Annotated in this window: 87 protein-coding genes, 1 tRNA gene, 2 pseudogenes and 1 riboswitch; of the genes and pseudogenes, 49 read left to right on the top strand and 41 right to left on the bottom strand. The window is 59.4% G+C overall.

Features of this window, described 5'->3' with window-relative positions; genetic code table 11:
- Positions 1–116 precede the first annotated feature (116 nt).
- From C4N23_RS10480 to C4N23_RS14405, 10 genes and pseudogenes are all read right to left on the bottom strand, one after another.
- Positions 117–416, bottom strand: a pseudogene (locus C4N23_RS10480) (conjugal transfer protein TraG); the annotation flags it as partial.
- Positions 413–877, bottom strand: coding sequence for a PcfB family protein (locus tag C4N23_RS10475; protein ID WP_112145900.1), 465 nt, complete (start codon positions 875–877; stop codon positions 413–415). The gene C4N23_RS10475 and the pseudogene C4N23_RS10480, both read right to left, overlap by 4 nt.
- A 24-nt stretch (positions 878–901) precedes the next feature.
- On the bottom strand, positions 902–1,333 hold the full coding sequence (locus tag C4N23_RS10470; protein WP_242983773.1) for a DUF3846 domain-containing protein: 432 nt from the start codon (positions 1,331–1,333) through the stop codon (positions 902–904).
- On the bottom strand, positions 1,266–1,457 hold the full coding sequence (locus tag C4N23_RS10465; protein ID WP_112145898.1) for a hypothetical protein: 192 nt from the start codon (positions 1,455–1,457) through the stop codon (positions 1,266–1,268). The genes C4N23_RS10470 and C4N23_RS10465 overlap by 68 nt, the downstream gene beginning before the upstream one ends.
- A gap of 8 nt (positions 1,458–1,465) precedes the next feature.
- A complete protein-coding gene (locus C4N23_RS10460) occupies positions 1,466–1,891 on the bottom strand; it encodes a hypothetical protein (protein ID WP_112145896.1) in 426 nt (141 codons plus the stop codon).
- A 63-nt stretch (positions 1,892–1,954) separates the two neighbouring features.
- Entirely contained in the window at positions 1,955–2,881 is a 927-nt protein-coding gene (locus C4N23_RS10455) for a ParB/RepB/Spo0J family partition protein (protein WP_112145894.1), read from the bottom strand.
- Positions 2,838–3,746 carry a ParA family protein gene (locus C4N23_RS10450; protein WP_112145892.1) on the bottom strand — a complete coding sequence of 303 codons (909 nt, stop codon included), beginning with the start codon at positions 3,744–3,746 and terminating at the stop codon, positions 2,838–2,840. Before C4N23_RS10450 ends, C4N23_RS10455 begins: the two co-directional genes overlap by 44 nt.
- Positions 3,746–4,615: a DUF6017 domain-containing protein gene (locus tag C4N23_RS10445; protein WP_112145890.1), complete on the bottom strand. Its 870-nt coding sequence runs from the start codon at positions 4,613–4,615 to the stop codon at positions 3,746–3,748. Before C4N23_RS10445 ends, C4N23_RS10450 begins: the two co-directional genes overlap by 1 nt.
- Before the next feature lie 125 nt (positions 4,616–4,740).
- Complete coding sequence (locus tag C4N23_RS10440) at positions 4,741–5,103, bottom strand: helix-turn-helix domain-containing protein (RefSeq protein ID WP_120021025.1); 363 nt, start codon at positions 5,101–5,103, stop codon at positions 4,741–4,743.
- A 366-nt stretch (positions 5,104–5,469) separates the two neighbouring features.
- Entirely contained in the window at positions 5,470–5,613 is a 144-nt protein-coding gene (locus C4N23_RS14405; RefSeq protein ID WP_342587757.1) for a recombinase, read from the bottom strand.
- A gap of 31 nt (positions 5,614–5,644) precedes the next feature.
- Between C4N23_RS14405 and C4N23_RS14400 the strand changes: the two genes are divergently transcribed.
- Positions 5,645–5,797 (top strand): hypothetical protein, encoded by a 153-nt coding sequence (locus tag C4N23_RS14400; RefSeq protein WP_342587756.1) that lies wholly within the window; start codon positions 5,645–5,647, stop codon positions 5,795–5,797.
- 98 nt (positions 5,798–5,895) lie between these two features.
- Here the strand turns inward: C4N23_RS14400 and C4N23_RS10430 are convergent, their stop codons facing one another.
- Positions 5,896–7,065 (bottom strand): sensor histidine kinase, encoded by a 1,170-nt coding sequence (locus C4N23_RS10430; RefSeq protein ID WP_112145886.1) that lies wholly within the window; start codon positions 7,063–7,065, stop codon positions 5,896–5,898.
- A complete protein-coding gene (locus C4N23_RS10425) occupies positions 7,062–7,739 on the bottom strand; it encodes a response regulator transcription factor (RefSeq protein WP_097839019.1) in 678 nt (225 codons plus the stop codon). Before C4N23_RS10425 ends, C4N23_RS10430 begins: the two co-directional genes overlap by 4 nt.
- Positions 7,740–7,886: 147 nt before the next feature.
- Between C4N23_RS10425 and C4N23_RS14075 the strand changes: the two genes are divergently transcribed.
- The 4 genes from C4N23_RS14075 (at position 7,887) to C4N23_RS10410 (ending at position 10,301) form a co-directional block, all read left to right on the top strand.
- Positions 7,887–8,033 (top strand): CD1871A family CXXC motif-containing protein, encoded by a 147-nt coding sequence (locus C4N23_RS14075; RefSeq protein ID WP_005933048.1) that lies wholly within the window; start codon positions 7,887–7,889, stop codon positions 8,031–8,033.
- Between the two features lie 25 nt (positions 8,034–8,058).
- Positions 8,059–8,940, top strand: a complete 882-nt coding sequence (locus C4N23_RS10420) for a 4Fe-4S binding protein (protein WP_181567116.1) — start codon at positions 8,059–8,061, stop codon at positions 8,938–8,940.
- Positions 8,941–8,952: 12 nt separating this feature from the next.
- A complete protein-coding gene (locus C4N23_RS10415) occupies positions 8,953–9,912 on the top strand; it encodes a TlpA disulfide reductase family protein (RefSeq protein ID WP_112145882.1) in 960 nt (319 codons plus the stop codon).
- Positions 9,913–10,010: 98 nt separating this feature from the next.
- Positions 10,011–10,301: a peptide-methionine (S)-S-oxide reductase gene (locus tag C4N23_RS10410; protein WP_242983772.1), complete on the top strand. Its 291-nt coding sequence runs from the start codon at positions 10,011–10,013 to the stop codon at positions 10,299–10,301.
- Between the two features lie 504 nt (positions 10,302–10,805).
- Here the strand turns inward: C4N23_RS10410 and C4N23_RS10400 are convergent.
- Positions 10,806–10,922 (bottom strand): annotated as a pseudogene (locus tag C4N23_RS10400) (ATP-binding protein); the annotation flags it as partial.
- 97 nt (positions 10,923–11,019) lie between these two features.
- On the opposite strand from C4N23_RS10400, the gene C4N23_RS10395 reads away from it, so the two are divergent.
- From C4N23_RS10395 to C4N23_RS10360, 8 genes are all read left to right on the top strand, one after another.
- Positions 11,020–11,685 (top strand): Crp/Fnr family transcriptional regulator, encoded by a 666-nt coding sequence (locus tag C4N23_RS10395; RefSeq protein ID WP_112145880.1) that lies wholly within the window; start codon positions 11,020–11,022, stop codon positions 11,683–11,685.
- 130 nt (positions 11,686–11,815) lie between these two features.
- Positions 11,816–13,303 carry a sensor histidine kinase gene (locus tag C4N23_RS10390; protein ID WP_112145878.1) on the top strand — a complete coding sequence of 496 codons (1,488 nt, stop codon included), beginning with the start codon at positions 11,816–11,818 and terminating at the stop codon, positions 13,301–13,303.
- Positions 13,300–14,091 (top strand): response regulator transcription factor, encoded by a 792-nt coding sequence (locus C4N23_RS10385; RefSeq protein ID WP_112145876.1) that lies wholly within the window; start codon positions 13,300–13,302, stop codon positions 14,089–14,091. The genes C4N23_RS10390 and C4N23_RS10385 overlap by 4 nt, the downstream gene beginning before the upstream one ends.
- Before the next feature lie 216 nt (positions 14,092–14,307).
- Complete coding sequence (locus C4N23_RS10380) at positions 14,308–15,342, top strand: TRAP transporter substrate-binding protein (RefSeq protein WP_112145874.1); 1,035 nt, start codon at positions 14,308–14,310, stop codon at positions 15,340–15,342.
- Between the two features lie 11 nt (positions 15,343–15,353).
- On the top strand, positions 15,354–15,908 hold the full coding sequence (locus C4N23_RS10375) for a TRAP transporter small permease (protein WP_005939311.1): 555 nt from the start codon (positions 15,354–15,356) through the stop codon (positions 15,906–15,908).
- Positions 15,909–15,911: 3 nt separating this feature from the next.
- Complete coding sequence (locus tag C4N23_RS10370) at positions 15,912–17,213, top strand: TRAP transporter large permease (protein WP_055190264.1); 1,302 nt, start codon at positions 15,912–15,914, stop codon at positions 17,211–17,213.
- A 124-nt stretch (positions 17,214–17,337) separates the two neighbouring features.
- Complete coding sequence (locus C4N23_RS10365; RefSeq protein WP_112145872.1) at positions 17,338–18,324, top strand: TRAP transporter substrate-binding protein; 987 nt, start codon at positions 17,338–17,340, stop codon at positions 18,322–18,324.
- A 559-nt stretch (positions 18,325–18,883) separates the two neighbouring features.
- A complete protein-coding gene (locus C4N23_RS10360) occupies positions 18,884–19,960 on the top strand; it encodes a 6-phosphofructokinase (RefSeq protein ID WP_112145870.1) in 1,077 nt (358 codons plus the stop codon).
- Positions 19,961–20,029: 69 nt separating this feature from the next.
- Here C4N23_RS10360 and C4N23_RS10355 read toward each other — a convergent pair whose 3' ends face one another.
- Positions 20,030–20,377: a helix-turn-helix domain-containing protein gene (locus tag C4N23_RS10355; protein WP_112145907.1), complete on the bottom strand. Its 348-nt coding sequence runs from the start codon at positions 20,375–20,377 to the stop codon at positions 20,030–20,032.
- A gap of 141 nt (positions 20,378–20,518) precedes the next feature.
- On the opposite strand from C4N23_RS10355, the gene C4N23_RS10350 reads away from it, so the two are divergent.
- Positions 20,519–21,355: an FxLYD domain-containing protein gene (locus C4N23_RS10350; protein WP_112145869.1), complete on the top strand. Its 837-nt coding sequence runs from the start codon at positions 20,519–20,521 to the stop codon at positions 21,353–21,355.
- 221 nt (positions 21,356–21,576) lie between these two features.
- On the opposite strand, the gene rfbB is transcribed toward C4N23_RS10350, so the two are convergent.
- The 11 genes from rfbB to C4N23_RS10295 all read right to left on the bottom strand — a co-directional run bounded on the left by rfbB (position 21,577) and on the right by C4N23_RS10295 (position 36,307).
- Positions 21,577–22,641, bottom strand: a complete 1,065-nt coding sequence (rfbB, locus tag C4N23_RS10345; RefSeq protein WP_055190270.1) for a dTDP-glucose 4,6-dehydratase — start codon at positions 22,639–22,641, stop codon at positions 21,577–21,579.
- A 368-nt stretch (positions 22,642–23,009) separates the two neighbouring features.
- Complete coding sequence (gene rfbD, locus C4N23_RS10340) at positions 23,010–23,924, bottom strand: dTDP-4-dehydrorhamnose reductase (RefSeq protein ID WP_055190272.1); 915 nt, start codon at positions 23,922–23,924, stop codon at positions 23,010–23,012.
- Positions 23,925–23,936: 12 nt separating this feature from the next.
- Positions 23,937–24,824: a glucose-1-phosphate thymidylyltransferase RfbA gene (gene rfbA, locus C4N23_RS10335; protein ID WP_055190274.1), complete on the bottom strand. Its 888-nt coding sequence runs from the start codon at positions 24,822–24,824 to the stop codon at positions 23,937–23,939.
- Between the two features lie 719 nt (positions 24,825–25,543).
- Complete coding sequence (locus C4N23_RS10330; protein WP_112145867.1) at positions 25,544–26,335, bottom strand: glycosyltransferase; 792 nt, start codon at positions 26,333–26,335, stop codon at positions 25,544–25,546.
- Positions 26,336–26,675: 340 nt separating this feature from the next.
- Positions 26,676–29,117: a glycosyltransferase family 2 protein gene (locus C4N23_RS10325; RefSeq protein ID WP_112145865.1), complete on the bottom strand. Its 2,442-nt coding sequence runs from the start codon at positions 29,115–29,117 to the stop codon at positions 26,676–26,678.
- A gap of 126 nt (positions 29,118–29,243) precedes the next feature.
- Positions 29,244–30,305 carry a SpoIID/LytB domain-containing protein gene (locus tag C4N23_RS10320; RefSeq protein ID WP_112145863.1) on the bottom strand — a complete coding sequence of 354 codons (1,062 nt, stop codon included), beginning with the start codon at positions 30,303–30,305 and terminating at the stop codon, positions 29,244–29,246.
- 234 nt (positions 30,306–30,539) lie between these two features.
- Positions 30,540–31,751: a carboxynorspermidine decarboxylase gene (locus tag C4N23_RS10315; RefSeq protein ID WP_112145861.1), complete on the bottom strand. Its 1,212-nt coding sequence runs from the start codon at positions 31,749–31,751 to the stop codon at positions 30,540–30,542.
- A complete protein-coding gene (locus tag C4N23_RS10310) occupies positions 31,751–33,010 on the bottom strand; it encodes a saccharopine dehydrogenase family protein (RefSeq protein WP_055190283.1) in 1,260 nt (419 codons plus the stop codon). The genes C4N23_RS10315 and C4N23_RS10310 overlap by 1 nt, the downstream gene beginning before the upstream one ends.
- 84 nt (positions 33,011–33,094) lie before the next feature.
- A complete protein-coding gene (gene speB / locus C4N23_RS10305; protein WP_181567115.1) occupies positions 33,095–33,970 on the bottom strand; it encodes an agmatinase in 876 nt (291 codons plus the stop codon).
- Entirely contained in the window at positions 33,970–34,827 is an 858-nt protein-coding gene (gene speE / locus C4N23_RS10300) for a polyamine aminopropyltransferase (RefSeq protein WP_055190285.1), read from the bottom strand. The genes speB and speE overlap by 1 nt, the downstream gene beginning before the upstream one ends.
- Positions 34,828–34,840: 13 nt before the next feature.
- A complete protein-coding gene (locus tag C4N23_RS10295) occupies positions 34,841–36,307 on the bottom strand; it encodes an aminotransferase class I/II-fold pyridoxal phosphate-dependent enzyme (protein ID WP_055190287.1) in 1,467 nt (488 codons plus the stop codon).
- Between the two features lie 679 nt (positions 36,308–36,986).
- Between C4N23_RS10295 and C4N23_RS10290 the strand changes: the two genes are divergently transcribed.
- The 5 genes from C4N23_RS10290 to C4N23_RS13830 all read left to right on the top strand — a co-directional run bounded on the left by C4N23_RS10290 (position 36,987) and on the right by C4N23_RS13830 (position 42,332).
- Positions 36,987–37,697, top strand: coding sequence for a LytR/AlgR family response regulator transcription factor (locus C4N23_RS10290; protein WP_242983771.1), 711 nt, complete (start codon positions 36,987–36,989; stop codon positions 37,695–37,697).
- Positions 37,698–37,719: 22 nt separating this feature from the next.
- A complete protein-coding gene (locus C4N23_RS10285) occupies positions 37,720–39,036 on the top strand; it encodes a GHKL domain-containing protein (RefSeq protein ID WP_112145857.1) in 1,317 nt (438 codons plus the stop codon).
- A gap of 31 nt (positions 39,037–39,067) precedes the next feature.
- A complete protein-coding gene (locus tag C4N23_RS10280; protein ID WP_112145855.1) occupies positions 39,068–41,116 on the top strand; it encodes a hypothetical protein in 2,049 nt (682 codons plus the stop codon).
- 72 nt (positions 41,117–41,188) lie between these two features.
- The gene (locus C4N23_RS10275; RefSeq protein ID WP_242983770.1) at positions 41,189–41,380 is read left to right on the top strand and encodes a hypothetical protein; all 192 of its coding nucleotides are present in this window, start codon (positions 41,189–41,191) and stop codon (positions 41,378–41,380) included.
- A 109-nt stretch (positions 41,381–41,489) separates the two neighbouring features.
- On the top strand, positions 41,490–42,332 hold the full coding sequence (locus C4N23_RS13830) for a hypothetical protein (protein WP_146746484.1): 843 nt from the start codon (positions 41,490–41,492) through the stop codon (positions 42,330–42,332).
- 90 nt (positions 42,333–42,422) lie between these two features.
- Here C4N23_RS13830 and C4N23_RS10265 read toward each other — a convergent pair whose 3' ends face one another.
- The 3 genes from C4N23_RS10265 to C4N23_RS10255 all read right to left on the bottom strand — a co-directional run bounded on the left by C4N23_RS10265 (position 42,423) and on the right by C4N23_RS10255 (position 44,106).
- Complete coding sequence (locus C4N23_RS10265) at positions 42,423–43,259, bottom strand: hypothetical protein (protein ID WP_112145849.1); 837 nt, start codon at positions 43,257–43,259, stop codon at positions 42,423–42,425.
- A gap of 15 nt (positions 43,260–43,274) precedes the next feature.
- Positions 43,275–43,958, bottom strand: coding sequence for a gamma-glutamyl-gamma-aminobutyrate hydrolase family protein (locus C4N23_RS10260; RefSeq protein WP_112145847.1), 684 nt, complete (start codon positions 43,956–43,958; stop codon positions 43,275–43,277).
- 56 nt (positions 43,959–44,014) lie between these two features.
- Positions 44,015–44,106 (bottom strand) — tRNA-Ser (locus C4N23_RS10255).
- A gap of 265 nt (positions 44,107–44,371) precedes the next feature.
- Between C4N23_RS10255 and C4N23_RS10250 the strand changes: the two genes are divergently transcribed.
- Positions 44,372–45,391: an alpha-hydroxy-acid oxidizing protein gene (locus C4N23_RS10250; protein WP_055190299.1), complete on the top strand. Its 1,020-nt coding sequence runs from the start codon at positions 44,372–44,374 to the stop codon at positions 45,389–45,391.
- 182 nt (positions 45,392–45,573) lie between these two features.
- Here C4N23_RS10250 and C4N23_RS10245 read toward each other — a convergent pair whose 3' ends face one another.
- Entirely contained in the window at positions 45,574–46,524 is a 951-nt protein-coding gene (locus tag C4N23_RS10245) for an RluA family pseudouridine synthase (RefSeq protein WP_097838998.1), read from the bottom strand.
- A 112-nt stretch (positions 46,525–46,636) separates the two neighbouring features.
- Here C4N23_RS10245 and C4N23_RS10240 point away from each other — a divergent pair, with 112 nt between their 5' ends.
- From C4N23_RS10240 to C4N23_RS10215, 5 genes are all read left to right on the top strand, one after another.
- Positions 46,637–47,356: a hypothetical protein gene (locus tag C4N23_RS10240; protein ID WP_242983769.1), complete on the top strand. Its 720-nt coding sequence runs from the start codon at positions 46,637–46,639 to the stop codon at positions 47,354–47,356.
- A gap of 416 nt (positions 47,357–47,772) precedes the next feature.
- A complete protein-coding gene (alaS, locus tag C4N23_RS10230; RefSeq protein ID WP_112145845.1) occupies positions 47,773–50,433 on the top strand; it encodes an alanine--tRNA ligase in 2,661 nt (886 codons plus the stop codon).
- A gap of 183 nt (positions 50,434–50,616) precedes the next feature.
- Positions 50,617–50,949, top strand: coding sequence for a histidine triad nucleotide-binding protein (locus C4N23_RS10225; protein WP_055190306.1), 333 nt, complete (start codon positions 50,617–50,619; stop codon positions 50,947–50,949).
- Positions 50,950–50,991: 42 nt separating this feature from the next.
- On the top strand, positions 50,992–51,531 hold the full coding sequence (locus C4N23_RS10220) for a phosphoribosyltransferase family protein (protein ID WP_055190308.1): 540 nt from the start codon (positions 50,992–50,994) through the stop codon (positions 51,529–51,531).
- Positions 51,532–51,648: 117 nt separating this feature from the next.
- Positions 51,649–53,667, top strand: coding sequence for a ComEC/Rec2 family competence protein (locus tag C4N23_RS10215; protein WP_181567114.1), 2,019 nt, complete (start codon positions 51,649–51,651; stop codon positions 53,665–53,667).
- Here C4N23_RS10215 and C4N23_RS10210 read toward each other — a convergent pair.
- Genes C4N23_RS10210 through C4N23_RS10195 form a run of 4 tightly spaced genes read right to left on the bottom strand, consistent with a single transcriptional unit; the run spans position 53,664 to position 57,058 of the window.
- A complete protein-coding gene (locus tag C4N23_RS10210) occupies positions 53,664–54,500 on the bottom strand; it encodes an MBL fold metallo-hydrolase (protein ID WP_112145840.1) in 837 nt (278 codons plus the stop codon). The genes C4N23_RS10215 and C4N23_RS10210 overlap by 4 nt on opposite strands.
- 28 nt (positions 54,501–54,528) lie before the next feature.
- A complete protein-coding gene (gene thiD, locus C4N23_RS10205) occupies positions 54,529–55,323 on the bottom strand; it encodes a bifunctional hydroxymethylpyrimidine kinase/phosphomethylpyrimidine kinase (protein WP_055190314.1) in 795 nt (264 codons plus the stop codon).
- Positions 55,324–55,348: 25 nt separating this feature from the next.
- Complete coding sequence (locus C4N23_RS10200; protein WP_112145838.1) at positions 55,349–56,245, bottom strand: D-isomer specific 2-hydroxyacid dehydrogenase family protein; 897 nt, start codon at positions 56,243–56,245, stop codon at positions 55,349–55,351.
- 12 nt (positions 56,246–56,257) lie between these two features.
- A complete protein-coding gene (locus tag C4N23_RS10195) occupies positions 56,258–57,058 on the bottom strand; it encodes an aspartate dehydrogenase domain-containing protein (RefSeq protein WP_112145836.1) in 801 nt (266 codons plus the stop codon).
- A 152-nt stretch (positions 57,059–57,210) separates the two neighbouring features.
- Between C4N23_RS10195 and C4N23_RS10190 the strand changes: the two genes are divergently transcribed.
- The 3 genes from C4N23_RS10190 to C4N23_RS10180 all read left to right on the top strand — a co-directional run bounded on the left by C4N23_RS10190 (position 57,211) and on the right by C4N23_RS10180 (position 59,198).
- Positions 57,211–57,774: a chromate transporter gene (locus C4N23_RS10190; protein WP_112145834.1), complete on the top strand. Its 564-nt coding sequence runs from the start codon at positions 57,211–57,213 to the stop codon at positions 57,772–57,774.
- Positions 57,771–58,343, top strand: coding sequence for a chromate transporter (locus C4N23_RS10185; RefSeq protein ID WP_112145832.1), 573 nt, complete (start codon positions 57,771–57,773; stop codon positions 58,341–58,343). Before C4N23_RS10190 ends, C4N23_RS10185 begins: the two co-directional genes overlap by 4 nt.
- Positions 58,344–58,445: 102 nt before the next feature.
- Positions 58,446–59,198 (top strand): ZIP family metal transporter, encoded by a 753-nt coding sequence (locus tag C4N23_RS10180; RefSeq protein WP_112145830.1) that lies wholly within the window; start codon positions 58,446–58,448, stop codon positions 59,196–59,198.
- A gap of 57 nt (positions 59,199–59,255) precedes the next feature.
- Here the strand turns inward: C4N23_RS10180 and C4N23_RS10175 are convergent, their stop codons facing one another.
- The gene (locus tag C4N23_RS10175; RefSeq protein WP_112145828.1) at positions 59,256–60,344 is read right to left on the bottom strand and encodes a mechanosensitive ion channel family protein; all 1,089 of its coding nucleotides are present in this window, start codon (positions 60,342–60,344) and stop codon (positions 59,256–59,258) included.
- A gap of 116 nt (positions 60,345–60,460) precedes the next feature.
- Positions 60,461–60,581: riboswitch (FMN riboswitch) on the top strand.
- Positions 60,582–60,728: 147 nt separating this feature from the next.
- Between C4N23_RS10175 and C4N23_RS10170 the strand changes: the two genes are divergently transcribed.
- A complete protein-coding gene (locus tag C4N23_RS10170) occupies positions 60,729–61,328 on the top strand; it encodes an ECF transporter S component (protein WP_112145826.1) in 600 nt (199 codons plus the stop codon).
- Positions 61,329–61,375: 47 nt separating this feature from the next.
- Here C4N23_RS10170 and C4N23_RS10165 read toward each other — a convergent pair whose 3' ends face one another.
- The gene (locus C4N23_RS10165; RefSeq protein WP_097838986.1) at positions 61,376–62,794 is read right to left on the bottom strand and encodes an MATE family efflux transporter; all 1,419 of its coding nucleotides are present in this window, start codon (positions 62,792–62,794) and stop codon (positions 61,376–61,378) included.
- Positions 62,795–62,992: 198 nt separating this feature from the next.
- Between C4N23_RS10165 and C4N23_RS10160 the strand changes: the two genes are divergently transcribed.
- Positions 62,993–63,937, top strand: a complete 945-nt coding sequence (locus tag C4N23_RS10160) for an MraY family glycosyltransferase (RefSeq protein WP_055190333.1) — start codon at positions 62,993–62,995, stop codon at positions 63,935–63,937.
- An 87-nt stretch (positions 63,938–64,024) separates the two neighbouring features.
- Here C4N23_RS10160 and C4N23_RS10155 read toward each other — a convergent pair whose 3' ends face one another.
- The 3 genes from C4N23_RS10155 to C4N23_RS10145 are packed head-to-tail and all read right to left on the bottom strand — an operon-like array spanning position 64,025 to position 66,072.
- Positions 64,025–64,876: a bifunctional 5,10-methylenetetrahydrofolate dehydrogenase/5,10-methenyltetrahydrofolate cyclohydrolase gene (locus tag C4N23_RS10155; RefSeq protein ID WP_055190335.1), complete on the bottom strand. Its 852-nt coding sequence runs from the start codon at positions 64,874–64,876 to the stop codon at positions 64,025–64,027.
- Positions 64,877–64,880: 4 nt separating this feature from the next.
- Positions 64,881–65,510, bottom strand: coding sequence for a cyclodeaminase/cyclohydrolase family protein (locus C4N23_RS10150; RefSeq protein ID WP_242983768.1), 630 nt, complete (start codon positions 65,508–65,510; stop codon positions 64,881–64,883).
- Positions 65,485–66,072, bottom strand: a complete 588-nt coding sequence (locus tag C4N23_RS10145; protein ID WP_112145822.1) for a 5-formyltetrahydrofolate cyclo-ligase — start codon at positions 66,070–66,072, stop codon at positions 65,485–65,487. Before C4N23_RS10145 ends, C4N23_RS10150 begins: the two co-directional genes overlap by 26 nt.
- Before the next feature lie 217 nt (positions 66,073–66,289).
- On the opposite strand from C4N23_RS10145, the gene glyA reads away from it, so the two are divergent.
- The 3 genes from glyA to C4N23_RS10130 all read left to right on the top strand — a co-directional run bounded on the left by glyA (position 66,290) and on the right by C4N23_RS10130 (position 68,809).
- On the top strand, positions 66,290–67,543 hold the full coding sequence (gene glyA, locus C4N23_RS10140) for a serine hydroxymethyltransferase (RefSeq protein WP_112145820.1): 1,254 nt from the start codon (positions 66,290–66,292) through the stop codon (positions 67,541–67,543).
- Positions 67,544–67,700: 157 nt separating this feature from the next.
- Positions 67,701–68,297 carry a histidine phosphatase family protein gene (locus tag C4N23_RS10135; RefSeq protein WP_112145818.1) on the top strand — a complete coding sequence of 199 codons (597 nt, stop codon included), beginning with the start codon at positions 67,701–67,703 and terminating at the stop codon, positions 68,295–68,297.
- Positions 68,297–68,809 carry a cob(I)yrinic acid a,c-diamide adenosyltransferase gene (locus C4N23_RS10130; RefSeq protein ID WP_112145816.1) on the top strand — a complete coding sequence of 171 codons (513 nt, stop codon included), beginning with the start codon at positions 68,297–68,299 and terminating at the stop codon, positions 68,807–68,809. Before C4N23_RS10135 ends, C4N23_RS10130 begins: the two co-directional genes overlap by 1 nt.
- A 92-nt stretch (positions 68,810–68,901) precedes the next feature.
- Here the strand turns inward: C4N23_RS10130 and C4N23_RS10125 are convergent, their stop codons facing one another.
- The 3 genes from C4N23_RS10125 to C4N23_RS10115 form a co-directional block, all read right to left on the bottom strand.
- On the bottom strand, positions 68,902–69,630 hold the full coding sequence (locus tag C4N23_RS10125) for a hypothetical protein (protein WP_112145814.1): 729 nt from the start codon (positions 69,628–69,630) through the stop codon (positions 68,902–68,904).
- A gap of 194 nt (positions 69,631–69,824) precedes the next feature.
- Positions 69,825–71,582 carry a vWA domain-containing protein gene (locus tag C4N23_RS10120; RefSeq protein ID WP_112145812.1) on the bottom strand — a complete coding sequence of 586 codons (1,758 nt, stop codon included), beginning with the start codon at positions 71,580–71,582 and terminating at the stop codon, positions 69,825–69,827.
- Positions 71,582–72,502 (bottom strand): AAA family ATPase, encoded by a 921-nt coding sequence (locus C4N23_RS10115; protein WP_112145811.1) that lies wholly within the window; start codon positions 72,500–72,502, stop codon positions 71,582–71,584. Before C4N23_RS10115 ends, C4N23_RS10120 begins: the two co-directional genes overlap by 1 nt.
- Before the next feature lie 175 nt (positions 72,503–72,677).
- Here C4N23_RS10115 and C4N23_RS10110 point away from each other — a divergent pair, with 175 nt between their 5' ends.
- The 16 genes from C4N23_RS10110 (at position 72,678) to C4N23_RS10040 (ending at position 91,600) form a co-directional block, all read left to right on the top strand.
- Positions 72,678–73,754, top strand: coding sequence for a hypothetical protein (locus C4N23_RS10110; protein ID WP_112145809.1), 1,077 nt, complete (start codon positions 72,678–72,680; stop codon positions 73,752–73,754).
- Entirely contained in the window at positions 73,744–73,893 is a 150-nt protein-coding gene (locus C4N23_RS14070) for a hypothetical protein (protein WP_181567113.1), read from the top strand. Before C4N23_RS10110 ends, C4N23_RS14070 begins: the two co-directional genes overlap by 11 nt.
- On the top strand, positions 73,890–75,281 hold the full coding sequence (locus C4N23_RS10105; protein ID WP_112145807.1) for an alanine/glycine:cation symporter family protein: 1,392 nt from the start codon (positions 73,890–73,892) through the stop codon (positions 75,279–75,281). The genes C4N23_RS14070 and C4N23_RS10105 overlap by 4 nt, the downstream gene beginning before the upstream one ends.
- A gap of 153 nt (positions 75,282–75,434) precedes the next feature.
- Positions 75,435–75,896 (top strand): InlB B-repeat-containing protein, encoded by a 462-nt coding sequence (locus C4N23_RS14325; protein WP_112145805.1) that lies wholly within the window; start codon positions 75,435–75,437, stop codon positions 75,894–75,896.
- A 57-nt stretch (positions 75,897–75,953) separates the two neighbouring features.
- Positions 75,954–76,196 carry a hypothetical protein gene (locus C4N23_RS10095; protein ID WP_112145803.1) on the top strand — a complete coding sequence of 81 codons (243 nt, stop codon included), beginning with the start codon at positions 75,954–75,956 and terminating at the stop codon, positions 76,194–76,196.
- Positions 76,197–76,402: 206 nt separating this feature from the next.
- The gene (locus C4N23_RS10090; protein WP_070099989.1) at positions 76,403–76,705 is read left to right on the top strand and encodes a hypothetical protein; all 303 of its coding nucleotides are present in this window, start codon (positions 76,403–76,405) and stop codon (positions 76,703–76,705) included.
- Entirely contained in the window at positions 76,702–77,292 is a 591-nt protein-coding gene (gene lepB / locus C4N23_RS10085) for a signal peptidase I (protein ID WP_112145801.1), read from the top strand. Before C4N23_RS10090 ends, lepB begins: the two co-directional genes overlap by 4 nt.
- Before the next feature lie 9 nt (positions 77,293–77,301).
- The gene (locus tag C4N23_RS10080; RefSeq protein WP_112145799.1) at positions 77,302–83,199 is read left to right on the top strand and encodes a Cna B-type domain-containing protein; all 5,898 of its coding nucleotides are present in this window, start codon (positions 77,302–77,304) and stop codon (positions 83,197–83,199) included.
- A gap of 117 nt (positions 83,200–83,316) precedes the next feature.
- On the top strand, positions 83,317–84,804 hold the full coding sequence (locus C4N23_RS10075; protein ID WP_181567112.1) for a SpaH/EbpB family LPXTG-anchored major pilin: 1,488 nt from the start codon (positions 83,317–83,319) through the stop codon (positions 84,802–84,804).
- An 81-nt stretch (positions 84,805–84,885) separates the two neighbouring features.
- Complete coding sequence (locus C4N23_RS10070; protein WP_112145795.1) at positions 84,886–85,743, top strand: class C sortase; 858 nt, start codon at positions 84,886–84,888, stop codon at positions 85,741–85,743.
- Positions 85,727–86,590 carry a SpaA isopeptide-forming pilin-related protein gene (locus C4N23_RS10065; protein WP_112145793.1) on the top strand — a complete coding sequence of 288 codons (864 nt, stop codon included), beginning with the start codon at positions 85,727–85,729 and terminating at the stop codon, positions 86,588–86,590. The genes C4N23_RS10070 and C4N23_RS10065 overlap by 17 nt, the downstream gene beginning before the upstream one ends.
- The gene (locus C4N23_RS10060; protein ID WP_112145791.1) at positions 86,580–87,218 is read left to right on the top strand and encodes a sortase; all 639 of its coding nucleotides are present in this window, start codon (positions 86,580–86,582) and stop codon (positions 87,216–87,218) included. Before C4N23_RS10065 ends, C4N23_RS10060 begins: the two co-directional genes overlap by 11 nt.
- A gap of 78 nt (positions 87,219–87,296) precedes the next feature.
- Complete coding sequence (locus C4N23_RS10055; RefSeq protein WP_112145789.1) at positions 87,297–88,295, top strand: Na/Pi cotransporter family protein; 999 nt, start codon at positions 87,297–87,299, stop codon at positions 88,293–88,295.
- A gap of 124 nt (positions 88,296–88,419) precedes the next feature.
- Positions 88,420–88,974, top strand: a complete 555-nt coding sequence (locus C4N23_RS10050; RefSeq protein WP_112145787.1) for an ECF-type riboflavin transporter substrate-binding protein — start codon at positions 88,420–88,422, stop codon at positions 88,972–88,974.
- 81 nt (positions 88,975–89,055) lie between these two features.
- Positions 89,056–90,780, top strand: a complete 1,725-nt coding sequence (locus C4N23_RS10045; RefSeq protein WP_055190377.1) for an ABC transporter ATP-binding protein — start codon at positions 89,056–89,058, stop codon at positions 90,778–90,780.
- Positions 90,770–91,600, top strand: coding sequence for an energy-coupling factor transporter transmembrane component T family protein (locus C4N23_RS10040; protein WP_055190379.1), 831 nt, complete (start codon positions 90,770–90,772; stop codon positions 91,598–91,600). The genes C4N23_RS10045 and C4N23_RS10040 overlap by 11 nt, the downstream gene beginning before the upstream one ends.
- Positions 91,601–91,805 lie beyond the last annotated feature (205 nt).

Here is a 91,805-nt window from a genome sequence, read left to right as displayed (position 1 = left end):
CTGTCCTCGTCGCCCACAGAAAGGCGGGAGTAAAGGGCTGTAATTTTGCTATAATCAGTCATGTGCATAACCTCCTGCGTCCATGTAGGTGTTGTTTACACTTAAAATTATGCACTCCACCGGGCAGAGCCGTACTCCATGCCGTGACGGTACTTTTTTGCGTTTTTGCCACGCAAATAGACCGCCAACCGTAGCCCTGCGCCGCAGCACAGGCCCACCAGCAGATCCAGAGGATGCAGGCTGGGCAGAGGGTTTGCGAATGCCACCGGGATGGTGCTCATCATGGACATGATCTTATCGCCCAGTTCCTTGCCCTCCGCAAGCCGCCATGCTTCGCCAAGATTGGTTGCTACCAGCCCCAGCAGGAGATAGGGCAGATACAGCGCCAGCAGTTTTGTCAGCTTTTTCGTGGTCACAGTCCGCGCTCCTGTTCCTTGTGCCGGACTTTGTCGGGGAGTTCTGCCGCCGCCTGCACCAGTTCATGCAGTTTTGCCAGCACCGAGGGGCGGTTGTCTTTGTTCAGCAGAGATGCCGAATACTCTTTGAACGCCGAGTTGAAGGCTTCTGCGTCCGGGGCTTTGAAAAAGACCAGATACCGGGGCGGCACCTCAGAGCTGTCCTTGCGGATGGCGTAGTCGATGCCGTACTTTTTGGCATAGCGTTCCAGACTACGGATGCCGGTCTTGCTGATCTCCACGCTGGACACGCCCCGGTTTTGCCGCAGAAGGGTGCGGACACTTTGCTTACCTTGGGATGTTTTGGACTGGTACAGCCGAAATGCCGCCTTTACCGCCCGGAGGACGGTCCGGGCAGACAGTTTTGTGGTGGAGATCATAATGTTGAATGACTTCTGTTCGATTTCTTCCTGCACTGCCATCACCTCCCGTGCAGCAGGGTGATTTTAGCGGTCATGCTCTGCCGGGGGCTTGGTGCGGGGCTTTTCTGCAGTGGGTTCATCGGGCACCGGCAGTACCAACAGACGGTTGCCCAGTTTCAGAAAGGCTTCCGGCTGATGAAAAAGCTGCTCATACTTCTGCGCCATCTCCGGGGTCAGGGATGCAAAATCCTCCTCGCCCAGTCCCACTACCAGAAAAGTCCCAGCAACGGCATCGTACATTTGCCCGTTTTCATCCCGCAGGGCACGGTTCAGGGGCAGTCCCATGAGCTTGCCCTCGTCATTGCAGATGATAGCCACCGGGTCTGCAAAGGGGTAAACAGCATCAATCGAGCCGCCCACAGCCTGCTGCAAGGCTTTCAGGTCGTTGTCAATCTCGACCTGCTGCGGATGCTGCCCCGGCGTAATTTTCAGCACCGACAGGGTGTTCTCTTCCATGCGAATCCTCCTTTCCATTCAGTCCGATTTCGCCGCTTCGTGCCGCCTGCATCAGAGCCGCCACGAAGAAGCCGAAAAAGGCACCCGCTTCAAAAAAGGCGAAACCGATAAAAAAGTTCAGCATGACACACCTCAGTCGATGCAGATGCAGGGCAGCTTCTGGTCGTCAGCCATCAGGGTGATGCTGTGGCTTTCCAGATACTTCTGGAACAGGTAGACCTCATCAATGGTCAGCGAGATGACCTCGCCGTCCATGTTGGTGCGAACCAGAATCACCGGGCCGGTCAGGTAGTGCTTGCCGCCCATCTTCAGCACCTGTGCCGGGTTGTAGCAGAGCAGCAGCGAAGTGTTGGGGAGGTTCAGGCAGGCATCGTCCTCCTCAAAGCAGGGCAGGATGTCGGGAGCCTCGTCCAGCGTGATGACGGTCAGCTCCATATCCGGGGCAATGGCCGCGAGGTAGACCTCGCCGCTGCCCCGGTTTGCCGCCAGTGCAGCGCAGATACGCACATCAATGGTGATCTCTTCGGAGCGGATGATGCGGTTGGAATAATCATTCATAGGCTGTTCTCCTTTTGTTTGCAAAAGAAAAAGACCCCATCGGGTCTTTCGTTACGGTATAAGTCAGCGTTCATTCTGCCGCTGCTGTTTGCGCTGCCATTGTTCCAGCAGCTTGATGATGGTGTCCTCCATCTGTTTCGGAGTGTAGCTGCGGGGAAAGTATTTCCGCAGGGTGTCGTTTTTGATGACCATCTTGTCCAGTTCGTCCTTTTTCTCTTCGCCCATGACCGCAAAGGCAACGTCATACGAGAAGTGCCCTTCCTGTGCCAGCTTTTTGAGCCGCTGCGCTTGGGAAAGGGACGGCGCATTCTGGGTGTCCTGCATGGCTTCTAAAAAATCCCGCTGCTGGCTTTCGTCCAAATAGGACAGCTCCACAGCGGGATTAAAAGCAATTTTCTTTTCGTCCACCATGTCCAGCAGTTCGGGGACAAGGTTGGTCAGGCGGATAAAGCGCCGAACCTGATTCCTACTGTCGCCAGATTCCTGACCAACAATATCTGCTGTTTCCAACTTCCGCCCAAGTTGGGCGGAAGTTAAATCCGACCTAGCACCTTGATTTTTTAGAGCTTCCAGCTTCATTTTGTAGGCAAAAGCCCTTTCACTGGGCAGGATGTTCTCACGCTGAAGATTGCTGTCCACCATGAGCAAAACTGCGGCATCATCGTCCATTTGACGGACAATAACCGGCAGGGTGTCCAGCCCGGCAAGCTGTGCAGCGTGCTGACGGCGGTGCCCGGAGATGATTTCATAGCCACCCTCCGGGCGTGGGCGGGCGATCAGCGGAGACAACACGCCGTACTGCTCTACGCTTTCCACCGTGCGCTGCATGGACTCGTCATCCAAGACCTTAAAGGGATGGTCTTTGAAGGGGAACAGTTCTCCAATGGGAATCTGCTGCACCTGCTCCCGCTGCTGTTCCTGTCGGGATTCCTCGGTGGAGAAAATGTCATCTGCCCCTTTCAGCGACACGTTTAAGCTGTTTTTCGGCATTCGCCATCACCTCCCTTGTCAGAGATTTATAGGCTTCTGCCACTTTGCCTTTGGGGTCGTGCTGGAAAATGCTCTTACCCACGGCACTGATCTCCGCAGCGCGGACAGACCGGGGAATGGTTTGGTCGAACACCTTGATCTTGCTGCCGTAAGCACCTCGAATCAGGTTGTCGATCTGCTGTCCGTAGTTGGTGCGGCTGTCGGTCATAGTCAGCAGGATGCCCTCAATTTTTAGTTTCGGGTTGATCTGCCGCCGGACTTTTTGGACGGTCTGCAAAAGCTGTTCCAAGCCCTTCGCAGACAGGTACTGCGCCTGCACGGGGATCAGGGTGGTGTCTGCCGCTGCCAAGGCATTGACGGTCAGCATCCCAAGGGAAGGGGTGCAATCCAACAGGATAAAGTCGTATTCTCGTTTTGCACCGTCCAACACCTGCTTGAGCATCTTTTCCCTGTTCATGGTGTTGACAAGAGAGACTTCCAGCCCTGCCAGTTCAATGTTTGCCGGAATCAGGTCAACGCCCTCTGCATGGTGCAGGATGCCCTCACCGGGTGGAATACTCTGGTCATTCATGGCTTTCTGCATCAGGGTGAAAAGGGTAGTGGGCAGTTCATCGGGCTGCTGCCAGCCCATACTGATGGCAATGTCCGCATGGCGGGCAAATATAAATCTGCACGCAGTGCACACAACTAGCCATAGGAGCGAAGCGACTATGGTCAAGCTGCCCTGCGGGTCAGCGTCCACCAACAGGACTTTTTTACCTTCCATCGCCAGCCCGATGCCTAGATTTTCACAGGTGGTGGTCTTGCCGGTGCCGCCTTTCTGGTTGACGATGGCTATTGTGGTTGCTTTCTTTGAAATTTTCATCACCTCCGCATCGCTAAGTCGTGGTTGGTTTGGTTCTGATAGAAAAGCTGCATCGTGGTGGGTGCATTATACAGAGAAGCAAGCAGGTATTGTTTCATGTTTCGGATCGGGCTGCTGTTCTCTGCAAGGCACTTCAGCACAAAGTGGATATGGTCAGCGTTCAGCTTCATAAAGCGACTGCGTACCACCTCGGCGGGCTTATCGTCCCCGGCGATGTGCAGCAGCTTGCGGTTGGTAGCACAGGTGTCCACAAGCAAGTCCACAATCTGATAGATGGTGTCCTCATCGTCCGGGCAAAGCCGGAGCAGAAGGTCTACCTCCAAAGCCTGAGAAAAATATTCTTCCAGTTGGGTGCGTTTGCTCATCCCATCCGCTTCTTCCGAATAGAATGGATCAGTCTCACTCATTTCAGTATCATTCTCTTTAGTCTTATTACATCGTGATTTTGAAGGGTCTTGACTTGCGTTTTTGAAGCCTCCAGAATCGTGAAAATCACGATTCTGGAATATTGATTTTGACGATTCTGCCGAAAAGTTCTTCACATACACCAAACTTGGCTTTCCCAGACCTCTGCGTTTTCGTTCAATCAGACCAAACTTTTCGAGTTCCCGGAGCAGCTTGGTCGCTTTGTTGTCTGCGCAACACAACGCCCTCTTGACATCCTCTATCGTGAAGATAATGAACACCCGGTTCTGCTCGTCCAGCCAGCCGTTTTTCACAGACAGGCTCATGCGGTCAAGCAGGATGCCGTACAGCGTTTTGGCATCGGTTGACAGATTTTGAAACCGCTGCTCCTGAAACAGAGCCTTTGGAATGCGGTAGAAGGAGAACAGCTCTCCGGCTTGTCCGTAGAAGTAGTCAAGGGTCATGTGGCTTTTTCAACGTTTTGCTCCAGCTTGTGTTCAAAAAATCGACCGCCTTTCGTTTGAAAATAAAAAGCGCACTCTTTTCTTATTGAAAAGTGGTGCACTATGTAATATAATGGCTGTATAATTTAGCTATCCAAAAGATAGTCGATGAGATATTCTTTCGGAATCATGAAAGATCGTCCGACTTTCAGGCAGCGAATTCTATGTTGATGGATTCTTCTGATGATGGCAGTCTGGCTTTTGAAACCGAGTAAAGTTGTTGCTTCTTCGACAGACAGCACATCAGGATAGTTCACAAATAATTTTTTATAATACTCTTTTGCTTGATTTTGATTCATTATCCTTGACTTTCCTTTCGTTTTGTGCCTAAGCAGAGGAGCGTTTTGCCCTGCATCCCTCCTGAACATCCCTCCAATTTCCATTTGGGCGGTCCAAACCGAAAAAACAGAGTAGAGGAAAAACGCATCGAAAAATCGTGGATATTTCAAATTATTATTCGTTGAGGCGTGAATTTTGCTTTTGCACAGTGGGAACCAGATATCACTAGATATCACTGGATGACACCAGATGGAAGATGCGGATAAAAACTCAAAATCCCTTGTGCTAATAACACGTGTGGGTTCGACCCCCACCACCGGCATAAAAAGGAAGCCCTCCAGCTTGTCTGGGGGGCTTCCTTTTTATCTGCGGCGTGTGAGCGGGTCGAACAGCACGACCCTGCACAGCAGGGGAGCAATCAGCCCTGCGGGCTGTTGATCAGTGCGCGGGAGACCCCCACCACCGGCATAACGAAGGACCCTCAGCTTTAGCTGGGGGTCTTTTGCTATTTTTTATCCACCGCATCCGGCTCATTTTCACACCTTTGTCTCCTCCGGGGAGATCCTGACGATGGCAGTGGCAGAAGATACCTTGCTGGATAAATCCAGATGTGTATAAATGTTGCTTGTTGTGCTGATGTCGCTGTGCCCCAGCCACTCCTGAATTTCCTTCAGGCTCACGCCATTGGCATAGAGCAGACTGGCGCAGGTTGTGGAAACGGATACGCTTCATCTGGTGTGCTACCAGAAAATCTGGGAAATGCTGGCTCAGGAAATCGGGCCGAATCCGCTTTCCCATCGGGTCTACATGGAAAAAAGCAAGAGCGGCAGTCCGGCGCAGGAATATCTATTACTGCGGCAATGAGACGTCAACGAAGTTTTTTACGGCGAGTGTGGCGAAGGAGCTGCTGCGATAACATTGTGGAGGTTGAAAAACGATCATCATGAAACCGCCGAGGACTATTATGGGATATCCGCGCCGGAGGAATCGTTTTCCGCCCCTGCCGGCAGCTCCACCGCGATGGTCGTGCCCTTGTCCGAGCTTTCCTCCACCCAAACGGAGCCGCCGTGGAGATCGGCGATCTCCCACACCAGAGCAAGTCCCAGTCCCGCGCCGCCGTACTCGCGGCTGCGGGATTTGTCTACCCGGAAGAAGGGATGGAAAATGCTCCGCTGATACTCCTCCGGAATGCCGCAGCCAGTGTCGGAAACGCGAATGATGCACTTTTCCTGCCCCTGTGCAAGCTCGACCCGCACTGAGCCGCCGGGACGGTTATATTTGACGGCGTTCTCCGTCAGGTTGAAGAGCATGCGGTAGATCAGCGCGTCGCTGCCGGTCAGGGCGGCGTCGCCCTCCGCTTCCAGCGTGATGCTTCGCTTCTCCGCCAGCGACGCAAGATCCGTAAAGATCTCCTCGACCATGGGGGCGAGCTGGAGCTGCTCGTTCCGCGCCACCTGCTGCAAATTGCTCATCTCCAGCAGCGTCTTGGTCATCTGCGTCAGCCGCTCCGTCTGCTCGCGCAAAAGCGTGAGGAATTCCGCCGTCTCCGGCCGCACATCGGGATGCTCCGCGGAAAACAGCTCCAGCTGCGCCTGCATCAGCGCCAGCGGCGTGCGCAGCTCGTGGGCGGCGTTGCCGGTGAACTGCCGCTGGGCGGAAAAGGCGTTGTTCAGCCGCTCCAGCATCTGGTTGAACGAGCGGCTCAGCTGCCGGAACTCCGAAATGGAGTCTTCATCGATCCTCATATCGGCAAGATTGTTCAGCTGCACCTGCTCCACCTGCGAGGTAAAGCTGCGCAGGGGCTTGAGAGCACGTCCGCTGACGAAATAGGCGAGGATGCCGCTGAGCAGCGTTACCGCCGCCGTGATGTACCAGTTGGTGGTGCGGAAGCGCCCCTGCACCCCATCGACGACGATGGTCAACTCCTCGTTGGGCGCTATGAGCTGCGGGTCAAAGCTCGCCGCTCCGCTATCATTCAGGATCACCGTGCCGCCGCCCTGTAAGCTGTCTGCAATGGTGTCCATATAGTACACACCGGAGGAGCACAGTAGCAGATTCATGGCCACGCAGGTGATGCCGATGAGCAGGACGGACATCAGCGTGATGCGCCACTGCAGGGAAAGACGCTTCATGATTCCTCGCCTCCCATCAGATAGCCCTCGCCGATGCGGTTGCGGATGGGGTCATAGCCCAGCACGGCGCGGAGCTTTTTGCGCAGGGCGGAGATGTGGACTCGAATGGAATTGCTGAAGCCGTCCACGCTGTTGTCCCAAACGTGATCCATCAGCTCCTCCTGACTCACGGGCCGCCCCTGATGCACCATCAGGTATTCGAGTATCCCCGTTTCCTTTCGGGTCAACGTCAGCGTCTGCCCATTGACGGCGGCGGTGCGGGAGCGGGTGTCGAAGCTCAAGCCTCCGCAGCTTAGCAGCACATCCTGCTGGGTGAACTGCCTCAATGTCAGGCTGCGGATGCGGGCCTCCAGCTCGGCAAGATGAAAGGGCTTTGCAAGATAGTCGTTTGCCCCGGCGTCCAGCCCCTGCACCTTGTCCTCCACCTCGCTGCGGGCGGAGAGGATCAGCACCCGCGTCTCACGGTCGGTCTGCCGCAGGGTGCGCAGCACCGTCATGCCGTCCTTTTTCGGCAGATTCAGATCCAGCAGTACCAGATCGTAGCACTCCACGCCCAGCAACTCCAGAGCCTTCTCCCCGTCGTAGCAGTAGTCCACGCTGTAGGCCAGCCGCCGCAGGCTGCGGACGATTGTTTCACACAGAGCGCGTTCGTCTTCAATTACTAAAAGGTGCATGAGAACTCTCCTTTTTATTTCTCCGTTTTTATGTTGCTTTCATTATAGCAAAAATAGATAAGGTTTGCGTTAAGTTTTCGTTCTTAACAGAGACTTTAACTCTCCCGCGCTATGATGGGGGCAGAAAATCGGAAAGGATGATGAAAAATGAGCTGCGGGAAAAAGGCTGCGGCGCAGATCGCGCTGCTGATGGCCGGAGTCGCCATGCTGTGCTTCGGCGTCTGGCGGGGCGAGGCGGCGACAGTGCTGAGCAAAGCAATCAAATTATGTCTGGAGTGTGTGGGTATTGGGTAAAAAGTTTTCAGGCGTTTCGCAGACCATGTCCCGATTTCGGGGCTGGATTCAGGCGGGTGCGACGCTGCTGACCAACCTGCACCTGCCGAACTTCCTCAAGGGAGGACTGTATCAGGGCGCTGGGAAAACCGTCTGCGTGCCGGGGCTGAACTGCTACTCCTGTCCGGCGGCCTCCGGAGCCTGCCCCATCGGGGCGTTTCAGGCAGTGGTGGGCTCGTCCAAGTTCAGCTTCTCCTATTATATCACAGGCTTTCTCATTTTGCTGGGCGTGCTGCTGGGGCGCTTTATCTGCGGCTTCCTCTGTCCCTTCGGCTGGTTTCAGGAGCTGCTGCATAAGATCCCGACGAAGAAGCTCTCCACAAAGAAGCTCAGGCCACTGACCTATCTCAAGTACGCTGTCCTGCTGGTGATGGTTTTCCTGCTGCCGGCGTTCCTTGTGAACGACGTTGGCATGGGAGACCCCTTCTTCTGCAAATACCTCTGCCCCCAAGGCGTGCTGGAGGGGGCCATCCCGCTGTCCCTCGCCAATTCCGGCATCCGGGCGGCGCTGGGCAAGCTGTTTACATGGAAGTTCAGCATCCTGCTGTCGGTGATCGTGCTGAGCGTGGTATTCTACCGTCCCTTCTGCAAGTGGCTATGCCCGCTGGGCGCGTTCTACGCCCTGTTCAACCGGGTGTCCCTTTTCCAGATGAAGGTGGACAAGAGTAAGTGCGTCTCCTGTGGGAAATGCGCCAGAGCCTGCAAGATGGACGTGGATGTGACGAAAACGCCCAACCATACCGAGTGCATCCGCTGCGGGATGTGTATCCGTGCCTGTCCGACGAACGCCGTGTGCTTCCGCTACGGCTTCGGCGATGGGAAAGAGAAAGAAAACGCAGCGACACTGCGAGAAAACAACAAAGCTTAAGGAGAAACGAATATGAACGCAAAGAAGATACTGGCTCTGATGCTGTGCGCGATGATGCTGCTCTCCCTTGCAGCCTGCGGCGCAAAGGACAACGACAAGCAGGCGGATATGAGCGGAGACAGCTCCGCCATGACCGGCGAGCCGAAAACTGCCGAGGAGGCGTTCGCTCTGCACAAGGAGCTGCTGGAGCGGGAAAACGCGCTCCTGTCGGAAAATGCCGAACTCTGGGAGAAGGTGTTCATGGCGGCCGATAAGGGCATGACCATGCAGGAGGACGGCAAAAACTACGGCGACTTCCTGCTGGATACCATCGAGGGTGCCAAAGACCAGTTCACCGACGAAGAGTATGAGATGCTGAAGGAGTCGGCCACGGAGATCAGCAATATCGAGAACAAGCTGACCGAGCTGGAAAACAAGTACCCCGAGATCATGCAGGAATCCATCGACGGCGATATGAGCGTGCCCGCAGGCAGCGACATGACCAATCCGCCCGACGACGGCAGTATGCAGAAGTTCCCCGCATTTGAGGGCAAAGACTTGGATGGGAATCCGGTGAAGAGCGACGAGCTGTTCTCCGCCAACGCCGTCACCGTGGTGAATTTCTGGTTCACCACCTGCAATCCCTGCGTGGGCGAGCTTTCCGAGCTGGACGCACTGAACAAGGAGCTTGCGAAGAAGGGCGGCGCACTCATCGGTGTCAACACCTTCACGCTGGACGGCGACGAGGCAGCGATTTCCGAGGCGAAGGACGTGCTGGCCAAGAAGGGCGCCACCTATCAGAATGTGTATTTTGACTCAGATGGTGAGGCGGGAAAGTTTACTACCAACATCTTTGCTTATCCCACCACCTATGTGGTCGACCGCAGCGGCAATATCGTGGGTGAACCCATCGTAGGAGCCATCACAGAAAAGAAGCAGGCGGAGACGCTGCAAAAGCTCATCGAGCAGGCGCTCGCCGCCGATGTGGGCTGACCCGAGATTTAAAAAAGCGCCTGCTGTGCGCCGCTGCATTGCCCATGGCGCTCGAAGGGTCGGAGTGAGTCCTGATTCCCCTGAAAAGAGGAAACGTGATGTATCGAAGCGTATTGGCACTGCTTTTCGCCTCGGTGCTGCTGCTGGCCTACTTCTATGTCATCGACCCCACGGTGCAAAACCGGCAGGGCAACGACCGCGGCAGCCAGTACCAGACCGGCGTTTACTTCACCAACGAAAGCGCGAGAGAGACGGTGAAGCGCATCGCGGAGATCGAGCGCGGCCGCAGCGAAAAATTCTTCGTGGAGATCGGCCCGCTCAAAAACTTCTATCCTGCCGAGGAATACCACCAGAACTACCTCGAAAAGAATCCGAACGGCTTAAGTTAGCATAGAAAGTACTATGACTGATGCTTTAGCACATGGGATAATTTAATAGACACTGTCTGTTATAATTAAAAAACCTTGATGGCTGTTAGTGATATGAAAATGCCAGACAGTGACCGGCATTTTCAACAGGAATAACGGTACTAATGCAACACAAAAACAGAAACCCCAGACTATCAAATCGAAATTGGTAGTTTGGGATTTCTGCTTTTGCAGGATATATTTTTTGTCGTGTGCTTGACATACGGGTGGCGCAGGTCGTGGAAACGGATATGCTTCATCTGATGTGCTACCAGAAAATCTGGGAAATGCTGGCTCAGGAAATCGGGCCGAATCCGCTTTCCCATGAGATATGCAATTCAACGTTGTTGCTGTTGCATTAAAAAGTTGAATTGCTATAAATTCAGAGAAGCATCCATGATGGATTCATAATGATTCAATTTTGATCCAGTGTCCAGAAAACTGGGTACATATCGGTCTGCCCGGTGTATTCAATCCAGAATTTTACCGCACCAGCTTTGCCTTGCCGTTGATGATGTCGATGGCTCCCTCGTGGCAAACGGTTGCGCACAAGCCGCAGCCGTTGCATTTTTCTTCGTCAATATGGATGATCTTCCGAATCATATCTATACTCTCCTATTGTGGGTGTTTTTGATTTGCAGGTTCATTATAGTATACTAAAGGCAACTTGTATGTTTGAATTCCAACAAGGAGGGCTTTTATGCAAAACTATCTGCCTGTTCTGCGGAACTGCCCCTTTTTTACCGGGCTTACCGACGATGAGATTTTGTCCATCCTGCACTGCGTCAGTGCAGCGAAAATCACCCGACACCGGGGCTCCTATATCTTCCGTGCCGGAGATTCCACGGAGGTCATGGGACTTGTGCTGTCCGGCTCCACCCTTGTGATTCAGGAGGATCTTTGGGGACACCGCAACATCCTGTCCAAGTGCAATACCGGAGACTTTTTCGGCGAACCTTACGCCGCCACTCCCGGTGCCATCCTGAACATCAGCGTGGTGGCAGAGGAGGATTGCGAGATCCTGCTGCTGAACGTCAAGCGGCTGCTCACCTCCTGCCCCACCGTCTGTGACCACCACCAGAAACTCATCCGCAATCTGGTCAGCGTTCTGGCAAACAAAATATTGCTTTTTAACGATAAGATCACCCATGTCAGCAAACGGACCACCCGCGAAAAGCTGCTGTCCTACCTGTCCGCCGAGTCCATCCGGCAGTCCGCCCTCTCCTTTGACATTCCCTTTGACCGTCAGCAGCTGGCGGATTTTCTCTGCGTGGAGCGTGCTGCCATGTCGGCAGAACTTTCCAAGCTGCAAAAGGAAGGGCTGTTGGTCACAAAGCGGAATCATTTTCAGTTGTTGACCCGCTGACAGCTTGGCACGCTGCTTGCAAGCACCGGTTTCTTTGCGGAAACCGGTGCTTTTTGCAGTTGCACTTTTTCCGGGAGATCATTATACTTATAAAAAAGACCGGGTGCTGCAAGGGCAGGAGGGAAAGCGTATGGCACGGAACAAAACCGCGCAGGGTGGTATATCCCTGCGCCGCAAGGTCACGGCATGGCTTGCCGCGATTTTGCTGGTCACCATGCTTTCCACTGGCATTGCTACCATGGCAGGTCAGTGGACGGTACGCTCCTTTGATATGCTGCTGGCCGACAACGCCGTCTGCTATACGGTGCAAAACGCCCTCAAGGACGAAACACAGGCCTTTGCACGCTATGTGCGCCAGCCTACTTCTGAAACCGAACAGGCCTATGCCGCCGCCTGTACCGCTGCCGAGCAGAGCCTTGCGGCCCTGCCCTTCGATTACGTCCGCATCGGTGAAGAGCGCTATGCCCGTACATGGAACCTTTTGCAAGGGTATGCGGGCTATCGGCAGGAGCGGGATGCCTTTTTGCAGCTTTCCCCCTCGGCAGATACCTACATTGAACAGATGTATCATGTGATGGCGCTGCAAGACTACCTTGCCGAGTATGCGCTGCGGCTGACACAGGCCACGCTGGAGCAGGAAAACGCCCTTTACAGCAGCACAGCGACCCGCATCCGGTATTTGCCGTGGCTGTATCTGGGGCTGTTCCTGACGGCGGGTGTACTGATGCTGCTGCTCATCCGGGTGCTGAGCCGCGCGGTGGTGCGTCCGCTGCTGCGGTTGGCACAGGCCTCCCGCAGCATTGCCGAGGGGGATCTTTCAAGCCCGGATCTTCCGGTGAAAAGCAGCGACGAAGTGGGGCGGCTGACGGGAACCTTTAACCAGATGAAGCACGCCATGGCGCAGCAACTGACCACGCAGCAGGCCTTGCACCGGGAAGAGGTGCGGAACCTTGCACTGGAAAAAGATCTGGAGCACACCCGGCTGGAGGTGCTGAAAAGTCAGGTGAATCCGCATTTTCTGTTCAACACCCTGAACATGATCTCCTGCATGGCGCGGCTGGAGGATGCTTCCACCACCGACCAGATGATCGTGCATCTGGGCAATTTGTTCCGGCACAATCTGCGCACTAAGCGCCAGCAGATCACGCTGGAGGAGGAACTGGACGGGCTGGAGGATTACATTTATTTGCAGCAGATGCGGTTCGATGGACGCATTACCGTTGAAAAAAGCATCCGGGTGCAGCCTGCGGCGGTTTTGGTGCCGTCCTTTATGCTGCAGCCGGTGGTGGAAAACGCTTACTCGCACGGGCTCAAGTCCCGCGAGGAAGGCGGACGCATCCTGCTGCGGGCATGGATGCAGGGCAAGGTGCTGGTGCTCACGGTCGCGGACAACGGCAGGGGAATGAACAAAGAGGAGCTGGACGCTGTGCAAACTAAAATTGCCCAGAGCGAGCAGACCGGACGCAGTATTGGTCTTGGAAACATTTCCCGCCGTATCGGGATGCTGTATCCGGGCGGAAAAATGCAGATATACAGCCGCGCAGACTGCGGTACTGTGGTGCGGTTTGAGCTCCCGCAGACGCAGCAGCCGGAAGAAAAGGAGGAGACGCTTTCGTGAAGTGCAAATTGCTGGTGGCAGAGGATGAATTGATCGAGCGCAAGGTGCTGTGCCGGACTTTGCAGAAGTATCTGGGAGATCTGATCTGCCTGTATGAAGCAAAAAACGGCAGAGAGGCTCTGGAAATTTTTGCCCGCGAAGCGCCGCAGGTGGCTGTGCTGGACATTGAAATGCCGGGTCTCACCGGGCTGGAGGTGGCGCGCAAGATCCGAGAAACCGACAGAAATTGCGCCATCCTGTTCCTGACCGGCTTTGATAAGTTCGACTATGCACGGCAAGCAATCTCTGTACGAGCGATGGACTATCTGCTCAAGCCTTACAACGAGCAGGAACTGGTATTCGCGGTGGAAAATGCCATCCGGCAGGTGTCGGTGCCGCTGCCTGTCCGCCCGGCACAGCCCCCTGCGCCTGAGCAGCCTGTCCGTCGGGAAGAGGACGAGGATATGCGTACCGCCATCATCCGTGCCGAGATCAGCCGCTTCATCGACGCCCACTATAGGGAGGATATCTCCATGCAGGATGCCGCCGCCGCGCTGCGCTACTCGGACGCCTACTTCTGCAAGCTGTTCAAGCAGTGCTTTAAGGTGAACTTTTCGGCCTACCTGAACGAATACCGGGTGAACAAGGCGCGCCAGCTGATTTTGGACCCGCGCCTGAGCCTGAAGGATATCGGCGCTGCTGTGGGTTACAGCGACGCCAACTATTTTACAAGGGTGTTCAAGCGCCTGACTGGCCAGACCCCTTCGGAATACCGCGTAGCCGCAGCGGAAAAAGCGGCACAAGGATAAATCGGATTACAAGGAAGCACCCGTTCTTTCCTGCCTGTGTACAGGAGAGGAACGGGTGCTTTTTTGTTTTTGCCAGTTTTTTTCGTCCAAAAAACACAAAAATTGTACTTGGATACAACAAAGACAAAATCGTACTGCGTTTCACAAAATAATCCGGTTTCGCAAAAATGAACGAGTTGTTAAAATATAATCATAGAAAGAACGCGAAAAGAGAGGATGCCATTCATGAAGAGAAGAACGTTTTTGTCGCTGATGGGCGCAGTGGCACTGACCAGCAGCATGATGCTTACCGGCTGCGGTGCCGGCTCCGGTGACGACCGCAAGATCGTGCGCATCGGCCATGTGCAGTCCCAGACCCACCCGGATCATCTGGGACTGGAAGCCTTTGCCAACTACATCAACGAGAAGCTGGGCGACAAGTACCGTGTGGAGGTGTACCCCAGCGAGTTGCTGGGCTCCCAGACCGAAATGGTGCAGCTGACCCAGACCGGTGCCATCGACTTTGTGGTGGCGTCCACTGCCATCATGGAGACCTTCAGTGCCAAATACCAAATCTTCAACCTGCCTTACCTGTTCTCCAGCGTAGAAGCCTACCACGAGGCCATGGACGACCCCGAGGTGACGGACCCCATTTTCAAGACCACTTCCAAGGCCGGTCTGGAAACGGTGGCATGGCTGGATGCTGGCACCCGCAACTTCTACACCATCAAGACCCCCATCAACCAGCCCTCCGACCTGAAGGGTCTGAAGATCCGCGTGCAGCAGTCGCCCACCAACGTGGAAATGATGCGTCTGCTGGGCGGCACCGCTACGCCCATGGGCTTCGGCGATGTGTACACCGCGTTGCAGGCCGGTATTCTGGATGGTGCCGAGAACAACGAGCTGGCTCTGACCGATAACGGTCACGGCGATATCTGCAAATATTACTCCTACGATATGCACCAGATGGTGCCGGATCTGCTGGTGGCAAACTACGCCTTCCTGAACGAACTCAGCGACGAGGAGCGCGCGATCTTTGAAGAGGGCTTCCAGATCGTGAAGCGCACCGAGCAGGATGCTTGGGAGGATGCTGTGGCTGAGGCGAAAGATAAGGCCGAGAATGAGCAGCATGTCAACTTTATTTACCCGGACACTGCACCGTTTCAGGAGGCTATGGCCCCCCTGCACGATTCCGTGCTGGCAGCAAACCCGGAGTTGCAGCCCATTTATGACCTGATCCAGCAGCACAACGCTGCCCATACTGCGGACTGAGGAGGAGCATCATGGAAAAACTGAGAAATACCCTGAACAAGGTGCTCAACCTGCTGGCAGGTCTGAGCATGACGGTCATGGTGGTGCTGACCACCTATCAGGTCATCGTGCGTTATATCTTCAACTCTCCCTCCACATGGTCGGAAGAGCTGGTGGGTTATCTGTTCGGCTGGAGCACCATGCTGGGTGCCACCATCGTCTCCGGCGAGCGCGGCCACATGAACATTCCCGTGCTGGTGGATCGGTTCAACCCCACCATGCGCAAGGCGTTCCACATCTTTGCTGAGGTCATCGCCTTCATCTTCTCTGCGACCATTCTGGTGTTCGGCGGTTTTCAGGTGTCCCAGTTGGCCATGGGACAGCAGACCTCCTCGCTGGGCGTTGCCGTGGGCGTCTTCTACTGGGTCATGCCCATCTGCGGCGTGATTATTCTGGTGTATTCCGTGCTGAACATTATCGGCATTGCAAACGGCTCCATCTGTCTGGATACCCCGGAGGATGCAGACTTTGCAAAGGTGGAAGCCGAAATGGCTGCCGATGCCGACAAGGAAAATAAGGAGGACTAAGCTGTGGCAATTCAAGCGTTACTCGTAATTCTGGCAGTGCTGCTGGTGCTGCTGTTCCTCGGCGTGCCCATCTCGTACGCCATTGCAGTCTCTTCCCTGACTGCCATTCTTTCTTCCATTGATCTGAATGTTGCCGTGCTGACCGCTGCCCAGCGCACCTTTGTGGGCATGAGCAAGTTCAGCCTGACCGCCATCCCGTTCTTTATTCTGGCCGGCAACATTATGAATCAGGGCGGCATCGCCAAGCGTCTGGTGGATTTCGTCATGGCCATTCTGGGCAAGATGCCCGGCGCACTGCTGGTGACCAACATCGGCACCAACGCCCTGTTCGGTGCCATCTCCGGCTCTGCTTCCGCTGCGGCTGCTGCCGTTGGCTCCATGATCCGCGACGGTGCCGACGAGCAGGGCTACGACCCCGCTGTGACCGCTGCCACCAATGCCGCTTCCTCCTGCTCCGGTTTGCTGATCCCGCCGTCCAACGCCTTGATTACCTACTCGCTGGCATCCGGCGGCACCTCTGTGGCTGCGCTGTTCATGGCCGGTTACATTCCCGGCATCATCTGGGCGCTGTGCTGCTGCGTGGTGGGCGTGCTGCTGGCGGTCAAGCTGGGCTATAAGGGCACCCCCGGCAAATTTGACTGGAAAAATCTCGGCGTCTGCACCCTGCGCGCCCTGCCTTCGCTCTCCCTGATCATCGTGGTCATCGGCGGCATCATCGGCGGTGTGTTCTCTGCCACCGAAGGCTCTGCCATTGCCGTTGTCTATGCGCTGATCCTTGCCTTCTGCTACCGCTCCATCAACCTGAAGAGCCTGTGGAAGATCATCGTGGACTCTGCCAAGATGTCCGGCATGGTGGTGTTCCTTGTGGGTGTTTCCAACATTCTGGGCTGGGTCATGGCCTTTTTGCAGATCCCGGATGCGGTTGCAGCAGCCCTGCTGAGCCTGACCAGCAACAAGTACATCATCCTGCTCATCATGAACGTGATCCTGCTGGTGTCCGGCACCTTTATGGATGTGACCCCGGCCATCCTCATCTTCACCCCGCTGTTCCTGCCCATCTGTCAGAGCTTTGGCATGAGCACCATCCAGTTCGGTCTGATCCTCGTGTATAACCTGTGCATCGGCAACATCACCCCGCCTGTGGGCAACGCCCTGTTTGTTGGCATCAAGGTGGGCCGCACCTCGCTTTCCAAGGTCATGCCGTACATGCTTATGTACTATGTGGCCATCATCGGAGGCCTGCTGCTGGTCACCTTTATCCCGGCGGTGTCTACCGCACTGCCGCAGGCAATGGGCCTGATGTAACTGAGAGATTCCCTTCTTCTCCTAAAAAGGCGGTACCTGCTTTGCGGCGGGCACCGCCTTTTTCTGTCTCTTGCACAAAGGCAGCCTTGTGCGCTATACTATCTGCAAAGGGAGGGAGGGCACCATGCGCAGACGGACTTTTTTAGCCGGGCTGGGCTTTGCAGCCTTGCAGCTGGCAGGCTGTGCCGCAAAGCCGCAGACTACACCAGACTATGTGCTGACCTATGCCGACAACCAGCCCGCCGGGTACCCCACTACGCAGGGCGCGCAGTATTTTGCGGACCTTGTGCAGCAGCAGACTGGGGGCAAGGTGGTCATTCAGGTCAAGGCGAACGGCGAGTACGGCTCAGAGCAGCAAGTGTGGGAGCAGCTTGCCATTGGCGGCGTAGATTTTGCCCGTGTGTCGCTCTCGGTGGCCACGGACGATCTGCCTCGGCTCAACGTACTGCTGCTGCCGTATCTCTACCGGGATGCCGACCACATGTGGCGTGTGCTGGATGGCAGCATCGGGGCAGAGTTTTTGCAGGACTTTACCGCACAGGGGCGCGTGGGCCTGAGTTGGTACGACGCGGGTGCCCGCTCGTTTTATGCCCGTCAGCCGGTGCACAGCCTGAACGATTTACAGGGCAAGATCATCCGCGTGCAGGATTCGCAGATCGTGATCGACATGATCCGCCTGCTGGGTGCGGTGCCGGAGACCACAGCGTACAGCGATGTCTACTCGGCGCTTGAGACCGGACAGATCGATGCCGCCGAAAACAACTGGCCGGCCTACTATTCCATGGAGCACTACAAGGTGGCGCGGTACTACATGGCCGATGAGCACAGCCGCGTACCGGAGGTGCAGCTGGCTTCCGGCCGCACATGGGATGCACTGCCGGAGGAATACCGGCAGACCCTGCAAGCGTGCGCCCGGGCATCGGCGCAGTACGAGCGCCAACTCTGGGCACAGGAGGAAACCGCCGCCCGCAAAGCAGCCCTTGCAGGCGGCTGCATCGAACTGCCGCTGCCCGAAGAAGAAATGCAGAGTTTCCGGCAACTTGTACAGCCGCTGTACCGGAAATACTGTGCCGACTATCTGCCGCTGGTGGAAGAGATACAGGCAGAGTGATAACAGAAAAGGGACGAGTCAAATAAAAAGGCTCGCAGTGGTGTTGTACAATAAAAGTTGACATAGGGAACTCAAGGAGCCAATATATAGAAAAGGACAAACAGGAGGCAAGAAAAGATGGCTCGGAATCAACGGAAAGACAACCCGTTGGGCTGCTTTTTTCTGGAAAGATTGCCTCGTGTCCAAACGGATGTTTATTCCTGATGCCCCCTTTTCTTTCTCCAAAAACACTATATATTGACACAAAGAAAGTAATAAATAATAGATATAGCAGCTTGCTTTGCAACCAGCGTTGAATTTTGTTCATGCCGGGGAGCACAGAGAGCGTGGCAGAAGGTGCGACTACGGCAATGGGGCAGCAACAGTGTGAGGAGACTGGAAAATGAAAGTTACCCAAGGCTAGAAGCCAGTGCAACAGCCCCCTTTTTGTTTATCGGAGCCGAGATTGGAACAGTTTTTTCTCCCCCGCTCTTGACACCGGCCCCCTTTGGGAATACTCTAATAGTAGCAACCTGCTCCTGCAATGCGGGAAGATCAGAGGAAAGAGGGATTTTGCAAGATGAAAAAACGTGTTGGCATCCTGACCTCCGGCGGCGACTGCCCCGGCCTGAACGCCACAATCCGCGGCGTGGCCAAGGCGCTGTATGCCCGGATGGGCGACAATGTGGAGATTGTGGGCATCCTGAACGGCTACCACGGCCTCATCACCGGCGACTACAAAGAGATGAACGAGGACGACTTCCGGGGCATCCTGACGCTGGGCGGCACCATTCTGGGCACCAAGCGCACCCCCTTCAAGCTGATGCGGGTGGTCGAAGAGGACAAGATCGACAAGGTCGCGGCCATGAAGAAGACCTATAAGGACGCAAAGCTTGATTGTCTGCTCTGCCTCGGCGGCAACGGCACCCACAAGACCGCCAACCTCCTCTCGCAGGAGGGGCTGAACATCATCGGCCTGCCCAAGACCATCGACAACGACATCTACGGCACCGACGTCACCTTCGGCTTCCACACCGCTGTGGACATCGCCACCGACGTTATCGACCGCATCCACACCACTGCAGGCAGCCACAGCCGCGTGATGTGCATCGAGATTATGGGCAACAAGGCTGGCTGGCTGACCCTCTACTCCGGCATCGCGGGCGGCGCGGATATCATCCTGCTGCCCGAAATGCCCTACGACATCGACCGCGTCTGCGACGCCGTAGAGCGCCGCGCCAAGAAGGGCTCCAACTTCTCCATCATCTCAGTGGCCGAGGGTGCCATGAACGAGGAAGAGGCCAAGATGAAGCGGAAGGAGTGGACCGCCAAGCGCGCCGAGGCGGGCTACACCACCGCCACCAACCGCATCGCCGCCGCCGTCCAGAAGAAGACCGGCATGGAGACCCGCGTCTGCATCCCCGGCCACATGCAGCGCGGCGGCAGCCCCAGCGCGTATGACCGCGTGCTGGCCACCCAGTTCGGCAGCTACGCCGCTAAGCTCGTGGAGATCGAGCGCTACGGCGTCACCGTGGCCCTGCTCAACGGCCACGTCACCGCCAACCGCTTGGAGGACATCGCCGGCAAGACCCGCAATGTCCCCGAAGGCTGCGAGCTGCTCACCGTCGCAAGACGCATGGGCGTGAGCCTCGGCTGAGTTTTCCCCAGAAATAAGCGAACGACCCCTGCAAAGCTTCTTGCAGAGGTCGTTTTTCTTTGTCCGTTTTCATTTTGTCAGCCCCTCCACGATTTTGGAGAGTGCATCCACCTGCTCTCCATCCAATCGTTTCAGGTTTTCTACCATCTTCCGAATCGTCTCCGGGTCAGCGGAGCCGTCTTCGAAAAATTCCTTGGGCGTGATGTGGAGGTACTCGCAGATGTAGAAGAAATTTTTCATCGTCGGGAAATTCTTCCCGCTTTCGATACTATTGATATAGCCGGTATTCTGCCCAATAGACAAACTCATATCCCGTGCCGAAACGCCCTTGCGCATCCGCAACTGGGTCAAACGTTGAGGAAACCACTTTTCATACTCAATCTCATCGTGCACAATCTGCCACCATCCTTTTAGCATATTGTACCTAATACAGTCGCGATTTTTGTTAGATTTTTTCAAACATCTTTCTTGTGATATCGGATTTATTGTGATACAATTTAGATAGTAACAGAATCAAAGCGCGATTTTGTTATAAACCATTTTTAAGGAGGAATTTTCATGAAAAGAAAGTTTGCGGCCCTTCTTTTATCTGCCGCGATGCTCTGTACACTTTTGACCGGTTGTTCCGATTCATCGTCTCCTACCCCTTCCAATCCGAATCCCCCTGCTTCCTCGAGCAGCGGCTCGACGAGTACACCCTCGGACGATAATAACAATAATAGCGGTAACAGCAATACCACCAAGCCCGGCGATTCTGATACCGACAATGCAACGCTTCCATCGGTAGTCCCTGTTATTACCTACAATTCTGTTTTTTCCAATTACCTTGGTGACAACACTTACCAGAATTATTTCTGCTTTACTGCCACCAATCCAAACATGGTCAACGATTTTACAGACGGCAGCCTCACCTTTACCTATAAAGACTCCGCCGGAAATTCTTTGGGTACTCTAAAATTAACGCTTCCTCCTATTCCCGCAGGCGATACCATTACTTTTGGTACTTGGAAGCCCACCGAAGGAACCGCAGCAGCCAGCTGCACCTACACTTACGAATTCTCACCTAAAGGCGTTCTTGTGCATGATGACAAAGTCCTTGCCAAGCATTCCGCACTGGTGATATCCGATTTTACGCGAACTGAAAGCTCTAGTGGTAGTGTCACTTACACCGGCAAAATCACAAACACCAGTTCTATCAATATGATGGCCGTTAACGTTGACCTTTATTACATAAAAGACGGCAAGCCTTACCTTGCTGATTATACAGATACTATTACTAATTTAGCTCCCGGTGAGACGAAATCGTTCCTGTTTGCATCTAATGTGGTCTTTGAAATGGAAGACTACGACTCTCTCCAAGTGATTGCATATCAGAACGTAATAATCCGGTGGTAACACCATCACCCTATTAAACAGTTTCCTATAGAAAAGGAGCACCCCCCTGCATCAGCAGGGGAGTGCTCCTTTTGTTTGCCTATTGGCGTATTTCTTTACCACATCAAAAGGCTCGTTACATTCCTGTAACGAGCCTTTCACATTGAGAATCAGGCGGGACGACTTTCCCCGCATCTCCTAACAATGGGCGACGGCTGCCTGTTCCGTCCTCTGATTTTCTCTTACTTATTCTTGTACATTTCCTCGTAGTACTTCTGATAGTTGCCGCTGGTGATGTGCTCCATCCACTCCTCGTGGTCGAGATACCAGTCAATCGTCAGGACGATGCCCTTCTCGAAGGGGGTCTCCGGGTACCAGCCGAGGTCGTTCTTGATCTTGGTGGGGTCGATGCCGTAGCGGCGGTCGTGGCCCAGACGGTCGGCGACGTGCTTGATGAGGTCCTCGCTGATGCCGTCATCCTTCAGGCGGTCGTGGAGCTGCTCGATGATGGTCTTGACGATGAAGATGTTGGGGCGCTCGTTGTGGCCGCCGACGTTGTAGACCTCGCCGATCTTGCCGCCGTTGCAGACCATGTCGATGGCCTTGCAGTGATCCTCGACGTACAGCCAGTCGCGGATCTGCATTCCGTCGCCGTAGACGGGCAGCTGCTTGTGGTGCTTGACGTTGTTGATCATCAGGGGGATCAGCTTCTCCGGGAACTGGTAGGGGCCGTAGTTGTTGGAGCAGCGGGTGATGTTGATGGGCATCCCGTAGGTGTCATGGAAGGCCATGACGAACATATCGGCGCTGGCCTTGGAGGAGGAGTAGGGGCTGTGGGGGCACAGCGGGGTGGTCTCCATGAAGAAGCCCTCGGCACCCAGAGCGCCGTAGACCTCGTCGGTGGAGACTTGCAGGTACTTCTTGCCTTCCTTCCAAGTCTTTGCCTCGGCGTCGTACCAAGCTTCCTTGGCGCGCTGCAGCAGGTTCACGGTGCCCATGACGTTGCTCTGGACGAAGATCTCCGGGTTCTTGATGGAGCGGTCCACGTGGCTCTCCGCGGCAAAGTTGATGACGTAATCGAAATCGTACTTTGCGAACAGGCTCTCGACCAGCTCCTTGTCGCAGATGTCGCCCTGCACGAAGACATGGCGGGGGTCGCCCTCGACGTCCTTCAGGTTCTCCAGATTGCCCGCGTAGGTCAGCTTATCGAGGTTGACCAGCAGGATCTCCGGGTACTTCTTGAGCATATAGTGAACAAAGTTCGAACCAATAAAGCCGGCACAGCCGGTGATCAGATATTTTTTCATAATTTGATTTTTCCTCAAAGTTGAATGTTGTTGTTTTTCGCGAGCTTGCCCTTGCACCACTGCGAGATGCTGCTAAACTAGGAACCTGCTGCCCCGCCAGCGGGCTTGCCCTCTCAGGCGCTTCGCGCCAGCTCCCCCAAAGTGGGAGCCCTTGGCAAAGGCGTGAAGTCTGAGCGTTACGCCTGACGGCTCCCCTTGCGGTAGCAGGGCGTAAAGTATTAAACCGGAAACCTCGCGGACTGCCAAGGCCTCTCACTTTGGGGGAGGTGGCATCGCGAAGCGATGACGGAGAGGGCAAGGACGGCGGAGGCGGCGCAGGGCCTAGGTTCAGCACTGCGCCCGATAAGGCCGAGAGGCAGTCCTTCCGTTTATTTCATCCCATTTTCCCCATCCCAGTGCTCGAAGAAGCAGGCGAGGGCGGCTTTCCAGTCCCGCACTTCATTGCCGACGGTGCAGCGGAGCATCCGGTTATCGAGGGCGCTCCACTTGGGGCGGTCGGCGCTTTCGGGGTGCTTGGCCTTATACTCCTCGCTGGTGCAGGGGGCCACGGTGGCGTCCACGCCGGACAGACGGATGATCTCGGAGGCGAAATCATACCAAGAGCAGATGCCCTCGCCGGTGCAGTGGTAGAGGCCGTATTCGTGGGTCACGCAGAGCTGCAGAATTTCGTGGGCCAGATCGACGGCGTTGGTCGGGTTGCCGCACTGGTCGTTGACGACTTCCAGCTTGCCGAACTTCTTGCCCGCGTTCACGATGGTCTTGACGAAATTCTTGCCGTAGTAGCTGTAGAGCCACGCGGTGCGCACGATGAAGTGGCGGTGGCAGAACTGCTCCACGTACTTCTCGCCCATGAGCTTGGTGGAGCCGTAGGCGCTGATGGGGCCGGGAATGGTGGCCTCGTCCTGCGCGATGCCGCCGTTCTCGCGGCCGGAGAAAACGTAGTCGGTGGAGACATGGACCAGACGGGCCCCGGTCTTGGTGGCAGCCTGCGCGAGGTTGCGGGGGCCGAGGGCGTTGGCCTTGAAGGCAGCGTCGTGGTTCACCTCGCAGCCGTCCACATTGGTGTAGGCGGCGCAGTTGATGATGACATCCGGGCGCTGGCGGCGGATGAAGTCGTCCACCATCTTGTAGTTGGAGATGTCCAGTTCAGGCAGGTCCACCGGGATGACGGTGGCGCTTTGCAGCTTTTCGGGGATGGGGCCGATCTCACTGCGGCCCTCGCGGAGCTGCTTGATGATCTCGGTGCCCAGCTGGCCCTTGCAGCCGGTAACGATGATTTTCATGTGCATTTCCTCTTAGTATCTCAGTTTGCCGTCGGCCACATTCTTCAGGTGCTGGCCGTAGGGGCTCTTGCCGTAGCGCTTGGCGCTCTCCAGCAGGGTGTCGCGGTCGATCCAGCCATACTTGAAGGCGATCTCTTCCGGGGCGCTGATCTTGATGCCCTGACGCTTCTCGATCATGCGGACGAAGTCGGCGGCCTCCACGAGGCTGTCCATGGTGCCGGTATCCAGCCATGCAAAGCCACGGCCCAGCAGCTGAACATCCAGCTCGTCCTTCTTCAGGTACATGTCGTTCAGGGTGGTGATCTCCAGCTCGCCGCGGGCGGAAGGCTTCACTTCCTTGGCCATCTTGACGACTTCCTTGTTATAGAAGTACAGGCCGGTGATGGCGTAGTTGCTCTTCGGGTGCTCCGGCTTCTCTTCCACGCTGAGCACCTTGCCGTTCTGGTCGAACTCGACGATGCCGAAGCGCTCCGGGTCCGAGACATAGTAACCGAAGACGGTGCAGCGGCCCTTGTTCTCGGCGTTGGCGGCGGCGTTCTTCAGGATCTTGGAGAAGCCGTTGCCGTAGAAGATGTTGTCGCCGAGGATCATCGCACAGCAGTCGTCGCCGATGAACTCCTCGCCGAGGATGAATGCCTGTGCCAGACCGTCCGGAGAGGGCTGGACCTTATATTGGAGATGGATGCCGTACTGGCTGCCATCGCCCAGCAGCGCCTCGAAACGGGGCGTGTCGGTGGGGGTCGAAATAATCAGGATGTCCTGAATGCCCGCCAGCATAAGGGTGGACAGAGGATAGTAGATCATCGGCTTGTCGTAGACCGGCAGCAGCTGTTTGCTGGTGACCATGGTCAGCGGGTAAAGCCGGGTGCCGGCGCCGCCGGCGAGAATAATGCCTTTCATAATTTGCGCACTCCTTTAATTGAAATGAAAAAAGTTGTGCAGCTATACGAAGCCCTCGCTGCCGAGAGCCGCGTAATATTCAAAGCGGAGCTGCGTCCGCTGTCAACAAAGTGGCGTGTAAAACTGCCCGCCGCTGAATGCCGCAGATAGTTTTACACCTTATTCTACTATCAAATCACAAAAAAAGCAAGAAAGAACGGAGGATTACAGAAATTTTTCTGCAACGCATTCCGTTCTCTCTTGAGAATTATTTTTGTTTAGGGGGCGTTTGGCTCAGCTTGCTGGGAACCAACGCCAAAGTCTTGCTGTCAGCGCGCTCGCCCTGCCTTATCTTACGCTGCGCCCCGATTTAGCTTGAGCTTACGATGGGATAGACTTCCGAAAGCCTCAATCTAAACTTACGCGGTGCGTTCTTGTCAGCGGGCTTGCCCTCTCCGTCATCGCTTCGCGATGCCACCTCTCCCAAAGTGAGAGGCCTTGGCAGTCCGCCAAGTTTCCCGGTTTGGAATCTTTACGCCCTGCTGCCGCAAGGGGAGCCGTCAGGCGCTACGCGGAGACTTTCCGCCTTTGCCAAGGGCTCCCCCTTTGGGGGAGCTGGCGCGAAGCGCCTGAGAGGGCGAGGATGCTGGCGGGGAGACTTCGCGTCAGTTTCGATCAAACCTATGATAAGAGCCAATGTAGGCCCCTCGCCGAGGGGGCGCTGCAAGCGACTGGGAGAGTTACCACCTGAATCCCCACTTCTTGAAATACCGCATCAGGTTCCCGGCCTGCCAGAGGGCGGGCTTCAGGCTGCGATGGGCGGCGCGGTGCCATGCGTGGATGGCAGTATACTGGGGCACGAGGTAGGCTTTGCCCTGCGTGAGCATCTTCTGGGTGAGGTCGGCATCCTCCACGTACATGAAATAGTTCTCGTCGAAGCCGCCGACGGCCCGGAACGTGCTGGTGCGCACGCCGGAGAAGCTGCCGGTGCAGAACTCGATGGAGGTGGGTTTGGACAGGTCGGCGTCCTTCATGAGGTAGGCGTCGTTGTACTTCGCCCAGAACTTGAGGCAGGGAAGCTGCCGGTAGATCATGGGCCGCAGGGCGCACCGGCGGAGCGGCAGCTGCTGGGGGCTGCCATCCGGGAAAACGAGGGACGGGCGGGCCATCACGGCGTCGGGGTGCTGCGCCATCCAGTCGGCAAGGTCGCTGAGGGTGTCCGCCGTGAGCTGGATGTCCGGGTTCAGGATGAAGTGGAAGTCACTGTCCAGCTCCGGCAGGACCATGTTGTGCCCGGTGCCGAAGCCGCCGTTTTCGGTGCGGCAGTGGAGGACGACCTGTTGGCCCGCCCCTGCCGCCAGCGCACCGGACGCCGCCGCTGCGCGCAGCTTTTCCCCGCTGCCGTCGGGGCTGGCATTGTCCACCAGATAGAGGGTGAGCGGGTAGCGGCGGGTATACTGTAAAATGGTCTGCGCAGCCTTGAGGGCCTCGTCGAAGCCGTTGTAGATGACGATACAAGCTGAAAGTTTCAATGAATGCTCCTTCCGATGGACTTGTCACTGGTCTTATCGAACGCAGTCGTAAACAAAGGGCGCGGCTTCTCACCAGAGGGCTTGCCCTCTCCGTCATCGCTTTCGCGATGCCACCTCTCCCAAAGTGAGAGGCCTTGGCAGTCCGCCAAGTTTCCGGTTTAATACTTTACGCCCTGCTGCCGCAAAAAGAGCCGTCAGGCGCTGCGCTCAGACTTCACGCCTTTGCCAAAGGCTCCCACTTTGGGGGAGCTGGACGCCGTTAGGCGGCCTGAGAGGGCAAGCTCGCTGCCGGCGAGACTTCGCCTCAGTTTAGATCACGCTTGCAATGGGACTGACCATCTCATTCCAGCGGCAAGATCTTCAGGCTGAAATCCTCCCGCTGGATATCGAAGTTGGGGTTGGTGCAGGGGTCGCCTTTGGCGAGCAGGTCGCCCCAGCGGGCTTGGAAGCGGAGCACTTCGCCTTGGAAGCGCTTCTGCTTTTCGGGGTTGTCCTCCATGCCGCGGCTCTTGCTCTCGTAGTGGTAGAGCTGGGCGAAGGGGGTGAAGACGTTGGTGTAGCCCGCCTCCCGGACGCGGACGCAGAAGTCCACATCGTTGAAGGCGACGGCATAGCTCTCGTCGAGGCCGTGGACCTCGTTGTAGACCGCACGGCGGATGAGCAGACAGGCGGCAGTGTCGCCGTAGACGTCCTGCACGTAGTTCAGGCGGCCCATGTAGCCATCCGAGGTGGCGGGGAAATACTTGTGCAGGTGGCCCGCCACGCCGCCGATGCCGAAGCCGATGCCGGCGTGCTGGACGGTATCGTCCGGGTAGAGGAGCTTGGCACCCACGCAGCCCACCCGCTTCTGCTGGGCGTACATGACCATCTCTTCCAGCCAGTTCGGGGTGATGACTTCGGTATCGTTGTTGAGCAGCAGCAGATACTCGCCGGTGGCGAAGGTCTCGCCGAAGTTGTTCAGGGCGCTGTAGTTGAAGCCCTTGCCCTGCCACGTGACGACATGGAGGTTGTCCGGGTGCTCCTTCTCCATCCGCTCGTAGGCGCGGAAGGTCTCCGGCTGCTTGCTGTTGTTCTCGATGAGGATCAGCTCGAAATCCGGGTAGGTGGTGCGGTCATAGATGGACTCGACGCAGAGTTCGAGGTCCTTGATGTGGTCGCAGGTGGGGATCAGGATGCTGACCCGGCCCGGATGGGCGATGGTGTAATCGGTCTTGTAATAGCCGGGCGTGCCGGGGATGAGGCTGACCTCGTCCACCGCGACGCCGCAGCGGGCATAATGGGCCTTGAGGGCCGCGATGCCCGCGTTGATGCAGTAGGTCTTGGCGGAGATGTCCGCCGCCGTGCTGCCGGGGCTGGAGCGCCAGTAATAGAGGGCGTGGGGGATGTGGACGATCTTCGCGGCCTGTTCGGTCAGGCGGAGGAAGAGGTCGTAATCCTGACTGCCGTTGTACTCCATCCGCTCGCCGCCGCCGCTGCGCTCCATCAGGGCGCGGCTGAAGGTGGTCAGGTGGCAGATGTAGTTGTTGGAGCGGAGGTTGTCCAGCATGAAGTCCGGTTTGAAGTGGTAGAGCACCACATTGTCCACGTTGCCCTCGAAGGTGGCTTCGTCGGTGTAGATGAAGTCTGCCCCCTGCTCGGCGATGGCCTTGGCCGTGTACCAGAGCGCACAGGGGTGGAGGATATCGTCATGGTCCAGCAGGGCGATGTAATCGCCGGTGGCCATCTCGATGCCGTGGTTGGTGTTGCCGGGGATGAGCTCGTTCTTTTCGAGCTTCTGGTAGCGGATGCGGGGGTCCGCCTTGGCGCGGTCCTGTACCTTCTGGCCCACGGCGGTGTCCTGCCCGGCGTCCACGCAGCAAAGCTCCCAGTTCTGGTAGGTCTGGTTCTGGACGGAATCCAGCAGCTCTTCAAGGAACTCCAGCGGAGTGTTGTAGAGCGGCACCACGATGCTGATCTTCGGGGCAGCGGGCTGGGTATTGAACTGCTTCACCAGCAGCTCCACGGGGGCAAAGGCATCCGCCCGCAGGGTCTTGCCGGGGAAGAGGGCGGCGTACTCGCGGCGGGCGCGGGCCTTTTCCCGCATCCCGGAAATGCCCTCGGTCCGCAGCTCGTGCAGGAAGACGAAGAGTGGCAGAGTGTGCCAGAGCTGGCGGCTCTTGCTGACGACATAGCGGGCGGGCCACGTCAGTTTCCAGAAGGTCGAGCCTGTGACCTCGCCGAGGGTCTCTTCCAACTGCTTTTCATGGCTGCGGCTCAGGGCAAGGTCGCTGCGAAGCCGTTCAATGAGGGCGGCCTGTTCGCCGCAGCTCCGTTCGGCCCGCACCATCCGGTCCCGCAGGGTGTCCAGTTCCTGCTCGTAGCCCTTGACCACGGCCAGAGCGCCGGGCTGGGCGGCCCGGAAGAGGGCCGACTGCGGGGTGCGGCCCTTGCTGCGCCAGAACATATCGCGGTAGTAGCCGCGCTGGGCCAGTTGCTCGGCCCAGTTGGCCAGAGCGGTGGTGTCGGTGCAGACCAGCAGCACCTTCGCGGCCAGTTGTGCGGGCAATTCCACGAAGGTGGGGTCCTCCACCACCAGCAGGTCGGGCTGCTGGGCCGCTGCAGCCGTCCACTCGTTTGCCCGGACGCCCGCCTTGCGCAGAGCCTTTTGCAGCGCAGTGCAGGTGGCTTCATCGTCCCCCAGCACAGCCGCCGACTCCGGAGCCAGCTCTTCCGCAATGCGCTGGGCCAGCAAACGGCAGCGCTCGGCGTCCTGTCTCGATTCCTTTTCCTTCTCCAATTGCATGTCTGATTTCTCCACTTCTCTGCGGGGTGTGACTGCCCGCGATACTACAAACTAATATAGTATACCAAATTCCGCCCCATTTGAGAAGCGATTTTCTACAATTCCTTCGAATTTCCGGGGTTTTCCTCAGCGGAACAGCCCAAAGAGCCAACTGAACAGCCCGCCGGACGAGCTGCCGGAGGTGCTGATGGAGGCGCCGGTGTAGTAGTGCTTGAGGATGTTTTTATAATTCATCCCCTGCTCGCTGGCGTAGCCCACCGCGCCGCACTGGCTCATGCCGACGCCGTGGCCGTAGCCGTAGTAATTCATGACCGGCGTGCCGTTTTCGTCGGCGGAGAAATCGAAGCAGTAGCGGGAGCTGACGAACTGGCCGATGTAGCGGTAGCTGCGGCCATTGGAGACGAAGGTGTTGTACTGCACATAGCCGCCGAGATCCTTGTGGGTGGTGTCGGCGCTCTCGTAGGGCTGGCCGGTCTTGCTGTCGTTGTACTCGGTGTAGCGGTAATCCTTGCCGATGATCCGGCGCATGAGGTTGTGGTACTGCTCCTCGTAGGGGCTTTCCACGCTCTGCAAATAAGGCACGTCGGTGCCCCACGCATCAAGGCCGGAGCAGGTGCCGTAAACGCCGGTCTGGGTGTTATAGCCCGCGCTGGCCGACCACACGGCGTCGATGACCGAGCCGTTGTAGGTCAGCACCTCGTCCTTCACCGGCTCAATAGCCTTGCGCAGGGCGTCTCGCGCCGAAGAGGGGATCTGGTCCACAGGGGTGTAGACGAGGGCGTTGGCCGACGAGCCGTACTGTTTTTGGTACAGCAGATAGGAATGGATGGCCACAGCCTGTGCCTTCCACGCCTGCTGCGCCGCCGAGGAGCTGACGAAGCTGCCGATGGACCCCAGCTCGGTGTAAGTGATGCCCACAAGGCAGTCCACGAGGTTGAGGGTGACGTTCCGGCGCAGACCCTTGCCCTTTATGTTAAGGTAGGGCATGGTGATCTTATCTTTGGAGCCGAAGAGCCAGCTCAGGCAGTTTTCCTCTTCCACCGGGACGAGAGTGGTGTCCGCGCCGCCGATGGTGGTCGGGTGGGCGATCTCCTCCTCTGCAAAGGCTGCGGGCACCAGCGTGCAGACCAGCACCGCCGCCAGCACCAGCGCCGCCGCCCGGCGGGCAATTTGAGCGAGATGTTTCACGTGTCAGTTCCTCCCCTAGTTTTTTCATTCCACAGCGTCGGGCCGGGGCCTCCCCCTGCCCGCGCCTTTTGCTTCCAGTTTAACACACCCCGTCCCCGTGGGCAAGGACTGGAGTTGGGATTTCACAGAAAAAACGGGAAACGCTTTTCAGCGAATCCCATTTTTTTACTATAGAGCAAAAAACGACCGTGTCCGGTCTCTGCACATGCAGACTTCGGACACGGCCATTTTTATTCAAAGTCTTCCCAGTCTCCCCTTAAACTCCTCATACCCAAACTTCACGAGCTCGCGGCAGGAGCCGGTCTCGTCCATGGCCCAGATGGGGGGCAGGGGCATTCCGTTGAAGGTATTGTTTTTGCAGGTGGTATAGATCGCCATATCGCCGAAGATGAGCTTGTCACCCTCTGCGAGGGGGGCGGCGAAGCTGTAGTCGCCCACGACGTCCCCGGCAAGGCAGGTGGGGCCGCCGAGGCGGATGGTGCAAGCTTTTTCGCCCGGTTCCCCGGCGCCCAGCAGGGGCGGGCGGTAGGGCATCTCGATGACGTCCGGCGTGTGGCACGCGGCGGACATGTCGAGGATGGCAAGGCTCGTTTCGCCGTTCTGCAGCGCGTCGAGGACGGTCGTCACGAGATAGCCCGCGTTCAGCGCCCACGCCTCGCCCGGCTCCAAGTAGACCTGTACGCCGTAGGTCTGCTGCATCCGGGTGATGCAGCGCTCCAGCGTGGGCAGGTCGTAATCCGGGCGGGTGATGTGGTGCCCGCCGCCAAAATTCAGCCACTGCATCTGCGGCAGCAGGTCGCCGAAACGCGCCTCCACGGCGTCCAGCGTTGCGGCCAGCGCGTCGGAGTCCTGCTCGCAGAGGGTGTGGAAGTGCAGCCCGTCCAGCAGAGAGAGCAGGGCGGGATCTTTTTCCGCTGCGGCGTCCCACTGGGCGCGGGTGGTGCCAAGGCGGCTGCCGGGGGCACAGGGGTCATAGATGGCGTGGCCCTCCTGTGTGGAGCACTCCGGGTTGATGCGCAGCCCCACGCTCTTGCCCGCAGCCTTGGCGGCGGGGCCGAACTTTTTCAGCTGGTGGGGCGAGTTGAAGACGATGTGGTCGGCGCAGCACAGCAGCTCGTCGAATTCGTCAGCCCGGAACGCGGCACAGAAGACATGATTTTCCTTGTCCGGCAGCTCCTCCTTGCCGAGGCGGCTCTCGTACAGGCCGCTGGCCTCGGTGCCCGCAAGGTACGGGGCCAGCAGCGGGTAGAGGTCGAAGTTCGAGAACGCCTTCTGCGCCAGCAGGATCTTGCAGCCGGTGCGCTGCTGCACCCCCAGCAGGATCTCGCCGTTGCGGCGCAGCTGGCTTTCGTCCAGCAGGTAGCAGGGGGTGGGCAGGGAAGCGAGGGCTTCCTCCGGCAGCTTCGCCAGCCCCGCGAAGGGCGGGCGGGTGTCAGCCAGCCGCATCAGTCCACCAGAGCCGGGGCGTGGCTCTCGGAGCGGGGGAGGCCGTACTTGTCCAGTGCGTCCAGATAGGGATCCGGATCGAACTCCTCCACGGTGTGCACGCCCTTGGTGGTCCACTTGCCGGTCAGCAGCATGAGGGCACCGCACATGGCGGGCACGCCGGTGGTGTAGCTGATGGCCTGAGAGCCGACTTCCTTGTAGCACTCTTGATGGTCGCAGACATTATAAATATAGTAGGTCTTCTCCTTGCCGTCCTTCTTGCCGGTGAAGATGCAGCCGATGTTGGTCTTGCCCTTGGTACGGGGGCCGAGGCTGGCGGGGTCAGGCAGAAGGGCCTTGAGGAACTGGATGGGCACGATCTCCTGCCCGTTGAATTCGATGGGGGTGGTGGAGAGCATCCCCACATCTTCGAGGCAGCGCATGTGGTCAAGGTAGCTCTGGCCGAAGGTCATGAAGAAGCGGATGCGCTTGGCCTCCGGGATGTTCTTGGCGAGGGACTCGATCTCTTCGTGGTGGAGCAGGTACATGTCTTTCTGGCCCACCTTGTCGAAGTTGTACTCCCGCTTGATGCTCATGGCTGGGATCTCGACCCAGTGGCCGTTCTCCCAGTAGCTGCCGGGGGCGGACACTTCGCGCAGGTTGATCTCCGGGTTGAAGTTGGTGGCGAAGGCATAGCCGTGGTCGCCGCCGTTGCAGTCGAGGATGTCGATGGTATCGATGGTGTCGAACTCGTGCTTCTTGGCGTAGGCGCAGTAAGCTTGGGTCACGCCCGGATCAAAGCCGCTGCCCAGCAGGGCGGTCAGGCCGGCCTCCTCGAACTTCTTGGCGTAGGCCCACTGCCAGCTGTAATCGAAGTAGGCGGAGAACCCGGCCTCCTTGCAGCGCTTCTCGTAAACAGCGCGCCACGCCGGGTCGTCGGTGTTCTCCGGCTCGTAGTTGGCGGTGTCCATGTAGTTGACGCCGCACGCAAGGCAGGCGTCCATGATGGTCAGGTCCTGATAGGGCAGGGCGATGTTCATCACGAGGTCGGGCTGATAAGCCTTGATGAGGGCGATGACTTCCTCGGTCTTGTCAGCGTCCACCTGTGCGGTGGTGATCTTGGTGGCGGTCTTCGGGGCCAGTTCGGCGGCCAGCTTGTCGCACTTGGACTTGGTGCGGCTGGCGATGCAGATCTCGGTGAAGACTTCGGGCACTTGGCAGCACTTGTGGATGGCGACGGAAGCCACGCCGCCGCAGCCGATGATCAGAACTTTGCTCATGGTAAGTCTCTCCTTTATGATGTTTGATCGCGCAGCGTGTCTGGGGTCTGCGCCCCGACCGCTGCGTTGTTTTTGATTCAGGCGTTATGCTTGGAAGCCGGGCCAGCCCTTGTCCAGCGCGATGAGGGTCTCCCGCAGCACCTTACAGGCGGTGGCGGTGGAAACGCCGGTGGGGTCCAGCGTGGGGGCCAGCTCGTTGAGGTCGGCGGCGACGATGTTCGCCTTGGCCACGGTGCGGATGGCGTCCAACAGCTGCAAGAAGCTCACGCCGCCCGCTTCGGGGGTGCCGGTGCCGGGGAAGCAGGAGGGGTCGAGGCAGTCGAGGTCGATGGTCAGGTAGACGGGCACCCGGCTTTCGCAGAGCGCTTCCGTCAGCTCGGCGAGGCCGGTGAAGTCGAACTTGTGCAGCTCGGTGTGCTGGGCTGCAAAGTCGAACTCGGCGCGGTCGCCGCTGCGGATGCAGAACTGATGGATGCGGCCGTCCCCCACAAGCTCGTGGCAGCGGCGGAGCACACAGGCGTGGCTGAGCTTGGCTCCCAGATAGTCGTCCCGCAGGTCGGCGTGGGCGTCGAAGTGGACGATGTGGAGATCCGGGTACTTCTCTACCGCAGCCCGCACGGCCCCCAGCGTGACCAGATGTTCGCCGCCCAGCAGCAGCGGGAACTTGCCGTCTGCCAGAATTTCGGCGGCGCGGCCCTCAATGTCGGAAAGGGCCGACTCGCTGGAGCCGAAGCAGAGCTCCAAGTCGCCGCTGTCGAAGATGTCGAAGTCGGTCAGGTCGGCGTTCTGGTAGGGGCTGTAGGTCTCCAGCCCGTAGCTCTCGTGCCGGATGGCAGCGGGGCCGAACCGGGCACCGGGGCGGTAGCTGGTGGTGGAATCGTAGGGGGCACCGTACAGCACGATGCTGGCGGCGCGGTAGCTGCTGTCGCAGCCGATGAAGTTTTCAATGTTGGGTCGCATCAGTGTTCCTCCACTTCCCGCAGCATCTCTTCGAGGAAGGCGGGCAGATAAAAGGCTCCGACGTGGAGCCGGGCGGTGTAGTAGCGGGTGCGCATGTTCAGTGCTTTCCATGCGGCGGCGTCGAGGTCGTCGATGGGGTGGTACTTCTTGCTGGCAAAGCCGAACAGCCAGTACCCGGCAGCGAAGGTGGGGATGTGGGCCTGATACACCCGGCTGATGGGGAAGGTGGACGCGATCCGTTTGTGGCTGCGCTGCATGGCGCTGGCGTCCTCGGCGTAGAAGGGGCTGCCCTGCTGGTTGACCATGATGCCGTCGGCCTTCAGCGCGTTGAAGCAGCTGCCGTAGAATTCGCGGGTGAAAAGCCCTTCGGAAGGGCCGAAGGGGTCGGAGGAGTCCACGATGATGAGGTCGTACTCCTCCTCGCACCGGCGGATGAACTTGAGGGCATTTTCGAAGTAGATGTGCACCCGGCGGTCATCCATCCGGCAGGCATTGCCGGGCAGGTAGGCGCGGCACGCCTCCACCACCTGCGGGTCCATCTCCACAAGGTCGATCCGCTCTACCCGGTCGTAGCGGGTCAGCTCCCGCACTACGCCGCCGTCGCCCGCGCCGATGACGAGGATATCCTTCGCCTCTTTGTGGACGGCCATAGGCACATGGACGATCATCTCGTCGTAGATGAACTCGTCCCGCTCGGTCAGCATCACGTTGCCGTCCAGCGTCAGCACCCGGCCGAACTCCGGCGTCTCAAAGATGTCGATGCGCTGGTAGTCGCTCTGCTTGGAGTAGAGCTGTTTGCTCACCCGGATGCTGTGTTTCACGTCCGGGGTGTGAAATTCCGAAAACCAAAATTCCATGGTTCATTCCCCCTTATGCCAGTACGTTCAGGTGCAGGATGTCCGGGTCTTCGGGGCCGGTCATGCTGCAGCCCTTGGCCTTGGCGTACTCGATGTAATTCAGGATCTCCTTGGTGATCCGTTCGCCGGGGGCCAGAATGGGGATGCCCGGCGGGTAGCACATGACGAACTCACTGCACACCATGCCCTCGGTCTCCCGTAAGGGGAGGCTCTTTTTCGGGGCGTAGAACGCCTCCTGCGGGCTGGCGGCCACCACCGGGTCGATGTATTCCTGACTGAGCAGCCCGGCTCCGTCGGTGCGGTAGCGGCGCTTGATCTCGGCCAAGGCGCTGACCAGCCGCTCCACTTCCTGCGGACGGTCGCCGATGGACAGGTAGGCCAGAATGTTGCCGATGTCGCCGAATTCGATCTGGATGTCGTACTCGTCGCGGAGGATATCGTAGACCTCGATGCCCGCAAGGCCGATGTCCAGCGTGTGCACGCTGAGCTTGGTGGTGTCGAAGTCAAAGACGGAGTTGCCGTTGCACAGTTCCTTGCCGAAAGCGTAGTAGCCGCCCACGGCGTTGATCTCCTCCCGCGCATACTCGGCCATGTCCGCGACCTGATGGAACACCTGCCGCCCCCGCAGTGCGAGGTTGCGGCGGGAGATGTCGAGGCTGGACATCAGCAGGTAGCTGCCGGAGGTGGTCTGGGTCAGGTTGATGATCTGGCGTACATAGCCGGGGTGGACATTGGGCCCGATGAGCAGAAGGCTGGACTGGGTCAGGCTGCCGCCGCTCTTGTGCATCGAGACGGAGGCCATATCCGCCCCCGCCGCCATGGCGGAGACGGGAAGCCCGCCGCCGAAGTAGAAGTGGGTGCCGTGGGCTTCGTCCGCAAGGCAGAGCATCCCGGCGTCGTGGGCCATCTTCACGATGGCGCGCAGGTCGGAACAGATGCCGTAGTAGGTGGGGTTGTTCACCAGAACGGCCACGGCGTTGGGGTGCTCCCGGATGGCCTTTTCCACCTGCTCCCGCTTCATGCCCAGCGAAATGCCCAGCCGCTTGTCCACCTCCGGGTTGACATAGACCGGTACCGCGCCACAGAGCACCAGCGCATTCAGCACGCTGCGGTGCACATTGCGGGGCAGGATGATCTCATCCCCCCGCTTGCAGGCGGTCAGCACCATGCTCTGCACACTGCTGGTGGTGCCGCCCACCATCAAAAAGGCGTGGGCCGCCCCAAAGGCGTCGGCGGCCAGCTCCTCCGCTTCCCGGATGACCGACACCGGGTGGCAGAGGTTGTCCAGCGGCTTCATGCTGTTCACGTCCACGCCTACGCACTGCTGGCCCAGAAAGGCCGTCAGCTCCGGGTTGCCTCGGCCCCGCTTGTGGCCGGGCACATCAAAGGGGACCACCCGCATCTGGCGGAACTGTTCCAGCGCCTCATAAATGGGCGCGCGGCGCTGGTCAAGCTTGGTCCGCGTTCTGCTCTCGTTCATACTCTTCCTCCGTCCTTGGCTCCTTTTGGCAAAACAAAAAGCGCAGGTCCTGCACACTGGGATGCAGACCTGCGCTTTCAAAAAGCTGTGAACGCACACGAACAAAGCCCACCGGCAGAAAAAGGCCGGAGCAAAGCTGTTTTCGCATGATTCAAAAAGACGGGATGACGAGAGTCTATATAGCAACTACACTTTTACTACTCTTATTGACCGTTTCACAAGTCTGCGCACCACGATGCACAATTTCATGGTTGTAAAGGAACCAACTTATAAAATCTGAGCTTCAAACTCAATCAATAATGGCGGCAATGCCGCCGGTCGGCAGTGGACCCGGCTGTCCGTATGGCCTTAGCCCCGCTGGGCGGTCCTAGGTAAATTGCTTTGAAAAGACTCTGACGTGCTTTGTCTTTCAAAATCGACTGTTATCGTATCATGTTGTACTTTGTCTGTCAATGATTTTTTTGGAATTTTATGAAATTTTACCTGAATAAGTAATACTTTTTTACAAAGGCAGACGGGAAAGCCCCGCCGTCGGTTTTCGACGCTGTTCGACATGGGGACCCCAAAAATAGGCCCAAACCTGCGTGAAAGGGGGTGTTTCGTGCGTGAATGGCAGGTGCGGCAGGAGAAAAAGTATGGTAAAATAGAGTCGTAAGGGGGCGTAGCGATGGAGCTGCGAATGGCGATCGTCGAAGATCAGGAACCGGAAGCACGGCGGCTGGAACTGCTGCTGCGCCGGGCGTTCCAAGGGGACAGACCTATCTGTACGAAGTTTTCCAGCGGCGACGATCTTTTAGCACGATTCACCACCGGCGCATATGAGGTGGTGTTTTTGGATATCTGCATGGCGGGCACCAACGGCATCGAGACGGCCCGGCAGCTGCGAGAGAAAGACCCGCGGCTCCTCATCGTCTTTGTGACCTCCTCGCCGGAATATGTGTGGGATGCCTTCCCGGTGCATCCCTTCGATTACTTACTGAAGCCCTATAAAGAGGAAAAGATCGCGCTTCTGACTGCCGAGCTGCGGCGGGTGCTGTGCCGACAGGAACCGGAGCTGGATGTGCGGATCGCGCGGCAGACCATGCAGATCCCGCTGAGCAAGGTCCACTACGCGGCCTCCCAGAACCACATCGTCCGGGTCGTGACCGACGACGGGGAGTGCCGCGCCGCAGCGACCTTTTCCCAAGTGGAGCAGGAGCTTTCCGCCCACGAAAACTTCCTTGTCTGCAACCGGGGCGTCCTGCTGAATATGGACAAGGTGCTGCGGTTCGAAGGCGACTGTTTTGAGATGCTGGACGGTGCGCGGCTGCCCATCCGCCAGAAGGACAAAAACACCCTGTTGGCACGCTTTACACAGTATCAGTTCCGCCATATGCAGCGGGAATTTTAAGTTCGGAGAGGAGGCAAAAGCCGTGAATGCTGCGCAGTTTGGACGCTATTTTCTCGAATTTGCATTATTGTATCCGGGAGCGTATCTCTGCCTTGCCCCGCTGCGGGAGCACCTGACCGCGCCCCGCAGGACCTTTGGCATTGCGGCAGGGCTGGTCACGGTGATCTGCGCTGTCTGCGCGGGGGTCTGCTCTGTGCTGGAGGTGCCGAGCAACTATTTCCTGCTGCCCATTCTCATCGTGGCGTTCTGGCTGCTGCGGTGGCGGGCGGCACCGGGGGTGTCGGTCACCCAGACGGCCTTCCTGTTCGCCATTGCGGCGGTGATGCTGGCGGTCTGCTCGCTGCTGGCTGCGGTGCTGAATGCCCGCGCCGAGACCGGCAACCACGAGGCGGTCTCTCTTGCATCCACAGCGGTGATCGCGCTGGCGCTCTCGGTGGTGCTGAGCACCATCTTCACCTTCACCGCCGTCCGGTGGAGCGCATGGCTGCTGGGGGAGTACCACGGCGAAGCGTTTTGGCAGTCGGCGTGGCCGCTGCCCGCCATCTACGCGGCCTTCCTCATCTTCTGTATGCCGCGGGACTCGGCCATCGTCCTCATCAACCGGATCATGATCATCGCGGTGCTGGCCGTGTCCATCTCCCTGCTTGGCATCTTCCTGCTGCTGTACGAGATGTACCGGGTGGCAATGGAGTACACCCGCAACACCCGGCTGGACCGCGAAAATCAGCTTCTGGCCGTGGAATCCCGCCGCTATATGGAGCTGCGGGCCTATATGGATCAGACCCGCAGTCTGCGCCATGACTTCCGCCAGCATCTGCACGTCATTTCCGGCCTAACTGAGGCGGGGGAGCTGGAGGAGCTGAAGAGCTACCTGCGCCAGTACGAGGACGAGCTGAACGATGCGCGGCCCACCCTCTGCGCCAACCCCGCCGTGGATGCGCTGGCCGGCCACTACGACAGCGACGCCCGGCAGAAGGGGATCCCGGTGGAATGGAAGCTGGAGCTGCCCAAGCGGCTGCCCCTGCCGGAGGCGGACTTGTGTACGCTGCTGGGCAACTTGCTGGAAAACGCCGTGTTCGCCAGCCAGAAGCTGCCGCCGGACGAGCGGCAGGTGCGGGTGATGGCCCGGATGCTGAGCCCGGCGATGCTGGGCATCGTGGTGGAGAACCGCTACGACGGCGTGCTGAAAAAGCAGAAAGGCATCCTGCACTCCACCAAGCATGAAGGGCAGGGCATCGGCCTTGTCTCCATCCATACCACCGTGCAAAAATACCACGGCAACCTGACCGTCGAGACGGAAAACAACGTATTCCGGGCTAATGTGCTCCTGAATTTATAACAACTTTACTGGAATCTGGAGGATCGACATCATGAAACTGACACGACGCAGCTTTCTCAGCGCATCCGCGCTCACCCTTCTGGCCTGTGGGCTGGCCCCCGCCGCCAGCGCCGCCGAGACCAACGGCCTGTTTTCCGGCTTGTTGGAAAGCTCTGCCGAGACTGCCCTGCCCCCCAACCCCCTGACGGCCAAGGTCGTGGACCCGAACCCCTTCATGGGCCGGAGCGAATCCAATATCCACCACGACTGCTACAACACCGACTCCACCGATGCAGTCCTGCCCATCGGCATCGAGCCGGAAGTCAACGTGGCCATGGAAAAGATCAACCCCAATGCCTCCCCGGCCATCTTCTTCGACAATTTCGACAACCCCGTGGTCCCGCTGCTGGGCGGCCTTGCCATCCGCGACCTCGACGCCGCCGAGGTGGTCACGCTGGGCTGCTTCTCGCCCGCAAAGCACGATGGCGGCGGGTATGTCATCCAGAGCTCCTATTCCTTTGTGGATGGGCGGAACCTCATCGTCTGCCCCACCAGCCACAACCATGTCCTGATGCTCAAGGCGACCGATGAGACCGGCACCCCGCTGCCCATTTTTGAAAAGGTGCTGGATATCAACATCAAAGCCGCCGCCGAGCGGGTGCTGGGCCGGACGCTGGAACAGAACCTCCTTTCCATCGTCTTCGACTACGAGGGCAACCTCTGGTTCGTAACGGGCGGCTTCCGCATCTACCCCGACCGCGGCCAGCAGGGAGCCATGGGCTACATCTCCCATGCCGCCATCGAGACCATTCTGGCGGGCGGCACCGCCGACCTTGACCACGAAGTGCATGTCTACGCGCCGCAGCCCGGCGAGGGTGCCGAAAACGGCATCGCATCCTGCAGGGAGGGGGCGGTCATCCTGACCAATCTCGCGTGCTATCTGCTGCGGGCCGACAACGGCGTGGACATCGTCTGGCGCACCCCCTACGCCAGCGCCGGGGCCAAGGACAGCCGGGAAGGTGCGGCCACCACCGGCGGCGGCCTTGCATGGGGCAGCGGCTGCTCGCCCTCCCTCAGCCCGGAGCTGGTCTTCTTCACCGACAATCTGGAAACGGTTAGCCTGATGGCGCTGGACATCCGCACCGGTGCCGTGGCGGCAAGCTGCCCGGTCATCGACGAGCTGCCCGCCAATATGCCGGTCTCGGTGGAAAACTCCGCCATCGTCTACGACCACGGCAACGGCACCGTCAGCACCATCGTCTGCAACTGGTTCGGCGCGGGCAGCCCGAACCTCGCTAAGCCCGACAGCGATTCTTCCATCCAGAGCTATGAGAATATCTACGACCGGAACTGGCTGCGCAAGGGCAACTGCATGATCATGCCCGGCGTCGAGCGGGTGGACACCGTGAAAAAAGCGGACGGCAGCTGGGCTATGAAGAGCGTTTGGTGCCGGGATGACCTGAGCGATACGTCCATGATGAAGCTCTCCACCGCCACCGGCTACATCTACGGCTTCGTGCAGGATGTGGACAGCGGCATGTGGCAGTACATCGCCCTCGACTTTAACAGCGGAAAAACCGTGCTGACCGTGGATGTTTCGTCCCTTTACGGCTACAACAACATGGCCATCGGCATGTATGCCGGGCGGGACGGCAACAAGCTGTACTGCCCCACCGGCTACAAGGAACTGCTCCGCTTGCAGGATCGTTTTGTCTATCTGCCTGAAATGCCCTACCGCAAGGTGGATCTGGACAAGACCCGCCGCACCGTTGTCACCCCCGCCGCCTTTGCTGCAGCCGGCGGGCAGGGCACCCCGGCCACATGGCTCCACACCGTTACCTTTGACAATCTCCATCCCCAGACCATCGCGGCCATCCGGGTCAACGGCCTGACCGGCCGCGCGGCGGACTACAAGCTCTATGCACTGGGCACCGATGGCCAGTACCACGCCTTTACCGGGAACTGGTCGCTGGAAAAGGCCTCCGGCAAGCTCCGCGCCCAGAACGTGTATGAGGTCCGCTTCGCGCTGCAGGACGGCGGTGCGTTTGACTTGAGCACCGACGCCAAGGAAGTGACGGTCTCCGTCCTACTGGCAAAGTAAGCCTTTTCGCTCCACAGTCCATTTCTCCTTTGAGCCGTCGTCTGTTCACTGCCTCGTGGACAGACGACTTTTTTGCAGGAGTTCTCCCAGCGGGAGCTGGTGGGCCTGAGCTGGTACGACGCCGGGGCACGCTCCTTTTACGGCACCGAGCCGCTGCGCAGACCGAAGGACTTGCAGGGCAAGACCATCCGTGTGCAGGACAGCCAGATCGACGCGGCGGAAAACAACGGACCCGCCTACTATTTCATAGACTGTCTAGAATAAACAAAAGTTTCACGAAAAATCCCTTGTGTTCTGGAACGTGAAATGGTATCCTTAAAGTGCTCCGCAGCATTCTGCGGAGAATCCATCAAAAGGGAGCATTTGGCGTATCATGCAGAAAAAAACGAAAAAACTCATGGCGGCTGTCGTGATGGGTATCATTATAATATTGGCGGTGGTGGGCTTTGCTGCGGCGCGTCCCGCAGGTTCAGGAGCGGCTTCGGAGTCTGCATCCGGTTCGAGTGAAGCGGCGCAGGAGCCTGCATCCGGCGCGGCAAGTGCGTCATCCCCGGCCGGCTCTGCGGTGTCGGGGCCGGAACTGGCAGACTCTGCGGCAGCTTCAGAAGAGGCTGCGGAGCCTGACTCCGTTTCGGAGAGCGAACCGGCATCTTCCAGTGAAGCAGCCAGCAGTTCGGCTTCCTCGTCGGACGCCGCCCATTCGCAGCCCGCGTCCAGTGCGGCATCGTCCCACCCGGCCTCTTCTCATCCGGCTTCCGGCAGTGAGCCCTCCAGCACCCCTTCCAGCAGCGCCAGTGCCGAAAGCGCAGTGGATGCCAAGATCAACGCCTACGTGCATGAGATCAAGGCTTTGCAGAAGCGGACCCAGCGGAGGCTGTACCGTACAGTCTGCGATTCCTATGACGAATACATCGCCCACCCGGTCGAAGAGCGCTCTCTTGCGCTGAAGGTCTCGGTGGTCCTCGGCAAGTCCAACCGGCTGAACCAGATCCAGAATGAGTGTGATGCAGAGTTCAACACCATTATCAAGGAACTGCGCCAGTATCTGACGGACAATGGCCGCGACCAGAGCATTGCGGATCAGGCCGAAAAGGAATACAAGACCGAGAAGGACGCTATGACCAAGGAACTGACGAACCTGACCTACAGTCAGGTCACCGGCAAGGGCGAAGGTGCCCAGTGGATCCAAGACCACTACGCCGAGTGGGGCTCCTGATCTTTGCAGTAGAAACGCAAACCGCGCAGAGCGGGTCCTCCCGAAGGGGAGCGCCGCCCTGCGCGGTTTTTGTCAAGCCGTTTTTGCATCTCAGGAGAGAAGGCTCTGCAATACATCTGTAAAGCTCTCCAGCGCTTTGCGGAGCTCCACGAAGCGCTGAACGTCCGCATCGGTCATCCGGGAGCTGGGGGCCACCACAGCCGTTTCGGCGGCGGTGACGGTGCCGTTGAGGGCGATGGTTACCTCATGTTCCGGGATGGTCAGCAGGATGTGGAGGGGCGTTTCCTTGGCGAAGAGCGTCTTTAGGGACAGACCGACGATGCAGCTCAGGCCGCTCTCACCCGCGGGCAGTTGGTAGTAGGTGTAGCCGTCCAGCGCCCCGGCAGGGGAGACCTTCTGCAGCGCGCCCAGCGTCAGGGAAAGGCTGGTCATGTCCTGCAGCTCCACGGCGGAAAGCTCCACGCCCAGCAGGGAAGCCAACTGGGTCTGGGAGATGTAGCTGCCCATGCTCCAGCCCGGCAGCACCAGCCCCGCCAGCGGTGCGGCGCTCACGACTTCGTTGCGCAGGTAGGTGTAGAGCTGCCCGGCGTCGTAGAGGGTCTCCTTGGCGTCGATGTATACCCGCGTAAAGGCATTGCCAGTCTTTCCGGACGTCAGCGCGAACTGGAACTTGCCCGGCGCATACTGACCGGAAACGGTGCCCTGCGCCGCGCCCGCCTGCTGCAAGACGCCGTAGAGGGCGGGGGTCTCGGCGGCAGGGGAGGTCACGGTGTAGCTGAAGTCAAATTCGGCTCCGGCCTGAATGGCCCGGACCTTCTGCCGCAGCAGTGCGTAGGCCGTGCCGCCCGCCGCAAGGCAGAGTACCAACAGGCAGAGCAACAGGATGAGCGCGGCCCGGCCGCGCTTTTTTTGTTTGGAAGCGGTCATGAAGAACCCTCCTTTTTAATGTCGGCACGCGGCCATGAAGGCGTCGAACAGGCCCTGCATGGCGGGGTCGGCGGCGCTGAGCCACTCCGGGTGCCACTGGACGCCGAGGCAGAATTTCGCGTCCGGTTTCTCGATGGCCTCCACGATGCCGTCTTCGCTGAGGGCCGCAAGGGTCAGGCCGGGGGCGATCCGATCCACCGCCTGATGGTGCTGGCTGTTGACGAGGACGGTGTCCTGCCCCAAGATCTGTTCCAGCTTTGTGCCCCGGCGGACGGTGACGGTGTGGATCTTGGCCCAGTGGTCGTTGTGGGGGACATGGGCAAAGGGCTTGATGTCCTGATACAGCGTGCCGCCCAAGACGACATTCATCACCTGAATGCCCCGGCAGATGCCCAGCACCGGCTTGTCAGCGGCCAGAAAGGCTCGCAGCAGCGGCGGCTCGGCGGCGTCGCGGAGGAGGTTCGGCTCTCCACAGGCGGGGATGCGCTTCTGCCCGTAGAATTGGGGGTCCATGTCGCCACCGCCGGGCAGCAGCAAGCCGTCGCAGGTCAGCGCCTCCTGCACGGCGCGCTCCGGGTCAGAAAGCTGGACCCAGCAGACGTCCGCCCCGGCCCGCGCAAGGCTTTCGGGATATTTGGCCTGAGCCGCCGTCAGCTCCGGGTCAGTGCTCATTCTTGGCATTGCGATCGTAACACTCATTTTAACTGCCTCGCTTTTGTAAAACAAAAACCCGGAACCATCGGTTCCGGGCATTTTGGCGGAAAGATGGGGATTCGAACCCCAGAACGCTTTTGACACGTTACACGATTTCCAGTCGTGCGCCTTAGACCAACTCAGCCATCTTTCCACATCTTCAGTTTTCAGCGTTTTCGGGCCGTGGCCCTCAGCGCTCCACTATAATACCTGAAAGAAGCACTTTTGTCAAGGATTTTTTTGAAAAAAATTGAAAAAATCGAAAAACGACGCAGGGGCGCGAATGCGGCTTTACAAACTCTGCATCCGCCCGGCAAACCCTCTTGACGCGGCCCCCAAATCGGACTATGATGAGGGCAGAGCGTGGGCGGAAGAACCCCTTCCGGATGGATTTGAATCAAAACAGGAGGAAGATCACAATGAATTATTCGGATGTTTTAAGCAATGCGCGGCAGTGCATCGGTCAGTACTGCAAGGCTTGCCCGGTGTGCAACGGTGTGGCCTGCAAGAACCAGATCCCCGGCCCCGGTGCCAAGGGCGTGGGGGACACGGCCATCCGCAATTATAATAAGTGGGCCGAGGTTCGGGTCAACATGGATACCCTGTGCGAGAACGGCACCCCCGACACCCATGTGGAGCTGTTCGGCAAGCGTTTCAAGCTGCCCTTCTTTGCGGGCCCCGTGGGTGCGGTGAACCTCCACTACTCCGACGCCTACAACGACATGACCTATAACGATGTGCTGGTGCGTGCCTGTGCCGAAAACGGCATCGCGGCCTTCACCGGCGACGGCGTGAACCCCGACGTAATGACCATGGCCACCAAGGCCATCGGCGCGGCGGGCGGCTGCGGCGTGCCCACCATCAAGCCGTGGAACATCGACACCGTCAAGGCCAAGATGGAACAGGCCAAGGCCAGCGGCTGCTTTGCCGTTGCCATGGATGTGGACGCCGCCGGTCTGCCCTTCCTCAAGAACATGACCCCCCCGGCGGGCAGCAAGAGCGTTGCCGAGCTCCGGGAGATCGTGGCGCTGGCGGGCCGCCCCTTCATCGTGAAGGGCGTCATGACCGTCAAGGGCGCCCTCAAGGCCAAGGAGGCCGGGGCAGCGGCCATCGTCGTTTCCAACCACGGCGGCCGTGTGCTGGACCAGTGCCCCGCCACTGCCGAGGTCCTGCCGGAGATCGCCGATGCCCTCAAGGGCAGCGGTGTGAAGATCCTCGTGGATGGCGGCATCCGCTCCGGGGTGGACGTCTTCAAGGCGCTGGCACTGGGAGCTGACGCGGTGCTCATCTGCCGTCCCTTCGTCACCGCCGTCTATGGCGGCGGCGAAGAGGGTGTGAAGTGCTACATCGACAAGATCGCCGGGGAGCTGGCCGATACCATGCAGATGTGCGGGGCGCACAGCCTGAGCGAGATCAGCCGCGAGATGGTGCGTATCTAAAGGGAATATGTACTCTTTTGCGCGCCAAAAGAGTACCAGAAAAGCGCCGCTTTTTCGAGGCGCGGAGCACGAATTAGGGGCTGCTCGCCCCTAATGACCCCAAAGAGGAACAAAACTCCCCAAAATCGGGCGGTGTGCCATACGGCACAAACGCTTTTCCGATTTCGGGGAGTTTTTGATTTTTACTTTAGCGTCCCATCCAGCACCTGCTGATAATACCACGGTTTCGGGGCGTGGAAGGTCTTACCGGAGAGGTCGGCGAAATCGGGCTGGGTGAAGCGGGGGAGGGTGAGTTCCCACGCGCAGAGGGCCTGATACTTGAGCTTGAGCTCGCGGTTGGCGGTGTTGTTGCCGTACTTGCTGTCGCCGAGGATGGGGCAGCCGATGCTGGCCATATGGGCGCGGATCTGGTGGGTGCGGCCGGTGATGAGCCGGACCTTGAGCAGGGCGAGGCGGCCGGAGACGGCAATGGTCTCGTACTGGGTCTCCACGTCCTTGGCGCCGGGCTGCTTGTCGGGCACGATCTTCACGATGCCGCGGTCGGCGTCCTTGAGCAGGTAGCCGCCCAGCGTGCCGTCCGGCGGAACAGGGCGGCCGAAGGTGACGCAGAGGTAGGTCTTCTTGACCTCGCGGTTCTTGATGACCTCAAGGAAGAGCTGCTCGGCCTCCGGGGTCTTGGCGAGGATGACAAGGCCGCTGGTGCCGGTGTCGAGCCGGTGGCACAGCGCCGGAGTGTAGAGGTCGTTCTCCTTATATTCGCCCTTCTGGTTCAGGTAGAGCAGCGCACGGTTGAGCAGGGTGTCGTCCTCCGGGCCGTCTACGGAAAGGCCGGCGGGCTTGTTCACCACCAAGATCTGCGGGCAGTCGTAGATGACCTGCGCCGGGCCGCGGGCGTTCTTCCACGCCGGGCCTTCCACCCGCTTGTCGGCGTCCAGTACCTCGTCCAGAATGAAGAGCTTGATCTCGTCGCCCGCCATCACGCGGGTGGAGAGCGGCTGCTTTTTGCCGTTCAGCTTGATCTTGTTCTCCCGCAGGGCCTTGTTCAGGCGGCCCGGATTCAGCGCCGGGAACTGCTGCATCAGATAATTGTCCAGCCGGGTGGGGGCCAGACATTTCACTTTCAAGATTCTCACGAAAAATTATCCTCTCTATCTTAAAATCAGTCGCAATAGAATGGGTCTTTGAATCGTTTTTATTGTAGCGGAACGGAAACATTCCGTCAAGCAAGAGAAGGAAGGTTTTCGTATGAAATGGAACCACAAAATAGGAACACTTACTGTGCTGTTGGCTCTTGGAATCACCATGGCGGGCTGTGGGGCGTCCGGTTCCACGGCTGGAAGCGCGGCGGCTTCCACGACAAGCACCACCTCTTCGGAGGCGCAAAAAACGGAAGTACAGCCAATGCAAGGCGTTTTACTGAGCGAACCCCTTCCGGATGGCACCTATCACATCAGCTTTGAAAGCGATAAAGTATGGGTCGGTGAACGCAAGAATACCATCAACGACGCGGTCGTATACGACTATGACCGGTACACAGCCCCAGAGATCGAAGCATTGAGCGAAGGAGACACCATTGCAACGCATCTGAACGGGACAGAGGAAATCACAGCCCTGACCGTGGAAAGCGTTGAGCGGGAAAACAACTATGTGACCATCAACGGTGGAATAGAAGAAGGCGGGATCGACTTATGCAAAGAGGATGACCACTACCGGACTTTGACATGGGATGATTTTCCTGTTTATTATGAAGTGGGAGTGGCAAAGCAGCTTGTTATGGCAGACGATATCGAACTGTCGGACGGTGCAGCAGACTTTGAAGCCGACCCGGTGATCGTAAAGGGAGACCGGGCGGTCTGCGATGCAATGAGCAATGAGGAAGATGGTTATGGGTGGAATGCGGGAAACACGACCGTGACCATCCAAAACGGCGAGGTGACCCATGTAGACCGCATCTGGGTGCCGTAAAATTTGTGGAAAACCCGTTGACAAACGCCGCGGCCATGCTATAATCTAAATTGAACGCAGAGGGATAATTTGTCCTTTTGTGCGGAAAGATGGATTATGACAGATGGCAAGGATGGGGTCAGAAAAACACGCGATGCCGCCCAGAGAGAACGCCCGTTTATGGCTGCAAGGCGTTCCGGCAGAGGGTTTTTCAAGCCGCCCCGGAGCTTCCGGCGAGATGAGCCGGACGCGGCGCAGCGTTACCGCGCACAAAGCGGCAGGGGACAAATTTTCCTGCAATTTGGGTGGTACCACGGAGCTTTTCAGACAGTCTTCGTCCCTTTGTTGGGGCGGAGGCTGTTTTTGTTTTGGCGCCTGTCATAAAAATATCGCGTCCGGAGGAGGACGCCGGAAAAACCACGAGGAGAGATACAGTTATGCAATGGACCGGTTTGAATGAACTGCGCGAAAAGTACCTGAGCTTCTTTGAGGGCAAGGGTCACCTGCGCCTTGACAGCTTCCCGCTCGTCCCGAAGGACGACCCCAGCCTGCTGCTGATCAACAGCGGCATGGCTCCCATGAAGAAGTGGTTCCTCGCTCAGGAGGAGCCGCCCCGCCACCGCGTGACCACCTGCCAGAAGTGCATCCGCACCCCGGATATCGAGCGCGTCGGCATCACCGCACGCCACGGCACCTTCTTCGAGATGCTGGGCAACTTCTCCTTCCAAGACTACTTCAAGGAAGAGGTCATTCCTTGGGCTTGGGAGTTTTTGACCAGCGACGAGTGGATGGCCATCCCCAAGGATAAGCTCCACATCTCCGTCTACGAAGAGGACGATGAGGCTTACGATATCTGGACCAAGAAGGTGGGCATCGCCCCGGACCACATGGTCCGTCTGGGCAAGGAAGACAACTTCTGGGAGCACGGCTCCGGCCCGTGCGGCCCCTGCTCCGAGATCTACTTTGACCGCGGCCCGGAGTACGGCTGCGGCAAGCCGACCTGCGGCGTGGGCTGCGACTGCGACCGCTATATGGAAATCTGGAACCTCGTGTTCAGCCAGTTCGATGCCGACGGCAAGGGCCACTACGAGCGCCTCGCCCGCCCCAACATTGATACCGGCATGGGTCTGGAGCGTCTGGCCTGCGTGATGCAGGGCGTCGGCAACCTGTTCGAGGTCGATACCGTCCAGAGCGTGCTGCACCACGTGGAGCACATCGCGGGCAAGACCTACGGCGAGAATGCCAAGGATGATATCTCCATCCGCGTCATCACTGACCACATCCGCAGCTGCACCTTCATGGTGTCCGACGGCATCCTGCCCTCCAACGAGGGCCGCGGCTATGTGCTGCGCCGTCTGCTCCGCCGCGCTGCCCGCCACGGCCGGATGCTGGGCATCAGCCGCCCCTTCCTCGTGGAGCTGGTGGAGACTGTCATCCAGTCCAGCGAGTCCGCATACCCCGAACTGCGCGAGCATGACGCTTATATCAAGAAGGTCATCGGCACCGAGGAGGCAAACTTTGCCCGCACCATCGACGCCGGCATGAACATCCTGAACAACATGATCGACGGTCTGGAAAAGGCTCACCAGCACCTGCTGAAGGGTCTGGACGTCTTCAAGCTGAACGATACCTTCGGCTTCCCCCTCGACCTGACCAAGGAGATCGCAGCGGAGCAGGGCATCGACATCGACGAGGACGGCTTCCACGCTGAGATGAAGAAGCAGAAGGAGCGTGCCCGCGCCGAGCGCCTGAAGAAGAACATCTCCGGCTGGAGCGAGGATCTGTTCGGCGGCCTGACTGCTGAACCCACCGTCTTTACCGGCTACGAGACCCTGAACGACAGCGGCGTGGTCGTGGCTCTGAGCGACGAGGAGACCCTGACCGATGCCATCGCCACCGATGAGCAGGAGAAGGAAGGCGTTCTGGTCGTTCTGGACAAGACCCCGTTCTACGCTGAGATGGGCGGTCAGGTGGCCGACCACGGCGTGCTGACCAGTGCCGAGTGCTCCCTGCGCGTGCTGGACGTCAAGAAGACCCCCAAGGGCTACTACGTCCACACCTGCGTGCTGGAAAGTGGCATCGTTAAGGTCGGCGACCATCTGACGGCCAAGGTCGATAAGGAATACCGCATGGCCGTCTGCCGCAACCACACGGCGACCCACCTGCTGCAGGCTGCCCTGCGCGAGGTTCTGGGCGACCATGTCCATCAGGCAGGCTCTTATCAGGACGCCGAGATCACCCACTTCGACTTCACCCACTTCAGCGCAGTCACCCCCGAGGAGCTGGCCCGGGTGCAGAAGATCGTCAACGATAAGATCTACGAGTCGATGAACGTCACCGTCAAGGAGATGCCCATCGAGGAGGCCAAGAAGCTGGGCGCAATGGCCCTCTTCGGCGAGAAGTACGGCAAGGTCGTCCGCGTGGTGGACATCGAGGGCTGGTCCACTGAGTTCTGCGGCGGCACCCACGTCAAGAACACCGCCCAGATCGGCGGCTTCAAGATCGTCAGCGAGTCCTCCGTGGCCGCTGGCATCCGCCGCATCGAGGCCGTCACCGGCCGCAACCTGCTCATCCGTGCAAATCTGCAGGAGGCAATGCTGCACACCGTGGCCAACACCCTGAAGGCCAACAACATCACCTCTCTGCCCATCCGTGCCGAGGCCGTCATGGCCGAGAACAAGGCCATGAGCAAGGAGCTGGAGGAGATCAAGGCCAAGGTCGCCGCCTCCAAGGTGAGCAGCCTGTTCGACAATGCCGAGGAAGTCGGCGGCGTGAAGATCGCTTCTGCTTACTTCACCGGCACCACCGGCGACACCCTGCGCGGTATGTGCGACTCCATCCGCGATAAGGCGGTGAACCCCTGCGTGGCGGTTCTGGTCGGCAAGACAGACGATAAGATCACCATGGCTGTCACCGTCAACAAGCTGGCACAGGAAAAGGGCCTGAAGGCTGGCGTTCTGGTCAAGGAGATCAGCGCCATCGCTGGCGGCAAGGGCGGCGGCAAGCCGGACTTTGCAATGGCCGGCCTGAAGGACGAGACCAAGATCGACGAAGCACTGGCTGCTGTCAAGTCCATCGTGGAGAAGCAGCTGGTTTAAAAGTAGTAAGCGTGCTTGCTCTTTCCGTCCGCACCGGCGTAAAATCGGGACGTCTAAAAGCTCACCCCTTTGGGAAAGACTCCCCCGACCGGGGGAGGTGGCACATTTGTGCCAGAAGGGGGATAGCTGTCGAACGAAGTGAGACTGAGAGGGCAAGTAATTGATAGGAAAGGAGCAATTCCCATGGAAGATTGTCTGTTTTGCATGATTGCTGAGGGCAAGATCCCCTCGAAAAAGCTGTACGAGGACGATCAGGTCGTTGCTTTTTACGACATCAACCCGCAGGCAAAGGTGCATTTTCTGGTCGTGCCCAAAGAGCACATTCCCTCGGCTGCGGCGCTGACCGAGGAAAACGGCGCGCTGCTGGGACATATCTTCGCGGTCATCGCGAAGCTGGCCAAGGAGCAGGGCCTCGACAACGGCTACCGCGTCATCTCCAATGTCGGCGAGGATGCCGGCCAGACCGTGAAGCACCTGCATTTCCATGTGCTTGGCGGCGAGAAGCTGCCGGTCTGAGCCACCGAAAATCAACGGAATACAAAGAGAAAGGGAATTGTTATGGCTGAAACCTATACTCTGAACGTTGCGGGCCTTACCCGCGAGCTGACCATCTGCAAGGTCAACGACCATATGGATATCGCGGCCTTCATCATGCTGGGAGACACCGAGCTGACCGTGGCCGCTGCCGCCGAGCTGCTGAAGAAGTGCCCGGATTTCGACATCCTGCTCACCGCCGAGGCCAAGGGGATCCCTCTGGCCCACGAGATGAGCCGCCAGAGCGGCAAGCCCTACGTCTGCGCACGCAAGGGCGTCAAGCTCTATATGAAGGAGCCGGTCGTGGTCGAGGATCAGTCCATCACCACTGCGGGTAAGCAGAAGCTGGTCATTGACCGCAAGGAGCTGGACAAGATGAACGGCAAGCGCGTGCTGGTGGTGGACGATGTCATCTCCACCGGCGGCTCCCTGAAGGCGCTGGACGCACTGGCCGAGCAGACCAAGTGCACCATCGTGGGTCAGGCCGCTGTTCTGGCCGAGGGCGACGCAGCCGAGCGCAAGGACATCATCTTCCTTGAGCCCCTGCCCCTGTTTCTGCACTAAAATATGAGACGCCCGCTCTGCCTCTTTTGCGCCGGTGCGCTGGGGGTGGAGTTGGTGTGCGCTTTTTTGCCGCAAGCATGGCTTTTGCCGCTGCTTGCGGCAATTTTTGTTTCCGGCTTGCTGTTCGCACTCCTGCGCTGGAAAACCGCGCGGGCGGGTGCCCTCTGCCTTTTGCTGGGCAGTCTGCTGGGCCTTGCGCTGACGGTGCACACGGATGCGAAGCTGCAAGCGCTGCAAACGGCTTACGAGGGCAAAACCGCCACCCTGACCGCCGAGGTGGAGCGGACGGACAGCTCCTATTATCCGGGCGTCGTGGACGCGGTGCTGCGGGTGGAACAGGTGGACGGCGAGGCGGAAGACTTCCGCATCCGGTGCGCCGCCCTGCCCAAATGCCAAGCCGGGGAGCGGGTGCGTGGGAGGTTCACGCTGGAAGCGCCGCCGGAAACGGACCGGCTCGACCTCTACGCGGACGGCGTCTCTCTGACCGGGGAACTTCTCAGGGACGAAACGCTGGAACGGCTGGGGGAGAGCAGCTCCTTCCGCGCCCGGACGGCCCGGCTCCAGCGGCGACTGAGTGGGGCCCTGCGCCGGGGAATGGCCCATGACCCGGCGGGGGTTCTGGCCGCCATGGTCGTGGGCGACCGGTCGCATCTCTCCTCCGCGCTGCGCACTGCCTACCGGGGCGCGGGGCTTTCGCATGTGCTGGTGGTCAGCGGAATGCACGTCTCCATCCTCTGCGGCAGCTTCCTCGAACATCTGCCCACGGCAGGGCGCAGACGCAAGCTTCTGCGCCGCTACGCCCACCGCCGCGCCAAGGCCCTGCTCGGTGCCGGGATGGCGGTGCTGATGGTGGGGGTCACCGGGTCCACGCCCTCGGTGCTCCGGGCCGGTGTGGCCGTCTGGGTCAGCGCAGTGGGCATCTGGGTCTGCGGCCCGGCGGATGCCCTGACTTCCCTCGGCGTGGCGGGCGTCTGGATGACCCTCGGCAACAGCTACGCCATCTGCGATATGGGCTTCGAACTTTCCTTCGCGGCGGTGGTGGGCACGCTGGCCGGGGCGGAACTGGCCCGCCGCAGCCAAGAAGCCCGGATCAGAGCGGAGAAAACCCGCAAAACGAAAAACGCCGCCCACAAACGCGGCGGCGTGTACCATAACATTCTGCAAAGGGGAAAACGACTGGGCGGCAGCGTGTGGGAAACGCTCTGCGTTTCGGGCTGCGCCTGTGCGGCCACCTTCCCGGTGCTGGTGGTCCGGGGACTGAGCGCCAGCCTCTACGCCCTTGTTTCCAGCGTGGCGGTGCTCTGGCTCGTGGAGCCGATCCTGCTGCTGGGCCTTGGAACGGCCCTGCTGGGGCTGGCCCCTGCGCTGGCTCCGCTCCACCGGGTGATCTCCCGCTGCGCCGAATTTCTTGCGGACCTTCTGGACCGGTGGGCCCTCTGGGTGTCCGGCTGGCCGGGGGCACAGCTCTGGTTCGATACGGCCTATGCGGCCCTCATTTGCCTCTTGCTGGCGGGGCTGTGCTGGCTGGCGTTCCATTGGAGGCTCCGTCTGCGGGTCGCTCTGCCCGCCCTGCTGCTGACGGCGGCGGTCGCCATCGGGGCAGGGAACGCCCTCAGCCGGGACACCCTCCGGGTGGAGCTGGTGGGGACCAAAAGCGCCCCGGCGGTGGTCATCTCCCAGAACGACCGGGCGGTTGTGCTCTACCGCGGCGGCAAAACGACCCGGAACGCCGTGGAGACTACGCTGGCCCGGCGGAATGTCCGCACCGTGGAAGCCTTTCTTGACCTGCGGATAAACCCCTCCGACCGCCATGCGCGAAAGGCAGAACAGACCCTCCGGGCAGCGTCCTGCGCCATGGATTCCGCGCGGGTCCTCCGGACGGACATCGGGCGGCTGGAGCTTGTCCGCACCCGGACCGGCTGCGCGGTGCGGGTGACGGCAGCGGGCCGGACCTTCCTGACCCTGAGCGGGACCGTGCGGTTCGCCCAGCCGATCGAGGTGGACTGGCTGCTGGCCTCCATGGCCCGGCCCAACCGGGTGGTGTACCGGAAAATGTTGACAAAAAGCACGAATTACCGCTGGATAGAGGGCGATGAGGACATCGAACTCCAAACGGCACTGCGGTTTCGACCTTAGTCTTTTTGGAAGATCAGCCGCTCGCCCAGCGCGGGTAAGGCGAACCGGGCGGCGGGGTCCAGCCTGCGCAGGGCCGAAACGAACCGCAGAGGGTCGGCGGTGTTGCCCTGCACCATGTCGTAGTGGGTGGGGATGCTGCACCCGGCGCGGAGCCGGACGGCCAACTGCGCCGCCTCTTCGGCCTCCAAGTTGCCGATGCAGTTCCGCTGGGTGCGGAAGAAATCCTGCCCATTGATGGGGGCCAGCAGCAGGTCGGGCTGGGGCAGAGCCTCAAGGGCCGCGTAAAGGCGGGGCGTCAGGTAAGTGTCGCCGAGATGCACGACCGTAAACCCGCCGAGATCGAGCTGATACCCCAGCGCCATCCGGGGGTCCTCAGCGTCGAGGACATGTTCCGGGTGGGCGGCGGAAAAGGCGCGGAGGTGCGCGGGGCCAAGCTCCAGCGCGGAACCTTCCTGCACCAACTGGATGCGCTCCTCCGGGACGCCGTACTCATGGGCCAGCGCCCGGCAGCCGGAGGGAAAAATAAACTGTGTTTCGTCGTTCTGTGCAAGGCCGCGCAGGGTGTCCTTTGCCATGTGGTCGGCGTGGCCGTGGGTGCAGAGGACAAAGTCCGCCCGCAGCTGCCCCGGCGCAAAGGGGGCCGGATAGCGGCGGCGGGAGCCGTTGGGGCCGGTCAGGTCGCTGAGCACTGGGTCGATGCAAAAGGTCGTCTCCCCGCACTTGAAAAGGAAGCCGCACTGCCCGATGTACCAGACGGCGATCTGGGATGCGGGCAGGTGGGTGGCGGCGATCTCGTCCAGCAGGGCGGTGCCGCTGCGATGCCAATGTTCCATGGGGGTTCTCCTTTTTGGGCCGGAACGTTCAGATGAACCGGCTCTTCAGCTCAAACATATGGTTCATGGGGCCGGAGCCGTGGCCGAGGTCGAGCATGGCGGACAAGCAGCCGGAAATGTAGGCTTTGGCCCGCTCCACCGAGGCGGTGAGGTCGTAGCCTTTGGCCAGATTGGACGCAATGGCGCTGGAAAGGGTGCAGCCGGTGCCGTGGGTGTTGGGGTTCGCGATCCGCTCCCCGTGGAACCACTGGGCCTTGCCGTCCCGCCAGAGCAGGTCGTCGGCGTCGTTCACCTTGTGGCCACCCTTGCAGAGGACGGCGCAGCCGTAGGCTTCGCTGATCTTCTGGGCCGCGGCCTCCATCCCGGCGGCGTCGGTGATGGTCAGGCCGGACAGGATCTCCGCTTCCGGGATGTTCGGCGTCACGACCTCGGCCATGGGCAGCAGCTTTTCGGTCAGGGCGGTGATGGCGTCATCCCGCAGCAGCTTGGAGCCGGAGGTGGCCACCATCACGGGGTCCACCACGATGTGCTTGGCTTCGTAGAAGCGCAGCCGTTCGGCGATGGTCTCGATGAGGGCCGCCGAGGACACCATGCCGATCTTCACGGCATCGGGGAAGATGTCAGTGAAAACGGCGTCCAGCTGCTCGGCCAAAAAATGCGGCGTCGTCTCGAAGATGTCGGTCACGCCGGTGGTGTTCTGGGCGGTCAGGGCGGTGATGGCGCTCATGGCGAAGACGCCGTTGGCCGTCATCGTCTTGATGTCGGCCTGAATGCCCGCGCCGCCGCTGGAATCGCTGCCCGCAATGGTCAATGCAGTGTTCATGAAAAAAGACCTCTTTTCGCAAAAATTATTCAGCCAGTGCCGTTTGGATGTTGGCCAGTACCTTCTGGCTCAGCAGGACAAAAGCCTGTTTGGTGCGCCCGGCGGAAACGTTCTGGCAGTGGACGTTGGGGCGGTCAAAGAAGCCGTCGGCAACGGGGCCCGCCGCCGCGCGGGTGTCGCAGAAAAAGTGGCTGCCCGGCTGGGTGAGCCAGTCTTCCAGTGCGGCGGAGTCGAAGCCGGGGCCGATGGAGGTGTTGAACAGCACCTTGCCGCTGCCCAGCTGTGCAAACTCTTCTTTGCCCAGCAGCAGGACATTCTTGTTCAGGCAGGTGAAGACCACCTCGCTGTCCTGTAAAAGCTGGTTCAGCGGCTTGTAGGTCATGCCCGCCTGTTCGGCGTCCGGCTTGCGGGTGCGGCTGTAGTAGGAGATGTCCGCGCCGAGGAAGGACAGCGCATCGGCGATCATCCGGCCGGACACGCCAAGACCCACGATGCCCACCTTCAGGCCGTAGATCTCCACCGGCTCGTCGCGGAGCATCGGCATCCCGAAGCCGTGGAGGATGCCAGTCAGCTCGTGGAGGACATACTCCACCACGCCGCGGTCGCCGTAATCGCGGATGCCCAGCACCTTGATGCCCTTGGTGCGGGCGTAGGCGATGTCCACATTGGCGCTCGCCTCGGAGTAGAGGCTGCAGCACATGCCGATATAGCGGATGTTGGGGCAGCGCTCCAGCACGGGGCGCTCGATGCGGGAAGTATAGCTCAGCAGCACGGCGTCGGCGTCGCCGATGCGGCGGATGATCTCTTCGTCGTCGGCGGGGATGTCGTCGTACAGCACGACCTCCTTGGCATACTGGAAAAGCTCTTTTTCGGCGGACGGGATGAGGCTGACAGGCTCGATGGCCACCAATTTTTCAAACATAGCGATCCTCCTTTAATAGAAGCAGATGGGCGAAGCGAGGTTGCGCAGCAAAGCGACCACGCTCCACCCGGCGATGGCGCTGGTGGAAGAGCAGATGTCCACCACCGCCTTCACGCCCTCGATCTCGGCGGTGATGCAGTGGTCATCGCCCACCCAGCCGGGCACCGAGTGCATGGTCACGCCGGTGATCTCCGGGCCGGTGGTGGCCAGCGAAGTGGCCACGGCCACATTGACCCGGCGGGGGAAGGTGGCAATGGCCTCCTTGGCGCTGCCGGTGAAAACGGTAGTCTTCTCGGTGTCGGTCAGCAGATGGTCGGCCCAGACGGGGGTGTTGCGGAAGCCCTTGGCCCCGGTGTGGGTCTCGATGCCCGCCGTTTCGGGCAGGGACTGGGCCTGTGCCATCAGGGTGACGGTCTGTAAGACGTCAAAGCCGCCGATGGCGCCGTTGGCGAGATGCACCTTTGCACCGCTCTCCTGTGCCGTCTGCTTGACCTGCTCATAGAACGCAGGGTCGGCAAAGGCACCGATGGAGATGACGACGAGGTTTACGCTCTGCTTCAGCACCGGGATGGCCATAGCGCGGACGGCCTCCACCGAAGCCGTCTCCACGATGTACTCCGGCTGGAGGGCCAGCAGTGCATCCACGTCGTCGCAGACCGCGCAGCCGGTCTTCTCTGCCACGGCCTCCGCCTTGGCGCGGGTGCGGCTGGTCACACCCACCAGCTCGTAGTCCGGCAGAAGGCCCTTCCGGTAGGCATCCGCCACGATGCCGCCCAGAAAACCGCAGCCCACGATGCCAAATTTTGTTTTCATGGTACGAATCTCCTTTTCCTGTCTTTTCTGCAGATGCAGAATACCAAGCTCAGTATACCATGTTCCGTCTGGAAAGAGAAGCAATCAGCCACTTTTCTTTTGCGGGGCAGTGTGCTAAAATAGGGCGAAAAAGAAAAAATGAGGAACTGCGTATGAAAAAAATTTCGACCCTGTTTGGGACCTTTTTGAAGATCGGCGCGTTCACCTTCGGCGGCGGCTATGCTATGGTGGCCCTGCTGGAACATGAATTCGTCGAGGAAAAACAGTGGATGTCCAGAGAAGAATTCTTGGATATGGTCGCCATTGCCGAGTCCACCCCCGGCCCCGTGGCCGTGAACAGCGCCACCTACATCGGCTATAAGATCGGCGGCACGGCGGGGGCGGCGGCTTCCACCGCTGCGGTCAGCCTCCCGTCCTTTGTGGTGATCTACATCATCTCGCTCTTTTTTGACCGTTTTCTCAGCCTGACCGTGGTGGCGAATGCGTTCAAGGGCATCCAAGTCTGCGTCGTCTACCTCATCCTCTCGGCGGGGCTGAAGATGCTGAAACAATTGAAAAAGGACCCCTTCGACCTCTGCATTCTGGCGGCGGTCGTCGCAGCCATGGTGGGCTGCTCGCTGGCGGCGGTGTCTTTTTCGTCCATCTACTACATCCTGCTCAGCGGCGCGGCAGGGGTGCTGGTGTGGCTTGTGAAGAAAGCGGGGGCGGGGAAATGATCTATGTACAGCTCTTTTTGAACTTCCTGATGATCGGTGCCCTCAGTTTTGGCGGCGGCTACGGGATGATCTCGCTGGTGCGGGAAGTCGTGCTGAACCATGGGTGGCTGACCGAGAGCGAATTTTTGAGCTTCATCGCGGTGTCGGAGTCCACCCCCGGCCCGCTGGCCGTCAATATGGCGACCTTCATCGGCTCGTCGCAGGGCGGGCTGGCCGGGGCATTTTTTGCCACGCTGGGCGTTGTGCTGCCCTCGTTCTTCATCATCCTGCTCATCGCGGCGGTGCTCCGGAACCTGATGAAATATGCCGGGGTGGAAGCGTTTCTCTCCGGCGTGCGGCCCTGCGTCGTGGCGATGATCTTGGCCACTGCCCTGACCATGGCCCTTTCCACCCTGCTGGGCATCACCCGGCTGGGCGGCGGCGCGGCAGTGTCGGTGCGGTCGGTGGCCGTGTTCGGCATTTTGTGGGCGGTGCATTTCGCCTACAAAAAGGCAGCAAAAAAAGCCCCGTCGCCGATCGGGATGATCGTCCTTGCGGCGGGGCTGGGCATCGTATTCTGGGGCGTCTGAGTCCGCTGTGCGGGGCGGGCTGAAGCTCCTGCCGGGTGTCAAGGATCCCCGTTCACCGAATTCCGTTTTTCTGCATAGAACAGCAGGAAGGGGGAATGCGGTTTGAACGGGATTTTTTTGGTTGCGGCGGTGCTTTTGCTCCCGGCGTTCTGTACGGCGGTGGGGGCCGCAGGGGTGTTCCTGATGCGGTCCACGCAGGAGCCGCGCACCCGGCGGATGCTCTGCGGTATGGCGGCGGGCATCATGCTGGCGGCAAGCGTGTGGAGCTTGCTGCTGCCCGCCATCGAGCGGGCGGAACGGGGGCCGCTGCCGGGGTGGCTGCCGCCCGCGGCGGGGCTGGTGATCGGGGCGGTAGGACTGCTCCGGCTGGAACAGGCGGCGGGGCGGCTGCTGTGCTCCGGGGCCGGCCACTGCGGACGGATGGTGCTGGCGGTCACGCTGCACAACCTGCCGGAGGGCATGGTGGTGGGCCTTGCCGCCGCGCTGGCTCTGTCCGGTGAGCCGGACGCCGCAAGCGGTGCGCTGGCGCTGGCCCTCGGCATCGGGCTGCAAAACCTCCCGGAGGGCGCGGCGGTCAGCCTCCCGCTTTTGCAGAAAGGAGAGAGCAAGAAACGTGCGTTTTTTGCCGGGGCGGCCTCCGGCCTCGTGGAGCCGGTGGGGGCGCTGCTGGCCCTTGCGCTGGCGGGCTGGGTGAGCGCGGCGCTGCCGTGGCTGATGAGCGCCGCCGCCGGGTGCATGGTCTGCGTGACTGCGCAGGAGATGATCCCCGAAGCGGTGGAAAACGATGAGCCCGCCGGGGTCATCAGCGTGGTGCTGGGGTTTGCGCTGATGATGGCGCTGGATGTGGCCCTATGAAAAAAACTCCCTCCGGCATCGCGCCAGCGATGCCGGAGGGAGTAAATGAAAACCGGCTCAGGAACCGGATCTTTCGATGTAGACGCTGGTGGAGGGGAAGGCAAAATCGACCTTATCCTTCTGCATGATGTCCATGATGTTCAGGTTCAGGTCGTTCTGCTCCTCCAGAAAAACGGCATAGGCGTTGGTCTTGAGGTAGGCGGAAACGAGGATGTTGATGCTGGAATCGCCGAAGCTGGTCAGCCGGACGATGTTCGCACCCTTTTCGGTGTAGGGGCTTTCGTCCAGCATCTTCTTCAGATCGGCCATCAGCTGCTCCAGCTGGGGGCGGGTGGTGTTGTAGGTGACGCCCAGCGTGAACTTGTAGGGCCGCATGGTGCGCAGAGCCGCGTTCTGGACCGTGGACGAACAAATCTTGCTGTTCGTCACGATGCTGACCGTCTTATCCTGCGAGCGGATGCGGGTGGAGCGGAAGTTGATGTCGATGACTTCGCCCTCTACATCGCCGACGGTGATCCAGTCGCCCACCGCGAAGGGTTTGTCCAGCAGGATGACGATGCCGCTGAACAGATTGCTGGCGCTTTCCTGCGCAGCCAGCGAAATGGTCAGGCCGACCAGTCCGGCACCGGCGACGATGCTGCCGATGGGGAAACCGGCGATCTGGGCCGCCGTGGCCACACCGAGGACGACGACCAGCACCTTGTAGGTCGTGTTCAGCAGGGAGAGCAGGGTCTTGTTGGAGCGGATCTCCGGGCTGCAGGAGGCCAGCAGCAAATCGGCCACATCCGACGCCTGATACAGGCCCTTGCAGAACAGCAGGGTCATCAGGACCTTGTAGGCTATGAGCAGGAATTTCGGAAGGCTGGCGATGGCCCACGGCAGACTGGCCAGCGCAAGGTAGAAGCCGGTGAAGACAGCCATCCGTTCCAGAGGGCCTTCCAAGCTTCGCAGCAGGATGGGGGTGGCAGCAAAATGCCATGTGCGCCCCCGCAGGGCGGGGAAGATCTTTTTGCGCAGCAGCAGGGAGACCAAAGACCCGGCAAGGAAGATCGCCAGTGCGCAGACACAGCGTGCCGCCAGCGCCAGCCAGCCCTCCAGCAGGAAGGGCCCCAGCTCGAAACCGAGGTCACGGATGGAAAAAATCATGGCAAAACTCCTCGAAAAAAATATTTTACGCCCCAGTATACCATAAAACGCGCGGAAAGGGCAACCGAAACAGGGGCTTGACAAGGGCCCTCTGCCGCGCTATACTCTGGCTAGAAAGTTCGTTTCAGGGCGGGGTGCGATTCCCCACTGGCGGTACAGCCCGCGACCACTCCCAAAGAGTGCTGACCCGGTGAGACTCCGGGGCCAACGGTATAGTCCGGATGCAAGAAACGGCAGACAAATCCGAATTGTCTACGCGCCCTGTTGCAGTCTTTGGTTGCAGCAGGGCGCGTTTTTGGTTGTCTTCCCGGTTCCGATACAGCGCGAAAAGGGCTTTCCAATTCAATTTTGGGGCCGAAGCGCCCCGACGGGAGGATATTACCTATGAAAAAGAACACGACCCACAACCTGACCGTAGCCGCCATGCTCAGCGCGGTGGCCTTCATCCTGATGTTCATCGAGTTCCCCATCCCGATGCTCATCCCGTCCTTCGTCAAGATGGACTTCTCCGACCTGCCCGCCCTGCTGGGGGCATTTGCGCTGGGCCCGGTGTACGGCGCGGTCATCAGCTTCATGAAGAACCTGCTCCACATCGTCATCAAGGGCACCAGCACCGCGTGTGTCGGCGAGCTGTGCAACTTCATGCTGGGTGCGGTCTTCTCGGTCACGGCGGGCTGCATCTATAAGCACCGCAAGAGCCGCAAAACGGCTATCCTCGGTGCGCTGATCGGTGCAGCGGCTATGGCAGTGTTCAGTGTGCCGTCCAACTACTTCATCACCTATCCGGCCTATGTGCAGTTCTATCACATGCCGCTGGAAGCCATCCTCGGTATGTATCAGGCCATCCTGCCCTCGGCAGACAGCCTCATCAAGTGCCTCGTCATCTTCAACATGCCCTTCACGCTGGTCAAGGGCTTGTTGGATGCGGTGCTCTGCATGGTGATCTATAAGCCGCTGTCGCCCATCCTGCACGGCCGCAAGTAATCGAGAAATGAAAAATCTCCGGGAAGCGTTGCTTCCCGGAGATTTTTTCAGCTTAGAGCTCCTTTTTCCTGCCACTTTCCGCGGGCGAGGCGGACAAGGAAGAGCAGCCCGCGGATACACAGCTCACAGCACATGGCGCTCCACACGCCCACCAGCCCGAACCGGGGCGCGAGGAAGAAAGCCAGCGTCAGCCGGATGCCCCACATGCTGACGAGGTTCAGCACGAAACAGGCGGTGCTGTCGCCCGCGCCTTGCATCGCGCCGCTGGCCACGATGCTGGCCCCGAACATGGGCTCGGCAAAGGCTTCGATGCGCAGCACCCGCGCGCCCAGCGCGATGACAGCGGCGTCGGCGGTGAAGATGCCCATCAGCGCGGGGGCGAACAGCCACAGCCCCATGCCGGACAGCGCCATGATCCCCATGCCGATGGCGGTGCAGAGAAAGGCGAACCGTTTGGCCATGTCCTTCCGTCCGGCACCCACGGCCTGCCCCACCAGCGCGATGGACGCATCCTGAATGCCGTAGCCTGCCATGTAGCACAGACCCTCGGCGCTGACGCCAAGGCTGTTGGCCGCAATGGCCACCGTGCCGAGGCCGGAGACGATCCGCACCAGAAGCACCTGTGCGGAGGAGAGGGCCGCGCGCTCCGCTGCCAGCGGGGCACCCACCCGCCAGAGGTTCAGCAGACAGGAGCGGGTGATCTTCCACGAGCCGGGCTTCCGGATGCAGAGCGGGCCTTCCCGCAGCAATAAGATCGCCAGCGCCAGCAGCCCACCCACCACGGTGGAAAGGGCGGTGCCCAGCGCTGCGCCCGGCACTCCCAGCCCGGCACCCCAGACTGTGAAGCGGGAGCCGAAGAGGGAGAGGGTGCGGGTGGGGTTGATCAGGAAAAAGTTGAATAGGACGTCCAGCATGCAGACCAGCACGCTGATGAGGCCGGGGGTCAGCGCGTCGCCGGTGGCGCGGAGCATGGCCGTGTACATCCCCATGGCCATGGTGAAGGGGAGAGCCGCCGACCAGATGGCGAAATAGGCGGACGCATTGGCTTGAAGTGAGACATCCGCCCCCAGCCAGCCGGGCAGAAAGCGGCTGATGCCGATGCCGAAGGCCGCCGCCCCAAGGCCCAGCAGCAGGTTGAAGAGCATGGATTGGCGCAGCACGCCGCGGGCGTCCTGCTGGCGGTCCGCGCCGAGGTATTGGGCAATCTGGATGGAAAAGGCTGTGTACAGCCCCACAAGGATGCCGTGCAGCAGCCATGTGCTAGAGCTGACGATGCCGATGGCGGCGGTGGCCTCGGCCCCGATGTGGCCGACCATGGCCGCGTCGATGTATTCCATGGCCGTTACGACCATCTGCTGCAAGATCGAAGGGATGCTCAGCGTCAGTACCACCTGCGCCGTCTCGCGCAGAGGGATGTCCTCGCCCTGCCGCATCCGGGCGGAAAGCTGTTCGAGTGAAAGTGTCATGGTTTCTCCTGTTGCAATAAAAAATGCCCCGCAAAGGGGACAGCTTGCCTTCTTATTATAGAAGGGCGGGCGCAAAATGTCAAACCGGCGGCTTTTCGGCGGGAACGATTGATTTTTTCTGCCGGGCGTGATACACTTTCCTTGCGTATGAGTGAAACAACAGGGGCGGCGCTCTGCCGTTCCGGGAAAGAGGAAAATATGCTGCAACTGTTATCGGGCAGTCAGCGCACCGTGGATGCGCTGGGATTTCTATTGGCCTTTGCGCTGACGGCGCTGATGGACTCGGTCTTCCGGGAAAAGCTCCCCCAAGACCATGGCCGCGCCTTTGCGGTGAACGGCGAGCTCTCCAAGGGCAAGGCCCGCGGTTCCGGCCTCATCTTCGTGCTCTGCATCGCGCTGGTCACGCTGGCAGTGGTGCCGCTGCGCACCGAGTATATCATCTATACCGTGCTGCTCATCGCCTCCATGCTCTCTGGCTATTTTGACGATGCTTCGGAAGTGGCGTGGAACGAATACAAAAAGGGCCTCATCGACCTCGTCATCGCCATCGTGGCGGGTGTGACCTACCTGAACTTCAACAGCACGGCGGTCCACTTCCTGAACTGGAGCTTCGCCATCCCGTATCCGCTCTACCTCGTGCTCATCGTCGTCCTGATCTGGGCCAGCATCAATGTGGTCAACTGCACCGACGGCGTGGACGGCCTGTCCGCCAGCCTTGCGGTGGTCAGCATCGGCACCTTCCTGCTGGCCTACGGCAAGGAGCTGGGCGATTACGCAACGGCGGCCATCGTCTTCATCGGTGCTCTGCTGGCCTACCTGTGGATGAACGCCAAGCCCTCCACCCTGCTGATGGGCGACGCGGGCAGCCGCGCCATGGGCTTCTTCCTCGCAGTGCTGGCCCTCAAGAGCGGCCATCCCTTCTCCTTCCTGCTGGCTGCGCTGGTCTTTATCGTGGATGGCAGCTTGGGCATCCTGAAGATCAGCTTCAAGCGTTTCCTGCACATCAGCATCCTGAAAAACACCCTGACCCCGCTGCACGACCATGTGCGCAAGCGGATGGGCTGGAGCGATGAGCAGGTGGTGGCCCGCTGGCTGATCCTGCAGGCCGTTGCTTCGGCATGGCTGCTTCTGCTGACCCGCTGACGCGAAAAAGTGAATGAGCGGCGCTCGGTGAACGGTTTCACCGAGCGCCTTTTTTTGCATACGATCAAATTGTAAAAAATTCAAAAATCAGCCGAGGGCCTTTTCCGCCGCCTCGACCACATGGCCCACCAGCACCGAGGTGGTCACGGTGCCGACACCGCCGGGCACCGGGGTGACGGCCTCCACCAGCGGCTCCGCCTCGTCGAACCGGACGTCACCGCAGAGCTTGCCTTCCGCGTTGACATGAATGCCCACATCCACCACGACCTGCCCGGCCCGCAGGTGTTCGCCGCCGATGGCGCCCTGCTTGCCCATGGCGACTACCACAACGTCCGCCTCTTGGCAGAGGGCAGGGAGGTTCCGGGTGCGGGAGTTGCAGAGGGTGACGGTGGCGTTTTCGCGGTCCAGCATCATGGCGGCGGGCTTGCCCACCACAAGGCTGCGGCCCACCACCACGGCCCGCTTGCCGGAGAGGGGCACCTGATAATACTTCAAGATCTCAAGGCACGCCTGTGCCGTGCAGGGCGGGTAGCCGATGGCGCTGTTGGTGAAGACCCCGGCCAGCGAGCCGTCGGTGATGCCGTCGATGTCCTTTTCCGGGGCCAGTGCGGCGCGGATGGTGCGGTCATCAAACTGCTTGGGCAGCGGGCGGAAGAGCAGACAGCCGTGGATGGCCGGGTCTGCGTTGACCTGCGCGATCACGTCCAGCAGCTGCTCCTGCGCGGCATCTTCGGGCAGGAGGAACTGCTTCACCTCCACGCCGACCTTGCCGCAGCGGGTCAGGACGCCTTTCTCGTAGGAAAGATCGTCCGGGCGGGCACCCACCCGCACCACGGCCAGCGTGGGGGTGACGCCCCGCGCTTTCAGTGCCGCGCACCGGGCGGCGTTTGCTTCGTTCATGGCGGCCACCACAGGCGCGCCTTTCAAGATCGTTGCCATCACATTACCCCTCCTGTTGTGTGAGCTGTTCATAGACCCGGTCGGCCTTGGGGACAAAATCGGCCAGCAGCGCGGCGGCCTCGGCGTTCAGCGCGGCGGCGCGGGCTTTGTCGGCCATCAGGCGGGTGTTGACCATAACGTTCAGCCCCGCCGCTTGGAGCGCGGCTTTGCAGAACAGCGCGGCGCACCCGGCGTCGGAGAGGGCCAGCACGCTGCCCTTGGCCCCATATTCCTCTGCAAGGGTGATCCCCTCGCAGCATGCGGCCATGATCTCCAGCGGCACCGCACAGGCCCTGTTGAGGGCCTCTTCCAGCACCGCAGCCTTGTGGGCTTGCTGCTCCGGCGTCTCTTTGGGCAGCTTGTAGGCGGCAGCCAGCGGCAGGAACGCCTCGGCGTCGGCCTGTACCAGCCCCTCCAGCCGCTTGCGCAGGGCGGTGGAGCGCTCGTTCAGCGCAAGGATGTCGGCTTCTACGGCGGCATATTTCTTCTTGCCCACGGTCAGGCTGCCGACCATATTCCCCAGCGCCGCCCCCGCTGCGCCCACCAGTGCCGCCGCGCCGCCGCCGCCCGGTGCGGGGGCGTTCCCGGCAAGCTCAGCCAAAAAGGTTTTACAGCTCAAATTTGTCAGTTCCACGATAAATTTTCTCCTCTGTCGCATAGCTGTCCAATTGCCGGTCGTGGGGGTCTGCTGCCGCCCGCTCCACCCGCTGCACCTCAAAGGCAACGCCCAGCGTCACGGCATTTTGGCAGCGGGGCAGGTAGCGGTCATAGTAGCCTTTCCCCATCCCGACGCGGCGGCACGCGGCGTCGAATGCGGTGCAGGGCACGAGCACGAGGTCGAGTTCCTCCGGCGCCAGCAGCCGCGATTTTGTAAGGATGGGGGTGCGGATGCCGTAGGCCCCTGTCTCCCAGCCGCCCGGCTCCGGCACGGCGGCGGTCAGGGTGAAGCCCTCCCCGCAGACGGGGTAGGCCACCGTTTTGCCCAGCCGTTCGGCTTCGGCCAGCAGGGCCGAAAGGTCCGCTTCGCCCCCGAAGGCGGCGTAGGCGAGGAGGGTCTGTGCCTCGCGAAAACAGCGAAGCTGTGCGATGCGGCGGCAGAGCGCGGCATTGGCCGCCGCACGGTCGGCTTCGGAAAGTGCCCGCCGCGCGGCGATGCCCGCCTTGCGCTGCGCCGACTTTTCTGCGGCGGTGTCCATCGGCTTTTCCCTCCCCATGGCGGACGGCGAAAAGTTGTACAAAACCATCCGGCAAAAATATACAAATATAATAAACGCTGCGGTGGAAAAATGCAAGGGTTTCGGCGAAAATGCGGTTGCAGGTTTTGGGCCGATTTGGTATAGTAACAAGTAGGAGCCCGGCTCCCTGAGGAGCCGCCGCTGCCGCGATAGAATGTCAAGAGAGGGGTAGTAAACTATGTACGAAAACATGATGGACACCATCGGTCTGGTCAAGGAAGCGGACCCGGAGCTGGCCGCCGCCATGAACCGGGAGCTGACCCGCCAGCGGGAGAACATTGAGCTGATCGCCAGCGAGAACATTGTCTCGCCCGCCGTCATGGCCGCCATGGGCAGTGTGCTGACCAACAAGTACGCCGAGGGTCTGCCGGGCAAGCGCTATTACGGCGGCTGTGCCTATGTGGATGAGGTGGAAAATATTGCGATCCAGCGTGCATGCAAGCTGTTTGGCGCGAAGTACGCCAACGTTCAGCCGCACTCCGGCGCACAGGCAAACCTCGCCGTTTACTTCGCCCTGCTGGATCTGGGCGATACCGTTATGGGGATGGACCTGTCGCAGGGCGGCCACCTGACCCACGGCTCGCCGGTGAACATGTCCGGCAAAAACTACCACTTCGTTTCCTACGGCGTCAATGCAGACGGCGTCATCGACTATGCGGAGCTGGAAAAGCAGGTCAAGAAGGTGCGCCCCAAGCTCATCGTGGCCGGTGCATCGGCTTACCCCCGCGCCATCGACTTTGAGAAGATCGCTGAGATCGCCCACGGCTATGGAGCCTACCTGATGGTGGATATGGCCCACATCGCGGGCCTCGTGGCGGGCGGGTATCACCAGAGCCCGGTGCCCTACGCCGATGTGGTGACCACCACCACCCACAAGACCCTGCGCGGCCCCCGCGGCGGCCTGATCCTGACTAACAATGCCGTGCTGGCCAAGCGGATCAACTCCGCCGTCTTCCCCGGCACGCAGGGCGGCCCGCTGGAGCACGTCATCGCGGCAAAGGCCGTCTGCTTCGGCGAGGCACTGAAGCCGGAGTTCAAGGAATATGCACGCAAGATCGTCGAGAATGCACAGGCCATGGCCGCTGAGCTTCAGGCCCGCGGCGTCAAGCTGGTGTCCGGCGGCACGGACAACCACCTGATGCTCATCGACCTGCGGGACGAGGAGTGCACCGGCAAGGAACTGGAAGCCCGCCTCGACAGCGTGCACATCACCGCCAACAAGAACACCGTCCCCGGCGAGACCCGCAGCCCCTTCGTGACCTCCGGCGTCCGTCTGGGCACCCCGGCGGTGACCACCCGCGGCATGGGCCCCGCCGAGATGAAGATCATCGCGGACTGCATCGCCGACTGCATCTGGCACTACGACGAGAAGCGCGACGACATCGCCGCCCGCGTGCTGGCGCTGACCAAGGCTTTCCCGCTGTACGAGTAAGCATTTGATTTTTCGGAGCATCTGCCGTATCCTGCGGCGGGTGCTTTTTTGCGGAAAATCTTCATGCATGGCCGCATCGCCACTCTATGCAGCCTTGCGATTTTAGCGCAAATAGGCTATAATGGTGCGGAAAAACGCGAAAAAAGGAGAACGCACCATGCTGATCTATCTGCTGCGTCATGGCAGAACCGAATACAACGTCCAGAAACGCTATCAGGGCCAGCGGGACATCCCGCTTTCGGCGGAGAGCGCCGCGAAGCTGCGGCGGGCCGATTTTTCCCCGGAAATCGTCTATGTGACCCCGCTGCAGCGCACTTCCCAGACGGCGAAGATCCTCTTCCCGGAAGCGAAGCTCGTGCCGGTGGAGGGGCTGAAGGAGATGAACTTCGGCCGCTTCGAGGGGCAGAAATTCGTCCATGTGGAGCAGGACCCGGAGTATCTGGCGTGGGTGGCCGAAAACGAAACAAGCGCCCACCCGGACGGCGAGCGTAAGAGCGATTTTTGCCGCCGCGTCTGCACAACATTTGCGGAACTGGTCGATGAAGCGCTGGAAAACGGCGAGGAACAGCTTGTCATCGTGGCCCACGGCGGCACCCAGATGGCGGCCATGGAGCGCTTCGCCGTGCCGCACAAGACCTTCCATGAGTGGTGCGGCCCCAACGCGGGGGGCTATGTGCTGGATGCCTGTGACTGGAAGACGCAGCGGGTCCTGTACGTCGTGAAAACGGTCCAGTATGCGGAGGAAAATGCCTGATGGAACAAGGGCTGCTGCATCTTTATTGGGGCGACGGAAAAGGGAAGACCACCGCCGCCATGGGTCTTGCCCTGCGTGCGCTGGGCAGCGGGAAAACCGTCGTCATCGTGCAGTTTTTGAAGGGCGGCAAAAGCGGCGAGGTCCCGCTGCTGGAGCAGCTGGGCGCGAAAATTTACCGCGGCAAGGCCGGGCAGAAGTTCGTGTTCCAGATGAATGACGCCGAAAAGGCTGCCACCCGCCAATTGCAGAACGAGAACCTGCGCGCCGCCATGGCCCAGACCGCCGACCTGCTGATTCTGGACGAAGCGGGCTCCGCGTGGGAGTTGGACATGGTAGACAAAGATCTGCTGCAGGAGGCGGTGCTCCGCCGCCCGACCGCGCAGGAATGCGTCCTCACCGCCCACGCGGCACCGCAGTGGATGCTGGACGCCGCCGACTACAGCACCGAGATGAAGTGCCACCGCCACCCCTACCAGAAGGGGATCGCCGCGCGGCAGGGAATCGAATATTAAACAAAGAGGCTGTTGCAAAACTCCTTCCGGCATCGCTGACGCGGCGAAACCGTGAATAAGGGAGTAATGTGGCAGCCTCTTTTTTCATTCTGTTATACGGTCGCCAGCACAGCCAGAATGCTCTGCCAGTGCGGGTTTTGGGCGGAAGGAGCAGCACGGCGCGGGGCAGGGCGCGAAATGGGACGGGGAACAGCGTCCGCCGGGCGGGCAAAGGGGGAGCAGAGCTGCGCCTGCCACTGAGCGGCCAGCTCCATGGCCTGTGGGCAGCTCTGCAGGGTGCGGCGTTCCGCTCCGGCCAGAAAATCGCCCAGCCAGCAGAGGATGGCCGCAATGGGAAGGCAGTCCGCCGCTTGGGTGCTCCAATAGCACCAGTGGCCGCCCCGGCCCACGAAGCTGTCTACCGTGATCATGGCCCCCTCACGGGCCGACTGCGGCAGCGCCGGGCAGAAGGCGTCCGAAAGGCGGCGGAGCTGGGCCACGATGAAGTCAGTGCGGGCCGCGTCAAAAGCGTCGTCCCGGATACAGGCGGAAAAGTCTGCTGTGTCCAGCAGTGCCTCCGCCTTGGTGGGGAACCGGCCCGTCAATTCGCCGGAAGCGTTGTGGCAGAGCTGCCAGCCCTTGCGGAACAACTGAAAGTTGAAGTTCTGACGACCCATGGTAGAGTAGAAGACCCGCGCGTGGCCGGAGGCGCTGCGGCGCAGCTCCAGATAGGCGTCCGCCCCGCCAAGATCCTGCACTTTTACGCTCAAAATCAACGAGTAGTCGCTTTTTTGCGCAGACATGGCACGGTGCATTTCCTCAAAGTAACGATTGGCGTCCATAGCGGGTCTCCTTCCTTGTACAACCAATGATTCGTTGTTTTCTGAGGACATTATAGCATAAGTTGTCTCGAAATACAACTATAAGTTTGACGAAATCGAAAATATTTTTTCGGCATTCCCGACGATACAAGCGATATGGTTGTAAAAATAAAACCGGGGCTGCGTTTTTGCGCAGTCCCGGTTCAGGAAACGGTTCAATCGCCCAGCTCCCGGATCTCGTTCTGGATGAGCCGGCCGGCGGCGCGGGCCAGTTGGTCCATGCCGCGGATGCGGGCGAGGTTTTTGCCGTAGATGCGTTCGGCGTCGCGGCTGGAGCTGTCCTCCCCCATGAAGACGGCGGAGACCCGCAGCCCCTTGCGGCGCAGATCACGCACCTCGGCGGCGGCATCGTCCACGCCGAAAGCCCCGCCGTAATCGTGGCCCAGCGGGTTTTCGGAGGAGGGCGGCACCCGGCGGCTGTCGTTGGGGGAAGCATCCGTCAGCAAAATGAGCAGATGGCGCGGCGCAGGGCCGGGGGCAAAGTCCACAAGGTCGCCTGCCGCCCGCAGGGCCAGCCCGTCGCGGTTCCAGCCGGAAGCAAAATATTGATTGATGTTCTGCAAGTTTTTGTCTTGGAAGCCCTTCAGTACCCGCAGCACGGTGTACCCGCGCAGACTGGAAAAGCAGCTCACCCGCACCGGGATGCCGCAGGCGGCAAGGCTCTCGGCGAGGATGGAACCCTGCGCCGCGATGACCTCCTGACAGTGCAGCCGGGAAGCGGAAGCGTCCAGCAGCAGGTCCACCGTGAAGGAGGGCTGGTTCTCTTCCTCGGCACAGCGGAAGACGCGGGCATCGTCCAGCAGGGGCGCACGCCAGACCCGCTCCGGGTCCAGATTGCCGCTGCGGGCCACCCGCGCGTTGGGCTGCTGGTGGACGAGGATGCAGTTCCGGATCTGCTCGGTCAGCCGCAGCACGACGCTGCGGTGGAGCTCCCGGTTCTTGGCGTAGTAGGCGCGGTTCCGGTCGGCTTGAAGCTGGGCCTGTTCGGCGAGGTGCTTCGCCTCCGGGTTGGGGGCTTGTTCCGGGCTGGGCACACCCGCCGCAAACCAGAGGCGGCACCCCAGATGGTTCCCGGTGCAGAGCTCCTGCTCGGCCTTGCGCAGCCGCTCCGGCGGGTAGAGCGACCGCCCGAAGCAGCTTTCGATGTAAGCGCGGTCCTCGGCGGCGTTCTGCTTCAGGGTGATGTGGGCCAGCCGCTTGTCCACGGTCAGCCCGCCGGTGCTGGCCGCATCCACCGAGTTGGAGTGCTCCACCGTCACGCGGTCGGTCTTGATCATCTGGGTAGGCAGGGTCTTGGTGGCAAGGGAGGCCAGCAGCCCTTCCAGATGCAGGTGGAGTGCGGGTTTCTGCCGCACGGTGCCGTCAAAGAGGCTTGCTTTTGCAAAAACAGACAGCAGTGCATCCTTTAACGCGGCGGGTGCGGGCGGTGTGTCCGGCGCAAGGGCTTTGGCAAGGTCGGCTTCGTAGGGCGTCATCACCGGCGGACGGCGGCCCTGCACGGTGCGCCAGCGGTGGGCCTGCATGGTGTAGACGAGCTGGTTTTTCGCCATCCACTCCTGCCGGGAGAGCTTGTACTGGATGCCGAAAAAATAGTCGGCGTGGGCGCGGCGCAGCTCGGCCAGCACCGGGCGGCGGGGCAGCTCCAGCGCGTAGGCCGCGCTTTCGAGGTAGAGCCACGTCAGGTCGTCCAGCTGGCTTTGGCGGATGTCGCCGTCCCAGCAGTCGAACAGGCTGCGGACGAGGTCGTCGCCGTAATATTTGTGCACCAGCCCCACGATGCAGTTCATGTAAAAATCGATGGTGCCGTCGGTGTTGTGCGCGAGGAACAGCGGCTCAAATCCATAGGCTCCGGCTGCCGCCCAGACCTGATTGGCTGCGCGCCGCTGTTCGGCGGTATAGCTCTGGGCTTCCATCAGCCGAAGAGCTTTTCGGCAGTGAGCTGCGCCGGGATGCGGGCGGCGATGACGTCCCGGATGAGCCCCTGCTCGTAGGAATCAAAGGCTTTGTTGGTGATGCCCATATCCAGCGCAGCCCCGGCGGCTACGCCCCGGCGGATGAGCCGCAGGGCGTCCAGCATCCCGCGCAGGTCCAGCGCCTTGGTGGAGATCTCGGCGCTGTCGCACTTCTTCTGCAAGTCGAGGAAGAGGAGGGCGAACTGATGGACATATTTTGCCGCAAGGTCTGGGAACTGGGCCCGCAGCAGCTTTTCGAGGTTGTCCTGCGTGATGGTGGGCATCTGGATGACCACGAAGCGGGAGGTCAGCGCCTCGTTCAGCTCGCGGGTGCCCGCATAGCCGTAGTTCATCGTGGCGATGAAACGGGTCTCCTCGGCCAGCGGGATGCGCTCGTAGCCGGGCACATCAATGGCGCGGCGGAAGTCCAGCACGGCGTGGAGGACGGCCAGCGCCTCGTTTTTGGCCATGTTGATCTCGTCCAGCACGCCGAAACCGCCGCACTGGGCGCAGCGGTAGACCGGGCCGGGCCGGAACTTGACGGCTCCGCCCTCAAAGGTATCCATGCCGATGAGGGAGGCCGCATCCATGTTCACATGGAACGAGATATCCCACGCCGGGCGGCCGAAGGCGGCGGCGAGGTTCTCAGCCAGCACATTCTTGCCGGTGGCCTTGCCGCCCGCCAGCAGCAGGTTCTCGCCGCAGAGCAGGGCGGCCAGCGCCTGTTCCCAGACCTCTTTTCCGTAATAAGTAAAGGCGGACGCCGGGATGCGGGGGCGCAGCCCCTCAGCCAGCGGGTGCGTGGTACGGTATTCCTCCACGGCGGAAAGCAGCGCGGGATCGACGCCTTCCTGCCGCAGCGTTTCAAGCAAATCAGACATGAACGACACCTTCTTGTGGTTGGCAGTGCCAAACCGATTTTTCAGCCCTATCATAGCACAAACCGCAGCGGATGTGTAGATGCGGGCGGCAAGGATTCGGCAAAAATTTACTGGGAAGATTGTGGGGCGGAGAAAACCGTGCTAGAATGAAGAAAAACGGAAGGGGACAAGGGTCATGAAACACCAACACCGACGCTGGAAGGTCTGTTTTGGAAAAAATTACTGGGGGACGCAGAAGGGGACCGACCAAGGCGAGGAACTGCATCTGGACAGGGAATTTGAATGGAATGGCCACCGGTGGCTGATCCCGGCCCTCTACCGGTGCCGGCAGGGATTGGTCGTGGACTTTGCGATAGAGGTGCCGCAGGGAGAACTGCGGGCCTATATGGAAAAATGGGGCCTGACCGAAAACGGCGAATGCACCCGCACGTTGACCAAAGCGGAAGAACGCCAGATGGAGCAGGAGAATCCGCTGGATATTGGATTTTGTGCCTCTCTGAGGCTGAACGGGGTGCGTCTGCACCCCAGCGATGGCTGCGGAATGGGGTATCTTCCGGGAACTGACGCTGGAAGCGATGAGGCAGCGGCGCTGGTGCACTATTATGGGCTGGACGAAACGAAGGTCTGGCGTTTCTGGCGGAACAGCTACCCATGGGCAACAAAGAGCCGGAAGAGCCGTCCCAAACGATTCCGAACGCTGGAACTGGAATTGGAAGCGGAACGGGAGCAGCATCTGGCCGAACAGTTCCCGACACCGGCTGCGGGGGAGTCGGTGACAATCCACGAACCGGGAAACGAGAATGCCGCCTATCAATTGACGGTGCTGGATGTCCGGTCGGAAACGCTGGAGCTCCCGGATTGCGACGGCTGGGAACGTCCAAACTGTTTTTGCATGATGACGTACCGTCTGACGCCGAAAGCGGAACACTTCTACCTGACCGACTGCGCCGAGGGAGACCATCCGCGCCGCAAACCACGGAAGCTGCCGCCGGAACAGGCGGCACTTGCCCGGAAATACAGGCTGGAACCGCAGATGGAAGGGGATGCGGCCATTGCGGTCATCGGCGGGGCCGATGGGCCGACTGCCGTGTTCTGCACGGTGCGCGGAAGTGCCGAAAAAACGGAGGGAGCCGCTGCGGCAACCTCCGCCTGCTATTTTGCCCCAGTGCGGCCGGAAACGGTCACATGGCAGGCGGAATTTGACCGAAAACCCTGCGGGGATACCACAGTTTCACTGATTTGTGACGTTTGAATCGGAAAAGATGAAAAAATCTCTTCTGCGCCTTGAAAAATTGACAGAACTGCAAAGATGCGATAAAATAACAACTATGTTTGCCGGGAAACACCCGGCGGCGGAAGTTGATTTTTCAGAGGTGTGGAAAGAACCATGATCGAAACCATTACGGCCGTGAACGATGCGGTCAACCATTTTATCTGGGGCATCCCAGCCATGATCAGCATCATCGGCGTGGGGCTGCTGCTCAGTGTGCGGACCCGCTTTTTGCAGATCCGCAAGTTCCCCTATGCCATCAAAACAACGATCGGACGCATGTTTCGCAAGAAAGACGCCACGGACGGCGCCATGACGCCGTTTCAGGCGGTCTGCACGGCGCTGGCGGCGACGGTGGGCACCGGCAACATCGCGGGCGTGGCGGGTGCCATCGCCATCGGCGGGCCGGGTGCGGTGTTCTGGATGTGGTGCTCGGCGCTGCTGGGCATGTGCACCAAGTTTTCGGAAGTGACGCTGGCCGTCCGTTTCCGGGAGCGCAGCGCCACCGGCGAGTGGGTGGGCGGCCCGATGTACTACATTAAAAATGGCCTGAGCAAAAACTGGCATTGGCTGGCGGCGCTCTATTCGCTGTTCGGTGTGCTGACCGTCTTCGGCACCGGCAACGCCACGCAGGTGAACACCATCGTCACGGCCATCGACTCGGCCCTGACCGCCTACGGCGACTTCAGCAAGAGTATGCTCTCCACCGTCAACCTTGTGGCGGGCGTGCTGGTGGCCATGCTGGTAGCCATGGTGCTGCTGGGCGGCATCAAGCGGATCGGCAGTGTCACCGAAAAGCTGGTGCCCTTTATGGCACTGTTCTATGTGGTGCTGGCGCTGGGCGTTGTCATCCTGAACATCCGACGCTTCCCGGCGGTGCTGGCCTCCATCGTGGGCGGCGCGTTTGACCCACGGGCCTTCACGGGCGGTGCCATCGGCAGCGTTTTCCTCAGTATGCAGAAGGGCGTTTCCCGCGGCATCTTCTCCAATGAGGCCGGTCTGGGCACCGGCTCCATCGCCCACGCCTGTGCCGACACCCGCAAGCCGGTCAAGCAGGGGATGTTCGGTATCTTCGAAGTCTTTGCCGACACCATCGTCATCTGCACCCTGACCGCGCTGGTCATCCTGTGCAGCGGGGTGCCGGTGAACTACGGCTCTGCCGCCGGTGCCGAGCTGACCATCGCCGGATTCACCTCCACCTACGGCGGCTGGTCGTCCATCTTTACGGCGGTGGCGCTGTGCTGCTTCGCCTTCTCCACCATCATCGGCTGGGGCCTGTACGGCTCCCGCTGCATCGAGTTCCTCTGCAAGACGGATAAGGTCGTGCGGCCCTTCCTCGTGGTCTACTCTTTCGTGGCCATTCTGGGCGCGACGGTGGAACTCGACTTGCTGTGGAACATCGCCGATACCTTCAACGGCCTGATGAGCATCCCGAACCTCATCGCGCTGCTGCTGCTTTCCGGCACGGTGGTCAAACTGGTCAAGGAATTTTTCGAGACCGAATCCTGAAACCGGACCCTTTTTCCACAAACGACAAAACAATTGCGAAATTTCACAGGAAGCAATTGACAAAACAGGCCGTTTATCGTATAACCTATATAGAGACGTCATATCCGGGAAGGGTATGGCGTTCACGGAACGTTTGGAAAGTGAGGCCGCAACATGAAGAAATTTCTGAAGAGGCTGATGCTGGGGGTCGTAACGCTGGCAGTGTTCTGCTGCATGACCCCGCTGGCGTTTGCTGCAGAAAAATATCACACCATCTATCTGGAGCCGCAGGGCGGTATCGGTGTGCCGACGCAGGTGTACGTTTACAAGTACGGCGACGTTTACCGCGCGTCCAGTCTGCCGACGCCTACCATGGAAGGCTACACCTTTGATGGGTGGTATGAGGATATCGTGGGCGGCACCGCGATCAAGGCGAGCAAGTACAACTTCAAAGAGGAAGGTCAGACGCTCTACGCTCACTGGACGGTCGCGGACGGCAGTTCTTCTTCCGCCGCGGCTGCACAGCCAGAGGAGACGAAACCCACCAAGACCTTTAAGATCGAAGAACATATGGGAGAAGTCCTGATCGTTGGCACGACCATTCTTGTGTTCACGCTGGTAGCGCTGCACGGCTGAAACGGTCAGCTTTTGCCTGAAGTTATCTTAAAATTTTGAAAGCGAGGATTCCTTATTATGATGAACAATGAGATCAAACTGCCCGCCGCTTACGCTGCGATCGACGAGAACGAGATGGTCTACCTGAACGGCGGCTCCATCACCGACACGCAGGGCTGGCTGATCTTCATGAATGTCGGTGCCCTGTTCAACTACGTCGCCCGCGTCTTCTCCGCTGGCAGCTCCATCGTCAACAACGTCAGGGTCATCGTCACCACCATTGAGGCTCTGAACAACTTCAAGCTGACCGGCAAAAACTAAACGAAATTTCCTGAAATGGCTGAAAAGCGCATCCGCAAAAAAGCGGATGCGCTTTTTTGCGCCGAAAGCGGCGAAAATCGGGCTTTCAGACGCCGGAAATCAATGATATATTTCACGAAACCGGTTGCGAAAATAGAAGAGCGATGCTATAATCAAACGTAGTAATTGGGTAATTATGACAATCATCCGTTAGGGAGATAAACTACATGGCGGAACGTGAACTGCGGCGGATGAGCCGCACCGAATTGATCGAGATCATCTACGCGCTCAAGCAGCACGAAGAAGAGCTGGAACAGCAGAACGCGGCGCTCCAGAAGCAGCTGGACGACCGCACCCTGCGGCTGGAACATGCCGGTTCCATCGCGGAAGCGTCGCTGGCGCTGCATCAGGTGTTCGAAGCGGCTCAGGCCGCTGCCGATGCGTATCTGGAATCGGTGAAGGCAATGAATCCGCCCCTGCCCAGTGAACCACCGCAGTCTGCGGATAACGGAGGTGCGGACGCAGAATGAAGGGACGACACGTGAAACTGGCCACGATCCCCTCCATGGAGGAAGTGGACAAGGAACGGCAGCGTCTGGAATACCGGGACCGCTACGTGCGGGTGCTGAAAAGCACGGTCTACGCGCTGGTGGTGGTGGCTGCGGCGGCGGTGCTGCTGGCGACCATGCTCCTGCCGGTGCTGCAGGTGTCGGGCGACAGCATGAACCCGACCTTGCAGAGCGGGGATGTCCTGCTGCTGCTCAAGACCGATGATATGAAAACCGGCGATCTGTGCGGTTTTTATTGGCAGAATAAACTTCTGCTCAAGCGGATCATCGGCGGGCCGGGGGATGTGATTTCCATCGACCGGAGCGGCGTTGTTACGGTGAACGGGGAGGCTCTGGAGGAACCTTACGTCGATGAACTCGCGCTGGGCGAGTGCGACCTCAAGTTTCCGTATCAGGTGCCGGAAAATCGCTATTTCGTGATGGGCGACCATCGTTCAACTTCCATCGACAGCCGAAGCACCGTCATCGGCTGCGTGGACAAAAGCCAGATCGTCGGCAAGGTGTTCTTGAGGGTATGGCCCTTGTCACGTCTTTCATGGGTGCACTAAGGAGGTGCCATGATGGGGAATCAGTTCAATGAGATCATGCAGAAGCTGCGGGCGCAGCGTGTGAGAGCGCGGCGCTATACGGCGATGCTGCTGGTGCTTGCGATGCTGACATCACTCTCGGTCAGCTGGCGGCTGCATCAGGTGGGCACGGCGCTGACCACCGACAACGAATATAGCTGCGGCATGGAGGAGCACGTCCACACCGACGAATGCTATACCGAGGAGCTGGTCTGCGGTTACGAGGAAGGCCAGCCGGAAGACCCGGACTCCGCCTTTTCCGTGGACTCGGAGCCGACCACGGAAGAACCGGAAGCCGAGCCGGAAGACCCGGAGCCGGAAGAGATCGGACCGGAGGTGCACCACCACACGGCGGACTGCTACGAGACCGTGCTTGTTGAGCACAAGGAACTGACCTGCGGCCAAGAAGAACATACCCACGATGATACCTGCCCGGTTGATCCCGATACAGGTGACTTCCTCTGCGGCTTTGAGGAGCACACCCACACGGACGACTGCTTCACCACCGAGACGGAGACCGAGGAAAAACTCATCTGCGGTTACGAAGAGGGCCAAGTGCTCTCGGACGGTACGGCAGCGGAGGACGGCATTGCGGCGCTGGAAGATACCAACACCGCCACGTCTGTGGCGGAGGACAGCAGCAGCGAGGCCGTTTCCGAGCCGGTGCTCCATCACCACACCGAGGCGTGCTATGAGAAGGTGCTGACCTGCACCATCCCCGAACACACGCACACGCTGGAGTGCCTTGCGGACTATAGCGCCGACGTGGAGACCGACGACGACTGGGAAAAATACAGCGTCGGCCTGAGCGATAACTGGAACGAGGCCCTGCTGGCCGTGGCAAAGGAGCAGCTTGGCTACAAGGAAAGCGAAAAGAACTTCCAGACCGACGAGGCACTGGGCGACATCATCGACGTCCACCATTACACCCGCTACGGTGCGTTCTACGGGAACCCCTACGCCGATTGGGACGTCGCGTTCATCGCGTTCTGCCAGCATTATGCGGGCATCCCTAAGACGGAGATCCCGCAGCGCTTGGGCTTGGAGGCGCTGCGCGCCGATATGGATGCCATGGGCTTTGCCTACCTCACCGAGGGCGAAGATGCGGCTTACGAAGCCATCCCCGGCGATGTGGTCACCTATAATAAAAACGGAACTGCCGACGACGAGACCATCGGCATCGTGGAGACGGTAGGCGACGATTCGCTGACCGTTATTTCTGGTGCCGTCGAGGGCGCTGTCGCGGAAGTGACCGTTCCCTTCACCGATGTCACCAGCACCATCCTCGTGGATCAGGCTTACGGCAACTACGTGGGCGAGGCCGACGACCGCGACGGCAGCCATGACGATGAGATCGCAGTGCAGCCGGCAGGGGAAACGGATGCGGCGGCGGTGGATGCGAGCGAAGGTGACATTTTTAACACTGATCCACCAGCGGTCAATTTGAATGATTCAACAGTTCAGAAAAATTTGAACCTGACCTTCACGCTCCAATATAAGCCGGATGGAAACAACTGGGAAGAGGTTCCTAATGGTTTAACGATTCAGGAGGGCACGGAAGTTTGCCTTGTCTTGAATATGGCAAAGGTGCCGGAGGGCACCTTTCATAAGAATGCCACGAACGGCAACAAGGCTTACTATCAACTTCCTTATAAGCTGGCCAAGCCGGTAACGGAAAATATTTACGATGAAGACGACGCGAACAAAGTCATTGGCCGCCTGAACGTGAATACAGAGGGTCTGGCGGTTATTACCTTTGACGATGGTGTGGAAGGTTTTGATTATACGAAGACTTTCAAGGCGAACATCTTTGTCAGTGGCTATATCGTTGCAAGCGGTACCGGCACCACTGAAGAAATCAAGATCTCGGACGATACGCACTTCATCCTGAAAAAGAATAGCGATATCAAAACGGATAAAACGGCTGCGGCGGAAGTCGTGGAGAAAGGCGGCAAGACCTACTTCAAGTATACGGTCAAAGTATCGTCGAAGAACGGCACCGCCGGGCAGCCGGTCACGATCGATGATGTGATCACGAATCTTTATAATTTGACCGGCAGCTATGATGAAAACTCTTTCACGCTGACGAAAAATGGGACGGACTCCGTAAGCTTGAACGGGAGAATTACGTTTGCAAAAAATTCTGAGGGTAAGGATACTTTTGAAATCAAAGACCTTGATGCGCTTGGCAAGGACGATTATTACGAGTTGACGTATCTTTATGAAGTCAGCCATTCAGGCAAATTTGATGATGCGTGGGGTAATGTCAAAAACACCGCAAAGGCAACGTCGGGAGAGAATGAGTCGTCCGATGATGCAGAGAAAGCGCTCAGCAGGGAAGACATTACGGTTGAGAAGACCGGTGCAATTGTGGGAAATGATCAGATGTATGGCAAAATCACGTGGACGGTTACGATCAATAACCCCAATGGCCGCGATTTGAAGGACTATGTAGTTAAGGATGACCTTAAAACCAGCGGAATCACCATCCGTGCGGGAGACAAGGTTAAGATTAAAGAATCGACGGATTCGAATACCTTCCATGACTTCGAAGTTGCTGGCAACAAGCAGTATGGTATGATAAATGAGGGGCATACAGGCTTTACCTATACATTCCCCGAAGGTTCGACGGGAAAAAAATATCAGTTTACTTACTATACCACCATGCCGGATGGAAAGGGCGGAATCACGGATGTTAAAAATGGGGTGGATGTAAAGAAAGGGGAGAAAACATACCCTGCCGAGGGCACCGCGTCAAACGCGGTGCGAACGAGGAACCTGCTGAAGAACTCCAGCGGCAATCTGGAAACGGTCACCACCGGTAAAATGCAGGAAAAAAAGTGGAATATTGCAGTCCGCACGGAGGCATCGGTGGGCAAGAAGAGTTCGTTCACGGTAACGGATACATTCCTGACACCGACCATTGATGGTAAAACAGCATCAACTCTGAAGCACTATGCCGTCAAGGGCACATTGGATCAGGAACTGAAAAATAGCATTAAGTTTTACTGGGTCAGAGGGGAAGAGTCCAACAAGGCTTCGTACAGCGACCTTACAAAATCGGAATTCAGTGGCGTAAACATCAACATTGCATATTACAAGGCTAACGGAGAAGTGGCAACGGAGGATGCCGATGAAGTGACGTCCTTCAAAATTACGGTTGACTGGACGAACGCCACGGATAAAGACCTTGTGATTACCCAGTTGAATGCGGAATCTTATTCTTCCTATGTGGAAGATGTGAGTTCGCTGAACGCTGGCGAAACGCTTACGGTGACCAATCAGATCGCATACGGAGGCGATCACAAAGAGGCAACGTCCAGCTACACCAAACCGGCGGCGGGCAAGGCAGAACTGAAAAAGTATGCTTGCGATAATGCGGATCACGGTTTCTCGGAGAATGCAACAGTCGAGTATGGAAAAATCATCTGGTTCAAACTGATTTTGAAAAATGTAACAGATGACACCGTAACGGTGACCGACACCTTGCCGAAGGGACTCAAGTATGAAAACTTTGTTGCGTCCAATGACACGGGCTGGAAGTGTTCGTACTATGTTGGATTCTCGAAGGATACAAAAAGCGGCGTGAATGAAACATCGGATTTGTTCCCGTTGAGTGGTCAGAGCAACATGGGCGATGCTAACCGCCAAGGTCAGGGCTATCTTACGCTGAACTACACTCCGTATCAAAAGAATCAGGAACAGAAGCTGACTTTTACGTTGAAAAACCTAACAGAGGCGCAGAAAAATAATCCGAAAGGGTACAATATTGCCATCATTTTCGGCGTCCGAGTGGACGATGACAGATGGGACGACATCAATTTTACCCAAGATACTTATCCAAACACTGCGACATGGAACAAGGGCAGTAAGGATGCGCAAGCCGATGTTACGGTACAACGCACGAATTTCGGCTTGTCGAAGACTGTCCAAGAAAGCAATAATAATAAGAAGGCCGCAACCTATACCGTTGAGATCAACAAAGACGGCAAGCAGTGGCTGTCCACGCTGGGCGGTGAGCTGGAGCTGCACGATACCCTGACGATCCCCGCCAAGATCGATGCCGAGATCAACCGGCAGAGCGTCAAGCTGGAGAAATATGTCAATGGGGTGTTGACGGATGTGAAAGCAACCGACCTGCGGCGCTTTACCCTTGAGCCGATGCAGACCGATGGAACGAACAAAGTCTATAAGATGACGTTTGCCGTCCCGGATGGCTGCTACTATAAGCTGACGTATGAGTACCGCTTCCTCGTAGGCGATAGCAGTCTGGGAGACCAGCAGTTCCATATCAGCAACAAGGTGGATATGTTCGGGCACGGTGAAACCAACAACAATTACTACTATAATTATGTACGAGGCGGCGGCACCGCTTCGCAGACCAATACCAACACCCTGCAATTGCTCAAGGTGGAACGGAACAAGTACAATAACACCTTGCCGGGTGCAACGTTCACACTGACCCATTGGGACGGCAGCAAGTGGAGTGAGGCCGATGGTAACTACACGACAGATACAGACGGCCAGATTCTGTTCCGGTACACGGATCAGGTGAAAGAAAATGTTGTAAATGTCGACCGAGGCGTACTCTACAAGCTCGAAGAGACTACGCCCCCCAGCGGCTACATCGGCGACAGCACCCCCCACTATTTCCTGATGCTGGCGGCAAACCAGACGAAGGGTGACGCAGCAATCACTACGGCTATGCAGGGTTCCGGCGTTGCAGAATCGCAGATCACCTTCGTTGCAGCCAACCAGACGGAACAGATGAACGTTGAAAATACTGCCAAGCAGATCACCATCCGCAAGGTGTGGCAGGATGCAAACGGTAGGGAGGAGAAAAATGTCGACCATGAGCCCATTACGGTTAAGCTGACCCGTTACGGTGCGAATGGCCAAAAAGACGAGGGTTGGTCGGCCGACATCACCCTCTCGTCGGGTAACAACTGGACGTATACCTACCCGGATACCTCGAAGACGGTTGACCCCGATGAACCCTTGAAAGACGGCTACACCTACGCCGTGGAAGAGACAAACAAACCGGATAACTACAATGTTTCCTATACTGACCAGTATGGCAACGAACAGCATACCGGCTTTACCAGCGGCGATACCGTGGTCATCAAGAATATGCAAAAGTCCGGCTGGCTGAAGGTCGAAAAGAAGTGGCTGGATGTGGACGGGAAGACTGCGCTGAAAGGCATAGAACTGCCGGAGAGCATCACGGTTCAGCTTTATAAGGTGAACGATTCTGGTGTTGGCGAGAAGGTCGAGGGTAAAACCTTAGAACTGAACGCTGGCAACAACTGGAAGGGCCAATTCACCGGTTTGGAGGAAGACGCACAGTATTACGTCGTTGAGGAACCGCCGGTTGCGGGCTTTAAGGTGACGTACAGCCACACGAGCGCACCCACCGGTTCTACTGTGACGGTCACCAACACGAAGAAGCGCACCGAAACGACGCTGGATGTCGTGAAGAAGTGGCAGGATTCGGATGGTAGCTCGCTGACGGAGAATCTGCCGGCTGAGATTACGCTGATCCTTTATGAAAAGGGTACAAATCAGGAAAAGACCCGTGGGAAGGTAAAACCGGATGCCGAGGGCAACTGGAAGTATACCTTCACCGACCTTGACCCCAATGCCCAGTATTACGTTGTCGAGGACACTGTGGGTGGTTACACGGTGAGCTACTCCAGCGATGTTGAAAACCCGGCAGTGCCCGGTGCCACCATCACCGTGATCAACCGCAAGAATGCCCCCGGCTACGAACTCCCGGCGACCGGTTCCACCGGTACGGCCCCGTACACCACCGCCGGTGCGGTGCTGATGGGTGCCGCGCTGGTGGGTGGATACCGCAGAAAACGCAGACAGGAAAGGAGGGGCGAGTGACCCTCCCGCCCCTGCGGGCGGAGCGCAGATCACCACAAGAAGCACAGATTTTGGGATTGCTTGGAAGCAAAAAGAAGCAAATTGGAAATGGATTTATTTCACAAGGAGACGATGAAAATGAAACACATGAAGAGATTCGTGGCGCTGTTTGCCGCGCTGGCTCTCGTGCTGGCGATGGCAGCCCCGGCGTTTGCGGATGAAGGCACCACTCCCGCGACGGCAACCGGCAGCATTACGATCAGTAATGCAATTCCGGGAACGGAATACAAGGCTTATAAGATGTTTGAGTTGAGCTACAATCCGGAAGAGGGAACAAGGCCCGCAGCTTATACATATAAGGTTGTGGACAAGTGGGCTGAATTCTTCAAAACAGGGGCTGGCAAAAATTACATCACCGTGGATGACACGACTGGTTATGTAAAGACAGCCAGCTTTGAGGCAAACTCTACAAAGGCAGCTGACTTTGCAAAAGCGGCGTTGGCATATGCAACGACTAGTAAGATTGATGCAACGAAAACGGAGACTGCGAGTTCGGCTGCGGAAGGTGCAACGACTGTTACTGTGACGATGTCTGGTCTGGAGCTTGGCTACTATCTGGTCGATACCAACGCGGGTGCTTTGTGCAGTTTGGGCACGACGGACTATACGGCAGAAATCAAAGAAAAGAATGAAGTCCCTTCTGTTGTGAAGAAGACCAAAGTTGACAACGAAGACTGGGCGGATGAAAATTATCAGCAGATTGGCAAGGTTGTAGAGTTTAAGACCACGATTCACGCCAAGAAGGGCGCGCAGAAGTACGTTTTGCATGATACCATGACGGACGGTCTGACGTTTAATGGAAACGTTCAGGTGAAAGTTGGCAACGCTAATTTGATCGAAAATACTGATTACACGTTCACAACGAATCCGGGTGATGGCTGTGCATTCCATGTGGCATTGACGGACGACTACTGCAACGGCATTACCGGCGATAAGGATATTGAGGTTTACTACTCCGCAACGGTCAACAAGAAAGCAGTTAAGACGAGCGGCGAAACAAATGAAACTTGGCTGGATTATGGTGAGAGCCACGAGACTACTAAGGACAGCACAACGACTAAAACTTACCAGTTTGACCTTGTGAAGTACACCAAAGTCGATGGCACAAAGCATTTGCTGGATGGCGCTGAGTTTAAGCTGTATGAAGATGAAGGCAAAACTGCTGCGGTAAAGTTTGTATACGATGACACTACCAAAACCTATCGTGTGGCAGATTCCAGTGAAACGGGCAATGAAACGATTAAGGTTAAGGGTGGTAAAGTTACCCTTACGGGCCTGAAGAAGAAGACGTATTATCTTGAAGAGACTCAGGAGCCGCAGGGTTACAACAAACTGAATGAGTTACAGACCGTCAACTTGGGCGAAAACGGTTTTGAACCGAAGGCATCGGTTGACACGACGAATAAGACCTACACGAGCGGTGGTTATGGCGTCGAAAACAACGCTGGCACCACCCTGCCCACGACCGGCGGCATCGGCACCACGATCTTCTATTTGATCGGCGGCGGGCTGATGGTTGCAGCGGCCGTGCTGCTCATCGCGAAGAAGCGGATGGAAAACAAGTAAAACCAACCGGGAGCCGGCCGCTCCCCCGAAATAAGAGGGCATCTGCCCCGAACATATCCTTATAACATTAGGGAGTAGCCCATGAAAAAGAATCGCAGCAACATCATTTTAATATTGATCTTTCTCGTGGGTCTATCCGTGATGTTATATCCGACCGTCAGTGACTATGTCAACCAGAAAAACCAGTCGCGCGCTGTGGCGAGCTACTCGGAAGAGGTTGAAAACCTGTCGGACGTGGACTATCAGGCCTATTTTGACGCCGCCGCCGACTACAACCGGCGGCTGGCCGAAACGCCCGATGCCTTTTACCGGCCCGAAGAGGTGAGCGGCTACACCGACACCCTCGACGTCTCCGGTACCGGCATCATGGGGTACATCACCATCCCCAAGATCGGCGTGGAGCTGCCCGTCTACCACGGCACCAGCGACGGCGTTTTGCAGGTGGCGGCGGGCCATCTGGAGGGTAGCAGCCTTCCGGTGGGCGGCGCGGGCACCCACGCCGTCATCTCGGCCCACCGCGGGCTGCCCAGCGCCAAGCTCTTTACCAATCTGGATGAGCTGGAAGCGGGCGATACCTTCACCATCACGGTGCTGGACCGGGTGCTGACCTATGAGGTCGATCAGATCTCCATCGTCCTGCCCACCGAGACCGATCTTTTGCAGCCGGTGGAGGGCAAGGACTACGTCACCCTGATGACCTGCACCCCCTACGGCATCAACACCCACCGCCTTCTGGTGCGCGGCAAGCGGATCGAGAACGCGGAAAACCAGAAACACATCCGCGTAACGGCGGACGCGCTCCGCATCGAGCCCATTATCGTGGCCCCGGCACTGGCTGTGCCCATGCTGCTGGTGATGCTGGTGGTCATGCTGGCCGTGCCGCATCTGCGCAAACGCAAAAATCAGCGAGAGGAGAACCATCATGAAGAGCATCCGTAAACGGCTGGCCGCTGTGCTTGCGGCGCTGACCCTGTTGGTGTGGTGCGCGGCTCCGGCCTTTGCCCTCGAAGTGGTCGATCTGAGCCGCACCGGTTCCATCAAGGTGTCGCTCTACGACAGCGAAACATCCGAGGCGGTGGGCGGTGGCACGCTGACCCTGTACCGCGTGGCCAAGGTCCAAAAGGACAACGCCAACCTAAGCTTTGTGTACACCAACGGCTTCGAGGACTGTGGCGTGGAGCTGGGGGATCTGTCGGAGGGGGAGCTGGCGGGCCGGCTTGCCGAGAAGATCGCCGCCACTGCCGAGTCCACTACCGTGGAGATCAGCGACCTCGGCGTAGCCGAGTTCGGCGACCTTGAGGTGGGCCTGTATCTGGTCGTTCAGACCACGGCGGCGGAGAATTACAACGTCATCAACCCGTTCCTTGTGTCGGTCCCTATTCAGGAGAACGGCAGCTACGTCTACGATGTGGACGCCCTGCCCAAGGTCGGCACTGCGGCCAAGAAGACCCCCGAACCCCCCGACAAGCCGGACACGCCCGACAAACCCGACACCCCAGATACCCCCGATACCCCCGACAAGCCGGAGGAGGAGAACCCGAATACCCCGGTGGCTCCCGGCCCGGACAACCCGGACGGCTGGGTCCTCGGTGCCCACGGTGAGAAGATCTACCTGAACCCGGAAGCCCCCAGCCCGGACAACCCCAACGGCTATGTCATGGGCGCTCACGGTCTGCCCCAGACCGGCCAGTTGAATTGGCCGATCCCGGTGCTGGCAGTGACCGGCGTGGTGCTGGTGGCGGCGGGGATCAAGCTCAAGAAGGGAACCCGCAAGGATGAAAAGTAAGCTGGGCACCCTCTTTATTGCGCTGGGCGTGCTGGCGCTGCTGGGGGCTGCGGGCCTCTTCGGCTACAACCAGTGGGACAATGCCCGCGCCGAGAAGGCGGCGGATGCCGTGCTGAACCAGTTGGAAGAGACCCTTGAGCAGCCCAAGACCATCCTGCCCGGCGAGAGCGAAGCGGAGTCGGCCACCGCCGAAGAGCCCGCCGAGGAAGAAGCGGACGGTATGACCGTCACCTTTATTGACGGCTACGATTACATCGGCTATGTCTCCATCCCGTCCATCGGGCTGGCGCTGCCGGTGATGAAGCAGTGGAGCTATCCCGGCCTGAAGATCGCGCCGGGGCGGTATGCCGGCTCCCTTGCCGCCGACGATCTGGTGGTGGCGGGCCACAACTACGCCCGCCATTTCAGCCCCATCAAGCACTTGGCCGTCGGCACCGAGGTGCTGTTCGTGGACATGGACGGCAAAACGTGGCACTACGAGGTCAGTGCGGGGGAGATCCTGCAGCCGACCCAGATCGAGAAGATGACCGTCAAGTCCTCCGGCGACGACTGGGACTTGACCCTTTTCACCTGCACCACCGGCGGTCAGGCGCGGTATGCGCTGCGCTGCGTCCGCACCGACAAGTAGATCAGATCCAAAATGTACTCGCTTTCCCGCTGGAAGGCGAGTATTTTTGTGTTATCCGACTGGGAAAGGGGATCGCACATGGAAGATTGGGTCCGCAGTTTGTTTGGGCTGGCCGGTGGGCTGGCGCTGTTTTTATACGGCATGACGACCATGAGCCGGGCTTTGCAGCAAGCGGCGGGGGAGCGGCTGCGGGGCTTTCTGCGCCGGGTCACCCGCACGCCCCTGACCGGGGCGCTGGCGGGGCTGGCTGTCACCAGCATTTTACAGAGCAGCTCGGCCACCACCGTAATGGTCATCGGCTTCGTCAGCGCCGGGCTGATGGGGCTGCCACAGGCGGTGGCCGTGGTGTTCGGGGCCAATGTGGGCACCACTATGACGGCGCAGCTGGTGGCCTTTCGGCTGGAGGACTGGGTGTTCCCCCTGCTGTTCATCGGGGTGCTGGTCTGGTCGCTGGCCCGGCGGGAGCCGACCCGGCAGCTGGGGCTGGCGGTGTTCGGCTTCGGGCTGCTGTTCAACGGCATCGAAGTCATGTCCGGTGCCATGGCTCCGCTGGCGGTCAGCCCGGTGTTTCTGCGGTGGATGGCCGAGGTGCGCCGGGCCCCGCTGCTGGGCCTTGCGCTGGGCACAGGGATGACGCTGGTGGTGCAGAGCAGTTCGGCCACCATCGCGGTACTCCAGCGGGCAGCCCAACAGGCCGGGCCGGACGGCATCCACAGCGTGCTGGGGCTGGCGGGGGCCCTGCCCATCCTGCTGGGGGACAACATCGGCACCACCATTACCGCCATCCTTGCGGCGCTCGGCCAGCCGCAGGATGCCAAGCGCACCGCCGCTGCCCACTGCTGCTTCAATATGTCGGGGAGCGTGGTCTGTCTGCTGGCCCTGCCGTGGATGACAAAGCTCGTGGAGGCTGTTTCCCCCAAAGGGCCGGAGCTGGAGATCATTGCGCGGCAGATCGCCAACGCCCACACCCTGTTCAATGCGGCGTGCACGCTGGTCTGGCTGCCGCTGACGCCGGTGATGGTGAAGCTGGTCTGCAAGCTGGTGCCGGAGCAGGAAAGCTCCGGCGGGGAACGTTAATAATCGCGGTTTTTCTGCAAAGAAAGCCGTTTGTCCATTGACAAGGCTTCGCGGCCCGTCGTATACTTACAGTGTCTTGTAAAACCCGCCGCATTGCGCGGACAAGAAAGAGGAGCGAAAGAAAATGAAAAACAACAACAGCAACATCAAACCGGTAGTCGCCGTCGGTATCGGCGCCGCATTGTTCTTTGTTCTGGGCCGCTTCGTGGCGATTCCCAGCCCGGTGCCCAACACCAACATCAGTCTGCAGTACGCCGTTCTGGCCCTGTTGGCTGCCATGTACGGTCCCGTGGCGGGCGGCCTGATCGGCTTCATCGGCCACACCCTGATCGATCTGTCTTGGGGCGGCAGTCCGTGGTGGAGCTGGGTCATCGCATCGGCCTTCGTAGGCGTTGTGGTCGGCCTGTTCGCCAAGAAGCTGGACCTGCAGGAAGGCGAGTTCGGCAAGAAGCAGATGGCAGCCTTCACCGCCGCCAACATCGTGGCACACCTGCTGGCATGGGTCGTGGTTGCCCCTGTGCTGGACATCCTGATCTACGCCGAGCCGGTCAAGAAGGTCTTCGCGCAGGGTGCGTTCGCCGCTATCTCCAACATCATCACCGCAGTGGTGGTGGGCGGTCTGCTGGTGCTGGCCTATACCAAGACCATCGCCAAGAAGGGCTCGCTCGATCAGGAGTGATTTTTGGATGGAACCCGCAGCCTTTCCTTCGGCCATCCCGGAGGAAGGGCTTTTTGTTTGAACAGCTGAGGTAACGTACCCATGGCAGAACGCAGAGAACCCATTATATCGTTCCAGAATTTTTCGTTCCAGTACCGCGCCCAGAAGCGCCCGACGCTGACCGGCATCGATCTGGACATCTACCCCGGTGAGCGGGTGCTCATTGCGGGCCCCTCCGGCAGCGGCAAAAGCACGCTGGCGGGCTGCATCAACGGGCTGAACCCCTTCGCAAACCCCGGCGAGTGCACCGGCACCCTGACCGTGGACGGCGTGGACGCCCCCCACAGCAGCATTTTTGAGCTGTCGGCCCATGTGGGCACCGTCCTGCAGGACCCGGACGGCCAGTTCATCGGCCTGACGGTGGGCGAGGATATCGCCTTTGCGCTGGAAAACAGCTGTATGCCGCAGGACGAGATGCACGCCGTCACCCGCCGCGCCGCCAAGCTGGTGGGCATTGAGAACCACCTCGGCTATGCGCCCCACGAGCTTTCCGGCGGGCAGAAGCAGCGGGTCGGCCTTGCGGGCGTCATGGTAGATCAGGTCAGGATCCTCCTCTTCGATGAGCCGCTGGCCAACCTCGACCCCGCTACCGGCAAACAGGCCATTGAGCTGATCGACGAAATCCAGCAAAAGACCGACACCACCGTGCTTATCATCGAGCACCGGCTGGAAGATGTGCTCTGGCGGAACGTGGACCGCATCGTCCTCGTCAACGAGGGGAAGATTCTGGCCGACTTGCGCCCGGATGAACTGCTTTCCACTTCGCTGCTGGCCGAAAACGGTATCCGCGAGCCGCTCTACCTTACGGCGCTGCGGTATGCGGGCGTGGCCATCACGCCGGAAAAGCGCCCTGCCCATGTGGACAGCCTTGTGCTGAACGAGGCCGATACGGCGGCACTGAAGCAGTGGTTCACCGCCTACCCGCAGCCGGAACCGGCGGCGGCCCCGGTCCCCCTGCTGGAAGTGCGGGATCTGAGCTTTGGCTACCAGAAGGGCCAGCCAACCCTGAAGCATGTCGGCTTCACCATCGGCAAGGGCGAGATGGTCAGCATCGTGGGCCGGAACGGCGCGGGCAAATCCACGCTGTCCAAGCTCATCTGCGGCTTCGAGACGCCGGATGCGGGTGAGATCTTCCTGAACGGAAACCCGCTGGCAGGGGAGAACATCCGCAGCCGCGCCAAGCACATCGGCTACGTGATGCAGAACCCGAACCAGATGATCTCCAAGACCATGATCTACGACGAAGTGGCGCTGGGTTTGCAGCGCTCCGGCCTGACGGAAGCGCAGATCCGGGAAAAGGTCGAGCAGACGCTGAAAATCTGCGGTCTGTATCCCTTCCGCAACTGGCCGGTGTCGGCGCTGAGCTTCGGCCAGAAAAAGCGGGTGACCATCGCCAGTGTGCTGGCGCTGGACCCGGAGCTGATTTTGCTGGACGAGCCGACCGCCGGGCAGGATTTCCGCCACTATACCGACATCATGGAGTTTTTGCGCGGCCTGAACGCGCAGGGCGTCACGGTGGTCATGATCACCCACGACATGCACCTGATGCTCGAATACACCCAGCGTGCCCTCGTCTTCTGCGATGGTGAGCTGATCGCGGACCGGAGCGCGGCAGGCGTTCTGTGCGACCCGGCCCTCATCGAACGGGCCGCGCTGAAGGAGACCAGCCTTTATACGCTGGCCAACCGCTGCGGCATCGAGCCCGCGCAGGAATTTGTGGAGCGCTTCATCGCGCAGGACAGGGAGGTGCGAGAAAATGGCCGCTAAAACGGTGCTGAATTATCTCCCGCGGGAAAGTGTCGTCCATAAGCTGACGGGCACCACCAAGCTGGCGTTTTTCCTGCTGTTTACCTTTGCCAGCATGATCACCTACAACACCTATGTGCTGCTGGTGCTGCTGGCGGTCAGCTTGGCGGCGTTCAAGCTGAGCAGGATCAAATTCCGCGAAGTGCGGTTCATGCTGGTCTTCATGCTGGTGTTCCTGCTGCTGAACAACTTCTTCATCTTTTTGTTCGACCCCGATCAGGGCACGACCCTCTACGGCACCCGCACGGTGCTCTGCCACCTGTTCTGGCGGTATGACCTGACGGCGGAGCAACTGTTCTATATGTGCAACATCTCGCTGAAGTATTTCGTGGCCCTGCCGGTGGCCATCCTCTTCATCTCGGCCACCGACCCCAGCGAGTTTGCGGCCAGCCTGAACAGCATCGGCATCTCGTATAAGGTGGGCTACTCGGTGGCCATAGCGCTGCGGTATATCCCAGACATCCAGCGGGACTACCACAGCATCAGTCAGGCCCAACAGGCCCGCGGCGTGGAACTGGGCAAGAAGGAACCTTTCTTCAAACGGCTCAAAAATTCCGTAAACATCCTGCTGCCCCTGATCCTGACCAGCCTGAACCGCATCGACACCATCTCCAACGCCATGGAGCTGCGGGGCTTTGGCAAAAAGAGCAAGCGCACATGGTACACCCAGCGCCCCTTCGTCCGCCGCGATTTCATCGCGCTGGGGCTGGGCGCTGCGCTGCTGCTGCTCAGCCTGACCGTGACCCTCCGCTTCGGGCGGTTCTATAACCCGTTCGTCTGATCTTTTCCTAGGTTCGGTAAGGAACTTCCCAATAAAGAAAAACCAACAACACCCCCACCTGCGCAGGTGGGGGTGTTGTTCACATGAGGGAGACAAAAGAAAACCACTGCACGAACATTGTGCAGTGGTTTTTGGTGGAGAATAGCGGGATCGAACCGCTGACCTCTTGCATGCCATGCAAGCGCTCTCCCAGCTGAGCTAATCC

Origin of the sequence: Faecalibacterium hattorii (genome assembly GCF_003287455.1) — a bacterium.
GTDB lineage: Bacteria > Bacillota > Clostridia > Oscillospirales > Ruminococcaceae > Faecalibacterium > Faecalibacterium hattorii.
This window is presented reverse-complemented; position numbering and strand designations above follow the sequence as displayed.

Bases quoted from the DNA above. Each gene is read 5' to 3' on its own strand.
- C4N23_RS10240 (WP_242983769.1), top strand. From the start codon at position 46,637: ATGAAATGGAACCACAAAATAGGAACACTTACTGTGCTGTTGGCTCTT.
- speE (WP_055190285.1), bottom strand. From the start codon at position 34,827: ATGGAATTTTGGTTTTCGGAATTTCACACCCCGGACGTGAAACACAGC.
- lepB (WP_112145801.1), top strand. From the start codon at position 76,702: ATGAAGGGACGACACGTGAAACTGGCCACGATCCCCTCCATGGAGGAA.
- C4N23_RS10265 (WP_112145849.1), bottom strand. From the start codon at position 43,259: ATGACCGCTTCCAAACAAAAAAAGCGCGGCCGGGCCGCGCTCATCCTG.
- C4N23_RS10160 (WP_055190333.1), top strand. From the start codon at position 62,993: ATGCTGCAACTGTTATCGGGCAGTCAGCGCACCGTGGATGCGCTGGGA.
- rfbA (WP_055190274.1), bottom strand. From the start codon at position 24,824: ATGAAAGGCATTATTCTCGCCGGCGGCGCCGGCACCCGGCTTTACCCG.
- C4N23_RS10080 (WP_112145799.1), top strand. From the start codon at position 77,302: ATGATGGGGAATCAGTTCAATGAGATCATGCAGAAGCTGCGGGCGCAG.
- C4N23_RS10200 (WP_112145838.1), bottom strand. From the start codon at position 56,245: ATGTTTGAAAAATTGGTGGCCATCGAGCCTGTCAGCCTCATCCCGTCC.
- C4N23_RS10350 (WP_112145869.1), top strand. From the start codon at position 20,519: ATGAAAAGAAAGTTTGCGGCCCTTCTTTTATCTGCCGCGATGCTCTGT.
- C4N23_RS10325 (WP_112145865.1), bottom strand. From the start codon at position 29,117: ATGCAATTGGAGAAGGAAAAGGAATCGAGACAGGACGCCGAGCGCTGC.
- C4N23_RS10220 (WP_055190308.1), top strand. From the start codon at position 50,992: ATGGCTGAAACCTATACTCTGAACGTTGCGGGCCTTACCCGCGAGCTG.
- C4N23_RS10380 (WP_112145874.1), top strand. From the start codon at position 14,308: ATGCCATTCATGAAGAGAAGAACGTTTTTGTCGCTGATGGGCGCAGTG.
- C4N23_RS10465 (WP_112145898.1), bottom strand. From the start codon at position 1,457: ATGCTGAACTTTTTTATCGGTTTCGCCTTTTTTGAAGCGGGTGCCTTT.
- C4N23_RS10390 (WP_112145878.1), top strand. From the start codon at position 11,816: ATGGCACGGAACAAAACCGCGCAGGGTGGTATATCCCTGCGCCGCAAG.
- C4N23_RS10105 (WP_112145807.1), top strand. From the start codon at position 73,890: ATGATCGAAACCATTACGGCCGTGAACGATGCGGTCAACCATTTTATC.
- glyA (WP_112145820.1), top strand. From the start codon at position 66,290: ATGTACGAAAACATGATGGACACCATCGGTCTGGTCAAGGAAGCGGAC.
- C4N23_RS10430 (WP_112145886.1), bottom strand. From the start codon at position 7,065: ATGAAGCGTCTTTCCCTGCAGTGGCGCATCACGCTGATGTCCGTCCTG.
- C4N23_RS14075 (WP_005933048.1), top strand. From the start codon at position 7,887: ATGAGCTGCGGGAAAAAGGCTGCGGCGCAGATCGCGCTGCTGATGGCC.
- C4N23_RS10455 (WP_112145894.1), bottom strand. From the start codon at position 2,881: ATGCCGAAAAACAGCTTAAACGTGTCGCTGAAAGGGGCAGATGACATT.
- C4N23_RS10170 (WP_112145826.1), top strand. From the start codon at position 60,729: ATGAAAAAGAACACGACCCACAACCTGACCGTAGCCGCCATGCTCAGC.
- speB (WP_181567115.1), bottom strand. From the start codon at position 33,970: ATGCGACCCAACATTGAAAACTTCATCGGCTGCGACAGCAGCTACCGC.
- C4N23_RS10055 (WP_112145789.1), top strand. From the start codon at position 87,297: ATGGAAGATTGGGTCCGCAGTTTGTTTGGGCTGGCCGGTGGGCTGGCG.
- C4N23_RS10095 (WP_112145803.1), top strand. From the start codon at position 75,954: ATGATGAACAATGAGATCAAACTGCCCGCCGCTTACGCTGCGATCGAC.
- C4N23_RS10355 (WP_112145907.1), bottom strand. From the start codon at position 20,377: ATGCTAAAAGGATGGTGGCAGATTGTGCACGATGAGATTGAGTATGAA.
- C4N23_RS10135 (WP_112145818.1), top strand. From the start codon at position 67,701: ATGCTGATCTATCTGCTGCGTCATGGCAGAACCGAATACAACGTCCAG.
- C4N23_RS10120 (WP_112145812.1), bottom strand. From the start codon at position 71,582: ATGGAAGCCCAGAGCTATACCGCCGAACAGCGGCGCGCAGCCAATCAG.
- rfbB (WP_055190270.1), bottom strand. From the start codon at position 22,641: ATGAAAAAATATCTGATCACCGGCTGTGCCGGCTTTATTGGTTCGAAC.
- C4N23_RS10360 (WP_112145870.1), top strand. From the start codon at position 18,884: ATGAAAAAACGTGTTGGCATCCTGACCTCCGGCGGCGACTGCCCCGGC.
- C4N23_RS10450 (WP_112145892.1), bottom strand. From the start codon at position 3,746: ATGAAAATTTCAAAGAAAGCAACCACAATAGCCATCGTCAACCAGAAA.
- C4N23_RS10175 (WP_112145828.1), bottom strand. From the start codon at position 60,344: ATGATTTTTTCCATCCGTGACCTCGGTTTCGAGCTGGGGCCCTTCCTG.
- C4N23_RS10395 (WP_112145880.1), top strand. From the start codon at position 11,020: ATGCAAAACTATCTGCCTGTTCTGCGGAACTGCCCCTTTTTTACCGGG.
- C4N23_RS10425 (WP_097839019.1), bottom strand. From the start codon at position 7,739: ATGCACCTTTTAGTAATTGAAGACGAACGCGCTCTGTGTGAAACAATC.
- C4N23_RS10225 (WP_055190306.1), top strand. From the start codon at position 50,617: ATGGAAGATTGTCTGTTTTGCATGATTGCTGAGGGCAAGATCCCCTCG.
- C4N23_RS10115 (WP_112145811.1), bottom strand. From the start codon at position 72,502: ATGTCTGATTTGCTTGAAACGCTGCGGCAGGAAGGCGTCGATCCCGCG.
- C4N23_RS10470 (WP_242983773.1), bottom strand. From the start codon at position 1,333: ATGGAAGAGAACACCCTGTCGGTGCTGAAAATTACGCCGGGGCAGCAT.
- C4N23_RS10415 (WP_112145882.1), top strand. From the start codon at position 8,953: ATGAACGCAAAGAAGATACTGGCTCTGATGCTGTGCGCGATGATGCTG.
- C4N23_RS10475 (WP_112145900.1), bottom strand. From the start codon at position 877: ATGGCAGTGCAGGAAGAAATCGAACAGAAGTCATTCAACATTATGATC.
- C4N23_RS10445 (WP_112145890.1), bottom strand. From the start codon at position 4,615: ATGACCCTTGACTACTTCTACGGACAAGCCGGAGAGCTGTTCTCCTTC.
- C4N23_RS10075 (WP_181567112.1), top strand. From the start codon at position 83,317: ATGAAACACATGAAGAGATTCGTGGCGCTGTTTGCCGCGCTGGCTCTC.
- C4N23_RS10065 (WP_112145793.1), top strand. From the start codon at position 85,727: ATGAAGAGCATCCGTAAACGGCTGGCCGCTGTGCTTGCGGCGCTGACC.
- C4N23_RS10070 (WP_112145795.1), top strand. From the start codon at position 84,886: ATGAAAAAGAATCGCAGCAACATCATTTTAATATTGATCTTTCTCGTG.
- C4N23_RS10280 (WP_112145855.1), top strand. From the start codon at position 39,068: ATGAAACTGACACGACGCAGCTTTCTCAGCGCATCCGCGCTCACCCTT.
- C4N23_RS10375 (WP_005939311.1), top strand. From the start codon at position 15,354: ATGGAAAAACTGAGAAATACCCTGAACAAGGTGCTCAACCTGCTGGCA.
- C4N23_RS10125 (WP_112145814.1), bottom strand. From the start codon at position 69,630: ATGGACGCCAATCGTTACTTTGAGGAAATGCACCGTGCCATGTCTGCG.
- C4N23_RS10195 (WP_112145836.1), bottom strand. From the start codon at position 57,058: ATGAAAACAAAATTTGGCATCGTGGGCTGCGGTTTTCTGGGCGGCATC.
- C4N23_RS10260 (WP_112145847.1), bottom strand. From the start codon at position 43,958: ATGAGTGTTACGATCGCAATGCCAAGAATGAGCACTGACCCGGAGCTG.
- C4N23_RS10110 (WP_112145809.1), top strand. From the start codon at position 72,678: ATGAAACACCAACACCGACGCTGGAAGGTCTGTTTTGGAAAAAATTAC.
- C4N23_RS10050 (WP_112145787.1), top strand. From the start codon at position 88,420: ATGAAAAACAACAACAGCAACATCAAACCGGTAGTCGCCGTCGGTATC.
- C4N23_RS10290 (WP_242983771.1), top strand. From the start codon at position 36,987: ATGGCGATCGTCGAAGATCAGGAACCGGAAGCACGGCGGCTGGAACTG.
- C4N23_RS10410 (WP_242983772.1), top strand. From the start codon at position 10,011: ATGTATCGAAGCGTATTGGCACTGCTTTTCGCCTCGGTGCTGCTGCTG.
- C4N23_RS10155 (WP_055190335.1), bottom strand. From the start codon at position 64,876: ATGGCAACGATCTTGAAAGGCGCGCCTGTGGTGGCCGCCATGAACGAA.
- C4N23_RS14325 (WP_112145805.1), top strand. From the start codon at position 75,435: ATGAAGAAATTTCTGAAGAGGCTGATGCTGGGGGTCGTAACGCTGGCA.
- C4N23_RS10045 (WP_055190377.1), top strand. From the start codon at position 89,056: ATGGCAGAACGCAGAGAACCCATTATATCGTTCCAGAATTTTTCGTTC.
- C4N23_RS10310 (WP_055190283.1), bottom strand. From the start codon at position 33,010: ATGAGCAAAGTTCTGATCATCGGCTGCGGCGGCGTGGCTTCCGTCGCC.
- C4N23_RS10060 (WP_112145791.1), top strand. From the start codon at position 86,580: ATGAAAAGTAAGCTGGGCACCCTCTTTATTGCGCTGGGCGTGCTGGCG.
- C4N23_RS10210 (WP_112145840.1), bottom strand. From the start codon at position 54,500: ATGGAACATTGGCATCGCAGCGGCACCGCCCTGCTGGACGAGATCGCC.
- C4N23_RS10420 (WP_181567116.1), top strand. From the start codon at position 8,059: ATGTCCCGATTTCGGGGCTGGATTCAGGCGGGTGCGACGCTGCTGACC.
- C4N23_RS10130 (WP_112145816.1), top strand. From the start codon at position 68,297: ATGGAACAAGGGCTGCTGCATCTTTATTGGGGCGACGGAAAAGGGAAG.
- C4N23_RS10145 (WP_112145822.1), bottom strand. From the start codon at position 66,072: ATGGACACCGCCGCAGAAAAGTCGGCGCAGCGCAAGGCGGGCATCGCC.
- alaS (WP_112145845.1), top strand. From the start codon at position 47,773: ATGCAATGGACCGGTTTGAATGAACTGCGCGAAAAGTACCTGAGCTTC.
- thiD (WP_055190314.1), bottom strand. From the start codon at position 55,323: ATGAACACTGCATTGACCATTGCGGGCAGCGATTCCAGCGGCGGCGCG.
- rfbD (WP_055190272.1), bottom strand. From the start codon at position 23,924: ATGAAAATCATCGTTACCGGCTGCAAGGGCCAGCTGGGCACCGAGATC.
- C4N23_RS10165 (WP_097838986.1), bottom strand. From the start codon at position 62,794: ATGACACTTTCACTCGAACAGCTTTCCGCCCGGATGCGGCAGGGCGAG.
- C4N23_RS10250 (WP_055190299.1), top strand. From the start codon at position 44,372: ATGAATTATTCGGATGTTTTAAGCAATGCGCGGCAGTGCATCGGTCAG.
- C4N23_RS13830 (WP_146746484.1), top strand. From the start codon at position 41,490: ATGCAGAAAAAAACGAAAAAACTCATGGCGGCTGTCGTGATGGGTATC.
- C4N23_RS10460 (WP_112145896.1), bottom strand. From the start codon at position 1,891: ATGAATGATTATTCCAACCGCATCATCCGCTCCGAAGAGATCACCATT.
- C4N23_RS10190 (WP_112145834.1), top strand. From the start codon at position 57,211: ATGAAAAAAATTTCGACCCTGTTTGGGACCTTTTTGAAGATCGGCGCG.
- C4N23_RS10090 (WP_070099989.1), top strand. From the start codon at position 76,403: ATGGCGGAACGTGAACTGCGGCGGATGAGCCGCACCGAATTGATCGAG.
- C4N23_RS10365 (WP_112145872.1), top strand. From the start codon at position 17,338: ATGCGCAGACGGACTTTTTTAGCCGGGCTGGGCTTTGCAGCCTTGCAG.
- C4N23_RS10315 (WP_112145861.1), bottom strand. From the start codon at position 31,751: ATGCGGCTGGCTGACACCCGCCCGCCCTTCGCGGGGCTGGCGAAGCTG.
- C4N23_RS10295 (WP_055190287.1), bottom strand. From the start codon at position 36,307: ATGAACGAGAGCAGAACGCGGACCAAGCTTGACCAGCGCCGCGCGCCC.
- C4N23_RS10040 (WP_055190379.1), top strand. From the start codon at position 90,770: ATGGCCGCTAAAACGGTGCTGAATTATCTCCCGCGGGAAAGTGTCGTC.
- C4N23_RS10185 (WP_112145832.1), top strand. From the start codon at position 57,771: ATGATCTATGTACAGCTCTTTTTGAACTTCCTGATGATCGGTGCCCTC.